Origin of the sequence: Pikeienuella piscinae (assembly GCF_011044155.1) — a bacterium.
GTDB classification, from domain to species: domain Bacteria; phylum Pseudomonadota; class Alphaproteobacteria; order Rhodobacterales; family Rhodobacteraceae; genus Pikeienuella; species Pikeienuella piscinae.
In genome coordinates, this window is sequence record NZ_CP049056.1 from 339,338 (window position 1) to 454,680 (window position 115,343).

Annotated in this window: 97 protein-coding genes and 1 tRNA gene (2 of these 98 running past the window's edge); 59 read left to right on the forward strand and 39 right to left on the reverse strand. The window is 65.4% G+C overall.

What is annotated here, in order from left to right; genetic code table 11:
* On the forward strand, positions 1-632 hold the end of the coding sequence (locus tag G5B40_RS01615) for a ribonuclease J (protein WP_165094213.1). 1,045 nt of this gene lie to the left of the window's left edge; only the last 632 of its 1,677 coding nucleotides appear in the window; its start codon lies beyond the left edge, outside the window; its stop codon occupies positions 630-632.
* Between the two features lie 147 nt (positions 633-779).
* On the opposite strand, the gene G5B40_RS01620 is transcribed toward G5B40_RS01615, so the two are convergent.
* Positions 780-2,345 carry a DEAD/DEAH box helicase gene (locus G5B40_RS01620; RefSeq protein WP_165094216.1) on the reverse strand — a complete coding sequence of 522 codons (1,566 nt, stop codon included), beginning with the start codon at positions 2,343-2,345 and terminating at the stop codon, positions 780-782.
* Positions 2,346-2,510: 165 nt separating this feature from the next.
* Here G5B40_RS01620 and G5B40_RS01625 point away from each other — a divergent pair, with 165 nt between their 5' ends.
* Positions 2,511-3,275, forward strand: a complete 765-nt coding sequence (locus G5B40_RS01625) for a delta-class carbonic anhydrase (protein WP_165094219.1) — start codon at positions 2,511-2,513, stop codon at positions 3,273-3,275.
* Positions 3,276-3,345: 70 nt separating this feature from the next.
* Here G5B40_RS01625 and nusB read toward each other — a convergent pair whose 3' ends face one another.
* From nusB to ribB, 3 genes are read right to left on the reverse strand one after another with little or no spacing between them, the layout of a single operon-like run.
* Positions 3,346-3,846 carry a transcription antitermination factor NusB gene (gene nusB / locus G5B40_RS01630; protein WP_165094222.1) on the reverse strand — a complete coding sequence of 167 codons (501 nt, stop codon included), beginning with the start codon at positions 3,844-3,846 and terminating at the stop codon, positions 3,346-3,348.
* Positions 3,847-4,374, reverse strand: a complete 528-nt coding sequence (locus tag G5B40_RS01635; protein WP_165094225.1) for a 6,7-dimethyl-8-ribityllumazine synthase — start codon at positions 4,372-4,374, stop codon at positions 3,847-3,849.
* A 2-nt stretch (positions 4,375-4,376) separates the two neighbouring features.
* Positions 4,377-5,495 carry a 3,4-dihydroxy-2-butanone-4-phosphate synthase gene (gene ribB, locus G5B40_RS01640; protein ID WP_165094227.1) on the reverse strand — a complete coding sequence of 373 codons (1,119 nt, stop codon included), beginning with the start codon at positions 5,493-5,495 and terminating at the stop codon, positions 4,377-4,379.
* A gap of 142 nt (positions 5,496-5,637) precedes the next feature.
* Here ribB and ligA point away from each other — a divergent pair, with 142 nt between their 5' ends.
* From ligA to G5B40_RS21345, 3 genes are all read left to right on the forward strand, one after another.
* Positions 5,638-7,929: an NAD-dependent DNA ligase LigA gene (gene ligA, locus G5B40_RS01645; protein ID WP_165094230.1), complete on the forward strand. Its 2,292-nt coding sequence runs from the start codon at positions 5,638-5,640 to the stop codon at positions 7,927-7,929.
* A 1-nt stretch (position 7,930) separates the two neighbouring features.
* Positions 7,931-10,042 carry an ATP-dependent DNA helicase RecG gene (gene recG, locus G5B40_RS01650; protein ID WP_165094232.1) on the forward strand — a complete coding sequence of 704 codons (2,112 nt, stop codon included), beginning with the start codon at positions 7,931-7,933 and terminating at the stop codon, positions 10,040-10,042.
* A gap of 102 nt (positions 10,043-10,144) precedes the next feature.
* Entirely contained in the window at positions 10,145-10,273 is a 129-nt protein-coding gene (locus G5B40_RS21345) for a hypothetical protein (RefSeq protein ID WP_281350545.1), read from the forward strand.
* Between the two features lie 183 nt (positions 10,274-10,456).
* On the opposite strand, the gene G5B40_RS01655 is transcribed toward G5B40_RS21345, so the two are convergent.
* Both G5B40_RS01655 and mepA read right to left on the reverse strand, forming a co-directional pair.
* Positions 10,457-11,383 carry an esterase-like activity of phytase family protein gene (locus tag G5B40_RS01655; RefSeq protein WP_165094235.1) on the reverse strand — a complete coding sequence of 309 codons (927 nt, stop codon included), beginning with the start codon at positions 11,381-11,383 and terminating at the stop codon, positions 10,457-10,459.
* On the reverse strand, positions 11,380-12,240 hold the full coding sequence (gene mepA, locus G5B40_RS01660; RefSeq protein ID WP_165094238.1) for a penicillin-insensitive murein endopeptidase: 861 nt from the start codon (positions 12,238-12,240) through the stop codon (positions 11,380-11,382). The genes G5B40_RS01655 and mepA overlap by 4 nt, the downstream gene beginning before the upstream one ends.
* A 266-nt stretch (positions 12,241-12,506) precedes the next feature.
* On the opposite strand from mepA, the gene G5B40_RS01665 reads away from it, so the two are divergent.
* The 8 genes from G5B40_RS01665 (at position 12,507) to G5B40_RS01700 (ending at position 23,773) form a co-directional block, all read left to right on the forward strand.
* Complete coding sequence (locus G5B40_RS01665) at positions 12,507-13,910, forward strand: O-antigen ligase family protein (RefSeq protein WP_165094240.1); 1,404 nt, start codon at positions 12,507-12,509, stop codon at positions 13,908-13,910.
* A 100-nt stretch (positions 13,911-14,010) separates the two neighbouring features.
* Positions 14,011-14,961, forward strand: a complete 951-nt coding sequence (locus tag G5B40_RS01670) for an NAD(P)H-dependent flavin oxidoreductase (RefSeq protein WP_165094243.1) — start codon at positions 14,011-14,013, stop codon at positions 14,959-14,961.
* On the forward strand, positions 14,958-15,122 hold the full coding sequence (locus G5B40_RS01675; RefSeq protein ID WP_165094246.1) for a hypothetical protein: 165 nt from the start codon (positions 14,958-14,960) through the stop codon (positions 15,120-15,122). The genes G5B40_RS01670 and G5B40_RS01675 overlap by 4 nt, the downstream gene beginning before the upstream one ends.
* The gene (locus G5B40_RS01680; RefSeq protein WP_165094249.1) at positions 15,123-16,094 is read left to right on the forward strand and encodes a serine hydrolase domain-containing protein; all 972 of its coding nucleotides are present in this window, start codon (positions 15,123-15,125) and stop codon (positions 16,092-16,094) included. It abuts the gene before it with no gap.
* 43 nt (positions 16,095-16,137) lie between these two features.
* Positions 16,138-18,372 (forward strand): ribonuclease R, encoded by a 2,235-nt coding sequence (rnr, locus tag G5B40_RS01685; RefSeq protein WP_165094251.1) that lies wholly within the window; start codon positions 16,138-16,140, stop codon positions 18,370-18,372.
* An 85-nt stretch (positions 18,373-18,457) separates the two neighbouring features.
* Positions 18,458-19,018, forward strand: a complete 561-nt coding sequence (locus G5B40_RS01690) for an ImuA family protein (RefSeq protein ID WP_165094254.1) — start codon at positions 18,458-18,460, stop codon at positions 19,016-19,018.
* Positions 18,972-20,462 (forward strand): Y-family DNA polymerase, encoded by a 1,491-nt coding sequence (locus G5B40_RS01695; RefSeq protein ID WP_165094257.1) that lies wholly within the window; start codon positions 18,972-18,974, stop codon positions 20,460-20,462. Before G5B40_RS01690 ends, G5B40_RS01695 begins: the two co-directional genes overlap by 47 nt.
* Entirely contained in the window at positions 20,459-23,773 is a 3,315-nt protein-coding gene (locus G5B40_RS01700) for an error-prone DNA polymerase (protein WP_179961572.1), read from the forward strand. Before G5B40_RS01695 ends, G5B40_RS01700 begins: the two co-directional genes overlap by 4 nt.
* On the opposite strand, the gene G5B40_RS01705 is transcribed toward G5B40_RS01700, so the two are convergent.
* Positions 23,767-23,910: a hypothetical protein gene (locus G5B40_RS01705; RefSeq protein WP_165094262.1), complete on the reverse strand. Its 144-nt coding sequence runs from the start codon at positions 23,908-23,910 to the stop codon at positions 23,767-23,769. The genes G5B40_RS01700 and G5B40_RS01705 overlap by 7 nt on opposite strands.
* Before the next feature lie 244 nt (positions 23,911-24,154).
* On the opposite strand from G5B40_RS01705, the gene G5B40_RS01710 reads away from it, so the two are divergent.
* Positions 24,155-24,823, forward strand: coding sequence for a GntR family transcriptional regulator (locus tag G5B40_RS01710; protein ID WP_165094265.1), 669 nt, complete (start codon positions 24,155-24,157; stop codon positions 24,821-24,823).
* A 162-nt stretch (positions 24,824-24,985) separates the two neighbouring features.
* Here the strand turns inward: G5B40_RS01710 and G5B40_RS01715 are convergent, their stop codons facing one another.
* Positions 24,986-25,309: a hypothetical protein gene (locus G5B40_RS01715; protein ID WP_165094267.1), complete on the reverse strand. Its 324-nt coding sequence runs from the start codon at positions 25,307-25,309 to the stop codon at positions 24,986-24,988.
* Between the two features lie 365 nt (positions 25,310-25,674).
* Here G5B40_RS01715 and G5B40_RS01720 point away from each other — a divergent pair, with 365 nt between their 5' ends.
* On the forward strand, positions 25,675-26,319 hold the full coding sequence (locus G5B40_RS01720; protein ID WP_165094270.1) for a GntR family transcriptional regulator: 645 nt from the start codon (positions 25,675-25,677) through the stop codon (positions 26,317-26,319).
* A gap of 56 nt (positions 26,320-26,375) precedes the next feature.
* Here the strand turns inward: G5B40_RS01720 and G5B40_RS01725 are convergent, their stop codons facing one another.
* The 6 genes from G5B40_RS01725 to G5B40_RS01750 all read right to left on the reverse strand — a co-directional run bounded on the left by G5B40_RS01725 (position 26,376) and on the right by G5B40_RS01750 (position 32,581).
* Positions 26,376-27,935 carry a class I adenylate-forming enzyme family protein gene (locus G5B40_RS01725; protein WP_165094272.1) on the reverse strand — a complete coding sequence of 520 codons (1,560 nt, stop codon included), beginning with the start codon at positions 27,933-27,935 and terminating at the stop codon, positions 26,376-26,378.
* Between the two features lie 2 nt (positions 27,936-27,937).
* Positions 27,938-28,588 carry an ABC transporter ATP-binding protein gene (locus tag G5B40_RS01730; RefSeq protein WP_165094275.1) on the reverse strand — a complete coding sequence of 217 codons (651 nt, stop codon included), beginning with the start codon at positions 28,586-28,588 and terminating at the stop codon, positions 27,938-27,940.
* A 4-nt stretch (positions 28,589-28,592) separates the two neighbouring features.
* Complete coding sequence (locus tag G5B40_RS01735) at positions 28,593-29,345, reverse strand: ABC transporter ATP-binding protein (protein ID WP_165094278.1); 753 nt, start codon at positions 29,343-29,345, stop codon at positions 28,593-28,595.
* Positions 29,342-30,295, reverse strand: a complete 954-nt coding sequence (locus tag G5B40_RS01740) for a branched-chain amino acid ABC transporter permease (RefSeq protein WP_165094281.1) — start codon at positions 30,293-30,295, stop codon at positions 29,342-29,344. The genes G5B40_RS01735 and G5B40_RS01740 overlap by 4 nt, the downstream gene beginning before the upstream one ends.
* On the reverse strand, positions 30,292-31,188 hold the full coding sequence (locus G5B40_RS01745; RefSeq protein WP_165094283.1) for a branched-chain amino acid ABC transporter permease: 897 nt from the start codon (positions 31,186-31,188) through the stop codon (positions 30,292-30,294). Before G5B40_RS01745 ends, G5B40_RS01740 begins: the two co-directional genes overlap by 4 nt.
* 91 nt (positions 31,189-31,279) lie before the next feature.
* Positions 31,280-32,581, reverse strand: coding sequence for an ABC transporter substrate-binding protein (locus G5B40_RS01750; RefSeq protein WP_165094286.1), 1,302 nt, complete (start codon positions 32,579-32,581; stop codon positions 31,280-31,282).
* 622 nt (positions 32,582-33,203) lie between these two features.
* Between G5B40_RS01750 and G5B40_RS01755 the strand changes: the two genes are divergently transcribed.
* From G5B40_RS01755 to G5B40_RS01770, 4 genes are all read left to right on the forward strand, one after another.
* Complete coding sequence (locus tag G5B40_RS01755) at positions 33,204-34,805, forward strand: ABC transporter substrate-binding protein (RefSeq protein ID WP_165094289.1); 1,602 nt, start codon at positions 33,204-33,206, stop codon at positions 34,803-34,805.
* Positions 34,806-34,965: 160 nt separating this feature from the next.
* Positions 34,966-35,922 (forward strand): ABC transporter permease, encoded by a 957-nt coding sequence (locus G5B40_RS01760; protein WP_165094293.1) that lies wholly within the window; start codon positions 34,966-34,968, stop codon positions 35,920-35,922.
* A gap of 10 nt (positions 35,923-35,932) precedes the next feature.
* A complete protein-coding gene (locus G5B40_RS01765; protein WP_165094295.1) occupies positions 35,933-36,994 on the forward strand; it encodes an ABC transporter permease in 1,062 nt (353 codons plus the stop codon).
* Between the two features lie 5 nt (positions 36,995-36,999).
* A complete protein-coding gene (locus tag G5B40_RS01770) occupies positions 37,000-38,652 on the forward strand; it encodes an ABC transporter ATP-binding protein (RefSeq protein ID WP_165094298.1) in 1,653 nt (550 codons plus the stop codon).
* Between the two features lie 91 nt (positions 38,653-38,743).
* On the opposite strand, the gene gcvP is transcribed toward G5B40_RS01770, so the two are convergent.
* Genes gcvP through gcvT form a run of 3 tightly spaced genes read right to left on the reverse strand, consistent with a single transcriptional unit; the run spans position 38,744 to position 43,108 of the window.
* Positions 38,744-41,575: an aminomethyl-transferring glycine dehydrogenase gene (gene gcvP, locus G5B40_RS01775; RefSeq protein ID WP_165094301.1), complete on the reverse strand. Its 2,832-nt coding sequence runs from the start codon at positions 41,573-41,575 to the stop codon at positions 38,744-38,746.
* A gap of 23 nt (positions 41,576-41,598) precedes the next feature.
* On the reverse strand, positions 41,599-41,961 hold the full coding sequence (gene gcvH, locus G5B40_RS01780) for a glycine cleavage system protein GcvH (protein WP_165094303.1): 363 nt from the start codon (positions 41,959-41,961) through the stop codon (positions 41,599-41,601).
* Positions 41,962-41,965: 4 nt separating this feature from the next.
* Positions 41,966-43,108 carry a glycine cleavage system aminomethyltransferase GcvT gene (gene gcvT / locus G5B40_RS01785; protein WP_165094306.1) on the reverse strand — a complete coding sequence of 381 codons (1,143 nt, stop codon included), beginning with the start codon at positions 43,106-43,108 and terminating at the stop codon, positions 41,966-41,968.
* A 335-nt stretch (positions 43,109-43,443) separates the two neighbouring features.
* Between gcvT and G5B40_RS01790 the strand changes: the two genes are divergently transcribed.
* The 6 genes from G5B40_RS01790 (at position 43,444) to G5B40_RS01815 (ending at position 48,557) form a co-directional block, all read left to right on the forward strand.
* Positions 43,444-44,784: an MFS transporter gene (locus tag G5B40_RS01790; RefSeq protein WP_165094309.1), complete on the forward strand. Its 1,341-nt coding sequence runs from the start codon at positions 43,444-43,446 to the stop codon at positions 44,782-44,784.
* Positions 44,785-44,854: 70 nt separating this feature from the next.
* Positions 44,855-45,988, forward strand: coding sequence for an ABC transporter ATP-binding protein (locus G5B40_RS01795; protein ID WP_165094311.1), 1,134 nt, complete (start codon positions 44,855-44,857; stop codon positions 45,986-45,988).
* Positions 45,989-46,090: 102 nt separating this feature from the next.
* On the forward strand, positions 46,091-46,300 hold the full coding sequence (locus tag G5B40_RS01800; protein ID WP_165094314.1) for a twin-arginine translocase TatA/TatE family subunit: 210 nt from the start codon (positions 46,091-46,093) through the stop codon (positions 46,298-46,300).
* A 36-nt stretch (positions 46,301-46,336) separates the two neighbouring features.
* Positions 46,337-46,777 (forward strand): Sec-independent protein translocase protein TatB, encoded by a 441-nt coding sequence (gene tatB / locus G5B40_RS01805; protein ID WP_165094317.1) that lies wholly within the window; start codon positions 46,337-46,339, stop codon positions 46,775-46,777.
* A 5-nt stretch (positions 46,778-46,782) separates the two neighbouring features.
* On the forward strand, positions 46,783-47,676 hold the full coding sequence (gene tatC, locus G5B40_RS01810; RefSeq protein WP_165094320.1) for a twin-arginine translocase subunit TatC: 894 nt from the start codon (positions 46,783-46,785) through the stop codon (positions 47,674-47,676).
* Complete coding sequence (locus G5B40_RS01815) at positions 47,673-48,557, forward strand: ATP-binding protein (RefSeq protein ID WP_246209676.1); 885 nt, start codon at positions 47,673-47,675, stop codon at positions 48,555-48,557. The genes tatC and G5B40_RS01815 overlap by 4 nt, the downstream gene beginning before the upstream one ends.
* Positions 48,558-48,596: 39 nt before the next feature.
* Here G5B40_RS01815 and G5B40_RS01820 read toward each other — a convergent pair whose 3' ends face one another.
* Together G5B40_RS01820 and G5B40_RS01825 are read right to left on the reverse strand one after the other, a co-directional pair.
* Positions 48,597-49,088, reverse strand: coding sequence for a hypothetical protein (locus G5B40_RS01820; protein WP_165094323.1), 492 nt, complete (start codon positions 49,086-49,088; stop codon positions 48,597-48,599).
* The gene (locus tag G5B40_RS01825; RefSeq protein ID WP_165094325.1) at positions 49,088-49,729 is read right to left on the reverse strand and encodes a DsbA family oxidoreductase; all 642 of its coding nucleotides are present in this window, start codon (positions 49,727-49,729) and stop codon (positions 49,088-49,090) included. Before G5B40_RS01825 ends, G5B40_RS01820 begins: the two co-directional genes overlap by 1 nt.
* Before the next feature lie 332 nt (positions 49,730-50,061).
* On the opposite strand from G5B40_RS01825, the gene G5B40_RS01830 reads away from it, so the two are divergent.
* Positions 50,062-50,694 carry a helix-turn-helix domain-containing protein gene (locus tag G5B40_RS01830; protein ID WP_165094328.1) on the forward strand — a complete coding sequence of 211 codons (633 nt, stop codon included), beginning with the start codon at positions 50,062-50,064 and terminating at the stop codon, positions 50,692-50,694.
* 6 nt (positions 50,695-50,700) lie between these two features.
* Here G5B40_RS01830 and G5B40_RS01835 read toward each other — a convergent pair whose 3' ends face one another.
* Positions 50,701-51,495: a 3-hydroxybutyrate dehydrogenase gene (locus tag G5B40_RS01835; RefSeq protein ID WP_165094331.1), complete on the reverse strand. Its 795-nt coding sequence runs from the start codon at positions 51,493-51,495 to the stop codon at positions 50,701-50,703.
* A 280-nt stretch (positions 51,496-51,775) separates the two neighbouring features.
* Between G5B40_RS01835 and G5B40_RS01840 the strand changes: the two genes are divergently transcribed.
* Entirely contained in the window at positions 51,776-53,545 is a 1,770-nt protein-coding gene (locus tag G5B40_RS01840) for an extracellular solute-binding protein (protein ID WP_246209809.1), read from the forward strand.
* A 12-nt stretch (positions 53,546-53,557) separates the two neighbouring features.
* Here the strand turns inward: G5B40_RS01840 and G5B40_RS01845 are convergent, their stop codons facing one another.
* The 9 genes from G5B40_RS01845 to G5B40_RS01885 form a co-directional block, all read right to left on the reverse strand.
* Complete coding sequence (locus tag G5B40_RS01845; RefSeq protein ID WP_165094334.1) at positions 53,558-54,274, reverse strand: DUF502 domain-containing protein; 717 nt, start codon at positions 54,272-54,274, stop codon at positions 53,558-53,560.
* Positions 54,275-54,302: 28 nt separating this feature from the next.
* The gene (locus tag G5B40_RS01850; RefSeq protein ID WP_246209810.1) at positions 54,303-55,241 is read right to left on the reverse strand and encodes a 2-hydroxyacid dehydrogenase; all 939 of its coding nucleotides are present in this window, start codon (positions 55,239-55,241) and stop codon (positions 54,303-54,305) included.
* Positions 55,242-55,253: 12 nt separating this feature from the next.
* Complete coding sequence (gene rodA, locus G5B40_RS01855; RefSeq protein ID WP_165094336.1) at positions 55,254-56,393, reverse strand: rod shape-determining protein RodA; 1,140 nt, start codon at positions 56,391-56,393, stop codon at positions 55,254-55,256.
* Complete coding sequence (gene mrdA, locus G5B40_RS01860; RefSeq protein ID WP_165094339.1) at positions 56,390-58,348, reverse strand: penicillin-binding protein 2; 1,959 nt, start codon at positions 58,346-58,348, stop codon at positions 56,390-56,392. Before mrdA ends, rodA begins: the two co-directional genes overlap by 4 nt.
* Positions 58,345-58,893, reverse strand: coding sequence for a hypothetical protein (locus G5B40_RS01865; RefSeq protein WP_165094342.1), 549 nt, complete (start codon positions 58,891-58,893; stop codon positions 58,345-58,347). The genes mrdA and G5B40_RS01865 overlap by 4 nt, the downstream gene beginning before the upstream one ends.
* 3 nt (positions 58,894-58,896) lie before the next feature.
* Entirely contained in the window at positions 58,897-59,802 is a 906-nt protein-coding gene (gene mreC, locus G5B40_RS01870) for a rod shape-determining protein MreC (protein ID WP_165094344.1), read from the reverse strand.
* A gap of 38 nt (positions 59,803-59,840) precedes the next feature.
* Complete coding sequence (locus tag G5B40_RS01875; protein WP_165094347.1) at positions 59,841-60,881, reverse strand: rod shape-determining protein; 1,041 nt, start codon at positions 60,879-60,881, stop codon at positions 59,841-59,843.
* A gap of 222 nt (positions 60,882-61,103) precedes the next feature.
* On the reverse strand, positions 61,104-62,714 hold the full coding sequence (locus tag G5B40_RS01880) for a 2-isopropylmalate synthase (protein WP_165094350.1): 1,611 nt from the start codon (positions 62,712-62,714) through the stop codon (positions 61,104-61,106).
* A gap of 232 nt (positions 62,715-62,946) precedes the next feature.
* Entirely contained in the window at positions 62,947-64,386 is a 1,440-nt protein-coding gene (locus G5B40_RS01885) for an MORN repeat-containing protein (protein WP_246209677.1), read from the reverse strand.
* A 173-nt stretch (positions 64,387-64,559) separates the two neighbouring features.
* Here G5B40_RS01885 and G5B40_RS01890 point away from each other — a divergent pair, with 173 nt between their 5' ends.
* From G5B40_RS01890 to G5B40_RS01905, 4 genes are all read left to right on the forward strand, one after another.
* Positions 64,560-65,852 carry a glutamate--tRNA ligase gene (locus tag G5B40_RS01890; protein WP_165094353.1) on the forward strand — a complete coding sequence of 431 codons (1,293 nt, stop codon included), beginning with the start codon at positions 64,560-64,562 and terminating at the stop codon, positions 65,850-65,852.
* Positions 65,853-66,025: 173 nt separating this feature from the next.
* Positions 66,026-67,420, forward strand: a complete 1,395-nt coding sequence (gene cysS, locus G5B40_RS01895) for a cysteine--tRNA ligase (RefSeq protein ID WP_165094356.1) — start codon at positions 66,026-66,028, stop codon at positions 67,418-67,420.
* Positions 67,420-69,036, forward strand: coding sequence for a citramalate synthase (gene cimA, locus G5B40_RS01900; RefSeq protein ID WP_165094359.1), 1,617 nt, complete (start codon positions 67,420-67,422; stop codon positions 69,034-69,036). Before cysS ends, cimA begins: the two co-directional genes overlap by 1 nt.
* A gap of 3 nt (positions 69,037-69,039) precedes the next feature.
* The gene (locus tag G5B40_RS01905; protein ID WP_165094361.1) at positions 69,040-69,867 is read left to right on the forward strand and encodes a squalene/phytoene synthase family protein; all 828 of its coding nucleotides are present in this window, start codon (positions 69,040-69,042) and stop codon (positions 69,865-69,867) included.
* 7 nt (positions 69,868-69,874) lie between these two features.
* Here G5B40_RS01905 and G5B40_RS01910 read toward each other — a convergent pair whose 3' ends face one another.
* From G5B40_RS01910 to G5B40_RS01930, 5 genes are all read right to left on the reverse strand, one after another.
* Positions 69,875-70,423, reverse strand: a complete 549-nt coding sequence (locus tag G5B40_RS01910) for a hypothetical protein (RefSeq protein ID WP_165094363.1) — start codon at positions 70,421-70,423, stop codon at positions 69,875-69,877.
* A 96-nt stretch (positions 70,424-70,519) separates the two neighbouring features.
* Positions 70,520-72,532 carry a DNA topoisomerase IV subunit B gene (parE, locus tag G5B40_RS01915; protein WP_165094365.1) on the reverse strand — a complete coding sequence of 671 codons (2,013 nt, stop codon included), beginning with the start codon at positions 72,530-72,532 and terminating at the stop codon, positions 70,520-70,522.
* Positions 72,533-72,596: 64 nt separating this feature from the next.
* The gene (locus tag G5B40_RS01920) at positions 72,597-73,529 is read right to left on the reverse strand and encodes a DMT family transporter (protein ID WP_165094367.1); all 933 of its coding nucleotides are present in this window, start codon (positions 73,527-73,529) and stop codon (positions 72,597-72,599) included.
* 49 nt (positions 73,530-73,578) lie between these two features.
* Positions 73,579-74,466 carry an alpha/beta fold hydrolase gene (locus G5B40_RS01925; protein ID WP_165094369.1) on the reverse strand — a complete coding sequence of 296 codons (888 nt, stop codon included), beginning with the start codon at positions 74,464-74,466 and terminating at the stop codon, positions 73,579-73,581.
* Between the two features lie 69 nt (positions 74,467-74,535).
* Positions 74,536-75,801, reverse strand: a complete 1,266-nt coding sequence (locus G5B40_RS01930; protein WP_165094371.1) for a DUF898 family protein — start codon at positions 75,799-75,801, stop codon at positions 74,536-74,538.
* 170 nt (positions 75,802-75,971) lie between these two features.
* On the opposite strand from G5B40_RS01930, the gene G5B40_RS01935 reads away from it, so the two are divergent.
* The 16 genes from G5B40_RS01935 to G5B40_RS02010 all read left to right on the forward strand — a co-directional run bounded on the left by G5B40_RS01935 (position 75,972) and on the right by G5B40_RS02010 (position 94,111).
* A complete protein-coding gene (locus G5B40_RS01935) occupies positions 75,972-77,264 on the forward strand; it encodes an adenylosuccinate synthase (RefSeq protein WP_165094373.1) in 1,293 nt (430 codons plus the stop codon).
* A 7-nt stretch (positions 77,265-77,271) separates the two neighbouring features.
* Positions 77,272-77,511 (forward strand): DUF2842 domain-containing protein, encoded by a 240-nt coding sequence (locus G5B40_RS01940; RefSeq protein WP_165094375.1) that lies wholly within the window; start codon positions 77,272-77,274, stop codon positions 77,509-77,511.
* A gap of 149 nt (positions 77,512-77,660) precedes the next feature.
* Complete coding sequence (locus tag G5B40_RS01945; RefSeq protein ID WP_165094377.1) at positions 77,661-78,323, forward strand: thiamine diphosphokinase; 663 nt, start codon at positions 77,661-77,663, stop codon at positions 78,321-78,323.
* 26 nt (positions 78,324-78,349) lie between these two features.
* A complete protein-coding gene (gene rpiA / locus G5B40_RS01950; RefSeq protein WP_165094379.1) occupies positions 78,350-79,078 on the forward strand; it encodes a ribose-5-phosphate isomerase RpiA in 729 nt (242 codons plus the stop codon).
* 110 nt (positions 79,079-79,188) lie between these two features.
* A complete protein-coding gene (gor, locus tag G5B40_RS01955; RefSeq protein ID WP_165094382.1) occupies positions 79,189-80,541 on the forward strand; it encodes a glutathione-disulfide reductase in 1,353 nt (450 codons plus the stop codon).
* A 37-nt stretch (positions 80,542-80,578) separates the two neighbouring features.
* The gene (gene hflK, locus G5B40_RS01960) at positions 80,579-81,739 is read left to right on the forward strand and encodes an FtsH protease activity modulator HflK (RefSeq protein WP_165103131.1); all 1,161 of its coding nucleotides are present in this window, start codon (positions 80,579-80,581) and stop codon (positions 81,737-81,739) included.
* The gene (hflC, locus tag G5B40_RS01965; RefSeq protein ID WP_165094385.1) at positions 81,739-82,626 is read left to right on the forward strand and encodes a protease modulator HflC; all 888 of its coding nucleotides are present in this window, start codon (positions 81,739-81,741) and stop codon (positions 82,624-82,626) included. The genes hflK and hflC overlap by 1 nt, the downstream gene beginning before the upstream one ends.
* A 156-nt stretch (positions 82,627-82,782) precedes the next feature.
* Positions 82,783-84,249, forward strand: coding sequence for a DegQ family serine endoprotease (locus G5B40_RS01970; RefSeq protein ID WP_246209678.1), 1,467 nt, complete (start codon positions 82,783-82,785; stop codon positions 84,247-84,249).
* Positions 84,250-84,423: 174 nt separating this feature from the next.
* Entirely contained in the window at positions 84,424-85,011 is a 588-nt protein-coding gene (locus tag G5B40_RS01975) for a helix-turn-helix domain-containing protein (protein ID WP_165094387.1), read from the forward strand.
* Positions 85,012-85,020: 9 nt separating this feature from the next.
* Entirely contained in the window at positions 85,021-85,644 is a 624-nt protein-coding gene (locus tag G5B40_RS01980) for a LysE family translocator (protein ID WP_211907390.1), read from the forward strand.
* Positions 85,644-86,264 (forward strand): LysE family translocator, encoded by a 621-nt coding sequence (locus tag G5B40_RS01985; RefSeq protein ID WP_246209679.1) that lies wholly within the window; start codon positions 85,644-85,646, stop codon positions 86,262-86,264. The genes G5B40_RS01980 and G5B40_RS01985 overlap by 1 nt, the downstream gene beginning before the upstream one ends.
* 12 nt (positions 86,265-86,276) lie before the next feature.
* Positions 86,277-88,721, forward strand: coding sequence for a GcvT family protein (locus G5B40_RS01990; protein WP_165094389.1), 2,445 nt, complete (start codon positions 86,277-86,279; stop codon positions 88,719-88,721).
* A 95-nt stretch (positions 88,722-88,816) separates the two neighbouring features.
* Complete coding sequence (locus G5B40_RS01995; protein ID WP_165094391.1) at positions 88,817-89,998, forward strand: pyridoxal phosphate-dependent aminotransferase; 1,182 nt, start codon at positions 88,817-88,819, stop codon at positions 89,996-89,998.
* Positions 89,998-90,867 carry a homocysteine S-methyltransferase family protein gene (locus G5B40_RS02000; RefSeq protein WP_343040868.1) on the forward strand — a complete coding sequence of 290 codons (870 nt, stop codon included), beginning with the start codon at positions 89,998-90,000 and terminating at the stop codon, positions 90,865-90,867. Before G5B40_RS01995 ends, G5B40_RS02000 begins: the two co-directional genes overlap by 1 nt.
* On the forward strand, positions 90,864-93,305 hold the full coding sequence (locus G5B40_RS02005) for a GcvT family protein (protein ID WP_165094395.1): 2,442 nt from the start codon (positions 90,864-90,866) through the stop codon (positions 93,303-93,305). The genes G5B40_RS02000 and G5B40_RS02005 overlap by 4 nt, the downstream gene beginning before the upstream one ends.
* Positions 93,302-94,111 carry an isocitrate lyase/PEP mutase family protein gene (locus G5B40_RS02010; RefSeq protein WP_246209680.1) on the forward strand — a complete coding sequence of 270 codons (810 nt, stop codon included), beginning with the start codon at positions 93,302-93,304 and terminating at the stop codon, positions 94,109-94,111. The genes G5B40_RS02005 and G5B40_RS02010 overlap by 4 nt, the downstream gene beginning before the upstream one ends.
* Here G5B40_RS02010 and G5B40_RS02015 read toward each other — a convergent pair.
* Positions 94,101-95,507 (reverse strand): cytochrome P450, encoded by a 1,407-nt coding sequence (locus G5B40_RS02015; protein ID WP_165094397.1) that lies wholly within the window; start codon positions 95,505-95,507, stop codon positions 94,101-94,103. The genes G5B40_RS02010 and G5B40_RS02015 overlap by 11 nt on opposite strands.
* 131 nt (positions 95,508-95,638) lie before the next feature.
* Here G5B40_RS02015 and G5B40_RS02020 point away from each other — a divergent pair, with 131 nt between their 5' ends.
* The 4 genes from G5B40_RS02020 to G5B40_RS02035 all read left to right on the forward strand — a co-directional run bounded on the left by G5B40_RS02020 (position 95,639) and on the right by G5B40_RS02035 (position 100,931).
* The gene (locus G5B40_RS02020; protein ID WP_165094399.1) at positions 95,639-97,033 is read left to right on the forward strand and encodes a pyridoxal phosphate-dependent decarboxylase family protein; all 1,395 of its coding nucleotides are present in this window, start codon (positions 95,639-95,641) and stop codon (positions 97,031-97,033) included.
* A 107-nt stretch (positions 97,034-97,140) separates the two neighbouring features.
* Positions 97,141-97,884: a peptidoglycan-binding domain-containing protein gene (locus G5B40_RS02025; protein ID WP_165094401.1), complete on the forward strand. Its 744-nt coding sequence runs from the start codon at positions 97,141-97,143 to the stop codon at positions 97,882-97,884.
* A gap of 296 nt (positions 97,885-98,180) precedes the next feature.
* Positions 98,181-99,740 (forward strand): trimethylamine methyltransferase family protein, encoded by a 1,560-nt coding sequence (locus tag G5B40_RS02030; RefSeq protein ID WP_211907391.1) that lies wholly within the window; start codon positions 98,181-98,183, stop codon positions 99,738-99,740.
* A 102-nt stretch (positions 99,741-99,842) separates the two neighbouring features.
* Positions 99,843-100,931: a peptidoglycan-binding domain-containing protein gene (locus tag G5B40_RS02035; RefSeq protein WP_165094403.1), complete on the forward strand. Its 1,089-nt coding sequence runs from the start codon at positions 99,843-99,845 to the stop codon at positions 100,929-100,931.
* A gap of 107 nt (positions 100,932-101,038) precedes the next feature.
* On the opposite strand, the gene aptA is transcribed toward G5B40_RS02035, so the two are convergent.
* A complete protein-coding gene (gene aptA, locus G5B40_RS02040) occupies positions 101,039-102,379 on the reverse strand; it encodes an omega-aminotransferase AptA (RefSeq protein ID WP_165094405.1) in 1,341 nt (446 codons plus the stop codon).
* Between the two features lie 93 nt (positions 102,380-102,472).
* Between aptA and G5B40_RS02045 the strand changes: the two genes are divergently transcribed.
* The 6 genes from G5B40_RS02045 to G5B40_RS02070 all read left to right on the forward strand — a co-directional run bounded on the left by G5B40_RS02045 (position 102,473) and on the right by G5B40_RS02070 (position 108,457).
* Entirely contained in the window at positions 102,473-103,960 is a 1,488-nt protein-coding gene (locus tag G5B40_RS02045) for an aminotransferase-like domain-containing protein (protein WP_165094407.1), read from the forward strand.
* Positions 103,947-105,044, forward strand: a complete 1,098-nt coding sequence (locus G5B40_RS02050) for an NAD(P)/FAD-dependent oxidoreductase (protein ID WP_165094409.1) — start codon at positions 103,947-103,949, stop codon at positions 105,042-105,044. Before G5B40_RS02045 ends, G5B40_RS02050 begins: the two co-directional genes overlap by 14 nt.
* Before the next feature lie 88 nt (positions 105,045-105,132).
* Positions 105,133-106,080: a GlxA family transcriptional regulator gene (locus G5B40_RS02055; RefSeq protein WP_165094412.1), complete on the forward strand. Its 948-nt coding sequence runs from the start codon at positions 105,133-105,135 to the stop codon at positions 106,078-106,080.
* 184 nt (positions 106,081-106,264) lie between these two features.
* Positions 106,265-106,338 (forward strand) — tRNA-Cys (locus tag G5B40_RS02060).
* A 502-nt stretch (positions 106,339-106,840) separates the two neighbouring features.
* The gene (locus G5B40_RS02065) at positions 106,841-107,314 is read left to right on the forward strand and encodes an adenine phosphoribosyltransferase (RefSeq protein ID WP_246209812.1); all 474 of its coding nucleotides are present in this window, start codon (positions 106,841-106,843) and stop codon (positions 107,312-107,314) included.
* A 12-nt stretch (positions 107,315-107,326) separates the two neighbouring features.
* Positions 107,327-108,457, forward strand: coding sequence for a DNA cytosine methyltransferase (locus G5B40_RS02070; protein WP_165094417.1), 1,131 nt, complete (start codon positions 107,327-107,329; stop codon positions 108,455-108,457).
* Positions 108,458-108,463: 6 nt separating this feature from the next.
* Here G5B40_RS02070 and G5B40_RS02075 read toward each other — a convergent pair whose 3' ends face one another.
* The 3 genes from G5B40_RS02075 to G5B40_RS02085 all read right to left on the reverse strand — a co-directional run bounded on the left by G5B40_RS02075 (position 108,464) and on the right by G5B40_RS02085 (position 113,545).
* Entirely contained in the window at positions 108,464-110,140 is a 1,677-nt protein-coding gene (locus G5B40_RS02075; RefSeq protein WP_165094419.1) for an acyl-CoA dehydrogenase family protein, read from the reverse strand.
* A gap of 150 nt (positions 110,141-110,290) precedes the next feature.
* On the reverse strand, positions 110,291-111,805 hold the full coding sequence (locus G5B40_RS02080; RefSeq protein WP_165094421.1) for a gamma-glutamyltransferase: 1,515 nt from the start codon (positions 111,803-111,805) through the stop codon (positions 110,291-110,293).
* A 102-nt stretch (positions 111,806-111,907) separates the two neighbouring features.
* Positions 111,908-113,545, reverse strand: a complete 1,638-nt coding sequence (locus G5B40_RS02085; RefSeq protein WP_425500074.1) for a phosphoenolpyruvate carboxykinase — start codon at positions 113,543-113,545, stop codon at positions 111,908-111,910.
* Positions 113,546-113,872: 327 nt separating this feature from the next.
* Here G5B40_RS02085 and G5B40_RS02090 point away from each other — a divergent pair, with 327 nt between their 5' ends.
* Positions 113,873-114,571: a response regulator transcription factor gene (locus G5B40_RS02090; RefSeq protein WP_165094425.1), complete on the forward strand. Its 699-nt coding sequence runs from the start codon at positions 113,873-113,875 to the stop codon at positions 114,569-114,571.
* Between the two features lie 10 nt (positions 114,572-114,581).
* Positions 114,582-115,343: the start of a sensor histidine kinase gene (locus G5B40_RS02095; protein WP_165094427.1), read on the forward strand. 1,020 nt of this gene lie beyond the right edge of the window; 762 of the gene's 1,782 nt are visible here — the first part of the coding sequence; its start codon is at positions 114,582-114,584; its stop codon lies beyond the right edge, outside the window.

Genomic DNA, 115,343 nt, shown 5'->3' on the forward strand with positions numbered 1-115,343 from the left:
ATCTGCTTTCCGAACAGGGAATCGACGTGGTCGACGATGACATGGAGCCGATCCATGTCTCCGGCCACGGTCAGCGCGAAGATATCCAGCAGATCTATCGGGCGCTTCGTCCGCAGGTCGCCGCTCCGATTCATGGAGAGCATCGCCACCTGGTGGAGCACGCGATGCTGGCGAAAGGATGGGGCGCCGCCTCCATCGTCGCGCCGAACGGGACCATCGTTGGCCTGGATCTCAATCAGCCGCAGGTGGTCGGACATGTGGAGACCGGACGCGTCTATCTCGATGGCGAGATGCTGGTCGGCGCGCTGGACGGGGTGATCCGCGCGCGCTTGAAACTGGCACGCCAGGGCCATGTCGCGGTCAGCCTCGTGATTGATGAAGCTGGCGAGCTTTTCGCCGACCCGCGGGTCAGGACAGAAGGCCTGCCGGTCAAGGGGCGCAATGGCGAAGAAATCGCCGCTCTGATCGGCGATCGCGTCGATGCGGCGATCGGCGGCGCGTCAAAGCGTGAGTTGCGCTCCGACGACCGCATCGCCGAACTCGCGGAGCGCGTCGCGCGGAAAGCGGCGATGGAGGCGTGGGGCAAGAAGCCGGTCGCGAGCGTCCTGGTGACGCGGCTTGAAGCAGAATAGACCAGATAAAATGGGCGGGCGCGGAATGCGCCTGATCACGCACTGCTCCGCCGCCGGCGGCTCACCCCGTGAGCGCTTCTGGCGATTGGCGCGGCCCTACACGTCAATCGCTCTGTCGCCGCTGAAGGCGCGCCGGCCCGCTGCGGCTTACGCCGCAGCCTCGTCGTTGTTGGTCTTATCGCTCGACTTGGTTCGCGTCGATTTCAGTTTCGGCAGCGGGATCGACATGAAGGCGGGCATATGGTCGCCAAGCCCCTTCACCGGCGCGCCATCGCCATTGTTGCGCTGAGCGGCGTTGCTATTGCGCAGACCGCCGCCTGACTCTCGCCGCCGCTGGTTCTGTTTCGGCGCCGCCTGTTCGGCCTGCTGTTCGCGCTTCGGTTCATTTTTCTGCGCGGCTGGCGGCTGTTCCGTCGCAGGCGCCGCTGCAGATTCGGCTTCGACGCTGCGGGCCTCTTCGGTTTCGGAACCGTTTCGCCGTGACTCGTCGCGCCGTGGCCGTCGTGCGCGCCGGTTGTTCTCACCGCGTGGTTCGGGGCGCGGTTTGCGCCCTACGCGAACGGCGTCCGCTGGCGGGGGCGTCCGATCGATCTTCGTCTCAATCAGCTCTTCGATCTTGTCGAGATATTTCGTTTCATGCGGCAGACAGAGCGTCAGCGCGTCGCCGGCGCGCCCCGCACGGCCCGTCCTCCCGATACGGTGGACGTAGTCCTCGGAGTGGATCGGAACGTCGAAATTGAAGACATGGGAGACGATGGGAATGTCGAGCCCGCGCGCCGCCACATCCGACGCGACGAGAATCCTCAACTCGTTGGCGCGGAAAGCGTCCAGCGTCCGCATTCGCACCTTCTGGTCGAGATCGCCATGGATGGGCGCAGCGTTGTAGCCGTGCTTCGAGAGGCTCTTCGCGACGATGTCGACATTCGACTTACGATTGCAAAATACGATGGCGTTGGTCAGCTTCTCGCCTTCGGCGTCGATCAACGCGCGAAGAAGATCGCGTTTTTCGCTATCCGCCGCCTCTTTGGACGAGGCTTTCCACTCGATGACGCGCTGAGAGATATTTTCGCCCGTCGTCGCCTGCCGCGCCACCTCAATCCGCACCGGATTATGTAGGAACTCCTGAGTCAATCGCGTGATTTCCGGCGGCATCGTGGCGGAGAAGAAAAGGGTCTGCCGCGTGAAGGGCGTGAGTTTGAAGATGCGTTCGATATCGGGAATGAAGCCCATGTCGAGCATCCGGTCGGCCTCATCCACCACCATGATCTCGATCCCGGTGAGCATCAGTTTGCCCCGTTCGAAATGGTCGAGAAGCCGACCCGGCGTCGCGATCAGAACGTCGACGCCGCGGTCGATCAGCTTGTCCTGATCCTTGAAGCTGACGCCGCCGATCAGCAGCGCCATGGTGAGTTTGTGATACTTGCCGTAGATCTCGAAATTCTCGGCCACCTGCGCCGCCAGTTCACGCGTCGGGCAGAGAACGAGGCTGCGCGGCATACGCGCCCGCGCCCGACCCTGCGCCAGGATCGTGATCATCGGCAGCGTGAAGGCGGCGGTCTTGCCGGTGCCGGTTTGGGCGATGCCGAGCACGTCCTTCGCCATCAGCGCATGCGGGATCGCCTGCTCCTGGATCGGCGTTGGCGTGTCGTAGCCGGCCTCAAGGATAGCCTGATAGACTTTCGGATCGAGATTAAGTTCTGAGAAGGAAGTCATAGGACCCTTTCGCGTTGTTTGGCGGTCTGATGGCCGCCTGTTCAACGCGGCCCTGAGCGTCCATATTGACGCTCTTCCTTATGTGCGTTGCAAAATAGACAGACGTGTCCGAAAGTCAATCGGAGCGTAGGCGGCGCGCTGTCGCGGACAAATCGGAGATTGGCGATGCGAATACTGAGGTCATCCGCAGTCTTTTTTGTTTTGATTTGTATGGGATTCGCCGCCGAGACGCAGGAGATCTGCGAAGGATTCGGGCCGCAATCGCCGCGCGACATCTCGACGAAGGCGGGGCAGAATACGAAAGCCTTCGCTCTCGCGCCGTCGGCCGCCAGCCTCAACCTCTGCAATATCCATACGCACACACAGGCCGAGCATCGCGGACCCGGATTCGCGTATGCCTCGGGTGCGGGCGGATTTCGCTGTAATGGATCGGACGCGCTGACTGCGGCGGAGCGCGCGCCGCTCAAGGGCGCCTATAAGGGTGCGGCCCCGGGCGACACGGTTGAGGTGCATTGGGTCTACTCTTCATGTGACGTCATGCCGGGAGAGGGGCTCGCCGCCTGCGCGCCGCAGACCTGCGCCGAGCCGCAAATTCGCGTTGAGGCGCAGGTGTTCCTGCTGGTGAACGACCCTGAGGCCCTCGATTTCGGCGACTATGCCTACGCGGCCAACCGCGTGGGGCGGCCACAACCGAAAGCTTTGCCCGATGGCGGTGTTCCGGTGATCTATGCCGGCTCGACCACCGGGCCGGCCTATTCCGCGTCGATATGTTCGCCACTTCACGTGACCTGGAGCGTCAGGCCGGATTGCGTCAAGCTCGACATCGCCTCTCTTCATCGCTGGGCGGAGGCGAATGTCTTCAACGAGACCAAATCGCATGGCGTCCGAGCGCTGGTTACGGCCCCCGCGCTCCTCTCGCCGATCGAGTAACACGATACTTTGCTGTTGCGGCGCGTTGCGCTGGTTGCTCCAACGTGAACGGCGAGCGGGATGATCGGGGCTATTCCTGTTGCTTCGCGAACGCGTCCGGCCGCGTCTCCCGCGCCATCGCATCAAGAACGGCGTTGGCGAGACCCGGCTCCTTTCCCTCGGGGAAAAACGCGCGCGCAACGTCCACATATTCGGTGATTATCACCTTGGGCGGGGTTTTTCGCTCCTCGAGAAGTTCGGCGCCGGCGGCGCGGAAGAGGGCGCGGAGCGTGGCGTCGATACGGCCGAGCGGCCATTTCTCGACCAGAATGCGGTCGGTGGTCTGGTCGATCTCGATCTGTCGGGCGAGCGCGTGTTTCAGCAGCCGGCGGAAAAGTGCGATATCAGCGTCGTGGTACTGTGCGCCGTCGATCTCCATGCCGATGCGGTGCGCTTCGAACTGGTTGCGGACCGTGACCATGGGCTGGCCGGAAAGCTCCATCTGATAGAGCGCCTGCACCGCGGCGAGGCGCGCGGCGGAGCGCATTCGGCGGCGATCTTCACCCTTCGGGGCCTGAACCTCCCGCGACATTCAGACTCCTCCGATCACAGGGTCGCCGGCGAGGCGTATGTCGCCCTTTCCGGTCGCGGGGGCGGCGAAGCGCCGTTTGAGGGCGAGGAGATGCAGCGCCGCCTCGGCTGCGCCGCCGCCCTTGTTCATGCATGCCGGATCGGCCCTGACGACCGCCTGAGCGTGGGTTTCCACGGTGAGGATGCCGTTGCCGAGGCAGAGCCCGCGCTCGACGCCGAGCAGCGTGAGAGCGCGAGAGCTGTCATTGCAGACGGTCTCGTAATGTGTCGTCTCGCCCCGGATCACACAGCCGAGCGCGACAAATGCGGAAAAGCGCCGCTCCGCGAGCCGGATGGCGATGGGAATCTCCAGCGCGCCCGGAACCTCAGCCAGCTCGTGTTTCGCACCCGCGGCGTCCAGCGCCGCGCGGGCGCCGGCGATCAGCATGTCGGCGATGTCGCGATAGAAGGGCGCGGCGACGATCAGGATGCGCGGCGCGTCGTCAAAACGCGGTGGCGCGAGGGCGATGCGGTCTTCGGTCGACGCCATGTTCATTCCTTCCAATTCGGAATCGCTCTGACGCCGGTGATCGAGAGTCCGTATGCTTCGAGGCCCACGACCTCCGGTTTTGGCGAGTTTGTCAGGAGCGTCATCTCACCGACTCCAAGCGCGGCGAGAATCTGCGCGCCGACGCCATATTGCTTGAGCCGCTTCGGCGCGTCGTGCGGGGCGTTGTTCAGCCGCGCGGAGACGAGATTGGGCGACATGTCGCGCAGAAGGACGAGCGCGCCGCAACCCTCTTCGGCGATCGCCGCCATCGCGGAGGGCGCCTGGCGCCAGTGGCCGCCGGCAAGCGCGAGCACGTCTTCGAGGGGATCGAGCTGGTGCATCCGCACCAGAGTCGGCGCACCCGGCGTGATTTCGCCCTTCACCAGCGCGATATGCTCTGTTCCGTTCGCGGTGTCGCGAAAAACGCGGAGAGCCCATTGGCCGCCGATTTCGGATTCGATATGCGTCGACGCGACTTCGCGGACGAGGTTATCGTGCCGACGCCGCCAGGCGATCAGGTCGCTGATTGTGCCGATCTTGAGATTGTGGCGCTGCGCGAAGGCGACCAGGTCGGGCAGGCGCGCCATCGACCCGTCATCGTTCATGATCTCGCAGATGACGCCGGAAGGGTTGAGCCCGGCGATCCGCGCCACGTCGACCGCCGCTTCGGTATGACCGGCGCGGACGAGAACGCCGCCCGTCTTGGCGCGGAGCGGAAACACATGGCCAGGCGTGGCGATATCGGCGGGGCCGGAGGCCGAGTCGATGGCGACAGCAATGGTTCGCGCGCGGTCATGCGCGGAAATTCCGGTCGTCACGCCCTCGCGGGCCTCTATCGACACGGTGAAGGCGGTTTCGTGGCGCGACTGGTTCTGCGCGCTCATCAGGTTCAGGCCGAGCTTGTCCAGCCGTTCCGCCGTCATCGCGAGGCAGATCAATCCGCGCCCGTGCGTCGCCATGAAATTCACCGCGTCCGGCGTCGCCATCTGGCCGGGAATGACGAGATCGCCCTCATTCTCGCGGTCCTCGTGATCGACGAGGATGAACATGCGGCCGTTGCGCGCCTCCTCGATGATCTCCTCGGTCGGCGAGATCGCTTCGCTGTAGCTCTCTTCGGTCATGTCGCGTCCGGTCCTTGCGCTCCCGGCGCCAAATACCGCGCGACGCGGAGAAAGACCAGCGGCGAGCGCGACGTTCCGGCTTGACGGCCGGATCGTCGCAACCGACCTTCGACCGTGAACGAAGCGGCGCGCGGGCGGTGGAATGACGGCAAAACCGGTTGACGAGCTGACCGAGGCCGAAGCGGCCGCGGCGCTTGAGCGGCTCGCCGCCGAGATCGCCCGGTACGATCGCGCCTATCATCAGGACGACGCGCCGGAGATCGACGACGCCGCTTACGATGCGCTCCGCCTGCGCAACGCGGGGATCGAAGCGCGGTTCCCCCATCTCGTTCGCGATGACAGTCCCTCGAAACGGGTCGGCGCTCCGGTTTCCGAGGCCTTCGCCAAGGTCCGGCATGACCCGCCGATGCTGTCGCTGGGGAATATCGTCATGAAAGCCAAGAAGAAGGAGATTGATGAGTTTGTACGCGAAGCGAAAGCCAAGGTGGCTGAATTTGACGAATACGCGCGCAAATTCCTCGGGATCAGGCCGGAAGCCGAATTGATCTATACGGCCGAGCCGAAGATCGACGGGCTTTCATTGTCGCTTCGTTATGAGGACGGGCGGCTTGCGACGGCCGCGACGCGCGGCGACGGGCGGGAGGGTGAGAACGTCACCCGCAACGCGGCCACCATTGCTGACATCCCGAAACGGCTTGAAGGTGATGCGCCCGAGCTTCTGGAGGTGAGAGGCGAGGTCTATATGAGCCACGCCGATTTCGCCGCACTCAATGCGCGCGCGGCGGAGGCGGACGCTAAGGTCTTCGCCAACCCGCGCAACGCCGCCGCCGGCAGTCTTCGCCAGCTTGACCCGGCGATCACCGCCGCCCGCCCGCTCCGGTTCTTCGCCTATGCCTGGGGCGCGTGCTCCGAGCCGCTGGCGGAGACGCAGATGGACGCGGTTGAACGGCTCGGCGCGCTCGGTTTTCAGGTCAATCCCCTCATGGCGCGCTGCGAGTCCGTCGATGAGCTGATAAAGCATTACATGAAGATCGAGTCGCAACGTGCGATGCTCGGCTATGATATCGACGGTGTTGTCTACAAGGTCGACCGTCTCGACCTGCAGGAAAGATTGGGGTTCCGGTCCAGCAGCCCTCGCTGGGCGATCGCCCATAAGTTCCCCGCCGAAGAAGCGACCACGATCCTCGAGCGGATCGAAGTCCAGGTCGGGCGCACCGGAAAGCTTTCCCCGGTCGCGCGGCTCAGGCCGGTCACTGTCGGCGGCGTTGTCGTCTCCAACGCTACGCTGCACAACGCCGACTACATCGCCGGGCGCGACGGCAAGGGCGAGGCGATCCGTGACGGCAAGGATCTGCGCGAGGGAGACACGGTTACGGTCTATCGCGCGGGCGACGTGATCCCGAAAGTGGTCGATGTGGACCTGTCCAGGCGGCCGAAGGACGCCAGGCCCTACGAGATGCCGACGGAATGCCCGGAATGCGGCTCACCTGTGATCCGCGAGGAAGGTGAGGCGGATCACCGCTGCACCGGCGGTCTGATCTGCCCGGCGCAGGCGGTTGAAAAGCTTAAGCATTTCGTTTCCCGCTCCGCTTTCGACATTGAGGGGCTGGGCGCGAAACAGATCGAGGCGTTCTATCAGGACGAAACGCTGCCGATCCGGGAGCCGGCGGATATCTTCACCCTGGAGACGCGGGATCGAAAAGGCCTGACACGACTCAGGAACCGCGATGGCTGGGGGGAAACTTCCGCTGGCAATCTTTTCCGCGCCATCGAGGAGCGAAGGACGATCCCGCTCGCTCGCCTGATCTTCGCGCTCGGGATCCGTCATGTCGGCGAAGTGGGCGCAGAGGATCTCGCGCGACATTACGGCGGTTGGGAGGCGATGGTGACTGCGCTGGACGAGGCGCGCCCGGCTGCGCTCGCGCACCGGGCGGCGGATGAGGCGGTGGAGCGGGAGCGCGCCGCCGCAAAGGCGGAGGGCCGGCGCGCCCGCGTCGCGGAGGCGCGCAAGGCGGCTATCGCAGCCTCCGGCGCGGATGCGGCGGCGCAGGCCGCCTGGGACGATCTCATCAACACCGGCGGCGTCGGCCCGGTGATGGCGCTGTCGCTCTCCGACGCTTTCGCGAACGAGAAGGAGCGGCGCGCCATCGAGGACCTTCTCGAACATCTCACGCCGACGGCGCCGGAGGCGCGGGCGAAAGAAAGCCCGGTCGCGGGCAAGACCGTGGTCTTCACCGGTACACTGGAGAGGATGACGCGGGCCGAGGCGAAGGCGCGGGCGGAATCGATGGGCGCGAAGGTCTCGGGCTCGGTTTCCGCAAAAACCGATCTCGTCGTCGCCGGGCCAGGCGCCGGCTCGAAGCGGAAGAAGGCGGAGGAACTTGGCGTCGACGTGATCGACGAGGACGGGTGGCTCGCCCTGATCGGGGCCTGAGATGGTGACGAAGCCTTCGCAGTCGCCGGGCCGACCGGAGGTTCTCTGGCCGCTCTTCGCCGAAATCGCCAGCCTGCCGGGAATTGGCGAGAAGACCGCGAAGCTCTACGCCAAGCTCGGTGCGACGCGGCCGCGCGACCTTCTCTTCACCGCGCCGACCGGGGTGATCGACCGGCGCATCCGTCCCTCCATCGCCGGCGCTGCGCTCGATGAAGTGGCGACAGTGGAGGTCGAGGTCGGCGCGCATCACCCGCCGAACGCAAAGGGCCGACCCTACCGCGTGATGGTGCGCGACGCGGGGGCGGAGTTCATCCTCACCTTCTTTCGCGCGCATGAAGACTGGTTGCGCCGGACTCTGCCGACCGGCCAGCGGCGCGTCGTCTCCGGCAAGGTGGAGATTTTCGACGGCGTCATGCAGATGACGCACCCCGATCATGTGTTGACCACGGCGGAGGCGGAGGCGTTGCCGCCGTTTGAGCCCGTCTACCCGCTCACTGCCGGTTTGGGGCAGCGCCAGGTGGCGAAGGCGGTCGCTGCGGCGCTCGCGCTGGCGCCGGCGCTTCCCGAATGGCTGGACCCGCCCCTGAAGGCGCGTGAGGGCTGGCCGGACTGGCGGGACGCGCTCGGCGTGCTTCATGCGCCGGACGGGCGAATGGCGCTCTCGCATTCTTCCCCGGCGCGCCGGCGGCTCGCCTATGACGAGGTGCTGGCGCACGCGCTGACTCTGGCGCTGGCCCGGGCGCGGATGCGGCGCGGGCGGGGGCGGGCGTCCAGCGGCGACCGCCGGCTCCGCGACCGGCTGCTGGCGGCGCTTCCCTATTCGCCGACCGGAGCGCAGTCGCGCGCCGCGGCCGAAATCGAGGCGGATATGGGGGCGTCGGACCGGATGCTCAGGCTCCTGCAGGGGGATGTCGGCGCCGGCAAGACGCTGGTCGCGATGCTCGCGCTGCTGACCGCGGTGGAGGCGGGCGGGCAGGGCGCGCTGATGGCGCCGACGGAGATCCTGGCGCGCCAGCATTTCGCGTCTCTCTCCCCGTTGGCGGAGGCGGCGGGCGTTCGGCTGGCGCTGTTGACCGGGCGGGACAAGGGTGGCGCGCGCGCGGCGAAGCTAACCGCCCTGACGGCCGGTGAGACGGATATTCTGATCGGCACTCACGCGCTTTTCCAGAAGGGCGTGGAATTCGCCGATCTGCGCCTCGTCGTCGTCGACGAGCAGCACCGGTTCGGCGTTCGCCAGCGGATCGAACTGACGCAGAAGGGCGCAGGGGTGGATGTCCTCTCGATGACCGCGACGCCGATCCCGCGCACTTTGGCGCTGGCGAGCCATGGCGACATGGATATCTCGGTGCTTGATGAGAAACCGCCGGGGCGCCAGCCCATTGAGACGCGGATGATCAACGCCGATCGACTTGACGATGTGGTCGCGCGGCTTCGCGCCGCGGTGGCGGCGGGGCGGCGGGCCTATTGGGTCTGTCCGCTGGTCGAGGAGAGCGCCGCGTCCGACATGGTCGCCGCGGAAGATCGCGCCGCCGCGCTGCGCATCGCGCTCGGCTCCGAGAACGTGGCGCTGGTTCATGGCCAGATGCCGCCGGCCGAGAAGGACTCGGCGATGGCCGCTTTCGCCTCGGGCGCGGTTCAGGTGCTGGTCGCGACAACGGTGATCGAGGTTGGGGTCGACGTGCCGGAGGCGACGATCATGGTGATCGAGCAGGCCGAGCGCTTCGGGCTCGCGCAGCTTCACCAGCTTCGCGGGCGGGTCGGCAGGGGTGGGGAGGCGTCGACCTGCCTCCTCCTCTATCGCGGTCCGCTTGGCGACGCCGCGCGCGCGCGCCTCTCGGTGCTTCGTGAAACAGAGGACGGGTTTCGCATCGCGGAGGAGGATCTGAAGCTCCGCGGCGCCGGAGATCTCCTTGGCACCGCCCAGTCCGGTCTGCCCGAGTTCCGAATCGCGGATCTGGAGGCCGACGGCGCGTTGATGCGCATCGCGCAATCTGATGCGCGCCTGGTGCTGGAGCGCGAGCCCCGTCTGGACGGCGCGCGCGGTGAAGCGCTGCGTGTTCTGCTTTATCTGCACGACCGCGATGCGACGATCCGTTACCTGGACGGCGCCTGACGGTCATTAATGTTCGAGTAATGTTCTTGACATTGGGGCGATAAAGAGAACAAATAGGGATCAGAACACGTATTATGCAACCTAAAGCAGAAAGATTCCATCATGAGCGCGGTAGGCAGACTGATCGAACTCGCAGCCGCCCGTCCGGGAGAGGCCCTTGCCGATGTGCTTGGTCTTGCGGCGATCTGCGTGATGGTTTTCGTTGGTTTCGCGGCGACCGCGTTCGCCTGAACGTCGGATCCCTTCCTTTCTGTCTGCGCGCTTATTCTCTCTGCGCGCTGACCCGTTCCTCGCGTTCTGTCCCGCGAAGGCCGGTGGTGGACGCCGATGTCGACTGGCGCCGCGGTTCGTACGCCGCGGCGCCTTTTTCTTTGGATCAGAGTGAGCGCGCCGTTTCGCGCCACGGTGACAGCGTCAACCGACGACTTCGAAAAGAGCGAGGATATTGCGTTGAATCGGCAGAAAATTGTCGTCGGAAGCGATAAACAGATAGGTCCGGTCGGCTTCGCGCCAGAGCGCTACGCTCTCGATGTTGTCGATATCCGTTTCCGCGCCGAAATCGAGCAGCGTCTCCTCTTCGAGCGGCGCCGCGCCGTCGCCCCAACGAAACCGTCGCAACCGAAAGCGAAATCCCCTGAAGACTGAGAACGCCCGTTCCGTCACATAGAGCCAGCCGTCAGGCCCAAAATCGGCGCCGGTTGGGCGATAGGAGCCGCGCCGCGGAATGGTCTTCGTCTTCCACCCTTCGCGTCCATCGATCCAGATCGTGAAGACGGCGCCGGAGTCGCCCTCTCCGATGGCCCAAAGCTGACCGTCGACGTCGCGGGCAAGGGCTTCGATCCCCCTGTTCTTGCTGAAATGCGCCCATTCGGGATGCTGGATCCGGGCCCGTGTAGGCCCGCCGGGCTGGTCAAACGCCAGGATCCTGTGCCGACCTTCATAAGAGACCCAGAGCCGGCCGGATTCGGGATCGCGCGCCAGACCCTCGGCGTCGCGGGCGCCGCCGGGAAGGGGGCTCCCCTCGGCGTCAAGCATCCGGGCGGCGATGATCGACTCTACGCCGACGAGCCGCCCATTCTCGATCTGGAGCGCGATACGAAACCAGTCTCCGGTGTCGGAGATCGCGATTGCGACGCCGGGCCCCTCCATAGCCAGGCCGGAGAGGCCGCCAAACCAGCGTTCTGGCGGGCTTATCGCCACGGCGCCGCGAAAGATCAGCGGGCCCCCCGCCGGCGTCGCAAGTTGCATCGACCGGCTTTTCGGCGCGGTCGGCGGTGTGAAGCCGTCCGCCAGCGCTGGCGCGGCGGCGAGAAGCGCCGCGACGACGAGAGGTTTGATCATTTGGCGTTAAGCACCGCGGCGCAGGCAGAGGGCAGATCGGCGAGCGTGAGTTCGCGTCGGGGCTTCGGTTTGGGAGCGTCGGGTGCGGGCTTCGGGTTCAACGCCTCGTCCGAGAACCACCAGGCGAGCGTCTCGTCGCATCCGTCGCCAGCTGGGGGCGGAGCCTGATCCGTGCAGGCCGGCGCGCCCTTAGGACAAGTAAGCCGGACATGAAAATGTTCGTCGTGCCCCCACCATGGCCGAATTTTTCTCAGCCAGAGCCGGTCGCCCCCCACGTCGCGGCAAAGCTGGTCCTTGATCGCGGCGTTGACGAATATCCGCGCCACGGCGTCATCTTCGGCCGCCGCTTGCAGCAACGCCGCATGGCGCGGGGTCCATGCGTCGTTGACGCTGCGCCGGTCTGCTCTGACGACGGAGAAGGAGCCAAGCTTGCTCCGCTCCGCGCGCGTCAATTCGCGCGCGTAACCGGGCCGCATCCATATGTCGACATCGAGCCCGATCTGGTGCGAAGCGTGCCCTGAAAGCATCGGCCCGCCGCGCGGTTGGCTGAGATCGCCGACAAGGACGCCGTCCCAGCCGATGCTTTGCGCCGCCGCGCCGAGGCGGGCCACGAAAGCGACCAGTTCAGGATGGCCCCAGTTGCGGTTGCGCTCCAGCCTCATAGCTTGCCAACCAGGCCCGGTAGTGGGGAGCATGACGCCGCCTGCGAGACACCCATTGGCGTAGGAGCCGACGGGCGCCGCCGCCATCGAAGTCGCGGGCGCGGCGCGCGCGCCGAACAGCCGTTTCGCGGGTTCCGCCGAAGCCAGACTCGTAAGGGTCGCGAGGGCGGCGAAACCGATCGCCAGTGTTTTCATGCTGCACCAACTCCCGGTGATACTCCGCCCGTCAGCTTAGCGATTGCCGGCCCGGCTGAACATACGTCCGCGGACATAGAATTCGCGCCGTGATCAAGGCGTGATCGTCCTCAATCAACCCTCCCGGAACAATCGAAACATGGACCCAGCGCGGGATCTGATTTATCACGCAGACGCGGACGGTTACGGTCCGATTGTCTGCGTAGCCGAGAGTGTCGTCGACAAATACGATCCGGTCACGCCTGCAGATATGTTACGGAAGTGTCATGAACGTCTCCGGAGTGCGACCGATTGAAAAGAAGCGTCTAGCGCCATTGGCCGTTGTACTGTTGGTTTCGTTTGTAATCCCAGCTAATTTCCAGATCGGAACGCTGTATCTGACGCCGTCGCGGATTGTAATTTTGTGTGTTTTTCCATTCCTATTTATCAAATTATTTTCGGGAGCATATGGAAGGATAATTATTAACGATATACTGTTGCTGGTTTTCATTTTGTGGATGTTGACGGCGATGCTTATCAACAATCCGGATCTTGCGATTGTTTTTGTGGGGCTTCAGACGCTGTCAATATATGGCGGATATATGGTTGCACGCGCGACGATCCGAAGCGCGGACGATTTTCGAGCATTCGTCAGGTTTTTCGGGGTCATTGTTATATTCTTTCTTCCCTTCGCATTTTATGAATCCATAACGTCGCAGTTCATTATTCCGAAAATAATATCCGCCATTCCGGGGATATCCAGCATTTCGGATGTTAACTATGAAAGGCGACTGGGGCTTGATCGCGCCCAGGTTGTATTTTCACATCCAATTCATTTCGGGTTCTACTGCTCAATGCTCGTTGGCCTTTATTATGTCTGTCTTTCGGGCGTGACGACCAATGCAAAGCGCTTAGTTGTGGTTATGGTTTGTCTTACGAATTGTGTGCTTTCCGTTTCGAGTGGACCTTTGCTTTCCGCCCTCATCCAAATCGGTTTGATTGCATACGGGAAGATTACCTACAGCATCGAGAAGCAATGGAAGCTGCTTATGGGCGGCTTGGCGGCGCTTTATATTGCTCTCGAAATCTATTCGACCTATCCGGCTCTCTATGAAATCTCCAAACGCTTGGCGCTTAATTCCGCGACAGCGCAGAACCGCTACCTGATCTTTGAATATGGCTCAATTCAGGTCGGAAAGACGCCCTGGTTCGGGGTCGGCCTAAATGATTGGGAGAGGCCATTCTGGATGAAGGAGAGCATAGACAACCAATGGATGCTGGTCGCTGTTCAATTTGGGCTTCCCGCGTTTATTCTGTTGTTGTGCGTTTTTCTCAACAGCTTGATCCGCGCCGGCGGCGGCAAGTTCAAGAGGGGGTCCGATCTCTATAATATCCGGTTGGGGTGGAATATCGTGCTGATCAGCATCATGCTGACGCTTGCGACCGTCGCCCTGTTCGGTGAAGTGATTTCGATGACGTTTTTTGTTCTCGGGGCGGGCGCGTTCCTTTTCTACGCGCGCGAGGACGATGCGGTGACGAGCGCGCCCGTCGCAAACCCGCCAAAGCGTAGGGTGATCCTGGGCGATGGCGACTTCGAAGATGAAGACGACGGCGCCTCGCAAAGCGGGTCCTCGACCGCCGCTGCGCGCGGCGGGCCGTCCCTGACGGGTGGACGGACGCTACTCCGGTGACGTTCATGGTGCGCGCGCGTCGCTTCCCTTCGGGAAGGTGTTGACAGTGTCGATCCGTTCCTAGCGTTCTGACCACCAAATTCTCAACGAAGGAGAACTCATGTCGTTGCCCCCGATTTTCGGCTCTCTTCGCCTGCCCGTCGTCGGCGCGCCGATGTTCATCATTTCCAATCCGAAACTGGTGATTGCGCAGTGCAAGGCTGGAATAGTCGGCGCGATGCCGGCGCTGAATGCACGGCCGGCCGAGTTGCTGGAGGTCTGGCTGAAGGAGATCACGGAGGAACTGGACAGGCATAACCAGGCGAACCCCGACAATCCCGCGGCGCCCTATGCCATCAATCAGATCGTTCATCGCTCCAATGATCGACTGATGCGCGATATCGATATCTGCATGAAATATCGTGTGCCGATCACGATCACCTCGCTCGGCGCGCGCGAGGAGGTGAACGAGGCGATGCATTCGGTCGGCGGCGTCACCCTTCACGACGTGATCAACGACAAGTTCGCGCGCAAGGCGGTCGAGAAGGGCGCCGACGGGCTGATCGCGGTGGCCTGGGGCGCGGGCGGGCACGCGGGCACGCTTTCGCCCTTCGCGCTGGTGCAGTCGATCCGGTCATGGTTCGATGGGCCGCTTCTTCTCTCCGGTTCGATCGCGACGGGCGGCGCGGTGCTGGCGACGCAGGCGATGGGCGCCGACCTCGCCTATATCGGTTCGCCATTCATCGCGACGACGGAGGCGCGGGCGCCGGACGAGCAGAAGCAGGCGGTCGTCGACGCGAACGGCGAGGACATCGTCTACACGAATCTCTTCACCGGCGTTCACGGGAACTACCTGCGGCGCAGCATCGAGAATGCGGGACTCGACCCTGACGATCTGCCCGCCTCCGACCCCTCGAAGATGAGCTTCGGCTCGGGCAGGACCAAGGCGTGGAAGGACATCTGGGGCTGCGGGCAGGGGGTCGGCGCGATCGACCGTGTGCAGGACGCCGCCGAACTGATCGGGCGGATCGCGGCGGAGTACGATGCCGCGAAGGCGCGTCTGGCGGCGTGACCCTGTTCGACAGCGGCCGCCTCGCCCTGATAGACGCGCGGCTCGAAAGCCGGGTCGCGGCCGGCGATTACGAGCGGCTCGAATGGGCGTTCGGCGATGCGTCCGGCGTCGTGCATCGCGGCGCGACCGAGGCGGCGGCGTCGCTCTATCGTATCTATTAGATGGCCAAGCCGATCGTTTCGGTTATCGCGCTTCAACTGGTCGAGGAGGGGCGGCTACAGCTTTTCCATCCGGTCACGCGCTACCTGCCGGCGTTCGAGGCGCCGCTGGCGTTCACCCAGACCGGGCCGAGGCGCGCTGGCCGACGGATGCTGGTATATCATCTGATGACGCATACCGCAGAGCTTTCCTATGGTTTCATGGGCGACGCCACCGGCGCGATGATGAACGCGGCGAGGGTCCACGCCGATGCTTCCGTGACGCTTGGCGAGGAAGCGAAGAGAATCGCCAGGATTCCGCTTCAGTTCGAGCCGGGGTCGCGCTTTCTCTATTCGGTTGCGACCGATGTCCTCGGCGCGCTGATCGAGGAGGTCGAGGGCGCGCCGCTCGGTGAGATCGTCGCGAAGCGGGTGACGGGGCCGCTTGGGATGAACGAGACCTCCTTCTGCCCCGGCGCGGCGGCGGAAGGACGGGTCGCGCCGCTGGTGGGCGGGGTGGATGGCGGGCTGCTATCCTCGAAGGAGTTCGCCACGACATATCCGCATGACATGCCGGGATTCGCGCGCGGTGGGCACGGGCTGTTCTCCACGCTCGAGGACTCCGCGCGCTTCGCCGGCGCGCTGTTGCTGGACGCGCGGGGTGGGGGCGCGCCGCGCTTGTTGTCGCAGGCGACGCTGGCGCATGCCACGCGGAACCATTGCGCCGGCGTGATGCCGATAGGGATCGAATTGCCGCCGAACTCGGTCAATTCCGGTCCTTGGGGGCAGGGATTCGGGCTTGGCTTCGCAGTGAGCCAGCCGGGCGGGCCGCTGGTGAGCCGGCCGGAGGCCTTCGGCTGGTCCGGCGCGGCGGAGACCTGGTTCACGGTCGATCCAGCTTCCGATCTCTTTGTGGTTCTGATGGCGCAGAATTTCAACTGGCCGGGCGCGTCCTTCGATCTCCAGAACATGGCCTACGCCGCGCTGACGGAGTGAGGGCCGCTGGACGCGGCCCGGTCACTCCTCCATATCATCGCGGATGAAAGATATTCCCACCAAGAACGAAATTCTCGACTGGGTTCGCGATAATCCGGGGCGAGCTTCGAAACGCGACATCGCCCGGGCGTTCAATATCAAGGGCGCGGGGCGGATCGAGCTGAAGCGTATGATCCGCGAGATGCGCGACGAAGGCGTATTGAAAAAGGGCGGGCGCAAGACCTTCCGTGGCGACGGGGCCCTGCCGCCGGTGGGCATGCTTTCGGTGATCGGGACGGGCGATGGCGGCGATCTTTTCGCCAAGCCTGAGTCGTGGGAGGATGAGACCCCGCCGCCGCGCATCATCGTCGTGGAGAAGAAGGGCGATCCGGCGCTGACGAGAGGCGACCGGCTGCTGGCGCGGCTCATCGCGAGCCAGACGGAGGATGGTCTCTACGAGGCCCGGATGATCCGCAAGATCGCCGGGGGCGCCCGACGGGCTCTCGGCATTTATCGCGCCGAGGACGGGGAGGGGCGCCTCGTTCCCATCGATCGCAAGCAGGATGAAATGATCCTGGTTGACTCGGACGACGCCCGCGATGGCGAACTAGTGGAGGTGGAGACGCTGCCCGGCCCGCGTTTCGGTCTGCGGCGCGCGAAGGTGGTGGAGCGGCTGGGCGACCCCGGAGCGGCGCGCAGCGTCTCGCTTATCGCGGTTCACGCGCATGGAATTCCGACCGAGTTTCCCGAAGCGGCGCTTCGCGAAGCGGAGGCGGCGAAGCCGGTGAGGGGGCTGAAGGGGCGTGAGGATCTCCGCCATCTGCCGCTCATCACCATCGACCCCGCCGATGCGCGCGACCATGACGATGCGGTCTGCGCGGAGCCGGACCCGGACCGTGAGGACGGCTGGGTCGTCTGGGTCGCCATCGCCGATGTCGCGCATTACGTCCGGCCCGGCTCGGCGCTGGATCGAGAGGCGAGAAAGCGCGGCAACTCGACTTATTTCCCGGACCGGGTCGTGCCGATGCTTCCCGATTCCCTGTCTGGCGACCTCTGTTCGCTCCACGAGGGCGCTGACCGGCCTTGCATCGCGGCGCGGATGGTCCTCGGCCCGGACGGCGGGATGCGGGGGCATTCCTTTCATCGCGGACTGATGCGCTCTCCTGCCGCGCTGACCTATGAGCGGGTGCAGGCGGCGATGGACGGCGCGCCGGATGAGGGGATCGCGCCGCTGGTCGAGTCGGTGCTGAAACCGCTCTACGGCGCGTTCAAAGCCGCCTGGCTGGCGCGCGAGCGCAGGGCGCCGCTGCATCTCGAGCTTCCCGAGCGCCGGATCGAGCTGTCGGAAACGGGCGAGGTCACCGCGGTCCGGGTTCGCGAGCGGCTGGCGGCGCACAAGCTGATCGAGGAGTTCATGATCCTCGCCAATGTCGCCGCCGCCGAGACGCTGGAGAAGAAGCGTCGGCCCTTCCTCTATCGCGCGCATGAGGAGCCGAACCCGTTGAAGTTGGACGCGCTTCGCACGCTCGCGGAGGAGGCGGGGTACCGGCTGGCGAAAGGGCAGGTGCTTCAGACGCGGCATCTGAACGCGCTTCTCGACGCCGCCGCCGGCACTCCCGATGCCGAATTGATCAATCTCTCGGTTCTCAGATCGCAGACGCAGGCCTATTACGCGCCGGAAAATTTCGGTCATTTCGGGCTTTCGCTGAGATCTTATGCGCATTTCACCTCGCCGATCCGGCGTTACGCCGACCTGATCGTCCACCGGGCTCTGATCGCGGCGCATGGCTGGGGTGATGACGGCCAGACGATGGAGGAGGCGGCGGATCTCGGAGGGATCGCCGAGCATATTTCGATGACCGAGCGCCGTTCGATGGACGCCGAGCGCGACACGGTGGACCGCTATCTTTCCGCCTATCTCGCGGATCGCATAGGGGCGGAGTTCGACGGCCGCGTCTCCGGCGTCGCCCGGTTCGGACTGTTCGTGAAGCTGGACGAGAGCGGCGCCGACGGGCTGGTGCCGATCTCCTCTCTTGGCGCGGAGTATTTCCGGTATGACGAAGCGCGGGCGGCGCTCGTCGGCGAGAAGACCGGCAAGACGATCACCATGGGGGCCCGCGCCCGGGTCAGGCTGGCGGAGGCCGCGCCGCTGACCGGCGGGCTGCTTTTCGAATTGCTGGACGCCGAGGGTTTCGGCAAGCCGGCCCGCGCCGCATCGCGCGGCGGGGCGCCGAAACGACGGCTCGGCCAGGCCAGGGCGAAGCGCGCCAAGCTCGCCAAGAAGACACGGCGCCGCTGAGCCGTCGCCCGTTCGCCACGCTTGCCGGCTCAGCGTTCTTCTTTCATTCTTGTTCTTCCCTGCGACGAGATGTGAGTGAACGGATTTGCAGACGCCTGATCTTTTCCAAGGCTGTTTTCCGCTTCGGGCGGGACGCGCGCATGAGATTTGCGGGGCGGGCGCCCGCGGGTTTGCGGCGATTCTCGGCGGAATGCGCGAAGGGTGCGTCCTCTGGCTTGTCGAGGACCGGCGGCGCGAGCGGGTGAATCCGCTGGGGCTCGCCCGTTTCTGTGATCCCCGCACGGTGCTTCTGGCCGGGGCGGGCGGCCATATCGAGATGCTGGCGATGGCCGAGGAGGCCTTGCGCTCGGGCGCGGTCGGGACTGTGGTGGCGGAGACGCGCGCGCCGCTGGATCTAACGGCGGGCCGGCGGTTGCAACTGGCGGCGGAGGCGGGCGGGGCGCTGGGGATGTTCCTGATCGCCGAGGGCATGGGCAGCAACGCCGCCGAGACGCGCTGGCTTTGCGAGCCGCAGTTCGACCCCGACGACTCGACATGCTGGCGCTGGCGTCTTAGAAAGAACAAATCAGGAACATTAGGATCTTGGACGGTTCGCTGGGATGAGCAGGCGCATCGCATCGCTATGGTTTCCGCGACTGGCGAGTGAACGGCGTCTGCGAGACCGGCCAACGACCGGCCCATTCGCGATCGTCTGGAAAGAAGGCAACGCAGAGCGGGTCTATTGCCCGAACCCGGCGGCCGAAGCGGAGGGTCTATACCGGGGGCAGGGGGTCGCCGACGCCCGCGCGCTCTGTCCCGATCTCTGCGTCGAAGAGGTCGATCCGGTGGCGGATCGCCGGTTTCTGCTGAATCTCGCCCGTTGGGCCGGGCGCTACTGTCCCTGGGTGGGTCTGGAGGGCGATGACGGGCTGGTGATGGACATTTCCGGCTCGACCCATCTTTTTGGCGGCGAAACGGCGCTGGCGGATGATATGCGCGCCGCGCTGACGAAAGCCGGACTCAGCGTCCGGATCGGGCTCGCCGATACGCGCGGCGCCGCGTGGGCGCTGGCGCGGTTCGCCGAAGGGCGCGCGGCGCCGGGAGAGGCGGCGTTGCGTCTCGCAGAGCTTCCCGTCGCGGCTCTGCGGCTGGATCAGAAGACCTGCGCAAGCCTGAACCGGGTGGGGGTGAGGACCATCGACGCCCTTGCGGACCTGCCGCGCCCCACGGTGACGCGCCGTTTCGGCGCCGGTCCACTCCTCCGGCTCGATCAGGCTCTGGGCCGGCAGCCGGAAGAAGTCTCGCCACTCCCCGAGCCGAAGGTCTTCCAGGTCCGCCTGACGCTGCCGGAGCCGATCGGCCTTAGCCGCGACGTCATGGCGGCGCTGGAGAGAATGCTGGAGCGGCTTTGCAGCCAACTCGAGGCGCGGGAGAAGGGCGCGCGCGTCCTTCATCTCACCCTGCGGCGGGTCGATCGGGCGAGCAGCCGGATCGAATTGCGCCTGGCGCGCGCCATGCGCGATGCGGGGCGGATTCTGGCCCTCTACGAGAAGCATGTCGAAAAGATCGATGCGGGGTTCGGGATCGACCAGCTCCGTCTTGAGGCTGTTCAGGTCGATAATGCGCCCGCCGCCCAAATCAGCCAGTGCGGCGCGCCAGAAGACGCCCGGATCGCCGGGGCGGATGACGGGCTGGCCGACCTGATCACCCGCCTCGGCGCTCGTGTCGGGCTGGAGAAGATCATCCGTTTCCTGCCCGCCGAAAGCCATATTCCCGAGCGCGGATTCATCACCGCCTGCGCCGCCTATAGCGAACCCGCCGCGACCTGGCCGGCGTTTTCGCCGCCCCGGCCGTTGGTGATGTTCCCGCCGGAACCCATCGGGGCGAAGGGGAGCGCGCCGCCGAAGCGTTTTCGCTGGCGTGCGATGACGCTGACCACCGCGCGGGCGACCGGACCGGAACGGATCGCCCCGGAATGGTGGCTGGACGATCCGGCCTGGCGCTCGGGCCTGCGCGATTACTGGCGGGTGGAGACGCGGGAGGGCCGACGGCTCTGGCTGTTTCATACACCGCAGAACCCCGCCTGGTTCGCGCAGGGGGAATTCGCGTGAGCTACGCCGAACTTTGCGTCACCTCGAATTTCACCTTTCTCACCGGCGCCTCGCATCCGGAGGAGCTGGTGATGCGCGCCGCCGAACTGGGGCTGGAGGCGATCGCGATCACCGATCATAATTCGCTGGCGGGCGTGGTGCGGGCCTATTCCGCGCTGAAGGAGTTGGCGCGCGGGGCCGGGGGCGGACTCAGAATCCGGTCGCAGACCCGGATCGACCCCAGCAGCCGGCAGGACAGAGGCGGGGGTGACGGGCTCACGCGGCCCGAAGCGCCGCGCCTGCCGCGCCTGATCGTGGGCGCAAGGTTGGTTCTGCGAGACGGCGGCGTCGACTGGATCGTCCTGCCGACCGACCGGGCGGCCTACGCCCGGCTGACGCGCCTCCTGACCCTTGGCAAGCGGCGGGCGGAGAAGGGCCGGTGCGATCTCGACAGCGCCGACATGCTGGAGGGCTGCGTCGGGATGATCCTGATCGCCCTGCCGCGCAAGGGGCTGCGCGGCGTTCGCGGGCCTGTCCGGGCGATGGCCGAGCGCTTTCCGGGGAACGTCTTTCTTGGCGCCGCGCCGCGCTATGACGGCCGCGATCAGGCGCGCTTCGACGCCTGCGCCCGGCTGGCCGCCGACGTGGCGGCGCCGATGGTCACGCTTGGCGATGTCCTGATGCATCACGCCCGGCGCCGGCGCCTGGCGGATGTGCTGACCTGCATGCGCGAACATCTCACGATCGACGGGATTGGCGTTCGGGCGTTGGCGAACGCCGAGCGCCGCCTCAAGACGCCGGGGGAGATGGCCAAGCTCTTTCGCAACCATCCCGCTGCAATCCGCCGCACGGTCGAGATCGCGGGTCGCTGCGGATTCAGCCTGGACGAGCTCTCCTATGAATATCCGGACGAGATCGTCGGAAGCGAGACGCCGCAGGCCCGGCTCGCCCGCCTGACTGAGGAAGGGTTGCGCCACCGCTATCCGCAGGGTGTTTCTGAACGTATCCGCGCCCTGGTCCGCAAGGAGCTCGCAATTGTCGAGAAGCTGGGCTTCGCCGCCTATTTCCTGACGGTCCACGACATCGTCGTCCATGCGCGCGGCCTTGGTATCCTCTGCCAGGGGCGGGGATCGGCGGCGAATTCGATCATTTGCTACGCGCTCGGCATCACCGAAGTCGGCCCCGAGACCATAGCCATGGTCTTTGAGCGTTTCATGTCCGAACAGCGCGGCGAACCGCCCGATATCGACGTCGATTTCGAACATGAGCGCCGGGAGGAGGTCATCCAGCATATCTATGAGCATTACGGTCGAGCGCGCGCCGGGCTCTGCGCCACGGTGATCCATTTCCGTTCCCGCGCCGCGATCCGCGAAGTCGGCAAGGTCATGGGACTGAGCCAGGATATCGTCGCCGCGCTCTCTGGCCGCACCTGGGGCTGGTCCGACGAAGGCGTCGACGAGGCGCAGATCCGCGAGGTCGGCCTCGACCCTTCCGACCGGCGCCTCGTCCAGACGCTTGAGATGATCCGGGAGATCATCGGCTTTCCCCGGCATCTCTCGCAGCATGTAGGCGGTTTCGTGATCACCAGGGGGCGGCTGGACGAGCTCTGCCCGATCGAGAACGCCGCGATGGAGGACCGCACGGTCATCGAATGGGACAAGGACGATATCGACGCGCTCGGCATTCTGAAGATCGACGTGCTGTCGCTGGGGATGCTGACCTGCATCCGCAAATGCTTCGACCTGATCGCCGAACATGACGGCGAGCGTCTTTCCATCGCCGCCATTCCGCAGGATGACGAGGCGACCTATGACATGCTCTGCGAGGCGGATGCGATCGGCGTCTTTCAGGTGGAGAGCCGGGCGCAGATGAATTTCCTGCCCCGCATGCGACCGCGCGAATTCTATGATCTGGTGATCGAGGTCGCCATCGTCCGCCCCGGCCCGATTCAGGGCGGCATGGTGCAACCTTATATCAAGCGACGGCGGAAGAAGGAAAAGGTCTCATTTCCGTCTCGGGAGCTTGAAGACGTTCTCGGCAAGACTCTCGGCGTGCCGCTCTTTCAGGAACAGGCGATGCAGATCGCCGTGGTCGCCGCCGGCTTCACGCCGGAGGAGGCCGACCGCTTGCGCCGTTCCCTCGCCACCTTTCGGCGCATGGGAACGATCGGGGAGTTCAGGGACCGGTTCGTCGCCGGTATGCTGGAGCGCGGTTACAAGCCGGATTTCGCGGCGCGCTGTTTCTCGCAGATCGAGGGTTTCGCCGATTACGGCTTTCCTGAAAGTCACGCCGCCAGCTTCGCGATGCTCGCCTATGTCTCCGCTTGGCTGAAGCATCATCACCCCGCCGCTTTCGCCTGCGCGCTCCTCAATGCGCAGCCGATGGGGTTTTACGCTCCGGCGCAGATCGTGCGGGATGTCCGCGAGCATCGGATCGAGGTACGCCCGATCTGCGTCAACGCCAGCCAGTGGGACAACACGCTGGAGCGTCGGACCGACGGCGCGCTCGCGCTGCGGCTCGGCTTTCGACAGATCAAGGGATTTCGGAAGGAGGACGCGGACTGGATCGTAGCGGCGCGGGGTAACGGATATCCGGATCCGGAAAGCCTCTGGCTCAGGGCCGGGACGGCGCCGGCGGCTCTCGAAAAACTGGCGGACGCCGACGCTTTCGCCCGTCTCGGCCTGTCGCGCCGGAAAGCGCTCTGGCGGGTCAAGGCGATCCGCGGCGCGCGGCCGCTGCTGCTCTTCGACGACAGGATCGACGGCGAGGGCGTTCGCGAGCCCGATGTCGCGCTGCCGGCCATGCGTCTCGGGGAAGAGGTGATCGAGGATTATCTCTCGATGCGCCTCAGCCTCAGGGCGCACCCGATGGAACTGTTGCGCCCCGCCTTGCCCGGTCTCACCCCGCATGCCGAATTGCAGGAGGCTTCGCGGCGGGATGTCGCCGTCTGCGGGCTCGTCATCACCCGCCAGCGGCCGGGAACGGCCTCGGGGGTGATTTTCATCACACTGGAGGACGAGACAGGAATCAGCAATGTCGTAGTCTGGCCGAAGGTTTATGAACAGTTTCGCCGGGCGATTATCGCCGGGCGATTGCTGCGCGTGGCCGGGCGGCTGGAGCGCGAGGGGATCGTCGTCCATCTGATCGCGAGAACGGTCGAGGACCTTTCCGATCGACTTTCCCGGCTGGGAGAGGCGATGAACGGGACGCCGGAGGCGAAGCGCGGGCGCCCTGACCCAACCCTCCGAGCTTCGATGGGCTCTCGAGCTTCTCCGGCGCGCCATCCGCGCGAACAATCCAGAAAGTTGTTTCCGAGTCGGGACTTTCACTGACGAGGTTCGACCATGCCCTGAATCGGCCCGGACCAGGGAATCTTGGCGTCGCGCAATTCAGCCTGCGTCGAGGCCGCCACGCGAACCGGTCGCGCCGTGAGAGAACTTTCATCTCTATGTCGCGTCAGGTCATTCATTCAAATGGCTCCATTCTGGAAATAATACACCAAAATAATGTATAATAAATCGGATGTTAGTCAACAAACCGCCCTATTTATCTCTACAATGAAACTTTGCAGTGGACGGATTCGTGCAATAATATCTCTCTCGGATTTGAACGGATAGAGAACTGGCTCGTTTCTTTCTCATTGGAGCGTATCGGCGTCGCAATACGACTATCAGCGCGCCCGGCTCGTGAACGGCAAGCGGGGACTGTCAGAAATGTCTATGCCGACAAAAGCTCGATCCAGGGGCGGCGATCTAATCGAAGCGATCCGTCTGAAAATTCTTCTTCATGAACTCAGACCCGGCGACGGCATTTCCGAGGACGCCCTGGCGGAAGAGTTCGGCGTTTCCCGCACGCCGATCCGTGAGGCGATCATCACACTTCAGGCCGATCGGCTGGTCACGCTGGAGAGGAATTACGGCGCCTATGTCGCCGCCGACTCGCTCGGCGCGTTCAAGTCGTATCTCGAGGCGGCGATCTTGATCCAGAGTCAGACTCTGGCGCTTGCGGCGAAGCGCCGGACCGAACGGAATCTCGCCAGATTGGCCGAGATTCTGGAGGAGGCGAAGGCCCATCAGGCGTCCGAAGCCTCCATTCCGCGCATACTCGCCTGCCGCCAGTTCATGTTCGAACTCGCGCGGGCTTCACAAAATCCCCTGCTTGCGGAACAGGCGCGGCGCATGATCGATCTTCACATCTTTTTTCGCGTTGGGCTGGCTCGCGCGCTTGCGCCGATGCAACTCGATCAAGTCATGGTCGAACCGCTCGATGATTACTATTCCCTGCTTGAGCTCGTCCGAGAGCGGGACGATGAGGGAATGCGCGCCGCCGTCGGTCGACGTTTCACGACCACCCGCCAACTGATGCTTCGCGCGCTCGGATAGAGCGGTTCGCATCCGATCTACGTGGAATGTCGCGTGCGCAGGCGCGCGCGAGCGGCGCCCGTATGTCCCCGGTTCGGGGCGTCAACGCGGGAGATCGCGGCCCTTGTTCCACATGTTCGCGTTCTCCCGGCCGCGTGCTTCAAGCCGGCGCTGAGATTACGGTCACGCGATATCGGGATTGCGCTTGTCCTCGCGCGTCGACAGGCTGCCGCGGAGTTGCGGCGCGTCGTCTCTGCGCGCGCGGGATCGCGTCAGCGCCCTTGCGAGAGAAGCGAGTCCGAGAAACAGAAGATTTCCAAACATCCAGACGATCAGAAGCGATGAGACGACGCCGTAGCCGGCGTCCACGAGAATCCAGGCGACGACAGACGACAATGCAATGGTGATGACGGCGACGCCAAGCGCTCTTTCCCTGGAGCCTCTGCGAATCGCTTCGACCTCACTGTCGTCGGCGTTGACGCTTTCGCTGAGTTTTTCGGCAACCATCATTCACTCCTCGTTCGGAGGTAGTCACAAACGCCGATCGATTCCGGGTTGCAGACTTCCCCACAGCAGCCAGCCGAAGAGGCCAGCCTTTCACCATCACTCACATTGCATGATAATCTTAAGCGATAATTGGCTCCGCCCTGCAACCATAGGAGTGGATGTTTCGCCTATTAGGTGTATGTTAACCAAAAATGCACCCCTTGCGCGATAAATATACTCATTGTATAATGCTATGCGGCTGCCACGCACATTGATGGAAAGGTCTTGAGCCGGACGGCGAATTCTGATCTGCGGCCGCGGCCGCGTCACTCGATCCAGCCAGAATCGCTGTGGAGCGGCCGCGCTTCCACAATTGAATGAGCCAAATGCGACGACATGAAATCATTGAAGCGATCCGCGTCAAGATTCTGACGCATGATCTGCGTCCGGGAGAAAGCGTGCCGGAAGAAGCGCTGGCGGAGGAATTCTCCGTTTCGCGCACGCCGATCCGCGAAGCGCTCGCCGCGTTGGAGGTTCTGGGCTTCGTGACGATCGAGGCGAACAAGGGCGCGCGCGTTTCCGTCTATTCGATCGACGGTATCCGACAATTCTTCGAGGCGGCGGAGCCGATCTATCTCAGCGTCTACCGGATCGCCACCGAGCGCAGAACCGAGTCCGATCTGGAGATGCTCGAAAAGGTGCTGACGATCATCGAGACGCTCACCCCCGACGGCGACGTCCATTCGCGCATAATGGCCTACCGCGCCTACATGAACAGCCTGGCGGGCATCGCCGCCAATCCGTTCCTGATTTCAGTCACCGATCGGCTGATCGACTATCATATTTTCCTGCGGCGCGGCATCGTGGACACGCTTACATCCAGCGAGCTCAGGCGCGCCGCGCAGGTGAACTACGATCATTATCGCCTCATCAACGACGGCGTCCTCGCCGCCGACGCCGAAGCTGTATGCGCCGCCGTTATCGAACGGCTGCGCAGCTCGAAAACGTTCCTGCTCGAAAATCTGCTCTGAAGGCGTTGCGCCATCCAGCCATTCGCCGTTCGTCGATGCGCGCCAGGCGGGTCGCCTTATCGGTCTGTCGTCGCGGCTCTCTCTCTGAGCGTCTGCTTCATGACCTTGCCGTTGGCGTTTCGCGGCAAGGGTTCGGTCACGAAGGTGAACACGTCCGGCGTCTTGTAGTCCGAGAGCCGCTCCCGGCAGAAGTCGCGAAGCTGCTCCGCTTTCGCGGACGCGTCGGATAGCAGGACGAACGCGTGGGTTTTTTCGCCGAGAATGGGATCCGGTCGCGGCACTACGGCGACTTCCGCGACGGCGGGATGAAAGGCGAGCGCGTTCTCGACCTCGGCGGAATAGATCTTGTAACCGCCGCGATTGATGAGGTCCTTCAGACGGTCGTGAATCTGGAGGAATCCCGCTTCGCTCATGCTCCCCACATCGCCGGATCGCCAGTAGCCGCCGTGAAAACTCTCGGCCGTCTTGTCTGGCATCCGCCAGTAACCAGGCACGATCATCGGCCCGCCGATCCAGACTTCGCCCGATGCGCCCGGCGGAACTTCACGCCCCTCCGGGTCCATGATGCGGATATCCGCGCAGGGGACCGGAGCGCCGACGCTGGCGGGTCGCTCGATCTGGCCGCCGAGGGGCATGATCGTCGCCGGCGACGTCGTTTCCGTCGCTCCGTAAGCCTGCGCAAGAACCAGTCCAGGGACGGCCGCGCCGAGCCGCTCGATGGTGGCGACCGGCATCGGAGCGCCGCCGAAAGCGCCGACCCGCCAGGCGGAAAGGTCATGCTCGGCGAGATTGGCCCGGAGAAGGAGGAGATTGTACATCGCCGGCACCATGACGGTGAAGCTCATCCGTTCCGCCGCCGCGAGCGCCAGGAACGCCTCCGCCTCGAACCTCTCCTGCATGACGACGGCGCCGCCGACGCAGAGCGGGGCGAATACGCCGGCGATCAGGCCGGTGACATGGCTCGCCGGCACCGCAACGATCGTACGATCCTCCGGCCCGAGCGCGAACGCATCACGATAGGCGAGGCTGGAGTGGACGATGTTGAGATGGGTGAGCATCGCGCCCTTCGGCCGGCCGGTCGTGCCCGAAGTGTAGAGAATGACAGCCACGTCTTCCTCTGCGGCCTCGTGCGCGGGAATTGCGTCGCCGGCCGCCAGCGCGTCAAACCCTTCCGGGCCCGCGTCGCCGATCAGCGCGCGGCCCGCGCCATCCGGAAGAAGCGCTTCGAGTCCATCGTCCACAATCGTCAGATTCGCACCCGCGTCGTTGAGGATATATTCCGTCTCCGGCGCCGAAGAGCGCACCGGGATCGGCACCGCGATGGCGCCGGCGCGGATGATTCCGAGAAGGCCGGCGACGAATCGCCAGCGGTTGCGGACGATCAGGCCGACGCGGTCCCCGGGCGCGATTCCGCGGCGGGCGAGGCCGGCGGCGAGCGAGCCGACGTAATTGTCGAGTTCGGTGTGCGAAAGCCGGATCTCGCCATCGACGAGGGCGTCGCGCGCGGGATTTGCCGCAGCGGCCGCGGCGAGCATGGCTCCGATGTTCGCAGGTCGCTCAATGAAGCAGCGCACGACGCGGTCGCCGAAATGCGCCTCGGCCCGCAGCCCTTTCATGGTCACGCCTCGGCTTTCATGTTCGCCCCGCGCTCGATTCCCCAGACCCGGTCGAGCATGGTTTCCGAATGGCTGAGCTCAGACATCGACATGACGATCGAGAGCCGTTCCGATTTCAGCGCTGAAATCACTTCGGACAGCCGCTGCGCCAGCGCCGGCGCGACGCCTTCGAACGGTTCGTCCAGAAGAAGGAGCCGCGAGCCGACCGTCAGCGCGCGCCCGAGCGCGGCGAGTTTCTGCTGGCCGCCCGAAAGGAGGAGCGCCTTTCGTCCCGCCATCTCTTTCAGCTCCGGCATTACCTCGTAAACGAATCGAAGCCGGGCCGCGCCATCAACGCCCGGCGTCACCCATGTCGGGAGGAGAATGTTCTCCTCTACCGTGAGATCGGGAATGAGGCCGCGCGTTTCCGGCATGTAGCCGGCGCCCAGAGCGGAGCGCTTGTGAATCTCCGTCTTCGCCATGCTGACGCCATCCAATTCGATCGAGCCGCCGGTGAGCTTCGCAAGGCCCATGATGGCGCGCATCACTGTCGTCTTTCCGGCGCCATTGCGTCCGGCGAGACCGATCATGGCGCCGGGCGGAACCTCCATCGTGAAGCCGCGCACCGCTTCGACCGATCCGATCCGGACGTGGATATCGTGAAGCTTCAGCATCGGCTCACCTTCGCGTTCCGGTGACGTATTTCTGCACGGCGGAATCGGCGAGCACTTCGCCAGGGGCGTCGTCGGCGATGATCTCGCCGGAATAGAACGCCAGCACACGGTCGGCGTAGCGGGTGACGATGTCCATGTCGTGCTCGACGAAAATCACCGCCGCCTGCTCGCCTTCGAGCGCCGCCATCACCCGGTCCATCAACGGGAATTTCTCCTCCGACGCGACGCCCGACGTCGGTTCGTCCAGCAGCAGCACGCGCGGGCGCACGGCAAGCGCCATGGCGATGTCGATCAGCTTCCGCACCCCGCCCGGCAGCTCGTTCACCGGCTGGTCCGCGTATTCCTCGAGGCCGAATCGCGCCAGCACCGCCGCGGCGCCGTCCAGCGTTTCGGGGCGCCGCGCGGGCCGAAAGAACCGGGGTTTTCCGCCGGTGGCGATTTCAGCCGAGACGAGAAGATTCTCGCTTGGCGTCATCGTTTCGCAAAGCTGCGGGATCTGGAAGGAGCGGCAGACGCCCGCGCGCGTGATTCGTCGCGGCGCAAGACCGGTGATATCCTTGCCGTCGAGAAGAACCTGGCCCGCATCCGGCTTCAGCCAGCCGGTGACCATGTTTACGAAGGTTGTTTTCCCCGCCCCGTTGGCGCCGATCAGCGAAAGCCGCGCGGCGGGCAGGACGGAGACGTCGATATCCTTCGCCGCGACAACCGCGCCGAATGACTTCTGCAGCCCTCTGGCTTCGAGCACGGCCGCGCTCATTTGGGTTCCTCCCTGGCGCCGCCTCCGCGCCGTCCGGCCCAGAGAGAGCCGAAGCCGCGCGGCAGGAAGACGATGACCACGAGCAGGAAGAGGCCGAGCGAAAGCTGCCAGCTTTCTGGAAAATATTGTCCGGAGAACGACCTGACCAACTCGGTTATCAGCGCCGCGCCAAAGACCGCGATCACCGAGGCGTAACCGCCGAGGATGGCGATGAACACGACCTCGCCCGAAGTTGTCCAGTAGCTGAAATACGGGTCGATATGCCCAAGCGCGAACCCGTTCAACGCGCCGCCCAGCCCGGCGAGCGCCCCGGCGACGATCACATTGCGCTGGGTCACCGTGAAGACGGAAGCGCCGAGATATTCGACGCGCAGCTCATTTTCCCGCGACGCGAGCGCGATGAGGCCCGGCCCGCTGTCGAAGTAGAGCCGGCATAATGCGGCCGCAAGCGCCGCTGCGACGACTGCGGCGGCGAAAAGCGCGTAGTCGGCCTTCGCGACGCCGGGCGTCCAGCCGAAGAAACTGGGGCTGGCGACGTTGAACCCGTCGGAGCCGCCGATCGCCGTCACCTTCGCGAGGACGCCGTAAAGCACCATGGAGAGCGCCATCGTCAGCATCGCGAAGAAGATGCCGCGATAGCGCGAGATCAGCGGAGAGATGGCGGCGGCGGCGAGGCCGCCGGCCAGCGCGCCCGCGAATAGCAGGATCGCGACATCCGTCACCTCGAGTCGATTGGAGATGAGCCCGGAAACATAGGCGCCTGCGCAATAGTAGAGCCCTTGGCCGAAGCTCACGAGGCCGCCGCGCATCAGCGCGACGATTCCGAGTGCGACGAGGCCGAAGCCGATCGCCTTGGTCACCGTGAAGAGTAGCCAGTCCGGTGCAACGAGGCCGAGCGCGATCAGCGCCAGCGCGCCGAGCGCCGCGATGGTAAAGACGCGCGCGCTCATATCTTCCGCGCCTTGACGGGGGTGAACAGCCCTTCCGGGCGGAAGATCAGCACCGCGACCATCACGAGGTAAATGATGAAAATCTCTGCTTCCGGGAACTCATAAACTGCGAAGGAGCGGGCGAGGCCGACGATCAGCGCGCCGATCGCCGCGCCAGGTATCGAGCCGAGCCCGCCAATGATGACGACAGCGAAGCTGACGATGATGACCGAGACGCTGATGCCCGGCTGCACCGAAATCAGGGGCGCGGTGAATGCGCCCCCGAGCGCCGCCAGAAAAACGCCGAGCCCGAACGCGAGGAGATAGACGCGGGCGATATTGACCCCCATCGCCTGACTCACCTCCGGCTCGTTGATCACCGCGAGGGTGATCTTGCCGATCCGCGTACGATTGAGTCCGAACCAGACGCCGAACCCGCAGATCAGCGCGAGCCCCATGAGCGCCAGATCATAGCCGACATAGAAGAGCGACCCGAGTTCGACATTGCCGAGCAGGTTGCGCGGTTCAAAGACGTAATAGGGGTCGACGCCGAAGATCATCTTGGTCACGTCCTCCAGCATCAGAAAGATCGCGTAGGTGATGAGAAGAACCAGGACTTCGTCCTTGCCATAGAAAAAGCGCAGCAACCCGCGCTCGATCACGGGCGCGACGATCACCGCCACGGCGAGCGCCGCGATGAACATCGCCACAAGGCTGAACCAGCCGCCGAGTCCCCAGCCCGAAAAGGCTGAGACCGCGACCGCCGCGCCATAGGAGCCAAGCGCATAGAGCCCGCCATGTGCGAAATTGAGAATGCGCAAAACGCCGAAGACCAGCGTCAACCCAAGCGCAACGATGAAAAGCCACGACGCGTAGATCAGCCCGTCGATGATGATCGTGAGTGCGAGGTCCATGTGACTCCCGGTTTCCGCCGCAAGGTGACGAATGGACCACGCCGCGCTGGTTGTGGCGCGGCGTGGAAGAACGGTTCAGTTCAGATCGTTTCTATTCGCACTCGGCTTCGGGGAACCCGGCTTCGATCCATTCGATCCCCTTCATGTCGGCCGGCGGATTCACGCAGCGGGCGGGGAAGCGGATTATGTCGCCGAGGACGATGTGACCATCGTCATTCTTCATCGAACGGCCGAAACCAATCGGCTGGATCGCCTGGTGGCCGTTGCCGTTCACCATCTCGATCCTGCCGCCCGGGCTTTCCCAGCTCGACCCTTTCATCGCAGCCGCCAGCTCTTCCGAGTTCGGCTTCTTGCCGCCATTGGCCTCCATCGCCCGTTCGACCGCGAGTTTCAGGCCGAGAAGCGCCTGAGCCATGCGATAGGGCGCCTGAACCGGCATGACGTCATAGGCATCGGTGTAGATCTTCCACCACCAGTCGTTCAACTCGGATTTCGGCGCCATGAACCCGTAGGCGCCGCGGGCGCCGACAATCACGCCTTCGGGGAAGTTGTCGCCGAGCGGCGGCAGCGAGTGGTCGCCGGCGGAAAGCGCGACCTGGCTCCGCTGGAAGAGCCCGCGCGGCAGCGCCTGAAGGATCATGGCCTGAAGATCACCGCCCCAGAGCGACGTATGGACGACGTCCGCGCGGCGTTGCATGAGTGCCGAGATTTCGGTGCCGTACTGGCCGGCGCCGAAAGCCGGGAAAAGTTCGGCTGTGACTGTCGCGTCGGGATAGATCTGCCCCATCGCCGCCTTGAAGTCGGCCCAGCTGTCATGGCCCCAGGCGTAGTCCTGGTTGATGCCGGAATAGGTCTCGATATCGACTCCCGTCGCTTTCAGGTAGCGAACGAGCCCGACATTGTCCTGAGTCGCGTGGGCGGCGGTGCGGAAGACGTACTCATAGTCCGCGTCCTCGAAAATCCGCGGGGTGCCGCAATCGTAGAGGATGGTGAACTGCTTCAGCTCTTCGGCCACCGGCGCCACCGCGAGACAGTCGCCCGAGCCGACATAGCCGACGACGACGTCGACATTCTCACGCTGCACGAGATTGCGATATTCCTGCACCTGCGTGGTGGCGCCGCCGGCCTCGTCGATGACGACAGGCTCGATCACCAGGCCGCCGAAACCCTTCTTGTCGTAGGGAGCGGGCGCCTCGCCCGCGTTCATCTTCTCGACAAGTATCTTACCGCCATCCCACGCGGGCACGCCGAAGCTCTGCGCGGCCTGGCCGGAAAGGAAAGTGACGATGCCGACCTTGAATGTTTCCTGCGCCGAAACCGGGCCGGATAGGCAGATTGCGGCGCCCATCGCCAGCGCCGCGGCGAAGCCGCAGCGGTCAATCGTATTCTTCATTCGGTGACTCCTCCCATTTGGGATCCGAGCTTGCGAGACTCGCCGCCGGATTTCCCATTTATCGTGTTCACAATATGCGCCGCCGTCTCCGCGTCAACTCGCTAGGGCTCCCGATGAATTCATTGCGCCTCACTGCTGCTCTCGAAGCGGAATCCTTTCAGACGTCTGGTTTTCCCTTAGTGCGACTCTATGGATAGCTGTTCGGATATCCGGATTATTCTTAGCGCCGTTTTGTGCGGTTTGACGTCGCATCGACGCAGCTGCTCGTTCCGTGTTGATATTCTTCCCAAGGACGCGATCTTCCAGCGCGATAGCGGCGCAAATGCGTCGAGCGTCCTGCGCATTCGAGTGGCGCATCGCCGCCTTCATCAAGGCGGCGCGCGCGCGCCCGAAAATGACAGTTATGGTGAGCTTTCGGGCGCCGGGAAACCGGCGAGGGGGCGCCAGTTGCGGAATGAAACGTGCGCGCGAAAGACAAAATGCATGGAAGTCGCGGGCTGTTCATGTTTGCATGAGGGACGGAATACGCAAATTGTTCGGCCCGAGTCTGGCGGCGCAGAGTGTGATTCAATCGTCGCGTGTGCTGGAACTGGACGAATTTACTAGTGGAGGTATGACTACCATGAAAATCAAACCGGAACTCATGCACCGGCTTGCGGACGCGGCGCGGACCGGAAAGCTCTCACGCCGCAGCTTCATGAGGAACGCGACCGCGGCCGGCGTGACCGCGGCGACTGCGACGGGGCTCTGGACGACTCACGCGAGCGCAGAGCCGAAAAGAGGCGGGACGTTCCGGTGGGGGATCCATGACGGCAACACGTCCGACACGCATGACCCCGGCACGTATGTGACGCGTCAGCAGATCTATCTCGCGCACCAGTATCGCAGCTATCTGACGATGATCAATTCCGACAACACGCTGGGCCCCGATCTGGCTACGGAATGGAGCGCGACTCCGGACGCCGCCGAATGGACGTTCAAGATCAACGACAAGGCCAGCTTCCATAGCGGCAAGGCGCTGACGGCCGAAGATGTGGTCGCGTCGATCAACCATCACAGGGGCGACAAGACGACGTCCGCCGCAAAGGCGCTGCTGACCGACGTCACTGACGTCGTCGCCGACGACGCGCATACAGTCACGATCAAGCTCGGGCGCGGCAACGCCGATCTGCCCTGGCTGATGACGGACTACCACCTCGCGATCTGCCCGGCCAACGCCGACGGCTCGATCGACTGGCAGTCCGGCGACGGCAGCGGCCCCTACAAGATCGAAAGCGGCGAATTTGGCGTGCGCTGGGAACTCAGCCGGTTCGACGGGTGGCATGGCGAGGGGGCGTATTTCGACGCCGTCGTGATGCTCGTTCTCAATGACCCGAACGCGCGGCAGACCGCGCTGGTGACGGGTGATGTCGACTGCGTGTCGCTTGTCGAGCTGAAGACGCTGGCGCTGCTGCAGCGCTCGCCGAATATCGAGGTCGATAACGTGCCCTCCGGCGCGGCGATCACCATGCCGATGTTCTGCGACACCCCGCCATTCGACGATGTGAATGTGCGGATGGCGCTCAAGCTTGCGATCGACCGTCAGGAGATCATCGACAAGATCGCCTTTGGCGCGGCGACCATGGGCAACGATTTCCATCTTGCGCCGGTGCAGCCCTTCTTCCCCGCGGACATTCCGCAGCGCGAATACGATCCCGATCAGGCGAAATCCCTGCTCAAGAAGGCCGGGGCGGAAGGCGTGTCGGTCAAGATCCACACCGCCGACAGCGTCTTTTCCGGCGCGGTCGACATGTGCGTCCTATACGCCGAGCAGGCGCGGGCGGCGGGAATCAACATCGAAGTCGTGCGCGAGCCGAGCGATGGCTATTATTCCGATGTCTGGCTCAAGAAAGCGTTCACCGCGGTCTCGTGGGGGGCGCGGCCGACGCCGGACGTGATGTTTACGCTCGCCTACAAGTCCGACGCGGCGTGGAACGAGAGCCATTGGCAGAACGAGCGGTTCAACGAATTGCTGCTTGTCGCCAAGGCCGAGCTGGACGAAGCGAAGCGCGCCGAGATGTATCACGAGATGTGCATGCTGATGCGTGACGATGGCGGCACGATCATCCCGTTCTTCAACAACTTCGTCTATGCTCATGACAAGAAGGTTCAGCACAACGCCGACTTGGCCGCGAGCTGGGAATGCGATGGCGCGCGCGCGCCGAGTCGCTGGTGGTTCGCCTGAACTGATGGATTCGCGCCGCTCCGAACGGAGCGGCGTGGTCTCGCTGGCGCCCGGTTGCGTCCGGGCCCGGCGCTGCCGGGCCGCGGCCTGAAGAGGTTCGCGAACCGGCGAGAAACAATAACCAATGCCGCCGGAAGGGCGGATGAACAGGAGGGGTACTATGGGCGATGTGGTGACCATCATCCTCAAGCGCCTTGGGCTGGGAGTCGTCACGCTCTTCGTGATCTCCGTTCTGATCTTCAGCGCCGTCGAGATGCTGCCGGGCGACGTCGCCGAGGCGGTGCTCGGGCAGGGCGCCACCGCAGAAACCGTGGAGGCGATGAGGCTCCAGCTTGGCTTGGATCAACCCGCCCCGATACGATATTTTCACTGGCTGGGCGGCGCGATTCAGGGTGATTTCGGCCAGTCGCTGATCTCCAGCGAGCGGGTGAGCGAGAAGATCGGCCCACGGTTGCTCAACACGCTCTTTCTCGCCAGCTACGCCGCCGTGATCGCCGTGCCGATCGCCATCGTGCTCGGCGTGATCGTCGCGCTGTTGCGGAATACGATATTCGACCGGGTGGCGAATGTGCTGACGTTGACTTCGATCTCGTCGCCGGAATTCTTTCTCGGCTACATCCTGATCCTCTATCTGGCGGTCAAGGCGCCGATCTTTCCGGCGATCGCGAGCCTCTCCCCCGACATGACGTTTCCTGATCTGCTGTACCGCACCTTTCTTCCCGCCCTGACGATGGTGCTCGTGGTCACGGCCCACATGATGCGGATGACGCGGGCGGCGATCATCAACCTCCTCGCCTCTCCCTATATCGAGATGGCGCGTCTCAAGGGGGCGCCTGCATGGAAGGTGATCGTGCGCCATGCGCTGCCGAACGCCTGGGCCCCGATCATCAACGTGGTCGCGCTCAACCTCGCTTACCTCATCACCGGCGTGGTGCTGGTTGAGGTCGTGTTCGTTTATCCGGGCATCGGACAATTGCTGGTCGATGCGGTGAGCAAGCGGGACTTCCCGGTTGTGCAGGCGGTCTGCCTGATCTTCGCTGCGACATTTATCCTGTTGAACCTTGCGGCCGATGTCGGGGCGATCCTGACCAATCCGCGCCTCAGGCATCCGAAGTGAGGGGCTGGAGATGAATTATTTTGTGATCGTCTACTACGCCCTGCTGATCGGGGCGTCCTGTCTCGCGGCTTATTACGGCAAACGCGCAGCCTTCATGCTGCTCTTCAGCCTGACGCTGTTGTCGTTCGTGATGGGCATCATCGGCGGCGAGGCCGCCCTTTGGACCGTAACGATTGTCGCGGGGTTGCTGGCGCTGGCCGCCGGAACCGCCTACGCGTTCCGCGAATTCCTGATCAACATCGTTGGCCCGCAGACGGCCAAACTGTTGCGAACGGCGCCGTTGACTGCGGCGTTCGGCATGTTCGTGATCTTCACCTACGCGGTGATGGGGATTTTCGCGCCGATCATCGCGCCCCATGGCGAGGCGGAGGTGATCTCCTCCTCCTTCGCGCCGGCGGACGCCACGATGTTGCTTGGCGCGGATCAGCTTGGGCGCGATCTCTTCAGCCGGCTGGTCTATGGCGCGCGAAACACGGTCGGGCTTGCGCTTCTCGCCACTCTGCTCGCCTTCCTCATGGGCGCTTTCGCCGGTCTGATGGCGGCCACGAAGGGCGGGTGGATCGATCAGGCGATGGGGCGTATGGCGGATGTGATCATGTCGATCCCGTCGCTGATCTTCGCTCTGCTGCTGCTCTCGATTTTCGGCACCAATGTCTTTGTTCTGGTCATCATCGTTGCGGTGATCTACTCGCCGCGGGTCTTTCGCCTTACGCGGGCCGTGGCCGGAAACGTGGTGGTGATGGACTATGTGGAAGCGGCGCGACTGCGGGGCGAGGGCGACTGGTACCTGATCAGGCGGGAAATCCTGCCGAACTCCACCGCTCCGCTGATCGCGGAGTTCGGGCTGGAATTCTGCTTTGTCTTCCTGCTCATCGCCGGCCTTTCGTTCCTCGGCCTCGGCATCCAGCCTCCGACGGCGGACTGGGGCTCAATGGTGCGTGAGAACGCCACGCTGATCTCGTTCGGCGAAATCACACCGCTTATCCCCGCCGCCGCGATCGCGTTGCTGACGGTTTCCGTCAATTTCGTGGTCGACTGGATGCTGTGGCAGTCAGCCGGCTTGAAGGAGTGAATGTAATGTCCAAGGAAGATAAAGATCTCCTGCTGAAGGTCCGGGACCTGCGGATCGAAGGCTACTCCGACGAAAAGTGGATCGAGATCGTTCACGGCGTCAATTTCACGTTGAACCGGGGCGAAGTGCTTGGCCTGATCGGCGAATCCGGCGCGGGCAAATCCACGATCGGCCTCGCCTCGATGGGATTCGCGCGGGATGGTTGCCGCATTTCGGACGGTTCCGTCGAGTTTGACGGAATGGAGTTGACGACGTCGTCTGAATCGGAGCTGAGGGTGCTGCGCGGCTCGCGGATCGCCTATGTTGCGCAATCCGCCGCCGCCTCCTTCAACCCGGCGCACCGGCTGATCGAGCAACATGTGGAGGCGCCCCTTCACTATCACTTGCGCAAACGCTCTGAAGCGCAGGACGATGCGATGGAGCTCTATGAAAAGCTGCGTCTGCCAAACCCCACCGAGATCGGCTTCAGGTATCCGCATCAGGTCTCCGGCGGTCAGCTTCAGCGCGCGATGACGGCGATGGCGATGTCATGCCGGCCCGACCTGATCATCTTCGACGAGCCGACGACCGCGCTCGACGTCACCACGCAGATCGAAGTGCTTTCCGCGATCCGCGATATCGTCGACCAGTTCAACACCGCCGCGATCTACATCACGCATGATCTCGCGGTCGTCGCGCAGATGGCTGACAAGATCAAGGTCCTGCTGAAGGGCGATGAGGTCGAAGAATCCGACACCGCCGAAATGCTCTCGAATCCGAAGGAGGATTACACCAAGAGCCTCTGGGCGGTGCGCAGCTTCACGCGCGAAGAGAAGAAGCGCCCGACCGGAGACGCTATACCGGTCGTATCGGTCGAGAATATCGACGCCTCCTACGGAACCACGAAAGTGCTCGAAGACGTGTCATTCGACATTTACGCGGGCATGACCGTGGCGGTCGTCGGCGAGTCTGGCTCGGGCAAGTCCACCACGGCGCGCTGCATCACCGGCCTTCTGCCGCCGACCAAGGGACGCATCCTGTTCAATGGTGAAGAACTCCCGGCGCACTACTCGAAACGTAGCAAGGATCAACTGCGGCAGGCGCAGATGATCTACCAGATGGCTGATACGGCGTTGAATCCGAAGGTGCAGATTCACGAGATCATCGGCCGTCCGGCGCAGTTCTATTCGGGCCTGAAGGGCGCGGCGCTCAAGAGCCGGGTCGATGAGTTGCTTGACCTTATCGAGCTCGAGCCGTCGAAATATTTCCACCGCTATCCGCCCGAACTATCCGGCGGGCAGAAACAGCGGATCGGCATCGCCCGCGCGCTGGCGGCGGAGCCGACCTTCATTATCTGCGATGAGGTGACGAGCGCGCTCGACCAGCTTGTAGCGGAGGGCATCCTGAAGTTGCTCGACAGGCTGCAGAAAGAGCTGAACCTCGCCTACATGTTCATCACGCATGATCTGGCGACGGTACGTTCGATCGCCGATGAGGTGGTGGTGATGAAGGAGGGGCGCGTGGTCGAACAGGGCGCCAAGTCTGAGATGTTCAAACCACCCCACCATCCCTACACGGATCTCTTGTTGTCGTCGGTGCCGGAGATGGATCCGGACTGGCTCACCGGCGTCCTCGAAGAACGCGGCGTGGACAACATCGGCGAGGCGGCGGACGTCTGAGGCCGGTTTCGCCGCCGAATATAGAATCGGCGGCGGCGGCTTCTGACGATAGCCGAAGGCGGGTCCGTCGCCGCCAGCAGCGTTGCGGTGGCTATTCCGCCGCGTCCACGTAGCTCTCGACAGGTGGACAGGAGCAGACGAGGTTTCGGTCTCCATAGACATTGTCGACCCGGTTGACCGGGGACCAGTACTTGTCCACTCGGAACGCCCCCGGCGGATAGCAGGCCTGCTCTCGGCTGTAGGGGCGGTCCCATTCGCCGACCAGATCCTCGACCGTATGCGGGCTGCGCTTCAGCGGGTTGTTCTCTGGGTCCGCGCGGCCCTCCTCAATCGCCTTCGCTTCATCGGCTATGGCGAGCATGGCGTTGATGAAGCGGTCAAGTTCGGCCTTCGGTTCAGATTCCGTCGGTTCGATCATCAGCGTGCCTGCGACCGGCCAAGACATGGTCGGCGCGTGGAAGCCGCAATCGATCAGGCGCTTGGCGACGTCATCGACGCTGACGCCGGCGCTGTCCTTGAGCACCCGCGTATCAACGATGCACTCATGCGCGACGCGCCCATTGCGGGAATAGAGGATCGGGTAGGCCGACGCGAGGCGGCTCGCGATGTAGTTCGCGCTGAGGATCGCAAGTTTCGTCGCCTGGGTCAGGCCAGCCCCGCCCATCATCAGGCAATAGGCCCATGAAATCACCAGGATCGAGGGGGAGCCGTACTCCGCCGCGCTCACCCGGCCGGCGCCGCCGGGGCGACCGGGCAGGAAAGGCGTCAGGTGCGCCTTTACCCCGATCGGGCCCATGCCAGGTCCACCGCCGCCATGCGGGATGCAGAACGTCTTGTGAAGATTGAGATGGCTGACGTCCGAGCCGATCTCGCCCGGACGCGCCAGTCCAACCAGCGCGTTGAGATTCGCGCCGTCGAGATAGACCTGCCCGCCATGTTCATGGGTGATCTCGCACACGGTGCGCACGGTTTCTTCGAATACGCCGTGTGTCGATGGGTAGGTGATCATGCAGGCGGCGAGGGTGTCGGCGTTCGCTTCGGCCTTGGCGCGGAAATCGTCGATGTCGATATCGCCATTTGCAGCCGCTTTCACGACGACGACCTTCATTCCCGCCATCTGCGCGGAGGCAGGGTTCGTGCCATGCGCCGAGGTGGGAATCAGGCAGACCTTTCTGCGGTCATCGCCACGACTGGCGTGATAGGCCCGGATCGTCAGCAGCCCGGCGTATTCGCCCTGCGCGCCGGAGTTCGGCTGCATCGAGAATGCGTCGTAGCCGGTGATGGCGCAAAGTTTCTCCGAGAGGTCGGCGATCAGTTCCGTGTAACCCGCCGTCTGATCCGCCGGCGCGAGTGGATGAATGTCGGCGAATTCAGGCCAGCTCAACGGCATCATCTCGGCTGTTGCGTTCAGCTTCATGGTGCAGGAGCCGAGCGGGATCATCGCCCGGTCGAGCGCGAGATCGCGATCGGCCAGCCGGCGCATGTAGCGGGTCATCTCCGCCTCGGCCCGGTTCATGTGGAAAATCGGATGGGTGAGATATTCGCTGGTGCGGATCAGCGCCGTGGGCAGTCGCGTCTCGTATTCGATATCGGTCGGCTCGCCGCCAAAAGCGCCGAGGACGGCCTCCGTATGCTCACGCCGCGTGCGTTCGTCGAGGGAGATCCCGATGCGCGTCGCACCGATCTTGCGCAGGTTGACCCCCCGCGCCTCCGCCGCCTTCAGGATCACGCCTTGCAGCGCGCCGGCTTCGACGCTGATCGTGTCAAAGAATTCCGCAGGCTCTACCTTGAATCCAAGCGTCTCAAGCCCTTTCGCCAGTCGAGCCGTCTTGCGGTGAATGCGCTCGGCGATCGCCTTCAATCCCACAGGGCCGTGAAAGACTGCATACATCGACGCCATCACCGCCAGTAGCGCCTGCGCGGTGCAGACGTTCGAGGTGGCCTTTTCGCGCCGAATATGCTGCTCGCGGGTCTGCAGGCTCAACCGGTAGGCGCGACCGCCGCGCGCATCGACCGAAACGCCAACAATGCGCCCCGGCATGACGCGCTTTAGCGCGTCCTTCACCGCCATATAAGCCGCGTGCGGACCGCCGAAGCCGAGCGGCACGCCGAACCGCTGCGTCGAGCCGATGGCGATGTCGGCGCCCATCTCGCCCGGCGGCGTCAGCAGCGTGAGCGCGAGGGGGTCGGCCGCGACGCAGGCGAACGCGCCGGTCTCGTGCAGCGATGCGATGGGACCGGTGAAGTCATGGATATGACCGTAAGTGCCGGGATACTGGAAGAGCGCCCCGAAGAGCCGCGCCGGGTCGAGATCGGCGAATGGATCTCCCACGATCACATCCCATCCGAGCGGCTCCGCCCGGGTCCGGATTAGCTCGATGGTCTGTGGGTGGCAGTGATGATCGACGAAAAAGGCGGTCGCCTTGGATTTCGTCGCGCGCTGGCAGAGCGCCATCGCCTCGGCCGCCGCGGTCGCCTCGTCCAGCAGCGAGGCGTTGGCGACGTCAAGTCCGGTCAGGTCGCAGACCATGGTCTGGTAGTTCAACAGCGCCTCAAGTCGACCTTGACTGATCTCCGGCTGGTAGGGGGTGTAGGCGGTGTACCAGGCTGGATTCTCCAGAATATTCCGCTGGATCGCCGGGGGAGTGACGGTGCCGTAATAGCCTTGGCCGATCAGGCTTGTAAGCACCTTGTTCTTCATCGCAGTCTGTCGAATACGGTGTAGCACACCCTGTTCGGAAAGCGCCGGCCCCCAGTCGAGCGGCGCCGCCTGACGAATGCCGGCCGGTACGGTCTCGTCGATCAGCGCGTCGAGCGAGGATGGGCCAACCGCCGCCAGCATCTCCTCGATCTCCTTCGGGGAGGGACCGATATGACGGCGGTTCGCGAAGTCGTAGGGGTCGTAGTCGGTGGCGGCGCTCATGGCGAAGTTTTCCTTCTCAGGCGTCAATCGAGACTGGCGGTGTAGGCGGCTTCGTCAAGCAGTTCAGTGAGATCATCCGGGTTGTTCAGCTTCATCTTGAAGAACCAGCCGGCGCCGCGCGGATCGGAGTTGACGATGGAGGGGTCGGCGGTGATCGCGTCGTTGACCTCGACGATTTCCCCGTCGAGCGGGGCGTAGACGTCGGAGGCGGCCTTGACCGACTCGACAACCGCCGCGGCGTCGCCCTTGGAGAACTTGGCGCCTGTCTCGGGCAATTCCACGAAAACCAGATCGCCGAGCTGCTCGGTGGCGTGGGCGGTGATTCCGACCGTGGTGATGCCGTCCTCGGTCGACAACCACTCGTGATCCTCTGTGAATTTAAGCATGGATTCAGCCTCTCTTGTAACGGGGGGAAACGAATGGAAGGGCGGCGACGCGTACCGGCAGGCGCTTGCCGCGAACATCGGCATGGACCGTGACGCCGGGCTCCGCCATGTCGGCGGCGACATAGCCCATCGCGACGGGGGCCTCCACCGTGGGGCCGAAGCCGCCGGACGTGACCTCGCCGATCGGATCTGCCGCGGCCTCACTGGCGTAGAGAAGGGCGCCGGCGCGGACTGGCGCGCGGCCCTCGGGCGAAAGCCCGACGCGGCGGCGGGGGGCGCCGGTTTCAAACTCGGTGAGGATCACATCGGCGCCGGGAAAGCCGCCGGCGCGATCGCCGCCGCTGCGGCGAACCTTCTGTATCGCCCAGGTGAGCGCCGCGGCGATCGGGGTGGTGTCCGGGCCGATATCGTTCCCGTAAAGGCAAAGCCCGGCCTCGAGCCGGAGCGAGTCGCGCGCGCCGAGGCCGATCGGCCGCACGGCTTCATTCGCAAGCAACGATTCCGCGAGTTCGACGGCGCGGTCCGCGGGGACCGATATTTCGTACCCGTCTTCGCCCGTGTAGCCGGAGCGCGAGACGAAGCAATCGGCGCCAAGAATCTCGACCGGGTGAAGGTCCATGAACTTCATCGCCGCGACTTCCGGCGCCAGCGCGGCGAGGGCGCTTTCGGCCGCCGGCCCCTGCAGTGCGATCAGCGCCCGGTCGGTGAGCTCCTCGACTACGCAGTCATCGGAGAGGTTCGCTTTCAGATGCGCGATGTCCGCGGCCTTGCAGGCGGCGTTGACCACCAGAAAGAGATGATCTCCCCGATTGGCGACCATCAGGTCGTCGAGAATGCCGCCGTCTGGAGAGGTGAAAAGCGCGTAGCGCTGCCGCCCCTGCTTCAGGCCCAGAATGTCGACCGGCACCAGGCGTTCGAGCGCGAGCGCGGCGTCCTCGAAGCGGCCGGATCGGGCGCGGAGCGTGACCTGACCCATATGGCTGACGTCGAAAAGCCCCGCTTGCGCCCGCGTGTGCAGATGTTCCTTCAGCACGCCATCGGGGAACTGGACCGGCATCGAATAGCCGGCGAAAGCGACGAGCTTTCCGCCGCGCTCGACATGCAGATCGGTCAGCGGTGTTTTCAGGAGGTCGTCGGTCGCTGTCATCAAATTGCTCCCTGGCGCGTTCCGGCGCGGCTTTCCTCAATCATTGCATTTTCCCGGAGGTCGTCATCTGGAAACCGGGCCGTGGCGAGGCGCTCATGCGCCATTAATCGGAGAGCAAAGCGCGCCCGGCCGCCAAGTTCAAGGCCCGCCCCAAAAAAATCTACTCGCAATGGTGGATCACGCCTGATTCCTTCCGTCTTCCAGTGTATTGATGAACCTTGCCAGAACTCGCTCCGCTCTGCATCGGCGCCGTCGCTCCGTCCAGGGTGGAGAATCCGGGTGATCCGCGCGTGAATTCTGCTAGCGTCGGCGTCGTCGCGGGTGAGGGGCGTGGAATGAGCGGGCGCGAGCGTAGGGCGGTCTGGGGTTGGATGTTCTACGACTGGGCCTCGCAGCCCTTCCACACGCTGATCCTCACCTTCATCTTCGCACCCTATTTCGCCGCCTCGGTCGCCGATTCTCCCGCGCGCGGGCAGGAAATCTGGGGCTATGCTGTCGCCGGCGGATCGGTGCTGATCGCGCTGCTGGCGCCGGTTCTCGGCGCGGTCGCGGACGCCAGCGGGCCGCGGCGGCCATGGATCATCGTCTTTTCCGCCTGTTACATGGTCGGGACCGCCGGCCTCTGGTTCGCGTCTCCGGGCCTGCCGGACCCCGCGCTCATCCTCGGCTTCTTCATTCTTGGCCTTGTCGGAGTGGAGTTCACGACGGTCTTCACAAATTCGCTTCTACCCGATCTTGGCCCTAAGGAGGAAATCGGCAGGATCTCCGGTTCGGGCTGGGCTATGGGGTATTGGGGGGGACTGGCCTCACTCGTCATCGTGCTCGGGTTCATCGTTCCGGGGCCGGATGGCGACGCGACGCTGCTTGGGATTCAACCTGCCTTCGGGCTCAAGCCGGCGCTGGGCGAAGGGCCGCGGGCGACCGGACCGCTAAGCGCGATCTGGTATTTCGTCTTCATGATTCCATTCGCGCTCTGGACGCCGGACGCCGCGCGCAAGCCGAGGGCGGCCGGCGCGGTGGCGGCGGGGCTCGGCCAGCTTCGCGCGACTCTCCGGTCGCTGCCGCGGGACAGGAGCCTCTTTTCCTATCTCGCATCTTCGATGTTCTATCGCGATGCGCTGAACGGTCTTTACGTCTTTGGCGGAATTTACGCTGCTGGAGTTCTGGGGTGGGAGACGTTCCAACTCGGCCTGTTTGGGATCATCGCCGCGCTGGCGGGCGCTGTTGGGGCGTGGCTTGGCGGGCGGGCGGATCGGCGGCTTGGTCCGAAACCGGTGATATGTTTCGCAATCGCCGCGCTGATGCTGGTGTCGATCGTGACGATCACGACCGGGCCGGGCGAAGTGATGTTCATCCCGGTCGGTTCGGCGGCTGCGCCCTCGGGGTTGCCCACGATGGTGTTCTATCTTTGCGGCGCGGTGATCGGCGCCGCGGGCGGTTCGCTTCAGGCGGCGTCGCGGACAATGCTGGTCAGACAGGCGCGGGAAGGGCGGATGGCGGAGGCGTTCGGCATCTACGCGCTGGCGGGAAAGGCGACGAGCTTTCTCGCGCCGTTCCTGATCGCCGTCGTGACTGGGGCGACGGAAAGCCAGCGCATCGGGGTGACGCCGGTCATACTTCTGTTTCTTGTCGGCCTTCTCCTGATGGTCCGGGTGACGGCGGAAGGGCGCAAGTGATTGCGGACGCGGATGGCGGTTGTTACATGGCGTTATCCCGATTGAAATCGTCAGAAAGGGAGAGCCACGGATGACAGCGCCGCCACGTCTCGCGCTTGATCGGGTCGCCCGCACATTTGACGGGGTGGCGGTGGTCGATGACCTGTCGCTCGAGATTGCGGCGGGCGAGGTGCTGTGCCTTCTCGGCCCGTCAGGCTGCGGCAAGACGACGACGCTGCGTATCGCGGCCGGGGTGGAGCGTCAAAGCTCCGGCCGGGTCCTGCTGGAGGGTGTCGTCGTTTCTGACGCCAACAGGCACGAGCCGCCGGAGCGGCGCTCCGTCGGCCTGATGTTTCAGGACTTCGCGCTCTTCCCGCACCTCGATATCGCCGCCAATATCGCGTTCGGCCTGTCCGGCCCGAAACGGGAGCGCGGCGCGGTCGCCGAGCGTTTTCTGGAGCGGGTCGGGCTCAAGGGTTTTGGCGGAAAATATCCGCATATGCTTTCCGGCGGCGAGCAGCAGCGTGTCGCGCTGGCCCGCGCGCTCGCTCCGAATCCGCGCGTGATGCTGATGGATGAGCCTTTCTCCGGGCTCGACAACCGGCTGCGCGATGCGGTGCGCGATCAGGCGCTGAGCATCCTGAAGGCCGAGGGGACGGCGGTTCTGCTTGTGACCCACGACCCGGAGGAGGCGATGCGCATGGCCGACCGGATCGCATTGATGCGCAAAGGACGGATCGTGCAGACCGGCGCGCCCTACAACGTCTATAATCGTCCGGTGGATCGCGAGGCGGCGTCTTTTCTCTCGGATGTCAATGTCATCCACGGCGTCGTTCGGAATCGCCAGACCGATACGCCTTTCGGTCTGTTCCTGACGCCCAAACTGATCGACGGGGCGGATGTCGAGATCATCGTCCGCCCGGAACATCTGAAGGTCGACCTGGGCGAAAACGGCCCGCCTGCGGCGAACGTCAAGACCGGCGTGCCGGCCGCGGGAACCGTGGTGCGGGCGCGTTTTGTTGGCGCCGAGAGCCTGATCGAGGTCAGGATGGAGCATGACGGCGCGCGGCTCATCTCCACCGTGCCGGGCGCCTTTCTGCCGGAGGAGGGCGCCCGGGTCTGGCTCTCGTTGCGTCGCGATCACTGCCATCTCTTCCCCTGCAGGGTGCAATCGCACGTCTCGGATCCCTACATCTCGACCGACGCTCGCACGGCGGCCGAGTAAAAAACCGCGTGAGACGCTCTTTCCGCGCCCGTGCTATTCCCATATGAGAGTGAGCAAGAGCGCGCGCGCAAAGCCGCGCGCGCCCGGATATGGGAGAGAGCCATGGTTCCCGGTTGGGTTCAGATCGCCGTCGTCGTCCTGCTCGCGGTGCTGCTTTTCGGCGGCCGCGGCAAGATTTCATCCATTATGGGTGATTTTGCGAAGGGCATAAAATCCTTCAAGAAGGGTATGAAAGACGAAGACGAGGCGCAGCGCGTCGAACGCAGTTCGGAAGACCCGATCGACGTGACCCCGAAGAAAGAGAACGTCTGAAGCTGACGCGCCGCGCTGGCGCCGACGGATAGAGAAATGCTCGACATCGGCTTCATGGAGCTTGTGGTGATCGGCGCGCTGGCGCTGATCGTCGTCGGTCCGAAGGAGTTGCCCGGCCTGCTTCGCACGGTTGGACAATTCGTCGGCAAGGCGCGGGCGATGGCGCGCGACTTCCAGCGCACGATGGAGGATGCCGCGCGCGAGGCCGATCTCGGTGATGTCGCCGACGCCGTCAAGAAGGGCGGCAATTTGAACAAACTGCCATTCGACAACCAGGTCGTGAACAGCCTCAAGGAGTTTGAGCGTACAGTGAAGTCCGAGGTGAACGACGTGAAGCGGGCGGGAGAGGCGGCGGCGTCTGGCGGCGGGGCGACAAAGCCGGGTCCGTCCAACACGCCGACACCGGCGGCGGCGCCTGAGAAGGCTCCGCCCACCGCTGAACCCGCCCCAGCCCCTGCGGCCGCGAAAGACGGCTGACCCGGATGAAGGACGCCAGCGCAGACGACGAAATCGAGGCGAGCCGCGCGCCATTGATCACGCATCTCACCGAGTTGCGCGACAGGCTGATCAAGGCGCTGATCGTGCTTTCCATTTGCGTTATCGTCTGCTTCTTTTTCGCGACGCAGCTCTTCGACATTCTCGCCGCGCCACTCCGCGATGCGTTGACGTCGCGCGGGCTGGAATCAAAGCTGATCTACACCGCGCTGCAGGAAAAGTTCTTCACCGACATGAAGCTCTCGCTTTTCGGCGGCTTCTTCATCGCGTTCCCGTTCATCTCCATGCAGCTCTGGCGTTTCGTTGCGCCGGGGCTCTATCAGAACGAGAAGAAGGCGTTCTGGCCGTTCCTGGTCGCGACGCCGGTTCTCTTTTTCATGGGCGCGAGCTTGGTGTATTTCGTTGTAGCACCAATGGCTTTCGGGTTTTTTCTCGACTACGGCAATAACACGGCCGGTGAGGTTGCGACCTCTACGGAATTCCTGGGCAAGGTTCGCGAGTATCTCGGATTGATGATGACCTTCATCCTTGCCTTCGGGATCTGCTTCCAGCTGCCAGTGCTGCTCACGCTTCTCGGGCGGGCGGGGATCGTTTCGGCCGATGGGCTCGCGGCGAAGCGCAAATACGCCATAGTCGGGATTGCGGCGGTTGCGGCGATCTTCACGCCGCCGGATCCCATCAGCCAGATCGGGCTCGGCGTCCCGATCTATCTGCTATACGAGATCTCCATCCATCTGGTTCGCGCCTTCGAGAAGAAGCGTGAAGAGGAGTTGCGGGCTGCTGGCCTCTGGGTCGATGACGACGAAGATGACGACGAAGACGAGGACGGTAGCGAGGAAGAAGACGAAAGCGACCTTGAAACCGGGGCGAAGCCGACGTGACGGTCGCCGGAGGGGACGACCGCGCGCGGCGGGTCGCCGCGCTGGAGCGGATCGCGGATGCGCTGGAGCGGATTGCGCCTTCACCGAGTCCGGCGCCGGATTTCGACGCGGCCGAGGCCTTTGTCTGGCGCACCGCGCCGGACCGCCTCGATCCGGCGACGAGGGTCTCACGGGTGCCGATCGGACTTCTGGTTGGGGTTGATCGTGCACGCGATACGCTTCTCGAGAACACCCGCCGTTTCGCCGCCGGCATGCCCGCCAACAACGCGCTCCTTTGGGGGGCGCGCGGGATGGGGAAATCCTCCCTGGTCAAGGCGGCCCATGCCGCGGTTCTGGCCGAGGGCGGAGGGCGGTTGGCGCTGATCGAGATACAGCGCGAAGATATCCCCTCGCTCGACCGGCTGATGGCGCTTCTGCGCGGGGTCGACCATCGTTTTCTGCTCTTTTGCGACGATCTGTCCTTCGATAAGGACGACAATCATTACAAGTCCCTGAAGGCGGTGCTCGACGGCGGCGTCGAGGGGCGGCCCGACAATGTGATTTTCTACGCGACCTCGAACCGACGCCATCTGATGCCGCGCGACATGATCGAAAATGAGCGCTCGACGGCGATAAGCCCTTCGGAAGCGACGGAGGAGAAGGTTTCGCTCTCTGACCGGTTCGGTCTCTGGCTCGGCTTTCATCCCTGTGGGCAGGATGAATTCCTGACGATCATTCGCGGCTATTGCGATGCGCTGGGGATCGATATCGACGATGAGACGATGCACGCGCAAGCGATCGAGTGGCGCCAGACGCGGGGCGCGATCTCCGGCCGAGTCGCCTGGCAGTTCGTCACCGACCTGGCCGGCCGCATGGGCCGTCCGATGGTGTTCAACGGTTAACGGCGGCTTCGAAGCCGAGGCTGCGCGGCGGCCGCGCGTTCAGAGATAGAACATCAACGACAGCAGTACGGCGGCGATGCCGACCTCGATCAGCGCGCGGGTGCGGTGCGCTGAAAGAAGCCGGGCGCGCGCCATGCTGTTGGCTTCCCCGGACTGGCCGGTGGTTGCGACCACTTCCATCGTCGCGTTCCGCACCGAGAGCCGGTTTGGCTCGGTCGTGAACATGAATATTCCGATGAGGAGGGCGCCGAGCGCGAGCGGGCCGTATGTCTCGTTGTCGAGATTGTAGAGGCCGCCGATGGCGAGAGCCATGCCGCCCAGCATAATGGCGAGAAAGCCGCGCGGAGGCGCCAACCGATAGGTGCGCGCAACGGCGACTTCATCCTCGCCGGGCGCAATGTCGCCGCGGACGATCGGGCAATTCAGATAGTAATAGACCGAATGCATCGCCTTGAGCGCGACCAGCGCCGCGACAACCCAGGCGCGCCAGTCGTGGCTGAGCGCAGCTACGCCGCTGAAGATCATCTCCATTACGGCGTTTCCGTCTGCTTAGCGGCGAGCTCCTCGAGCACGCTGGTCCAGAGCTCCGGCGGCTGGGCGCCGGTGACGACATGCTTGCCGGCGACGATGAAGGTCGGCACGCCGTTGACGCCGATCTCGCGCGCGGTCGCTTCCTCTGTCTCCAGGAGCTCACGATCGGCGTCGCCATCAAAGAGCCGCTGCACCACGTCGCGCTCCATGCCGACGCTCACTCCGGCCTCCAGCAGAAGGTCGCGGTCGCCGATATCCTCACCCCGCTCGAAATAACGCGCGAAGAGCTGGCTGACGAGCGCGGTTTGCGAGCCGGTGGTGCGCGCCCAGCGAATCAGCCGATGCGCGTCGAACGTGTTCGGCGTCCGTTCGATCAGGTCGAATCGCAGGTCCAGCCCGGCGGTTTTCGCGTGCTCCTCGATCTGGGCGTAAACGCGCGTCGCCTTCTCCGGGCCGAACTTGCGCTCAAGATACGCGCGCCGATCGACGCCGCCCTGCGGCATGTCGGGATTGAGCTGGAAGGGCCGCCAGAAGATGTCAAAGGGCTGAACGCCGGTCGCCTCGACCGCGCGGTCGAAATTGGCCTTGCCGATATAGCACCAAGGGCAGATGGGGTCGGAAACGATGTCGAGTGTTATCATGGCTGTGAATATGGGCCTATTCAGAAGTTTTGTAACCAAGCGTCGCGATCAAATCCATTTGCGGCGGCCCGTCACCCGCAATGCGCGACAGGCGCGAAGTTGTCACGGGCGTTTCGCGCGCGGACCAGGTTTCAGGGTCGGCGCGGCCGCAAACCGACGCCTCCCCGGTGGGTCATCCCCTTCCGCGCGACGGGGCGATTCGAGCGCGTGGGGCAGGGTGGCGGCCAAAGTGAGCGCGTTTGCAATTGCGGCCGTTGTTCGCCGTGCGCTCGCAAATCGGCGCCCGCTGACGTATCTATCCCACGAACCGGTCGAAGCGGGAGCATTTGACGATGAGCGGCGGCGAACAATCGAAGGAGGCGGAGCGGCTTCTGCGGCTCGCCACCAGCGACGGCCAGGGCCCGCGCGTCGCGCCCCTGAAGCTCGGGGAGCGTGTGCGTGCGATCCGTAAAGCGCGGAATTGGACCCTGGAAGAGGCCGCGCAGCGCGCCGGTCTCGCGCGCTCGACGCTCTCCAAGATCGAGAACGAACTGATGTCGCCGACTTTCGATGCGGTGCAGAAGGTCGCGCGCGGACTCGACGTCGATGTGCCGCAGCTTTTTCAGCCGGCGCCGGTCGACAAGATCTCCGGCCGTCGCGCGATCACGCTGAAGGGCGAGGGCCGCGCGCATCCGACAGTAACGTATGAGCACGAGCTTCTGGCGCAGGACATCAGCCGCAAGAGGATGCTTCCTTACAAGGCCACGGTCCGCGCCCGCGATTTCAATGAGTTCGACGACTGGGTTCGCCATCAGGGTGAGGAATTTCTACTGGTTCTTTCCGGCGCAGTCCGGTTTTACACGGAGTTTTACGAGCCGGTCGGAATGGTCGCCGGCGACAGCGCCTACTATGACGGCTCAATGGGGCACTGCGTGGTTTCGAAGAGCCCGGAGGACGCCGTCATCCTCTGGGTCACATCGATGTGAGGGCGCTCAGAGCGCCGTCCAACCGCCATCCACGGAGATCGTTGTGCCGGTGATCTGCGCCGCGTCCGACGAGCAGAGGAAGGCCACCGTGCCGCCGATCTGTTCGACCGTGGCGAACTCCTTGGAGGGCTGGCGCGCAAGCATGACCTCGCGAATCACCGTATCGCGATCCATGCCGTATTCTTTCATGGTGTCCGGTATCTGCGCCTCTACCAGCGGCGTCAGCACATAGCCGGGGCAGATCGCGTTGGCGGTGATCGGTTGCTCAGCCGTTTCCAGCGCCGTGACCTTGGTGAATCCGACGATCCCATGTTTCGCTGCGACATAGGCGGATTTGAACGGCGACGCTGTCAGCCCGTGGGCCGAGGCGATGTTCACGACGCGGCCCCAACCCCGCGCACGCATCAATGGCAGCGCGGCGGCGGTGGTGTGAAAGGCCGATGAAAGATTGATGGCGATGATCTGATCCCATTTCGCAACGGAAAAATCCTGGATCGGCGCGACATGCTGGACGCCCGCGTTGTTCACGAGAATGTCGACGCCGCCGAAAGCCTCCGCCGCCTTCGCCACGAAAGCGCGGCAGGCGTCGGCGTTCGACATGTCGGCCTGAATGTAGCGCACATCGGCGCCGGTCTCCGCCGCGATCTCCTGCGCCAGCGCGTGATCTTCGGGCGTGTCGGAGAAGGAATTGAGCGCCACCGTCGCGCCCCGCGCCGCCAGCACGCGGGCGACGCCAAGGCCAATGCCGGAATTCGAGCCGGTGATGAGAGCGATCTTGCCGGAAAGTGAACGATCGGACATGGGAGGGCCTTGATGCTGGAACAGGTTGCGGCGCACCATAGCTCTGGCGAAAGACGATGGTAAGACCGGGATGACGCGAGCGGTGAGAGATATCGCCCCGCATCAAAAAAAACGCCCCCGCAAGCGAGGGCGTCAGTACATTGAGGCAGGTTTCATACAGGCAAGAAACCTATCGAGCAGTGAGGTGAAGATGAGGGATGCCCGCGGGAATAGCAAGCCCAAATTTGGCAGGGTCGCGCGTTGGGGCGAAAATCGCCTTTCTGGAAAACTGTTGTGTTTCGTGCTTCTGCTTCCCTTTCTTGCGCTGACGGCTTCACCGGCAGATGCGGCGGGGGCTGGTGTCGCTATGTATGGCGAACCCGAATTACGGTCTGATTTCACTCATTTACCTTATGCCAATCCCGATGCGCCGAAGGGTGGATCCATAAGGTTTGGAGAAGTCGGTGGTTTCGACAGCCTCAACCCGTTCATCGTCAAGGGGACCGCGCCCTGGCAGTTGCGATACAAGGTTTTCGAATCGCTTCTCGCGCGGAACTGGGACGAACCATTCTCACTCTACCCATTGCTGGCCGAAAGTGTGGAGATCGCGCCGGATCGGTCCTGGGTCGAGTTCATGCTCGACCCTGCGGCGCGGTTTTCCGATGGCTCGGCGGTTACCGTCGACGACGTGATCTACTCGATGGAGCTGCTCGCGAAGGACGGCAGACCCAACTATCGCAATACCTGGTCGAATGTCGCGGGCGCCGAGAGGGTCGGCGCGCGCGGCGTGCGCTTTCGCTTCGTGACGCCAGAGCGCGAGGCGCCTTTGATCCTGGCGTTGCATCCGATCCTGAAGCGCGCCGACGCCGAAACGCGGAACTTCAGGGAGACGACCCTGAGCCCGCTTATCGGGAGCGGCGCATATGTGGTCGACGCCTTCGAGCCGGGGCGGCGCATCATCTTTCGCCGCAATCCGGACCACTGGGCGCGCGATCTGCCGGTGATGCGCGGTCAGGCGAATTTCGACGAGATCATCATAGACTATTTTCGCGATGCGAACGCGGTGTGGGAGGCCTTCACCGCCGGCGCCATCGACGTTTATCGCGACAGCGACCCGGCGCGCTGGCGCGCCGGCTACGGGTTTCCGGCGGCGCAGGAGGGGCGCATCGTGCAGGCCGAGATTCCAAACGGGCGCCCATCGGGGATGAAGGGGTTCGTATTCAACACCCGCAAGTCGATTTTCGAGGACATAAGAGTGCGGGAGGCGCTTACCCTCGCCTTCGATTTCGAGTGGATCCAGCGCACCATGCTGGCCGGCGCCTTCGCCCGCATCCCGAGTTATTTTGGTGGTTCGCCGCTGGCACATTCCGGCGCTGCGGAGGGGCGTGAACGCGAGATACTCGCGCCCTTCGCCGATGCTTTGCCGGAAGGCGCGCTCGACGCGACGATCGAACAACCGGTCTCGACTGGCGACGGGCGCAACCGGCGGAATCTTCGCCGCGCCGCGAAGCTTCTCGAGGATGCCGGCTGGCGCGTCAGCGACGGGCGGCTGACCGATGCCGACGGCGACGCATTCGCGTTCGAGATTTTGCTGGGCGCGGGCGCCGATGAGCAGGTCGCCGGAATCTACGCCGAGGCGTTGAAGAGGCTGGGCGTCTCCGCCTCCGTCCGGCTTGTCGACGCGGCGCAATACCAGGCGCGCAGGAACGACTATGACTACGACATGATCGTCAACACCTGGGCGCTATCGCTATCTCCTGGCATCGAGCAACGCTTCTACTGGGGTGAGGCCGGGGTCCAAACGCCGGGCACCCGCAATTACATGGGCGTTGGCAATCCGGCGGTGGAGGCGGCGCTCGACGCTCTGGCCGCAGCCGACACTAAGGCGGCGTTTATCTCTTCCGTCCGCGCGCTCGACCGTGCGCTGACGGCCGGGCGTTACGTCATCCCGTTCTGGTACGCGCCGAAAAGTTGGATCGCCCATGACGCCCGGCTGGCGCGGCCGGAGAGCGTCCCGCTCTACGGCGACTGGATCGGCTATCTGCCGGATGTCTGGTGGCGAACGGAATAGACGCCTTTCGGATCAGTTCACCGGCTCCGGCCGCCTGACCGCGACGCCCGCGGCGATCTCGGCCTTGGTCGGCGGCGTGACGAGTCCGGCGGAGATAACCAGCTTGGCCGCGTCCTCCACGCTCATGTCGAGAAGAACGACATCGGCGCGCGGGACGAACAGGAGGAAACCGGAAGTCGGGTTCGGTGTCGTCGGCAGAAAGACGCTGATCATTTCCGGCACGCCGGTGCGGGTCGGAATCTCGCCCCGCGTGTCGGTCGAGACGAAGGCGACCGCCCAGAGTCCCCTGCGCGGATACTCGATCAGGCACGCTTTCCTGAACGATGTCTGCGACTGGCTCAGAATCGTCTCTGCGATCTGCTTGAGCGCGTTGTAGATCGAGCGGATCACCGGCATCCGCGAGACCCAGCCTTCCCCGAGCCGGACAAGCTGGCGGCCAAAGAAGTTCTTCGTCAGCCAGCCGATGATCGCGGTGAAAAGAAGAAAGACTATGACCCCGAAACCCGGCACGTCCGCGCCAAGATAGGTGCCGGGATTATAGGCGGCCGGCACCCAGGGGACGATCGCCGCGTCGATGACGGTGATCGCAGTCCAGGCGAGATAGATGGTCAGCGCAACCGGCCCGACCAGGACGATTCCGGCGAGGAAATTGCCGCGCAGCCTCTGCAGGAAGCTGCGCCGTGGAAGCTTCGGGATTACGCCCGGCTTTTCTCTCTTCTTTCTGACCACTCAACGCCCCCTTGATGACCGGCCTTAACTAGTAACCGAGGCTGCGATCCACAATGTGCCATAACGGCTCGCCGCGGATCATTCTTCCGATTTGTTCGACGACGACGCGCGCCGCGAAGCTTGCGCGAGTCTCCGCCGCGATATGTGGGGTGACGGTGACTTGCGGGTTGCGCCAGAACGGATGGGAGGCGGGCAGGGGTTCTTCGTTGAACACGTCCAGCGTCGCATGGGCGATCTGGCCGGATTCGAGCGCCGCGAGCAGCGCGTCGTCGTCGATCAGGGGCCCGCGGCCGGGGTTGATGATGACCGCGCCACGCGGCAGGAGCGCCAATGTGCGCGCATTCAGGATCCCGCGCGTCTCCGTCGTCGAAGGCAGGATCGTCACGAGGATCTCCGAGCGCGCGAGAATTTCATCCAACCCCTTCGCGCCGTGAAGGCAGGTAACGCCATCCACGGATTTCGCCGTGCGGCTCCAGCCGGCGACATCGAAGCGCAGGCGAGCCAGCATTCGCGCCGCGTCCGCGCCGAGCGCGCCGAGGCCGAGCACGCCGACCTTCCGGTCGCGAGATAGCGGCGGGACCGCCGGCGCCCAGTTTCCGGCCATGCTTTCGCGGACGCATCTGTCGATGCCGAGATGATGGCGCAGGACATGCCCGACGATGTAATCGGTCATCCCTTCGGACAGTCCCGGCTCCACCATCCGGCAGAGAACCGGCTCCTCCGGCAGGGTCGGGTTGGCGAGCAGGCCTTCGACACCCGCCCATATGCTCTGAACCGCCTTCACGCCGCGATACGGGGCCAGATCGCGAATGCCTGCGACTGGATTGAGCACAAGCATATCCACGTCTTCGGGGCTGATCTCCGCCGGGTCGACCCGGAGTTGGAACGGGATGTTCAACTCCGCCCTCCAGCGGGTCAGTTCGGTCTCCCACTCCTTCATCTGCGCGGGGCGGGTGGAAAGCAGCACTTCTGTCAACGGTCAACTCCTGCGATGGATATGCGCGCTCTGGATCAGGCCGAACGCCAAGAGAATGACCATCATCGCTGATCCGCCATAGGAAACCAGTGGCAAAGGGACGCCGACAACGGGCATCAACCCGACGACCATGGCGATATTGACGGCGAAGAAGAGAAAGAACGTCGTGGCGAGGCCGCCGGTCAGCAGGGCGCCGAAACGGTCGCGGTTCGAGGCCATCGATGCGAAGCAGAACGCGATGATCAGAAGATAGAGTGCGAGCACGGATGCGGCGCCGATGAACCCGAACTCCTCCGCCAGGGTCGTGAAGATGAAATCGGTATGTTTCTCGGGGAGGAAATTCAGCCGGCTTTGCGTCCCCTCCATGAAACCCCGCCCGGAAAACCCGCCGGATCCGAGCGCGATGGTCGATTGCGTGATGTGATAGCCGGCGCCAAGGGGGTCTTGCGCGGGGTCGAGAAAGACTGCGATGCGGCGGAACTGGTAATCCTTCAGCAACTGCCAGTCCGTCCCTTGCGACGCCATGACCAGCGTGACCGCGCCCACCGTCGATGCGGCCCCCACGGTGAAGTACCAGAGCGAGACTCCGGCGAGAAACATCACCGCGGCGCCCCCCGCGACGAGGAGGATCGCGGTGCCGAGGTCGGGTTGGCGCAGAACCATCGCCACTGGGACGAGAATCAGAAGCAGCGGCGGCGCCATCCAGAGCGGGCGGGAAACCTTCTCGTGCGGCAACCAAGCGTAGTAGGCGGCGAGCGCGAGCACGAGCGCGACCTTCATGACCTCGGAAGGCTGAACCGTGATGACTCCGAGATCGATCCAGCGTTGCGCGCCTTTGCCGATGACGCCGATCACCTCCACCGCCGTCAGAAGCGCAAGCGCGCCGCCATAGATCACCGGCGCAACCGCGCGCCAGAATCTGATGTCGATCATCGCCATCATGAACATCGCCGCGAAGCCAAGGCCGAAACGGATCATCTGTGGGCGCGCCCAGGGGTCGAGCGAGCCGTTTGCGACTGAGAAGAGCATCAGAAAACCGACGCTGGCGACCGCGACAATGAGCAGCGCGAGCGCCCAGTTGAACCGCAGCGCCTTGCTCCAGAGACCGGGTCGCGCTCCATGTCCCCGATCGATCGCGCTCATGCCCGGTTCCTCGTCGAATCTGCGCCGAGATCCGGCTCGCGCTGCTCCTCTTCGCGACGGCGTCTGATCTCCTCGCGCTCACGCGCGGGATAGGCGCGGAGTGGCGGTTCCGGGCCGTATAGCGCGCGCATCAACATATTCCGGACGATCGGTCCTGCGACGGCGGAGCCGCCGCCGCCATGCTCGACGATGACCGCCGCGGCGTACCGGGGACGATCATAGGGGGCGAAGGCTACGAATAGCGCGTGATCCCGCCGTTCCCAGGGCAGGTCCTCGTTCCGGGTGACGCCGCGCGCGCGCTCCGCGGCGGTGATGCGGCGCACTTGGCTGGTCCCGGATTTCCCGGCCAGCGCCATCGCGGCCTCGGCGATGCGGCTTCGATAGCCGGTGCCGCGCCGTTCATTGGAGACCGCGAACATGCCTTCGCGGACGAGACGGAGATGGGCCGCCGAGACGCCGAGGGGGGGAGCCTCCACCATCGGCGCCGGCGCCCCGTCAACGGTGCGGATGAGCCGCGGCTCGACTCGCCTGCCGTCGCCCCCGATCCGCGCCGCCATCGTGGCGAGTTGGATCGGGCTCGCGAGCACGAAGCCCTGACCGATTCCGGTGTTGAGCGTATCGCCGATCTGCCAGCTCTCGCCGTAGCTCGCCTGTTTCCACGCCTTCGTCGGCGTGAGGCCGGCCTGCACCGCAGTCACCGGGAGATTCGGCCGGACGCCGAGGCCGAACCGGCCCGCCATCTCCGATATCCGCTCTACGCCCACGCGGCGCGCGACCTCGTAGAAGTAGACATCGCAAGAGAACTTGATGGCGTCGCGCAGCGCGACATGGCCGTGCCCGCCACGCCGCCAGCAATGAAAATAACGGTCGCCGAGTTTGTAGCGTCCATTGCAGAAGACCCGTTCATCCGGTCCGACCATCCCGGCCTCCAGCGCCGCCAGCGCGACGACCATCTTGAAGGTGGAGCCCGGCGGATACTGTCCGGACACCGCCTTGTTGGCGAGCGGCCGATAGGGATCCTCCAGCAGCGCTGACCATTCGCGCTGGCTGATGCCGACGACGAACTTGTTCGGGTCGTACCCCGGCGTCGAGGCGAGTGCGAGAATGTCGCCGGATTCGATCTCCATTAGCACGGCGGCGGCGCTTTCGCCCTCCAGCTGATTCAGCGCATATCGCTGCATGTCGATATCCAGCGTGAGGCCGAGATTTGCGCCGGCGACGCCTTCGGCCCGGTCAATCTCGCGGATCACCCTGCCGACGGCGTTGACCTCGATCCGGCTGGCGCCGGCGGCGCCGCGCAGGACGGATTCCTTCACCCGCTCCACTCCCGTCTTTCCGATATGGAAGTCCGGAATCTGAAAGAGAGGGTCGTCTGCGTCTTCGCGATTCCGGTCTGCTTCGGAGAAGCGCCCGACATAGCCGACGACGTGACCGAAGGCGGCCCCCTCCGGATAATGGCGGGTCAGCCCGACTTCGGGGGCGACGCCGGGCAGGGCGGGGGCGTTCACGTTGATCCGGGCGAATGCGTCCCAGTCGAGATTCTCGGCGACCGTCACCGGCACGAAGGCGCTTTTCGAACGGATCTCGCGGAGCGCGCGGCTGCGTTGATGCGGCGGGATGTCGATGACGCGCGAGAGGTCGTCCAGCACCGCTTCGACATCGCCCGCCTGCTCACGGATCATCACGACGCGATAGTTCTGGCGATTGACCGCCAGCGGTCGGCCGGTCCGGTCGGTGATCTCCCCGCGCGCGGGCGGGATCAGCCGGACATTGATGCGATTTTCCTCCGCCATCATCAGGTATTCCTCGGCGGCGTCGATCTGCAACTTCTTCAGCCGCCAGAAAAGGCCGCTGGCCACCAGAGCTTGCGCGCCGAAAAGAAGTGCACCGCGCCGGGTCAGACGTGCGGGCGCGCCCGGGCGACGGGCGTCGCGCCGAAAGGTGAAGCGGCTCATCGCGCCCGCGCCGCACGGCCGATAAGCTTCGGGTTCTCCACCGACTCCGGCCTGATACGGAAGAGATAGCGGAGGACTAGCGCCACCACGCCGTAGGCGCAGAGTGTCGCGAACGCGCCCGCGCCCAGAACCACGAGCGGCGGTGAAGGCGTCAGCACCAGAAGCAGGACGCCGAGCTGAACGACAGTGATCGAGAGGATCGTCGCCGCGACGCCGCCCATCTCCACCATCGGCGAGCGCAGCAGCCGGTCGCGGTGAAAGCGGAGATATTCGACCCCGGCCCAGAGCGTGAGCGCGCCGAGGCCGACCGGCCCGCCGCTGATCAGGTCGCGGACGAGACCGAGAGTGATGACGAGAATGGCGGGCGTCGCGTCGGGCCGGCGGATCGCGAGAAACGCGGCGACGCAGAACAGCAGATCAGGCGAGGGCAGGGCTGAGGCGCGCGCATCGACCGGCGTCAGCCCGACAAGGATGGCGAGCCAGCCGAAGCCGATGAGAACCGCCATGTTGGCGAAAAGAATGGGACGAGGCGAGCGTTCCGCCATCGCTCAGTTCCCGACCGCGCCGACAGTGGGCGCTCCGGCCTGCGGATCGGGTGCGATCAGTCCGCCCGGTGTGTCGATCGTCGTCGATGGCCGATAGAGTAGCACGCGAACGAATTCGAGCCGCTCGTAATCGGCGCTGATCTGCATCCGCGCGCCATAGTCACCGATCACCGCGATGACGCCGACCGGAAGGTCCGGAGGAAACACGCCGCCATCGCCAGAGGTCGTCACCCGGTCTCCGGGCGCGACGCCGGCCATCGTGTCGAGGAAGCTGAGGCGCGGCGCGTCGGAATTCTCCCCGGTGAGAACCGCCCGGCGGCCGGAGGGAAGCACCTTGACCGGGACGCGGCTGTTGAAATCGGTGAGAAGAAGAATTCGGGAGGCGTGCTCGCCGACGCCGACCACGCGCCCGACGACGCCTTCGCCGTCTACCGCGGCCGCGCCGTCCAGAACGCCGTCGGCAGCGCCAATATTGAGAAGCGCGGACTGCGCGAATGGGCTTCCGCTGTCCGCGATCACCTCACCGGCGACGAAGCCGATCCGCGGCGCGAGGTGAAGATTGTTGAGCGCGCGAAGCTGGGCGTTCTCTCGCTCCAACTGCTGCGCCGATTCGCGCCACGCGCGGAGCCGTTGAATCTCGGCGCGCAGCGTCTTGTTCTGCTCATAGACCCGCGTGAAATTCTCGAAATCCTGCATCATGTCCGCGACCGCGCCGAGCGGGTTCGCGGTCAGTTCGACCGATGGCGTCGCCCAGTCCACGAGCGCCATGCGCAGGCGTTCGATGCGAGGGCTGTCGGCGCGCCACAGAACGAAGAGCGCGATTACGAGGAAGATCAGCGCCAACAGCGCTCCGCGGCGAACGAGGCGCCCGAACTCCCTGCCGATATCGCCGCGTTCACGGCCAGCCATGAGCTACGCTCCTTTCCGCGCCGTCGCGGCGCGGGCGTCTAGACGCTGTCGCGTAGAACATGCCGCAACGCGGCCCGATGCTCCAGCGCCTTGCCGGTGCCCAGCGCGACGCAGTTGAGACATTCCTCCGCGACCGTGACCGCGAGCCCGGTCTGCTCGCGGAGCGCGCGGTCGAGGTCGCCGAGGAGCGCGCCGCCCCCGGTCAGCATCACGCCGCGATCGACGATATCCGCGGCCAGGTCCGGCGGCGTCGCTTCAAGCGCGACCATCACCGCCTCGACGATCTGCTGAACCGTGTCCTGCAAGGCGTCGGCGATCTGCGCCTGCGTGATCTCGATCTCCTTCGGGACGCCGTTGAGAAGATCGCGACCGCGAATCTCCATCGACTTTCCGCGCCCGTCATCCGGCATCCGCGCGGTGCCGATCGCCTTTTTGATCCGCTCCGACGTGGCCTCGCCAACCAGAAGGTTCTGCTGCCGGCGCAGGTAGGAGATGATCGCGTCGTCCATCTTGTCGCCGCCAACCCGAACCGAGCGGGCGTACACGATGTCGCCGAGCGAAAGCACCGCAACCTCGGTGGTGCCGCCGCCGACATCGACCACCATGGAGCCGGTGGGCTCTCCGAACGGCATCCCCGCGCCGATGGCGGCAGCGACAGGCTCGGGAATCAACACCGCTTTGCGCGCGCCGGCCGAAAGCACGCTTTCCAGAATCGCCCGCTCCTCAACCGCCGTGGCGCCGTATGGCACGCAGACGATCACCTGCGGCGCGGTGAAGAAGCCGCGCCGGTGCACCTTGCGTATGAAATGCTTTATCATCGCTTCTGCGACGTCGAAATCTGCGATCACGCCGTCGCGCATCGGCCGGATCGCCTGAATCGAGCCGGGCGTGCGGCCCAGCATCAGCTTCGCGTCCTCGCCGACCGCAAGCACCTCCTTCTTGCCGTCCTTCACATGGTAAGCGACGACAGAAGGCTCGTTCAGCACGATTCCCTTGCCCTTCACGTAGACAAGCGTGTTCGCCGTGCCGAGATCTATGGCCATGTCCGAGGAAAACATGCCGAATACGCCGTTGAACATCCGTTCTCCGTAATTCAGCCCGGTGGGCGGGCGTTGTTTCGACGTGCTTATAAGAGGGCCGCACGCGCAGCGAAAGAGCGCCAACACCCCTGAATCGCCATACTCGCCAGATGATAGAGAGCGAACATTAACAGAACATCAGCGCCGCCGTGAACGAAACATCGCCAAGGCGGAGCCGGCGAAACCGTGGTTCCGCCGGCTGTATTGTCTGGGCCGATGTTATCAGCTCGCCAGCGAGATTGTCGCGTTCGGCGCGCTCTTGCCGCGGCGGAGCGTGAGCCGGTTGAGCGCGATCACATAGGCCCGCGTCGAGGCGACGACCGTGTCGGTGTCGGCGGCTTGCCCGGTGACAATCCGTCCGTCCTCCTCCAGTTTGACCGATACGGTCGCCTGCGCGTCGATCCCGTCCATCACCGCGTTCACCTGATAGAGCTTGAGGACCGCCTCATGAGGAACCAGCTTGTTCACCGCCGCGAAGGCGGCGTCCACCGGGCCGTCACCCTCCGCCGTCACTTCATGATCGACCCCGTCGATGGCCAGCGTCAGTTCGGCGGAGCGCGGCGCGCCGGTTCCGCAGACAACGCGGAGCGACCGGATGCGGATGCGGTCATTGGCGGCCGACGTGCGCTCATCGTCGATCAGCGCGACGATATCCTCGTCGTAGACGTCCTTCTTCGAATCGGCGAGGGCCTTGAAGCGCACGAACGCTTCCTGAAACGCATTGTCGCCGAGATCGATGCCGAGATCCTTCAGCTTGGCGCGAAAGGCGGCGCGCCCCGAATGCTTGCCCATCACCAGCGCGCTGGCGGAGAGGCCCACATCCTCCGGCTTCATGATCTCGAAAGTCTCGGCGTTCTTCAACACGCCGTCCTGATGGATGCCGCTCTCATGCGCGAAGGCGTTCTTGCCGACGATCGCCTTGTTGAACTGCACCGGGAAGCCGGATGCGGTGGCGACCATGCGCGATGCGCTCATGATCTTCGTCGTGTCCAGCCCTGTATGATAGGGCATTATATCCCGCCGAACGCGCAGCGCCATCACCACCTCTTCGAGCGCAGTGTTTCCGGCTCGCTCGCCAAGCCCGTTGATCGTGCATTCGATCTGCCGCGCGCCGGCCTCCACCGCTGCCAGTGAGTTCGCGGTCGCCATTCCGAGATCGTTGTGGCAGTGAGTCGCGATCACGCATTTGTCGAGTCCCGGCACGTTCTCGAGCAGATCACGGATGATCTGCGCCGATTCACGCGGCGCCGTGTAGCCGACAGTGTCGGGGATGTTGATCGTCGTCGCGCCTGCGGCGATGGCGACCTTCACCGTCTCGATCAGATAATCGCGCTCGGTCCTTGTCGCGTCCATCGGCGACCATTGCACATTGTCGCAAAGCGCGCGGGCGTGGCTGACGGTGTCCTCGATCTTGCGCAGAACCTGATCGCGATCCATCGCGAGTTGGTGCTGGCGATGGAGAGGGGAGGTGCCGATGAAGGTGTGGATACGTGGCTTCTTCGCATGGCGCACCGCATCCCATGCGCGGTCGATATCGCCTTTCGCGGCGCGCGCGAGGCCGCAGATCACCGATCGTTCCGCCATGCGGGCGATTTCGCTCACCGCCTCGAAATCTCCCTCAGAGGCGATGGGAAAGCCGGCTTCGATGATATCGACGCCCATCTGATCGAGGATCGCGGCTATGTCGAGCTTCTCCTGAAGCGTCATCGTCGCGCCGGGCGACTGCTCGCCGTCGCGCAGCGTCGTGTCGAAGATCAGCACGTGGTTGGGGTCGTTGGCGTCTACGGCGGTTTGATTCGCGCCGGGGGTGTCGGTTCGGTCGGTTGTGTTCATGGGACTCGCTCAGCTTTTCCGGGGTTTCTGCGGCGCGTGGCTTATCCCCCAGACGCGCGCGCCGCGATCCCGGCGCGCCTAGGGGCGGCTAAGGAGGAGGACGCGCGCGCATAGATCGCCCGACGGGGCGATCAGGCAGGAGATATGCGCGACGATCATCATGGCGCCTGTTATACGCACCGCGCCGCGTCATGCAAACCCATTCGTGGCGCGCTTCGGTTTCCGCAACGCCTCAGTCGCCGGGGGCCGGTGGCGTCGGCGCCTCGCCGCGCTGGCCATCGACCCATTCGCCGTCAAAGATCGCGCCGTTGGCGAAGATCATCTCGCCCTTGCCGTGGCGTCGATTGTCTTTGAACGCGCCCTTGTAAACATTGCCGTTCGGATAGGTGGCGACGCCTTCGCCCTCGATCTTGTTGTCGACCCAGGAACCCTTGTAGGTGAAGCCGTCAGCCTGGGTGAAAACGCCTGTCCCCTCGCGCCGGCCATTGACGAATTCGCCCTCATAGATTCCGCCATCGGGGAAGTGGGCGGTTCCGGTTCCGTTCGGCTGGTCGTCGGCCCATTCGCCCTCGTATTCATAGCCGTCGGGATAGACGATGCGACCCTCGCCGTTGATCCGGCCGTTCTTGAATTCGCCCTTGTAGACGGCGCCGGAGGCGTAGCGGAACTCGCCTTGCCCCTCGATCCGGCCCTCCACCCATTCGCCCTCGTAGACGCCGCCGTCGGCAGTGGTCATCTTGCCGACGCCGGTGATGGCGTTGTCGACGAAAACACCCTCCAGAACCCGGCCATCGGCCAGGCGGGCGACGCCCGGACCCTCGAACCGGCCTTCGACCCATTCGCCCTCATAGACATCGCCGTTCGCGGCCGTCAGCATGCCTTTTCCCTGGCGTTTGCCGGCGACGAACGCGCCTTCGTAAATGTCGCCATTCGCATAGTGCGCGCGGCCCTCGCCTTCGCGCTCGCCGTTGACGAATTCGCCCTCGTAGGCGTCGCCGTTCGCATAGGTCGCAGCGCCCATGCCGGCGATCTGGCCAGCCTTCCATTCGCCCTTGTAGACGAACCCGTCTGGCATCGTGATTTCGCCGGTTCCCTCGCGGACCCCAGCCTTGAAGGTTCCCGTATAGACCGAGCCGTCGGAATAGGTGACCGTTCCTTCGCCGTCAGGCGCTCCATCGGTCCATTCGCCTTCGTAACGGTAGCCGTTCGGCCGGGTCATCACGCCGCGCCCGTTATGGGCGGAGTTCTGGAATTCGCCCTCGTAGCGTGCGCCGTCAGCATATGTCGCGACGCCCGACCCCTGAATCACGCCCCCAACCCAATCGCCCTCATAGGAGCCGCCATCGGAATAGGTGATCTGACCGCGCCCGTTCGGGGCGCCGTCCTTGAACTCGCCCACATAGACCGAACCGTTCTCGTATTTGACGCGGCCTTCGCCCTCTATCCGCCCCTCGACCCATTCCCCCTCGTATTCATAGCCGCCCGGAAGGGTGAAGGAGCCGTAACCGTGCTGTTTGCCGTCCTTGAATTCGCCTTCGTAAACGCCGCCGCTGTCGTATTTCTTCACTGCGACGCTCGCTTCGTCGGCCGCAGCGCAATAGGGCAGGAGGGCGATCGCGCCCGCGCTGGCCATTCGCGCCCCGAGGGTCGCCCATCGGTCAATTCCGCGCATCGTTCCGCTCCCCATCGTCCTACGTTCACCGCCACATGCTTTCGGCGGACAGTAGGTAGATGACCGCGGCCTGACAACTCCACCGTGACGATGAGCGCCGCTTGCGCCGGCGCGGGCGTGGCGGCTATTGCGGGGCGCGGCGTGGTGAGCGCCGCGAATGGGAGCGACGGGCCATGATCAGAACGCGATTCGCGCCTTCGCCGACCGGGGCGCTGCATCTCGGCAATCTGCGCACGGCGGTGTTCAACGCACTGCTTGCGCGCGGTGCGGGGGGGCGGTTTCTACTCCGAATCGATGATACCGACCGGGAGCGTTCGGAGCAGCGCTTCGCCGATGCGATCCGCGCCGATCTCGACTGGCTCGGCCTCCGCTGGGACGCGGAGTTCATCCAGTCCGAACGTATGGCGCTATACGAGGCGGCGGCGGAGCGGCTGAAAGCCGATGGACGGCTCTATCCGGCGTGGGAGAGCGCCAGTGATCTCGCGCTCATGCGGCGTCGGCTTCTCGCTGCGAAACGCCCGCCGGTCTATGACCGCGCCGCGCTCAGGATGAGCGATACGGAGCGCGCGGAACTGATGGCGACGCGCCCGCCGCACTGGCGCTTTCGGCTGGAGCCTGGTGTTATCGAATGGGACGACGGGCTGCGCGGCCCCCAGCGGATCGCGGCGGAGGCGGTCTCTGATCCGGTCCTGATCCGAGAGGATGGCCAGTTTCTCTATTCGCTCTGCTCGGTGGTCGACGACGCCGAGATGGGGGTGACGGATGTGGTCAGGGGCGCCGACCATGTCACCAACACCGCGACGCAGATCCAGCTTTTCGCCGCGCTGGGCGCCGCGCCGCCTCGCTTCGCGCATCATGCGCTGATGGTCGGGCCGGGCGGCGAGAAGATATCGAAACGCCTTGGTGGTCTTTCGGTGGCGGATTTGCGCGAGTCGGGGGCGGAGCCGACGGCGGTGCTTTCGTGGCTGGCGCGTATCGGATCGGCGCGGCCGGTCGAGCCGCTCTGGTCGGTCGAGGCGGCGGCGGAGGATTTCGATCTGTCCACATTCGGCGCCGCGCCGGTCCGCGCCGCCACTGCCGATATCATGCAGCTCTCGGCGAAAATGCTGCACGACGCTCCGTTCGAGGCCGTGCGCGCCCGGCTTCCGTCCGAGGTGACGGAGGCGTTTTGGCTCGCGGTCCGGCCCAATATCGACCGGCTGGAGGACGTTCTCGATTGGCGCGCCGTCGCCGCCGGGGCGACTCCGCTGATCGCACCGGAGGATGCGGAGTTCGTAGCTGAGGCGCTGGCGCTGCTCCCGCCCCGACCGTGGGACGGGGGCACATGGGCGGCATGGACCGGCGCGGTGAAGGCGGCGACCGGGCGCAAGGGCAGGGCGCTTTTCCTTCCGCTCCGCCGTGCGCTCACCGGGCGGGATCACGGGCCGGAAATGGCGACGTTCATGCCGTTTCTTGCGAAACCCTGACGCCGCGCTTGCCCTCGCCGCCGGGCTGAGGCATACCCTCGCTCCATGAACGCCGCGATCTTCATTTGCGAGATTTGCATTATCCGCTGACACCTGTCCGCGGCGGCGCTTCCCTGTTCTCTCATCACGACTGAACCAGCGGCCCGCCGGGGGCCAACCCATGTTGTGAACCGATGACCGAGATCAGACTGCACAACTCCCTGACCCGCCGGAAGGAGGTTTTCAAACCTCTGAACCCCGAGAATGTGCGGATGTATGTCTGCGGGCCGACCGTCTACGACCGCGCCCATATCGGCAACGCCCGCCCGGCGGTGGTGTTCGACGTGCTTTATCGGTTGCTCCGCCATATCTATGGCGAGGATCATGTCACTTATGTCCGCAATATCACGGATATAGACGACAAAATTAATGCGCGGGCGAAAGAGACGTTGAAACCCGATGAGACGCCGGTCGAGGCGATCCGGCGCATCACCGACGAGACCGCCGCCTGGTACCGGGACGACATGGCGGCGCTCGGCTGCCTCCCCCCGACGCACCAGCCCCGCGCCACGGAATTTGTGCCGCAGATGGTGGCGATGATCTCGGAACTGATCGAGAAGGGCAACGCCTACGCCGCCGAAGGCCATGTGCTGTTCGAGGTCGCGACCTATCCCGAATACGGCCGCCTCTCCGGCCGCTCGACCGAAGACATGATCGCCGGCGCGCGGGTTGAGGTCGCGCCCTATAAACGCGACCCGATGGATTTCGTCCTCTGGAAACCCTCCACCGACGACCAGCCGGGCTGGGACAGCCCATGGGGTAGAGGAAGGCCCGGTTGGCATATCGAATGCTCGGCGATGGCGTCGGAGCTTCTCGGCGAGACCTTCGATATTCACGGCGGCGGCGCGGATTTGCAGTTTCCGCATCACGAGAACGAAATCGCGCAAAGCTGCTGCGCGGCACCGGGTGCGGGGTTCGCGAACCTCTGGATGCACAACGGGATGATCAATGTCGATGGGAGGAAGATGTCGAAATCGCTCGGCAACTTCCTGACCGTCGAGGACTTGCGGGGACAGGCGCCGGGCGAAGTGCTGCGCCTGGCGCTTCTGGGGACGCATTACCGTGGAACGCTGGACTGGACGCAGCAACGAATGGATGAGGCTGCAGCGGCGTTGACCAAGTGGCGAGCTGTTAGTGAGGGGGCTTCCCCTACGCTTCCTCATTCAGTGATTGAGGCTCTAGTCGACGATCTAAATACTCCTGCAGCAATTGCGGAGCTGCATCGTTTGGCTCGGGAGGGAGAGGGCGATTCACTTGCTGGCGGAATGGCGCTAATGAATTTCCGTGCGCCGAACTTGCATGTTTATCAGGAAATTCTCGACAGCGAATCCGAGCTAATCGAAGGGTTGCTTGCTGAGCGATCAGCAGCTCGTGCTACGAAAGATTTCGGTCGCGCCGATACTATACGCAAGCGGCTTGATGATGCGGGAGTACTGGTGATTGACGGGAAGGGTGGACCTTCTCAGTGGCGGCGTGGTCCAGGCTTCGATCCCAAAAAGCTTTACGACAACCTGTCGGAGCAAAGATGATGACCCGCACCCGCCTCTCCCTCTTCGACACCACCCTCCGCGACGGCCAGCAGACGCAGGGGGTGGATTTCTCCGGCGACGACAAGCGCAAGATCGCGCTGGCGCTTGACGCGCTCGGTCTCGACTATGTCGAGGGTGGCTGGCCCGGCGCCAACCCGACCGACAGCGAGTTCTTCGCAAATGCGCCTGTCCTGAAACACGCCACCTTCACCGCCTTCGGCATGACGAAGCGCGCCGGGCGTTCGGCGGCGAATGACGATGTGCTGGCCGAGGTGGCGAACGCCGGAACGCCCGCCGTCTGCCTCGTCGGCAAGAGCTACGATTTCCATGTCGAGACCGCGCTCGGCATCACGCTCGACGAGAACGTCGCGAACATTTCTGAAAGCATCGCACATCTCGTCGGCCTCGGCCGCGAAGCGCTTTTCGACGCCGAGCATTTCTTCGACGGCTACAAGGCGAACCCGGATTACGCGCTGCGCTGCCTCGACGCAGCGATGGAGGCCGGCGCGCGCTGGGTCGTGCTTTGCGACACCAATGGCGGCACGCTGCCGGACGAAATCGCGGAGATCACTGGCGCGGTCGCCAGGCGTCTGCCGGGTGACCGGCTCGGCATCCACACCCATAACGACACCGAAACCGCCGTCGCCGGGGCGCTGGCGGCGGTGGATGCGGGCGCGCGGCAGATTCAGGGCACGCTCAACGGGTTGGGGGAGCGTTGCGGCAACGCCAATCTCGTCTCGATCATCCCGACGCTGCTGCTGAAGGAGCCGTGGGCGAGCCGTTACGAGGTTTCCGTCCCGAAGGACAGATTGCCGGGGCTGAGCGGGCTAAGCCGGATGCTCGACGAGCTTCTGAACCGTGCGCCCGACCGTCACGCACCCTATGTCGGCGCGGCGGCCTTCGCGCACAAGGCCGGGCTCCACGCCTCCGCCATCATCAAGGATCCGACGACCTATGAGCATATCCCGCCGGAGGCGGTGGGAAACGAACGCGTCATCCCGATGTCGAATCAGGCCGGCCGCTCGAACCTTCTGCGCCGGCTTTCCGAGGCGGGCATCAGCGCCGAGAAGAGTGACCCGCGGCTTTCGCGCCTCCTGCAGGATGTGAAGGACAAGGAGGACAGGGGCTTCTCCTATGACAGCGCGGAAGCGTCATTCCAGCTGCTGGCGCGGGCGCATCTCGGCTTGCGCCGGAAGTTCTTCGATGTCGAACGGTTCCGTGTCACGGTCGAGAGGCGGCACAATGCGATGAAGAATCTCGTCACCGTCTCGGAAGCGGTGGTGGTGGTGAATGTCGATGGCTCACGGTTCATCTCCGCTTCGGAAAGCCTCGATGAGGCGGGCTCCGATCAGGGGCCGGTCAATGCGCTTTCGAAGGCTTTGAGCAAGGATCTTGGCAAATATGACGCCGCGATCGCCGACATGCGGCTGGTGGACTTCAAGGTGCGCATCCTCTCCGCCGGCACCGAGGCGATCACCCGCGTCCTGCTTGAGAGCTGTGATGGCGAGGGGCGACGCTGGACCACAGTGGGTGTTTCAGCCAACATCGTAGATGCTTCCTTTCAGGCGCTGATCGATGCGATTGACTTCAAGCTTCATCGCGATACAGACCGATAAGTGATGAGAGCGCCAATTCTTTCCGCTGTCGGTGAGGCGGCGCGGCGGGGCGATGAGCCGCGGTTCCTCGCGGCGCTCTTCGCGCCCCCGGCGCGGCGCGAGGCGCTTTTCGCATTGCTCGCCTTCAATCTCGAGCTGTCGAAGATCCCGGCGACGGTGTCGGAGCCGATCCTGGGCGAGATCCGGCTCGCCTGGTGGCGCGAGGCGCTGGACGATCTTTTCGAGCGCGACATCGTGCGGGGCCATGAGGTGATCGCGGCGCTCGATGCGGCGCGCGGCGCGGCGGCGCTCGACCATGGGGCGCTGGTGGCGATGGTCGACGCGCGCCTCTATGCGCTCACCCCGGGCGGAATCGAGGATACCGCCGCGCTCGGGGCCTATCTCGGCGGGACGGGCGGTGCGCTCGTCGGCTCTCTCGTGCGGGCGCTTGGCGGCGACGCGGCGGCGGTGGAGGTCGCGGCCCTCGCGGGGCGCGCGGAAGCGACGGGGCGGTTGATCGCGGCGCTGCCGGAAATCATCGCCAACGGCGGCGACGCGCACCTCACCGCGGGGCTGGACATGAACGCGCTCCGCGAGGGGCGGACGCCGGCGGCGCTGAGCGACGCTCTGCGCGGACTGGCCGAGGATGGACTGGCGCGGCTCGGCGCGGCGCGGGCGCGGCGGCGCGAGGTTCCGCGCGCCATGCGTGCGCCGCTTTTCAGCGTCCATGTCGCGGAGCGGGTGCTAATTAGCGCCACGAAGCCGGGTTTCGACCCATTCGGATATGAAGAAACGTCGCCATTTCGCGCCCGGGTCGAACTTCTCGCTCGGGCCGCCGCCGGGCGCTTCTGAACGCTGTTCAGCATCCTCCCATGAAGCAGCCTTCGCCGGCTTCCGGGTTCGTCGCGGGCATCAGCGCGTTCAGAAGATATGACATGCGACGGCCGAAATCGGGGTCCGACGGAGTGGGCGAGTCGGGGAGGGAGAGCAAGCCTTCGGTGACGGGCGAGCCGTAACTGGTGCAGAACGCGCCGAACACCTTCAGTTCCGAGCCGGCGACGCCGCCGGCGACTTCGCCTCTGCACGCCTTCCGGGCGGTGACATCGCCCTTGGGCGCGAAAACGAGCACGAGGTGAGGTCCGCCCTGCGCCTCGGCCGGCGGCGCGGCGCGAATGGTTCGTTGCGAGACATGCGCCGGAAGCCGGATCGCCGCGGCGATCTCGTCCGCGCTTGCGCCGTCGCTTGTGGAGCCGAGGATCGTCGCCTGACCACCGGCGCCGGAGAAGACGCTGACCCAGATCGGCTGATAATTCGGTGAGATGTCGTTGCGCGTCACGACGTCGGCTCCGGGGCCGGCGCAGGCGCAAAGCAGGGCGGCGGCGGTGAGGATCGGTGCGATACGGCTCATGGCGAGATCTCCTTGCGCGAGATACGGCCGGCGCAGTCAAAAAGTTTCATCATGCGGCGGGCGGGCCGTCTGACGACAAGATATGCAGCCGCCGTTTCAGATGTCGAGCGCCTCAGCGAAACGCGCGTTGGCCTGAATGTAATCGAAGCGCAGCTCCGGCTTCTTGCCCATCAATCGCTCGACGAGTCCGGCGGTTTCGCCTGGCTCGTCATCGTCGATCGCGACGCGAATCAAGCGGCGTGTCTCGGCGTTCATCGTGGTGTCCTTGAGATCCTTCGCGTCCATCTCGCCAAGGCCCTTGAAGCGGCTGACGTCGATCTTGCCGCGCCCGGAAAAGGCGCTCTTCATCAACCGGTCGCGGCTTTCTTCGTCCTGCGCGTAGACCGATTTTCCACCTTGCGTCAGCCGATAAAGCGGCGGCTGCGCGAGGAAGAGATGGCCGTTCTCGACCAGCGGGCGCATCTGGGTGAAGAAGAACGTCATCAGGAGCGACGCGATATGCGCTCCGTCGACATCGGCGTCGGTCATGATGATCACCCGCTCGTAGCGGAGATCCTCGTCGTCGTAACGTGCGCCCATGCCGACGCCGAGAGCCTGGCAGAGATCGGCGATCTCCTGGTTCTGACCGAGCTTCGATGAGGCGGCGCCGAGCACGTTCAGGATCTTGCCGCGCAGCGGCAGCAGCGCCTGCGTCTTCCTGTCCCGCGCCATCTTGGCGGAGCCGCCGGCGCTGTCGCCCTCGACGAGGAAAATCTCGGTTCCGGCGCGGTCGACGGCCGAACAGTCGACCAGCTTGCCGGGCAGGCGGAGCTTCTTCGTGGCGGTCTTGCGCGCCGTCTCCTTCTCCTTCCTCCTGCGCATCCGGTCCTCGGCGCGCTCGATGAAGACCTCGATAAGCGCGCCGGCGGCTTTCGGGTCGGCTGCGAGCCAGTTGTCCCAGTGGTCGCGCACCGCGCCTTCGACGAGACGCTGCGCCTCGGTCGTGGAGAGACGGTCCTTGGTCTGGCCGACGAAATCCGGCTCGCGGATGAAGGCGGAGATCATCGCGCAGCCCTCGGCGAAAAGGTCTTCGCCGGTGATCTGCGCGGCTTTGCGCGCCCCGATCAACTCGCCATACGCGCGTACGCCCTTTGTCAGCGCGGCGCGAAACCCCGCCTCGTGCGTGCCGCCCTCCGGCGTCGGGACGGTGTTGCAATAGCTGGAGACGAACGCGTCGCGCATCGGCGTCCAGGCGATGGCCCATTCGACCGATCCTGCGGTTTCCGGGCCGAACTTTTCGGAGAACGCGACCTTGCCGGCGAAAGGCGTCGCGGTGCGCGTCACTTCGTTCGATAGCGTCGCGGCGAGGAAGTCCGAAAGGCCGCCGGGAAAGTGAAAGACGTCCTCGGCCGGCGTCGCGTCGGCCGCGCCGATCAGGTCGGCGGCGCATTTCCAGCGAATCTCGACTCCGCCGAAAAGATAGGCCTTCGAGCGCGCCATCTTCCAGAGCCGCGCCGGTTTCAGGGCTGCGCGGGGGCCGAAAATCTCCGGGTCCGGATGAAAAAGGACGCTGGTGCCGCGCCGGTTGGGAGCCGGGCCGATCTTCTCCAGCCCGCCCTCCGGCGTTCCGCGCGAAAACGCCTGCCGCCAGAGCGTGCGGTCGCGCGCGACCTCAACCACAAGGTGGTCGGAAAGTGCGTTCACCACCGAAACGCCGACGCCGTGAAGGCCGCCTGACGTTTCGTAGGCCTTGCCGGAGAACTTGCCGCCGGAATGCAGCGTGGTGAGGATCACTTCGAGCGCCGACTTGCCGGGATAGCGGGGGTGGGGGTCGATCGGCACGCCGCGCCCGTTATCGGTGATCCGGCAGGCGCCGTCCGCGAGCAGTTCGACCTCGATCCGGCTGGCGTGGCCGGCCACGGCCTCGTCCATCGAATTGTCCAGAACCTCGGCGACAAGGTGGTGCAACGCGCGCTCATCGGTGCCGCCGATATACATGCCTGGGCGCTTGCGGACCGGCTCCAGCCCCTCGAGCACCTCGATGGAGGAGGCGTCATAGGCCTTCGATTCGCGGTCTTCTTTCGCGAAAAGGTCGCTGGCGACCTTTGCGGCGGACTGGGCGGCGGCCATTGGGCTCTTCCTGAACTGCTCGATATTCGTTGTTCGCGGATTGTGCCGCTTCGGGAGATTTCGATCAACCGGAATGCGAAGGCGGCGCCATCGGCGCGGGCGCCGATGGCGCTCCGGCCCGCCCCTCGCGCACCGCCAGAAGAACGGCGCCCGCGACGATCAGCGTCGCCCCCGCGAGTGATAGCGGCGTCGGGATCACCTTGAACCAGAGCGCATCGTATAACGCCGCGAAGAGCAGCGTGGCGTAGAAGAAAGGCGTCGCGAAACTCGCGTCCGAGAACTTGAGCGCGGTCATGTACAGCGACTGCGCAGCCACCATCGTCCACCCCACAAGCGCCATCAGCACGACTTCCAGCAGCGACGGCGCGCGCCAGACGAACGCAGCGGCGATGAATGCGACGCTGAGAGCGCAGAGGTTCGTGCAGAACAGCATCCGCACCACGCCTTCGCGGCGCGCGAGAAGCTTCGCGAACATGGCTTCGACCGCCATCGCTAGCGCGGCGATGAGCGCGATCAACGCGCCCGGCGCGATCGCCTCGACGCCGGGGCGGATAAGCAGAGCGCCGCCCGCCAGCGCGGTGGCGGCGGCCGCCCATCTGATCGGCCCGACCTTTTCACCGAGAATCGGGATGGCGAGGATCATGGCGAAGACCGGGTTGAGAAAGCCGATGGCCGTCGCGTCCGCCAAGGGGATCATCGCCGCCGCGGCGAAAAGCCCGCTGACGCCGACCCAGCCGAAAGCGGCGCGCCCAGCGTAGAGCCCCCAGGGCGCGCCGCTCAGGCGGGTTCTGCGGATCGCCATCAGGGGCGCGAGCGCGAGAATCGCAAATCCGTAGCGCCCAAGCACGATCTCGAATGCATGCATCGGCGCTCCGTCGACACCTCGACCCAGGGCTTTAGCGAAAAACGTGGAGGCGGCGATGAACGCGCGGCAAAGCGTCATCATCATCGCGCCGCGCAAGGCGGGGGGGAGGGCGCTGTAGCCGTTCAAAATCATGAGGGTGACCCTACGCCAGGCGGCGGCTGTTTTCGGGAGCGCGATCGGTTCAGTCGGCGCAGAACTCAGCGATCAGAGCCGCGACCTCGTCGGGTTTCTGATGATGCAGCCAGTGATCCGCGCCTGCGACATGCGCGCGGGTCAGCGCGTCGCAGAACGTTTCGAGGCCGTCCGCCGCCGCAGGCAGCAGCGCGGTGTCGCCATCCCCCCAGATCAGGAGATGCGGCGGGCGCACGCGCACACGCTCCGGGTCGAGCCCGGCGAGCGGGTCGTCGGCCAGCGGCTCTCCGGGGTCCGCGACTTTCATCGGCGAGGCGCGATACCAGTTCAGCATTCCCGTCAACGCGCCGGGCGCGGACCAGGCGCGCAAATAATCCGCCCGCCGCTCGCCCCGAAGCCAGTCGATATCCATGTCCTTGGTGAAAAGCCGCATCATGCCGGCGTAATCGTCGGCGGAGAGCCGCGCCTCCGCCCGTTCCGAGCGAAGATAGTGGATGTATTGCGAAGCTTCCGACTGCGCGCCGCCCGCCGCCAGCGCGCGCTGGAACGGGACCGGATGCACGCCGTTCATGATCACCAGTCGCTCCATCAGCTCGGGCCGGCTGAAGGCGAGCGCATAGGCGACGGAGGCGCCCCAGTCATGGCCGACGACCGCGCGGGCGCCGGGCGCGAAATGCGTAAGGATCGCGGCGGCGTCCGCAGCCAGCTTGCCGGTCGCGTAGTCCCTGACCTCTGTTGGTTTCGACGAGCTGCCGTAACCCCGTTGGTCCGGCGCGACGCAGAAGAAGCGATCCGAAAGTCGCTCCAGCATCTCCGCCCACGCGCCGGAATACTCCGGAAAGCCGTGAAGAAAGAGAAGGAGCGGGCGCCCGGCCTCGCCTGCGACTAAGCAATGAAAGGAAAGCGGGCCGGCATGGACGGTTTCTGAGCGTGTCATGCGGCGAAGCTGGCGCGGGGCGCGCGGCGCGTCAATCTCTCTTGCGCGCGAATGTCAGCCCAGTTCGTCTTACAATCCCGCGACGTCGAGCGCGTCGGCGAACCCCTCTGCGGCGATGGTCTTTTCCTCCGGTCGCTGGCGCACGTCGGCGAGGGTCTCCAGCCCGGTCGCGGTGGAGGCCGCCATCAGATTGCCGTGGACGCGCGGCCACCAGACGGCCTGCCAGAGCCACATCAGGAAAAGCATGCCGGCGGCGTAGTTGATCCAGGCGGCGAAGATGAAGGTTGCGCGCCCGCCAAAGGTTTCGAACCGGCCCAGAAGGCTGAGGTCGAGGCTGAGCGCGAACGCGGACGGATCGCCCCCCTCGATCGCCACGGCTAGGCGCAGCATGAGCGTGGCGAAGGCGATCAACAGGACGGCGAGAACCGCGCCGGCGAGGATCGCGCGAACGAGGGTCGCCAGCGCGGGACGGATCAGGCCGCGTTCGTCGAGATCGCAGGCGATGCGCACGCCCCGCACGCGCCGCGCCGACATGAAGAGCGCCAGCTCCATCGCGCGGTAGCGGCACCAGAGCCGGAAGACGAGCCATGCCAGGATCAGCGCGATGACCGGTGTGGCGAAGGACATGATGTCGACGCGCACGCCTCCGTAGATCACGCCGAACCGGATCTGCCTGACAAGCATGTAGGCGCCGAGCGCCATCATCGCCGCGAACCAGACCGAGAGCCAGTCACGGAATATCCCGCGCGCCCCGCCTTCGAAATCGAACCGCGCGTCGCCATAAAGCATCGCGCGGCTCAGATAGCGCTCGCGCGCGACCCGGAGCCAGGGTCGGGAAAGGCCAAGCGTCAGCGCCATCAGCAGCGACCAGCCCAGCCAGATGCGGAGAAACGCGAACACCGAGCCGTCCATGCCGAAGCGTAGCCCCCGCCAGCGCGTGCGTCGAAGCCGATAGCGCCGCGCGGCGAAACGCGCGAATTCGAGCACCGGCAGGATCGCAATCGCGCTCAACGCCGCCGAGAGTCCCGGCGACCATGAACTCCAGAGCGCGAGGCCGACATAGGCGAGGCCGAGATTGAAGACGAGCAGACCGGATGAAAGCGCCAGCACCGCGATGAGGGCGCCGCGCAGCAGTTCGAGCGCGGTCCCGTCATATTCGAACGGATCGCCGCCGAGCGTAGTGCGCCGCCAGATGAGTCCGCGCAGATGCGTCTTCATCCAGAACCGATAGGCCCCGAAGCTGAGCGCGCTGATCGCGCCGTCGCGCAGAACGAGGTCCTGAAGCTCGCCTTGCGCCGGCGCGAATCGAAAAGGCGCGGGTTCGGTCTCGTTCATCGCGCCGGTATCCCTCCGGAGTTTCGCATAAGGGAACTCTCCTAGATGATCGGCGAAACGCGGGCCAGTGCGGATCGGAGGCGACGACTTGTCCCTCCGGCGCAATTCGCGGTTTCGGCGTCGCAAGCGCCTGCCTATAAGGGCGCGGCTTAGACGCGAAGGATATCGAGATGGCGAATGTGGTGGTCGTCGGCGCCCAGTGGGGCGACGAGGGCAAAGGCAAGATCGTGGACTGGCTTTCGGAGCGCGCCGACGTGATCGCGCGCTTTCAGGGCGGCCATAATGCGGGCCACACGCTGGTGGTCGGCGGCGTCGTCTACAAGCTTTCGCTTCTGCCTTCCGGCATCGTCCGGCCGGGAAAGCTCTCGGTGATCGGCAATGGCGTCGTGCTCGACCCCTGGGCCCTGGTGAAGGAGATCGGGATCCTGCGCGGGCAGGGCGCCTCGATCAGCCCGGAATCGCTGAAACTGGCGGAGAACGCGCCGCTCATCCTCTCTCTCCACCGCGATCTCGACCAGTTGCGCGAAGCGGCGGCGGGCACCGCGAAGATCGGCACCACCGGGCGCGGCATCGGCCCGGCCTATGAGGACAAGGTCGGCCGGCGCGCGATCCGCATTGCCGATCTCGGCGATGAGCAGACGCTGGAGATGCGGCTCGACCGGCTTCTGGCGCATCACGATGCGCTCCGGCGCGGACTCGGCGTCGAACCGATCGACCGCGCGGCGCTGAAGGCGGAATTGATGGAGATCGCGCCGGAGATCCTGCCCTATGCGGCGCCGGTGTGGAAGTTGCTCGCGGAGCGCCGGCGCGCCGGCGACCGGATCCTGTTCGAAGGGGCGCAGGGCGCGCTTCTGGACATCGATTTCGGCACCTATCCTTACGTCACGTCCTCGAACACCATGTCGGGCATGGCCGCGACCGGAACCGGGTTGGGGCCGGGCGCGGTGGATTTCGTCCTCGGTATCGTCAAGGCCTACACCACGCGCGTCGGCGAGGGGCCGTTCCCGACCGAGCTCTGCGACGCGGACGGCGAACGGCTCGGCGTCAGGGGGCGTGAGTTCGGCACCGTCACCGGCCGCAAGCGTCGCTGCGGCTGGTTCGACGCGGTGCTGGTGCGCCAGACCTGCATGCAGGGCGGCGTGTCGGGCATCGCGCTGACGAAACTCGACGTGCTGGATGGCTTCGAGGAGTTGAAAATCTGCACCGGCTACCGGATCGGCGATGAGGTGCTGGATCACCTGCCGACCGCCGCGGCGCGGCAGGAGGCGGCGGAGCCGATCTACGAGACGCTGCCGGGCTGGTCGGAAAGCACCGAAGGCGCGCGCTCCTGGGCCGATTTGCCGGCGGCGGCGATCAAATATGTGCGCCGCGTCGAGGAACTGATCGGATGTCCGGTGGCGCTGCTTTCGACCTCTCCGGAGCGGGACGACACGATCCTCGTCACCGATCCCTTCGCGGATTGAGGGGGTCGTGGCGCTTTCCTATCGTGCGCGGCGGCGACTCTCGCTGCTCCTGCTTCTGGTCTGGTTGCCGCTCTATGTCGTTGTGGCCGTCACCGTAATGAACCTTCTCGGCCGCCCGGCGTTCTGGATCGAACTCCTGATCTACATCTCTCTGGGCGTGCTCTGGGCGTTGCCATTTCGGGCGGTTTTCCGGGGCGTGGGGAAGGCGGAGCCGGAAGCGGACGCGGGAGAGAAGGCCCCGGACTGAACGCCGCAGCGGGCGCGGCTGATGCGTCGCCGGTGATCCGTCTGAGGCGCGCCGCCGCGCTCCGTCGCGCGGCCTGTTTCGCCAAGCGCCCGAATGTGGTCTACGCCGTCCGGCGCGAGGAAACCCAGTATTGAGCGCGGGGGCTGCGTATGGCTGCGGCGAAGAAACTGCGCATCGAAGGCGGCGTCACGCTTTTGGGCGCCGCCCCGGATGCGGACGGGCTTGCGGAGGCGCTGGCCGCCGCTCCGGCGCTGGTTTGCGCCGATGGCGGCGCTAACAATCTGACCACGGTGCCGACGGCGATCATCGGCGATCTCGATTCGCTGGAGGATGCGGCCGCGTGGCGCGACCGTCTCGGCGCCCACCTGATCCATGTCGAGGAGCAGGACAGCACCGACCTCGAGAAATGTCTGCGCCATGTCGAAGCGGCGTTCTTCATCTGCGTTGGGTTTCATGGCGGCAGGCTCGACCATGAACTGGCCGCGCTCCACGCCCTCGTCGCCGATCCCCGACCGATCGTCATGATCGGTGCGGAGGATGTCGTTCTTTCCGCCGGGCGCGGTCTCGAGCTCGATCTTCAGCCCGATGACCGCTTCTCCGTCTTTCCGTTGCGCAGGGTCGTCGCCGGGCGGAGCCGGGGGCTTCGCTGGCCGCTCGACGGGCTCGTTCTCGAGGCCGGCGAAAAGATCGGAACGTCAAATATGGCCACGGGGCGCGTCATGCTCCGTTTCGACCGGCCGGGCGCTTTGCTGCTGCTGCCGCGCATTCGACTTGACGTGGCGCTCGGCGGCCTGTTGAAGCGGGCGGCGTGACGAGAGACGCGACGCCGGGAGAGACCATGCAGGAGCCGACAACCCCCGCTGAAAGGGCGAAATTCGCCGCCGCGCGCCGCGCGCTGGACTATGTGGAGCCGGGAATGCGGCTCGGTCTCGGTACCGGCTCGACCGCGGTCTTCCTCGTCCGGCTCCTCGGCGAGCGCATGGCGGACCGCGATCTTCTCTGCGTGCCGACGTCTTCGCGCACTGCCGCGCTCGCGACGGAATGCGGGTTGAATGTCCGCGCGCTGGAGGACGTCGACGCGCTCGATCTGACCATCGACGGCGCGGATGAGTTCGACCCCGGCCTCACCCTGATCAAAGGCGGCGGCGGCTCGCTTCTGCAGGAGAAGATCGTCGCGGCGGCCTCGGCGCGGATGGTGGTGATCGCGGACGAGAGCAAGGCGGTCTCCCGCCTTGGCGCCTTTCCACTGCCGGTTGAGGTGGTGCGTTTCGGCTGGCGTTCGACGATGAGGCATATCGAACGCCTGCTCGCGACGGAGGATGTCGATGGCCGTGGCGTCCGGCGCAGGACGGCTGGCGACGAGCCGTTCGTGACTGACGAGGGCCACTTCATCCTCGATCTCGACCTTGGCCGGATCGGCGATGCGCCCGGCCTCGCCAGGCGGCTCGACAGTCTGCCGGGCGTAGTGGAGACCGGCCTTTTCCTCGGGCTGGCCGACGCGGCTATCGTCGGACGCGAGGACGGCGGCGTCGATTTCGTGGAAAGAGTGAGCGGCGACAGGACGTAACCTCGGGCGGCGCATTGCGTTCGCCACGGGGGGCGCCTAGATTGTCCGGACCATGGCGGGACGCGGCGCGCGGCCCCTGAAAATGCAGCCTGACGCATCGGGGAGAGAGCGTGAGCGACAGCTTCGACTACGATCTTTTTGTCATTGGCGGGGGTTCAGGCGGGGTGCGCGCGTCGAGAATGGCCGCGTCCGGCGGCGCCCGCGTCGGAGTCGCCGAGGAATACCGCTATGGCGGCACCTGCGTCATTCGCGGCTGCGTGCCGAAAAAGCTCATGGTCTATGCGTCCAGCTTCGCCGAAGCGTTCGAGGACGCCGAAGGGTATGGTTGGACAGTCGGCGAGAGCCGGTTCGACTGGACGACACTGATCGCCGCGAAAGACAAGGAAATCGCGCGGCTGGAGGCGCTTTATGAGAAGGGCGTCGCCTCGTCCGGAGGCGACCTGCTCCACACGCGCGCGGAACTCGTCGGCCCGCATGAGGTGCGCCTCGTCGGCGAGGGGCGGACGGTCAGCGCGAAACACATCCTGATCGCGACCGGCGGCGCGCCCTTCGTGCCGGACATTCCCGGCGCCGAACATGCGATCACCTCTAACGAGATTTTCCACCTGCCGGAGCTGCCGCGCCGGATTCTGATCGTCGGCGGCGGCTTCATCGCCTGCGAGTTCGCCGGTATTCTGCACGGGCTCGGCGCGCAGGTGACGCTGGTTTATCGACGCGACCTGATCCTCCGTGGTTTCGATGACGACGTCAGAGCCCATGTCTCCGCCGGTATGATCGCGAAGGGGATCGATATCCGCTACCAGCAGGATGTCGCGTCGATCGATGGCGCCGCGCCACACCAGGTCACGTTCGAGGATGGTGGAACCGGCGAGTTCGACTGCGTCTTCTTCGCCACCGGGCGCAAGCCGAACACCGAGGGGATGGGGCTGGAGAGGGCCGGCGTGAAGCTTTCCGGGAATGGCGCGATCGCGGTCGATCAATGGTCGCAGACTAATATTCCCTCGATCTATGCGGTCGGCGACGTGACCGACCGGGTCACGCTGACCCCGGTGGCGATCCGCGAAGGCGCGGCCTTCGTTGAGACGGTGTTCAACGCCAATCCTACAAAGCCGGATCATGCGGATGTTCCCTCCGCCGTCTTCACCCAGCCGGAGGTTGGCGCAGTAGGACTGACCGAGGCGGCGGCGCGCAAGCTTGGCGAGGTGGATATCTATCGCTCGACCTTCCGCCCGATGTTCGCGACGCTGTCGGGGCGCGATGAGAAGATGTTGATGAAGCTGGTGGTGATGAAGGCCGATCAGCGCGTGCGCGGCGTTCATATCGTCGGCCACGGCGCGGCCGAGATGGTTCAGCTCGCCGGTGTCGCCGTGAAGATGGGCGCGACGAAAGAGGATTTCGACCGGACGGTCGCGGTGCATCCGACGGCCGCCGAGGAACTGGTTACGATGCGCGACCCCGTCTGAGCGGGCCGGACGCGTCGAGGGAGAGAAAGGTATGCCCATGTCGAGTAATGGCGGCGGCCCCTGGGGGGGCGGCGGAGGCGGCGGCGACGGCGGTGGAAAAAGCCCGTGGGGCGGCGGCGATCGCGGCGGCAAGGGCGGTGGTCAGAGGCCCCCGGACATAGAGGATATCCTCCGCGAGGGGCGCGAGCGCCTGAAGGTCATCATCGGCGGTGGCGACGGGGGTGGCGGCCGCGGCCGGCGGCCGAGCGGCGGCGACGGACTGGGGCGCGGCGGAATCGCGCTGATCGCTATCGCCGCGGTCGGGTTTTTTCTGTGGAACTCGATCTACACGGTTAAGCCCGAGGAACGCTCCGTCGTCCTGACGTTCGGGGAGCGGTCCGGTATCGGCATGCCTGGCCTCAACTTCATCTTCTGGCCTGTGCAATCGAAGGAGATCGTTCAGGTCACGCGCGAAAACATCGTCAATATCGGCTCGCTTACCACTGGCACCGGCGCCAGTGACCGGGCGACCGTCAGCCGCGCTTCCGACAAGGGACTGATGCTGACCGGCGACGCGAACATCATCGACATCGGATTCCAGCTCGTCTGGAATGTGAGCGATCCGGAAAAGTATCTCTTCAATCTGGCCGATACGGAAGCGACCGTCGCAGCGGTCGCCGAATCGGCGATGCGCGAGGTGATCGGCCGTTCCGAAATGAAGCCGATTCTGAACCGTGACCGCGCGGTCGTCAGCCAAGAGGTGCAGGACCTGATCCAGAGCACGCTCGACAGCTACCGAAGCGGCGTCAACGTCGTCCGCGTCAACTTCGACAAGGCCGATCCGCCGAACGAGGTGATCGATAGTTTCAGGGACGTCCAGGCCGCCGAGCAAGAGCGCGACACGCTCGAGAAGCGCGCCGACGCCTACGCCAACGAACGTCTGGCCGGCGCTCGCGGTCAGTCGGCGGAGTTGCTGCAGGAGGCCGAAGGCTATCGCGCGCAGCTGGTGAACGAGGCGGAAGGTGAAGCCAGCCGCTTCAAGGCGATCTACGAGGAATACGCCAAGGCGAAGGAGGTGACCCGCAAACGCCTCTATCTCGAAACGATGGAGCGGGTGCTGGGCGGCGTCGATAAGATCATCATCGACGACAAGGTTGGCGGCGAACAGGGAGTCGTGCCCTATCTGCCTCTCAATGAACTGCGGAAGGGAGACAAGTGATGTCGCGCGCCTATATCGCTCTCGGCGTTCTCGCCGTTCTGCTCTTCACGCTTGTCTCGTCCGTCTACATCGTCGATGAACGCAAGCAAGCCATCGTTCTTCAGTTCGGTCAGGTCACGGCCGTGCAGCAGGAGCCAGGGCTGAACTTCAAGATCCCGTTCATCCAGAACGTCGTCTATTACGAGGATCGCATCCTGCCGCTGGAGACTGAGCCGCTCGAGGTTACTCCGCTCGACGAGCGGCGGCTCGTGGTCGAGGCGTTTGCGCGCTGGCGGATCATCGACCCGGTGAAATTCCGTCTTGCGGTCGCCGGCGGCGGTGAGGCGGTCGGCGCGACGCGGCTTGACTCGATCCTGAACGCGGCGCTTCGCGGCGTGCTCGGCAATGTGAACTCGCGCGACATTCTCTCTTCCGACCGGGCGCGGATGATGACGCAGATCCGCGACGCCGCCCGCCGACCGGCGGAGAATCTCGGCGTCGAGATCATCGATGTGCGGATCAAGCGGGCCGACCTGCCGCAGCAGAACCTGCAGGCCACTTTCGCGCGCATGCAGGCCGAGCGTGAACGCGAGGCTGCGGACGAGCGCGCGCGCGGCGCGGAGGCTGCCCAGGTCGTGCGCGCCACCGCCGACCGTCAGGCGGTGGAGTTGGTCTCCGAAGCCCGGCGCGACTCGGAGGTGATCCGCGGCGAGGCCGACGCGACGCGAAGCGCGATCTTCGCCGAGGCTTATGGACGCGATCCAGAATTCTATGCGTTTTCCCGGTCTCTCGCCGCCTATGAAGCGGCGCTGAAGGGGGGGAACTCGAGCATGGTGATTTCGCCCGACAGCGAGTTTTTCGAGTATTTCGAGAATCGTATTCCGGGAGACCTCGCTTCGCCGCAATGACCCGAGGGCGCCGCCGATTTGGCGGCGCTCTCACGTTTGTGAAACATGACGCAATGTTTGCGTTGGATTCGTAGCGATTACCGCCTATTTCGGCGCCAACCGATCAGCGGCGCCATGGATTTGCGACCGCTACCGATCAGACCGAGGAGGCCAGACGTGACCTTGCCCATGAAATCCCTCCCCCTGAGTCCCCTTGAGCGCGTGCGGATCGTGGTGGTCGCCGCTCTCGGCGCGATCATGATGCTGACGGCGCCCGGCGCGGCGCTGGGGGCGCCGGACAGTTTCGCCGACCTGGCGGAGCGGCTGAGCCCCGCGGTGGTGAACATCGCCACGACGCAGACGGTGACGGCCCCCGATCGCGGGCCGCGGCCGAAATTGCCGCCCGGCTCGCCGTTCGAGGACCTCTTCAGGGACTTCTTCGATGGTCTGCCGGAACGTGGGCCGCGTACGACCAGTTCGCTCGGCTCCGGATTCGTGATTGACCCGGACGGAATCGTCGTGACCAACAATCACGTGATCGAGGACGCCGACGAGATTGTGGTGAACTTCTCCGACGGAACCACGCTTCCGGCGACGCTGATCGGAACCGATCCCAAGACCGACATCGCGCTCCTGAAACTAACTCCGCCGGCGCCTCTCGTCTTCGTCAGCTTCGGCGACAGCAGCGCCTCGCGCGTCGGCGACTGGGTTCTGGCGATCGGCAATCCGTTCGGCCTTGGCGGTTCGGTCTCAGCCGGGATCATCTCCGCCCGCAACCGAGACATCAATTCCGGACCGTATGACGATTTCATCCAGACCGACGCTGCGATCAACCGCGGCAATTCCGGCGGACCACTTTTCAACATGGCGGGCGAGGTGATCGGCGTGAACACCGCGATCATTTCCCCGTCCGGCGGCTCGATCGGCATCGGGTTCTCCGTGCCGTCGGCGCTGGTGAAGAATGTCGTCTCCCAGTTGCGCGAGTTCGGACACACCAAGCGGGGCTGGCTCGGCGTGCGCATCCAGCAGGTGACGCCGGAACTGGCCGAGGGGCTGGGGCTCGACAAGCCGGTCGGGGCGCTGGTTTCGGAAGTGACAGCGGACGGACCGGCCGCCGAGGGCGGGATCGAAGCTGGCGACGTCATCATGAAGTTCGACGGCCGCGATATCGCCGAGATGCGGGATTTGCCGCGCATGGTCGCCGAGACGGCGGTCGGGAAGGACGTGCGCGTCGTCATCTGGCGCAAGGGCAAGACACAGACCGTGAAGGTCGTGCTCGGCCTACTGGATGAGGGTGATTCCGGCGCGCCGCCCGAGGTGGACAAGCCCGAAGCCCCCGCGGTCGCCGAGACAGCGCTTGGCATGAAGCTGGAGCCGCTGACCGAGAAGAGCCGCAGTGACTATGGCGTCGCCGAGGACGCGAAGGGCGTCCTGGTGACCGAGGTCGACGCTGGCAGCACCGCGGCGGAGAAGGGCGTGCGCCCCGGCGACGTCATCGTCGAAGTGGCGCAGGAGGCGGTCGCCACGCCGGCGGATGTGCGTGGCGGCGTCGCGAAGGCGAAGGAGGAAGGGCGGAAATCCGTTCTCATCCTGGTTCAGTCCGGCGCTGATTTGCGCTTCGTCGCGCTGAAGATCACCAACTGACGACGCTTTCACGGAAGATCGGGGCCCGGCTGCCGTTAGCCGGGCCCCTTTTTTGTTTTCTCGCTAGCGAAACCGACCTCCGCAGGTCGTATTCGGCGAAGATGCGCCGCTGCGCATATGAAAAATTGTTACAGATTTTCATTTTCGGGGAACGCTCGTGCGGCGCGAATTTGAATGGCGGAGCTGACTGAAGCGGCGCCCGGAGCAGCGCGCGCGGAGGGCGTCGGACCGGATATCCGCGCGCTTCGCAAGGCGCGGGGCGTCACGCTCGCGGATCTCGCGGCGGCGGCGCGGCGTTCGGTCGGCTGGCTCTCTCAGGTCGAGCGCGGGTTATCCGAGCCGACCATTGCGGATCTTCGCCGCCTCGCGGACAGGCTTTCCGCACCTCTTGGGCTGTTCTTCGGCGATCCGGCCGCGCCGCCGGGGGAGCGCGGTGTGATCGTGCGCCGCGGAGCCGGGCGACGCCTCGGCGGCGCGGCTGGCGGCCTGACGGAGGAATTGCTCTCGCCCGATCTTGGAGGGGAGTTCGAGGTTCTGCGCTCGGTTTTCGCGCCGGGGGCCGAGCTTTACTCCACCGTCGCCCGGCCGACCGAGGAGGCCGGGTATCTCGTCGCGGGCGATCTCGACATCTGGATTGGCGGGCGGCTTTTCCATCTGCATCGCGGAGACAGCTTCCGCCTGCGCGGCGACCCCTTTCGCTGGCGCAATCCCGGAGAGAGGGAGGCGGTGGCGATCTGGGTGATTTCACCGCCGATCTATTGAGAGTGCGACATGGCTGAAACGATGCTGGCGATGAATGGCGTGGCGCTGCTGGTCTTCCTCGGCGCCACAGTGGTGCTTTTCATCACGCCCGGACCGAACATGATGTTCACCATCGCTTGCGGGCTCTCCGGCGGGCCGCGCGCCGGCTTCGCCGCCGGACTCGGTGGCGCGTCGGGCATGCTGGTTCATATCGCGCTCGCCGCCGCCGGGCTCTCGGCGCTCCTCTTCGCGGCGCCCGCGGCATATGATGTCCTCCGGTTCTTCGGCGCCGCGTATCTCTTCTGGCTGGCGGTGGAGGCCTGGCGGGCGGGCGACGCGCTGGAGGCGCGGCTGGGCCGTGACCGGCCCTGGCGGGCCTATCGCCGCGGGTTGCTGACATGTCTGATGAACCCCAAGGTCGCGCTTTTCATGCTGGCTTTCCTGCCGCAATTTATCGATCCCGCGATCGGCCCCGCCGCGCCGCAGATCCTCGTCCTCGGCGCGATCGTCGCGGTGATGGCGCTGCTTTTCGACGGCGCCTACGGAATCTTCGCCGGAATGGTGGCTGACCGGTTGAGGCGCGCGTCGAAGCTGATGAACCGGGTGAGCGCGGTGGTTTTCGGCGGGCTCGCCGCCCGGCTGGTGATCGACTGATGCAGATGCTCATCCTTCCGGACGCGGCGGTGCTGGCGACCTTTTTCGCAGCCTCGCTGGCGCTCAATTTCACGCCCGGCGCCGACATGATGTTCGCCGTCGCCTCCGGCGCTTCGGGCGGCCCGCGCGCCGCCGTCGCAGCGGCTTTCGGCATCAATCTCGGCGTTGTGGCGCATATCTCGCTCGCCGCGCTCGGGCTGGCCGCGTTGATCGCCGCCAACCCGCTGGCCTATGACTTCATCCGTTTCGCCGGCGCCGCCTATCTGGTCTGGCTGGCGATCCAGACCTGGCGCGCGCCGCCGCCAGCGCCCGGCGCCGCGCGGCGCGCGCCGGTCGGCCGAGTCGCGCTCAGAGGGTTCGCGACCAACATCCTGAATCCCAAGACCGCGCTCTTCATCTTCGCCTTCCTGCCGCAATTCGCCGACCCGGCGCGCGGCCCGGTCTGGGCGCAGATCGTCGCGCTCGGCGGGATCTTCATCGCTACCGGGTTCACCGTGAACGCGGTCGTCGGCGCCCTCGCCGGCGCCGCGACCGGGCGGCTCCTGCGGGCGTCCCGGCTGATGAGCCGCGTCTCGGCGCTGGTTTTCGGCGGCCTTGCCGCCCGTCTCGTGATCGATTGAAAGGGCGTTTTCATGGCCGCATTTCCCACAACCGCGCGTGTCGCCATCATCGGCGGCGGCGCCGTCGGCGTGTCCTCTCTCTACCACCTGGCTCTCGCCGGTTGGCGCGATTGCGTGCTCCTCGAGCGGGACGAGTTGACCGCCGGCTCCACCTGGCACGCGGCGGGGAACGTGCCGACCTTCTCGACCTCTTGGTCGGTGATGAACATGCAGCGCTATTCGGCCGGGCTTTATCGCGGGCTGGCGGCGGCGGTGGACTATCCGATGAACTACCACGTCACCGGCTCGCTCCGGCTTGCTCACGGAAGGGAACGGATGCGCGAATTCGAGCGTGCCCGCGGCATGGGAAGGCGCCAGGGCATCGGGCTGGAGACGCTCGGCCCGGAGGAGATCAGGCCGCATTACCCGTTCATCGAGACGCATGATCTCGCGGGCGCGCTTTTCGATCCCGACGATGGCGATATCGACCCGGCGCAGCTGACGCAGGCGCTGGCCAAGGGCGCGCGCGACGGGGGCGCGACGATCCTGCGGCATACGCCGGCGACAGGGGTGAGCCGCGCGGGCGGCGAGTGGATCATCCACACGCCCAGAGGCGACATCCGCGCCGAGATCGTGGTCAACGCCGCCGGCTATCAGGCGCAGCGCGTTGGCGAATGGTTCCGTCCCTTCGGCGGGCGGCGCGTGCCGATGATGGTGATGAGCCATCAGTACATGCTCACCGACGAGATCGAGGAGATCGGCGCCTGGAGCCGGGAGGCCGGGCGAAAGCTGCCGCTTCTCCGCGATGTCGACAGCTCCTATTACCTTCGGCAGGAAAAGACCGGGCTCAATCTCGGCCCCTACGAGCGGAACTGCCGCGCGCATTGGGCGACGCCCGAAGACCCGATCCCCGAGGACTTCTCCTTCCAGCTCTTTCCCGACGATCTAGAACGGCTGGAATGGCACATGGAGGACGCGATGGCGCGCGTGCCGATCCTCGGCCGCGCCGGTATATCGCGGGTGATCAACGGCCCGATCCCCTATGCCCCTGACGGCTTGCCATTGATCGGCCCGATGCCCGGTGTTCCGAACGCCTATGAGGCCTGCGTCTTCACCTTCGGCATCGCGCAGGCCGGCGGCGCCGGCAAGGTTCTGGCCGAATGGGTGACGGAGGGGGAGACGGAATGGGACATGTGGGCCGTCGATCCGCGCCGCTATACAGACTACGCCGATCATGACTATTGCGTCGCCAAGGGGAAAGAGACCTACGGCCATGAGTATTCGATGCATTTCCCGCGCCACACATGGCCGGCGGGGCGGGACAAGCGCCTCTCGCCCCTGCATGACCGGCTGAAAACCGCCGGCGCGGTTTTCGGCGCCTATAATGGCTGGGAGCGGGCGAACTGGTTCGCCGCGCCCGGCGACGATCTTTCCGAGGCGGCGACGCAGACATGGGGCCGCTCCGGCCCGTGGGAGAAGCGCATCCGCGAGGAATGCGAGACGGTGCGCGACGGGTGCGGCGTGATCGCGATCAGCGGCTTCACGCGGCTCGCGCTGGAGGGGAAGGGCGCCCGCGCCTGGCTTGACGGGCTCACCGCTTCCCGCATCCCTCGGCCCGGCCGGATCGGGCTGCTCTACTTCACCGACCGGCGCGGCCGGGTGATGACGGAGATGTCGGCGATCCCGCGCTCCGATGATGAGATCTGGCTGATTACCGCCGCGGTGGCCCAGTGGCATGACGCCGAACTGCTGCGCGCCGGGTCGCCGGAGAGGATCGGCGTGGAGGATCGTTCGGACAAATACGAATGCCTTCTCGTTACCGGCCCGCGATCGCGCGCGATCCTCTCGACCCTGACGGACGCTGACCTCTCCGCGCCGTGGCTTTCGGTGCGGGAGGCTGCGGTCGCTGGTCGCCCTGCGGTGCTGATCCGCGTCTCCTTCGCCGGCGAGCTGGGGTGGGAGGTGCATTGCGCCGCCAGCGACGCGCCGAATGTCTGGGACGCGCTGACCGGCGCCGGCGCGAAGCCGTTCGGCATGTGGGCGCTGGATTCCCTCCGGCTCGAAAAGGGTTATCGCACCTGGAAGGGCGATCTTTCGACTGACTACACGGCGCTTGAATCCGGTCTTGAACGTTTCCTTGCGTTGGAGAAAGCGCCGGATTTCCCCGGAAAAGCCGCGCTCCTGGCTGAACGCGCGCGCGGCCCGGCGCGCAGCTTTGTGGCGCTTACCGTCGATGCGGACGACGCCGACGCGCATTCGATGGCGACGATCTGGAAGAGCGATGAAGCCGTTGGCGAAGTTACTTCCGGCGGCTGGGGATATCGCGTCGGCGCGTCCATCGCGCTGGCGATGATCCGCGCCGATCTGGCGACGCCGGGAACAGAGGTCGATGTCGAGATCTTCGGCGAGCGCCGTCGGGCCGTGGTGCGGGAGCGAGACCCGCTCTGGGACCCGGAGAATCTGCGGTTGAAGGCGTGACGCGCGCCGCAAGGAATTCGCCCTCCGATGGGTTGACCCGGATCGCGGCGCCGCGCATCCCGCCGCGCGAGACCTTAAGCGACAGGAGCCGCGCCATGAAACTCTCGGAACGGATTATCGGCCTTAACGGCGCGCCCGGCGAAAGCGACGGCTGGGGCGTCTATTACCGCGCCCGCGCGATGATCGAGGCTGGTGAGACGCTTACCATGCTCTGCATCGGCGAGCATGACCGCAAGACCGCGCCCTTCATTCTCGACGCGATGGACGCCTCCGCGCGCGGCGGCAATACCGGCTACGCCCTGGCGCTGGGGCAGGATGGTCTGCGCAGGGCTGTCGCGGAGCGGGTCGAGGCGGCGACGGGCGTCGATACGACGGCGGCGAACGTCATGATCACCACGGGCGGACAGGCGGCGCTGTTCGCCACGATGTGCGCCGCGCTCGATCCGGGTGATACGGCGGTGATCGTGGACCCTTACTACGCCACCTATCCTTCGACCGTCCGGGGCGCCGGCGGCGTCCTCAGAACTGTCGCGGCGCGTCCTTCAAAGGGCTTTCAGCCCGACGCGTCCGATCTTTCCGCCGCGACCGAGGGTGCGCGCGCGCTTCTGATCAATACGCCCCACAATCCCACCGGCGCCGTCTACAGCCGCGCGACGATGGAGGGGATCGCGGCGGTTTGCCGCGAGCGCGATCTCTGGCTGATCTCGGATGAGGTCTATTCCGGGCAGGTGCACGAAGGCGCGCATCTTTCGCCCCGCGCGCTTCCCGGCATGGCGGAGCGGACCCTTGTCGTCGGCTCTATGTCGAAATCGTATGTCATGACCGGATTTCGGATCGGCTGGGTGATCGGGCCGGAGGACGTGATCGCGGCGATGATGAGCCTCGCCAATGCGACGACTTACGGTGTGCCCGGCTTCATTCAGGACGCGGCGGAAATCGCCCTGAGGCAGGGCGCGGCGGAGGAGGCCGAGGTCGCCGCGCTCTACAACCGGCGGCGCGACAGGGCGGTCGCGGCGCTTGAGGGCTCGCCGGTCGCGGTCTCGCCGCCCGACGGGGCGATGTATGTGATGCTGGATATCCGAGGCACCGGGATGAGCGGCGAGGCCTTCGCGATGGCGCTTCTCGAACGCGAGAGGATCGCGGTGATGCCGGGCGAAAGTTTCGGTCGAGCGGCGGCGGGCCATGTCCGCGTCGCGCTGACGGTCGGGGACGAGGCGATGGCGGCGGCGCTTCGCCGGCTCGCGCAATTCGCATCCCGCCTGGCGAAAGCCGCGTGATGGCGACGATCCTCGACGGCGGCATGGGGCAGGAGCTGATCGCGCGCGCTGGTGGCGTGGCGAGTCCGCTCTGGGCGACCGACGTGATGATGAACCGACCGGAACTCGTCCGCGCCGTCCATGACGATTACTTCCGCGCCGGGGCCGAGGTCGCGACGGTAAACTCCTACGCTATCCTCCGTGATCGATTGGCGCCCTCCGGCCTGGAGTATCGTTTCGAGGCGTTGCACCTCGCCGCCTGCCGGATGGCGGTCGAGGCGCGGGACGCGCATGGAGCGGGGCTGGTCGCCGGCTCGCTCGGCCCGATCGGGGCGTCCTACCGACCGGAGCTGGCGCCGCTGGCCGAGGAGGCGGCCCGCGTATACGCGGAAATAGCGGCAATACAAGCGCCTTACGTTGACTTCTTTATTTGCGAGACGATGGCGTCCGTGGAGCAGGCGCGGGGCGCGGTGCTTGGCGCGTCAGAGGCCGGCAAGCCGGTCTGGCTCGCGGTGACGGTCGATGACGACAACGGCGCGCGCCTCCGCTCCGGCGAGCCGGTGGAAGAAGTGCTGGCGGTGGTCGAGGCGCTCGCGCCCGCAGCGCTTCTGGTCAACTGTTCGACGCCGGAAGCGGTCTCGGCGGCGCTGCGGAGGCTTTCCGGCGCGCCGGTTCCGCTCGGCGCCTACGCCAACGGTTTCACTCGGATCACCGAAGCTTTCAAGGCCGACCGGCCGACCGTGGACGCGCTGAAGGCGCGCACCGATCTCGGCCCCGAGGCCTATCTCGGTTTCGCGCGCGAATGGGTGGCGCTCGGCGCGACGCTCATCGGCGGTTGCTGCGAGGTCGGGCCGGCGCATATCCGGCTTCTGGCGGAGACCTTGAAATGACCCCACCGGCCCATGCCCGCGCGGTGATCATCGGCGGCGGAGTGATTGGCTGTTCGGTGGCCTATCACCTGACGAAGCTCGGCTGGAAAGATGTGGTCCTGCTGGAACGGAAGCGCCTGACCAGCGGCACGACATGGCATGCGGCCGGCCTGATCGCGCAACTTCGCGCCTCGGCCAACATGACGCGGCTGGCGAAATACAGTCAGGAGCTATACGGCGCGCTGGAGGAGGAGACCGGCGTCGCGACAGGGTTTCGCCGCGTCGGCTCGATGACCGTGGCGCTGACCGAGGCGCGCAGGGAAGAGATCCTGCGTCAGGCTTCGATGGCCCGCGCCTTCGGGGTGGAGGCGGAACCGATTGGCCCCGGAGAGGTGAAGTTCCGGCACCCGCTGATCGAAGGCGCCGATGTGCTGGCTGGCGTCTATCTGGCGAAGGACGGGCAGGGCGACCCCGCCAACATCGCGCTTGCGATGGCGCGCGGCGCGAAACAGCGTGGCGCGGAGATATTCGAGAACGTGAAGGCGGTAAGCGTAACACGCGAAGGGCGGCGCGTCACCGGCGTCGATTGGGAAATGGCGGGCGAACGGGGCCGCATCGCCTGCGACCATGTCGTGAACTGCGCCGGCATGTGGGGGCGGGAGGTCGGACGAATGCTCGGCGTCAACGTCCCGCTCCAAGCTTGCGAGCACTTCTATATCGTCTCCGAACCTATTGATAATCTGGAGCAACTACCGGTTCTTCGTGTGCCGGACGAATGCGCCTATTACAAGGTTGACGCCGGCAAGCTGATGCTCGGCGCCTTCGAACCCGTTGCGAAACCCTGGGCGCTGGACGGACTTCCCGAGGATTTTGAGTTCGACCAGATTCAGGAGGATTTCGACCATTTCGAGCCGATCCTCGAAGCCGCCGTGGCGCGCGTCCCGGCTCTCGGCCGCGCCGGCATCCACACCTTCTTCAACGGACCGGAAAGTTTCACGCCCGACAACGCCTATCATCTCGGCCTCGCGCCGGAGGCGGAGAATGTCTGGGTGGCGGCCGGGTTCAACTCCATTGGCATACAGTCGGCCGGCGGGGCCGGCATGGCGCTGGCGGAATGGATGGAGACGGGCGAGAAGCCCTTCGATCTCGGAGATGTCGATATCGCCCGGATGCACCCCTTTCAGGGCAATCGGACCTATCTCGCTTTGCGCGCGACGGAGAGCCTTGGGCTTCTTTACGCCGATCACTTCCCGCTCCGGCAGAAAGCGAGCGCGCGGGGTGTTCGCCGCTCCCCCTTCCATCATCAGCTTCTGGAGCGGGGGGCGGTGATGGGTGAAATCGCCGGGTGGGAGCGCGCGAACTGGTTCGCCGCGTCTGGCGAGCCGCGCGAATACCGCCACTCCTGGGGGCGCGAGAACTGGTTCGAGAACGCCGCCGCCGAGCATCGCGCGGTGCGCGAGGGGGTCGGCCTCTACGACATGTCGTCGTTCGGAAAGATTCGCGTTGAAGGCCCTGATGCAGAAAGCTTTCTGAACCATGTCGCCGGTGCGGAGATGGCCGTTCCCGCCGGAAAGATCGTCTACACGCAATTCCTGAACGCTCGGGGCGGGATCGAGGCCGATGTGACGATCACGCGGCTTTCGGAGACCGCCTATCTGGTGGTGACGCCGGCGGCGACCCGGCTGGCGGATGAGACGCGGCTTCGCCGGCTCGCGGGTGAGCGGCGCGTCGCGATTACCGACATGACCGCGGCGGAGGGCGTCCTGGCGGTGATGGGGCCGCGGGCGCGGGACTTGATGCGCGCCGTCTCGCCCGACGACTTCTCCAACGCTGCGCACCCGTTCGGTTGGGCGCGGGAAATCGAGATCGGCATGGGCCTCGCCCGCGCGCATCGCGTCTCCTATGTCGGTGAGCTTGGCTGGGAGTTGTACGTCTCCGCCGACATGGCTGGCCATGTGTTCGAGACGCTGATCGAGGCCGGCGCGCGGTTCGACCTCAAGCTCTGCGGGCTGCACATGATGAACAATTGCCGCATCGAGAAGGCCTTCCGGCATTTCGGGCATGACATCACATCCGAGGACCATGTGCTGGAGGCCGGGCTCGGCTTTGCAGTCAAGACCGCGAAATCCGAATTCATTGGCCGCGATGCGGTGCTCAGGAAACGCGAGGCCGGACTCGGGCGGCGGATGCTCCAGTTTCGGCTGAACGATCCCGAGCCGATCCTCCACCATAACGAGCCGATCCTCAGGGACGGACGCGTTGTCGGCTATCTGAGTTCGGGCGCCTATGGGCATACTCTCGGCGCTGCGGTGGGGCTCGGCTATGTTCCTTCGGAGGGCGAGTCTGCGGAGGCGTTGCTCGCATCAAGCTATGAGATCGAGATCGCCGGACGGCTTTTCGCGGCGCGGGCTGCGCTGAAGCCGTTTTACGATCCGACAGGAGAAAGAATGAGAGGATGACCATGACCGTCGAGGACCGCCGTCGCCGCTTTCGCGAACTGCACCAGCCGGGCGCGCCGCTGGTGATGCCGAACCCCTGGGATCTCGGCTCCGCCCGTGTCCTCGAATCGCTCGGCGCCGTGGCGTTCGGCACCACCTCCTCGGGTTTCGCCTTCACGCTTGGCCGGCCGGATCGGGAGCACGTCTCGGCCGACGAGGCGCTGGCCCATGCCGCCGCGGTCCATGCGGCGGTGAGCATCCCGGTCAGCGCCGATCTCGAAAGCGGCTACGGGGCCACGCCGGAAACGGTGGCGGCGACGGTCCGCCGGGCGGCGGAAATCGGCCTCGCCGGCTGCTCGATCGAGGATACCGATCACCCGCATCCGCGCTCCTATGCGTTCGACGCGACGATGGCGCGGGCGAAGGCGGCGATCGAGGCCGCGGGCGAAAGCGGCATCGTGCTTACGCTGCGCGCGGACGGGCTGCTCTATGGCGCCTATGACGAGGCGGAGGCGGTGCGCCGGTGTCTCGCAATGGCCGAACTCGGCGCGGATGTGATCTATGCGCCGCTCGCCTCCGCCGAGGCGCTGAAGGCGATGGCCGCGAGCGGAACGCCGGTGAACGCGCTGGCCGTCGGAGACGCGGCGAAACTGGAGGTGAAGGGGCTGGCGGCGCTCGGCGTCGCCCGCATCTCCTTCGGCGGGGCGCTGGCGCGACTCACGCAGCGGGTGCTGATCGATGCTGGGCGGGCGGCGCTTTCCGGCGAACTGTCGGCGCTTCTCGGCGGCGCGTCTGGGGCGGAGGTCGACGCGTTTCTCAGCCGCTGACCGGGGCGGGCGCCGCCGCTGACGCAGGATGCGGCGCGCGACGAAGGAAGCGCATCCTGATCGGCTCCTTCGGTCGTGTCGTCAGTTTACCGACCGGCATGACCCGCTTGGCGTTCAGCGTCTCGAAATCGTAGCGTCGGCAAAGCGAAGCCAGAATCAGCACGCTTTCCGTCGTCGCGAAACTCGCCCCGGCGCAGACCCGGGGGCCGAGGCCGAATGGCAGATAGGCGAGGCTGGCGATCTTGGTCATGCGGCCCGGAAGATGCCTGTCGGGGTCGAACACGTCCGGACGGCGCCAGAATTTCCGATGCCGATGGATCAGCCAGGGCGAGACGACGACCAGCGAGCCGGCGGCAATTTTCTGCTCGCCGAGCACATCGTCCTTCGTCGCGATCCGGGTGATGAAGGAGACCGGCGGATAGAGCCGCAGGGCCTCGCGGAAAACGTTCCGCGTGTAACCGAGCGCGCGCACATGCTCGAATCGGATCGGCCCATCGCCGACCGCGCGCGCTGTCTCTTTGCGGATGCGCGCCACTGTTTCGGGCGTCTGGCTCAGGATGAAGAACGCCCAGGTCAAAGCACTGGCCGAGGTCTCATGCCCGGCGAGGAAAAAGACCGCAATCTGGTCGATCAGCTCGTCGCGCGTGAAGCCTTCGCCGGTTTCCGGGTCGCGCGCCGTGATCACGTCGCCCGCGATGTCGGCGCGGCGCTCGCCCGAGGCGAGCCGGCGGTCGATCATCACGCCGAGCCGCTCGCGGATCACCGCGCACATCTCCTTCACCCGTTTCGGCGGCTCGATCTCCGCCCAGGCCGGGCTTTCCAGCATCACCTTCGGCTCGATCTGGGGGACGCTGTTCTGATACTCCGCGAAGGCGTGAAACACCGCGCTGGCGTGTTCGCCCTCGATCGGTTCGGAAAAGATCGTCCGAAAGACGATATCGGCGGTCAGTCGGCTCATTTCCTCGTCGAGCGGCAGCGGGCCGGCGGCGGCGTCCAGCCGAGTCTCGGCCGCGTCGACCGCCGCGACCATCTGCTGGTAGGCGGTTTTTATCCGCATATGCGCGAATGCCGGGTCGATCATCCGCCGCTGGCGCGCCCATGTCTCTCCGGCCGAGATGAACATCCCGTCGCCGACCAGAGGCGCCAACGCGCCGACCATCAGATCGCTTTTCGGGTAGTTCGCGACCCGGTCGATCAGCACCTTGCGAACCAGATGCGGGTGGTTGACGATGAAGATCGGCCGCTTCGATCCCGGCGCCTGTCCGATAAAGGTTTCATACGCCGAACCGGGCAGAAGCGAAAGAACGTCGCGCGCGCCCAGGAACGCCGAGGCGAACGCCCCGGCCATGGTTTTCGGTTTCGGCGCGGGTGGGCGAAAGGGTTCGGATCGGTTCATTTCAGCTCGGGTGTGGAGGAATGGCGCGAACCTAGCGGCGGCGCCGGTCATGTCAATTCGCGGCGCCTCGCCCGTTCCCGTGACAGGCGGCCGGATGGCCGCTATCGAACCGCGAGCAGAGGAGCGAACTGATGGATTTCGACGAATACGGCCCCTGGGCCAAACGGGTGGTCGACTGGACCCTCGACTATCACAGGACGATCCGCGAGCGGAAGGTGCGCGCGCCGCTGACCCCCGGCGCCGTGGCGGGGCAACTGCCGGAGAGCCCGCCCGAACTGGCGGAGCCGATGGAGACGATATTCGCCGATTTCGAACGGATCGTTCCGGACGGCATGACCCATTGGCAGCATCCTCGCTTCATGGCCTATTTTCCGTCCAACGCTGCACCCGCCTCGATGCTGGCGGAGCAACTGGTCAACGGGATCGCCGCGAATTGCCTCTTGTGGCAGACAAGCCCGGCCGGGACCGAGATCGAGACCCGGATGATCGACTGGCTGCGCCAGGCGTTGGGGCTTCCCGCCGGATGGCGCGGACTGATCCAGGACGCCGCCTCAACCGCTACGCTCTGCGCCGCGCTGACGATGCGCGAACGGTCGATGGGCTGGCGCGGCATCCGTTCCGGCGTCTCGGGCGAAACGGCGCCGCGCATCTACGCCTCCGCGCAAACCCATTCGAGTGTCGACAAGGCGTGCTGGGTCGCCGGAATAGGCCAGGACAACCTGGTGAAGATCGGAACGGACGAAAATTTCGCCATGCGTCCGGACGCGCTCCGGGAGGCGATTGAAGCGGACCGCGCGGCGGGATTGGCCCCCGCCGGGGTGATGATCTGCGTCGGCGGCACCTCCATCGGCGCCATTGATCCGGTCAGCGCGGTGATGGATGTCGCGGAGGAGGAGGGACTCTACACCCATGTCGACGCCGCCTGGGCCGGCTCCGCGATGATCTGCCCTGAGTTCCGGTCGCTCTGGGACGGGGTGGAGCGGGCCGACAGCGTTGTCTTCAACCCGCATAAATGGCTTGGCGCGCATTTCGATTGTTCTGTCCAGTTCCTGAAGGACCCGACCGATCAGATCCGGACACTCGGGCTCCGCCCCTCGTTTCTGGAGACTGGCGGCGTTGACGATGCGGTCAATTATTCCGAATGGACGCTGCCGCTCGGCCGGCGGTTCCGGGCGCTGAAGCTCTGGTTCCTGATCCGCGCCTACGGGCTGGAGGGGTTGCGCGCGCGTATCCGCGATCACGTCGCCTGGACCGAAGAAGCCGAGGCGCGCATCGCCGGCATGAACGGCCTGAAGATCGTCACCCGTCGTCGCCTTGCGCTCTTCACCTTCGCCCATGTCGACGGCGACGCGCGCACCAGGGCGCTGCTGGAGACGGTCAACGATGACGGCCGGACCTACCTGACGCAGACGAGCCACGAGGGCCGCTATCTCATCCGTCTCACCATGGGCCAGTTCGACATGAAACGCGCCGACATGGTCGAGGCGCTCGACGCGATCGAGGAGATCAACGCTGCGCTCGGCTGAACGCCGCCGCCTTCACACAGGACGGAACTGCGGCGCGCGTCTGCGCGTTCTTCATCTCGGATCACGTGTAACGCCCGCCCGCGGAGCGGGTTGGAAAGGAGATCGAGATGAGAGACATGCTTAACGGTGCTGCTGCTGCGGCGCTCCTCTTCGGCGTCTTGCAGGCGACGGGCGCGATGGCGGCTTCGTCAGGCGAGATGCTATTCTGGCGGAAGGCGCAGGAATCCGGCGCGGTTTCGGATTATCGCGAATATCTGCGCCGGTTCCCGGCCGGTGATTTCGCCGCGCTGGCGCGCGACAGGATCGAAGGCGGCGTCGACACGCTGGAGCGCCAGGCCTCGCCAAGCACCCCAGAGGACGAAGAAGCCCTCGATCTCGACCCGGCGATGCGCGCCGCTGTTCAGGACGGCCTGACGCAACGCGGTTTCACGATCGGCGCCTCGACCGGCGAATTCGACACGGCGACGCGGAATGCGATTCGGGGCTGGCAGGCGCAGAACGATTTACCATCGACAGGATTCATAAGCGCCGAGCAGTATGACGAGATCACCACTGCGCCACTTTCCGGCAGCATCCCGATCGATGAGCCGATGACGGCGCGCATCGATTCCTCGACCTCTGAGGCGGAACGGGCGGCGCGTGAGGCGCGGCTCGATTACGGGGTTGCCGAACTTCGCGAGATCGAAGGGCGGCTGGCCCGAGCGGGTTTTGATCCCGGACCGATCGATGGCGTGATCGACCCGACGACGCGCGGGGCCATCGCCGCCTATCGACAGGCGCGCGGTTTCGCCGTGAACGGCTATCTCGACCGGCCGGTGATCGACGCGCTAGTGCGCGAGACCAAGGGCTGAGCGCCGCGCGTCGCGGGCGCGCGCCGCCATCAATCATCCAGTGAGCCCGCCGGCTTTCCTCCGGCGGGCTTTCGCGCGCCGGCGCCGGCGCCTGAAAACGACATTCCGCCGGTCGGTTCTGACGCACTTTGTCGCAGCTTGGCGGTTAGCCTGAACCGGAACGCGGAGCGCGCCATGATGTCGAACTGCTGGTTCCAGGTGCTGACGCGGCGCACGATCGGCGCCGCGCGCGGCCGCGCCGCGAGGGGCTCGCCGGCCTGATCTCCCTTCCGATGTGATCAGGCGAGGAGCGGAAAATGAACGAGATGACCCCGAGACAACGTCGCGCCGGCGGCCGCGCCGCGCGTCAGGCGTTGCGCGCCGCGCCGCTGGCGGAGGCCGTGCGCCCGGTGCGCGCCGGGCTTCAGGGCGGCGCCTACAGCCCGCTGGCCGAGGCCGAGGTGCAGCGCATCCACCGCGCCGCGCTCGAAGCCTGCGCCACGATCGGGTTCGCCGACGCGCCACCGTCCGGCGTCGCCGCGCTGACCGGCGCGGGGGCGATCCTTGGTGATGATGGGCGCATCCGCATCCCGGCCGCGCTGATCGAGGACAGCCTCGCGATGGCGGCGCGGGACGTGACGCTCTTCGGCCGCGATCCGCGCCATGACCTGCATCCCGGCGGTACGCGGGTGCATTTCGGCACCGCCGGCGCCGCCGTGCATCTGGTCGATGTCGAGACCAGGGAATATCGCGAATGCACGGTGCAGGATCTCTACGACGCTGCGCGCATCGTCGATGTCCTCGACAACGTGCACTTTTTCCAGCGCCCGATGGTCTGTCGCGATATCGCGGATAATTTCGAGATGGACCTCAACACCATCTACGCCTGTTGCGCCGGCACCTCGAAACACGTCGGGACCAGCTTCACCGAGGTTGCGCATATGGCGGGCGCGTTCGATTTGATCCACCGCATCGCCGGTGGTGAGGAGGCTTGGCGCGCGCGGCCCTTCATCTCCAACTCCAATTGCTTCGTTGTGCCGCCGATGAAATTCGCCACCGAGAGTTGTCTGGTGATGGAAGCCTGCATCAGGGGCGGGATGCCGGTTTTGATGCTCTCGGCGGGGCAGGCGGGGGCGACGGCGCCGGCCCCGATCGCCGGTACGGTGGTGCAGGCGGTGGCGGAGTGCCTCGCCGGCGTCGTCTATGTGAACGCGATCAAGCCCGGCCATCCGGCGATCTTCGGCACCTGGCCATTCGTCTCCGACCTCAGAACCGGGGCGATGTCCGGCGGTTCGGGGGAGCAGGCGCTGCTCACCGCCGCCTGCGCGCAGATGCACCGCTTCTACGGGTTGCCGGGCGGCGCGGCGGCGGGGATCGCCGATGCGAAGCTGCCCGACATGCAGGCCGGCTGGGAGCAGGCGGTCTCCAACGCCATGGCCGGGCTTTCCGGGCTCAACATGGTCTATGAATCCGTCGGGATGCACGCCTCGCTCCTCGGGTTCTGCCTCGAGAGCCTGATTCTCGGTGATGACATGCTGGGACAGTGCCTCCGCTGCGTTCGCGGAATCGAGGTGACGGACGAGACGCTCAGCCTTGAGACCATGCGCGCGGTCTGCCTGGGCGGGCCGGGGCATTATCTCGGCTCGCCCCAGACGCTGGCGCTGATGCAGACCGAATATGTCTATCCGCGACTTGGAGATCGCACGTCGCCCAAGGAATGGGCGGAGATCGGAAAGCCGGACCTGATCGCGAGGGCTAAAAAGGACAAGGAACGTATTCTTTCCAACCACTTTCCGCGCTACATTGATGTAACGACTGATCGTGAGATCAGAGCCGCGCATCGTATTCACCTTCCGGTCGCTGCCGTTCGCATCTGACGCCGGAACAGTATTCGACCGGAACCGTCCACCGAACAGCGCGTTCTCATTCCGACCTTATCGCCGTCCGAGAAGGGCGAGGAACAGTGTCTGGAGGACGACATGAAACGAACTACGACCGCATTGACGACAATCATGACGTTGGCCGGCGCGCTGGCCGTGCAACCGGTGTTCGCCGCGACCGAATCCGAATTGCAGTTCTGGCGCTCGGCGGAGGACGCGGGGCAGGCGCGTGACTATCGCGCCTATCTGGAGCGTTATCCGGAGGGGGAGTTCGCGCCGCTTGCGAAGAATCGCCTCCGCGATGTGCGCAGGGAACGGAGAGAGGATGAGGCGGAGACCGCCGCCGCGGCCGTCGACACCCGCACGCCTTATCAGAAGGAGGCCGCGCTCGGCCTTTCCGCCAGCGACAGGCGCGTGGTCCAGTCGAGCCTCGTCGCCAGGGGTTACGATACGCGCGGCGTCGATGGCGTCTTCGGAGCAGGTTCACGGAGCGCGATATCGGGCTGGCAGGCGGCCGAGGGTCACCAGGTCACCGGCTATCTGACTGCGGAGGAATACGCCGCGCTCGGGGGCGCAGAGAACCCCGGCGCCTTAACAAATCCTGGCGCGGGAAGCGCCGCAGCGAACCAGGCTAACGCTTGTGCGGACGATGGTGCTACGGCCTCGGAGTGGCGTGAATGGAGCGAGGCCAAGCGCATCGACACACAGGCGTCCTATCGCACCTATCTCGACCGTTACCCGAACGGCCGGCATGCCGACGATGCGCTGACCGAGATTTACGGCGTCACCCATGACGGAGATGCGAGCGCAACGCTGACACAAGGCGAGCGCCGCGCCGAGCGTCAGGAACAGGAAGAGACACTGGGCTACGATGTGAATCAGCGAACCCAGGTCGAACAGCGGCTTGAAGTCGCTGGATACGATCCGGGGCCGGTCGATGGCGTCTTCACACGAGAGACGCGCCTCGCGATCGCCTCCTACCGGAAGGATCGCCACCTTGAACACGGGCGGTATCTGGACAGAGAAATGGTTCGCCGCTTGGTGGAGGACACCAATGGCGTCTCCTACAGCCCGAGTGCGAGCACCGGCGACGCGACGAATTCGAGCGTTCAGATCAACCCCAATGTCGCCGCAGCCATCGCAGCCGGCGCTCTGGCGGTCGGTGGAGCGCTGCTTCTCGACGATTGACGGTCGTCTCACGAGAGATCAGTAGGGAATCGCACGAACCTGTGGAGTGGGTTCGTGCGAAGGAAAGGCTGGGGAAACCCGGCCTTTCCGCTTGTGTCGCGTCCGGGTCAGGCCAACTGCTGATCCATCGTCGTCCGGATCTTGTCGATGATCTCATCGACATGGGCGCGGGTCGCGATGAACATAGGTGCGACAATCGCGGTCTCGCCGGTGAACTTCACATGGCAGCCGTTCCAGAACAGATCCTTCTGCATCTTCGCGCCGCGCCGCCCTGGGACGCCGTCGTGATGGAACTCCAGTCCCGACATCAGGCCGATGGTGCGGATGTCCTTCACCAGTTCATGATCGCGAAGGCTCATCATCGCATCGGCGAAATAAGGCGCGAGCGCCGCGGCCTTCTCGAACAGCCCCTCCCGCTCGTAAATCTCCATCGCCGCGATGCCGGCGGCGCAGGCCGCGGGGTGGGCGCTGTAGGTGTAGCCATGGAAGAACTCGATGGCGTTCATCGGGCTGGCGTTGGTGATCGTCTCATAGATCCGGTCCTGCGCCGCGACCGCGCCCATCGGGATGCAGCCATTGGTCAGCGCCTTCGCCATGGTGCAGATATCTGGAGTCACACCGAAATGCTGCGCGGCGAAATTGGAGCCGAGCCGCCCGAAACCGGTGATGACCTCGTCAAAGACGAGAAGGATGCCGTGCTCGTCGCAGATCTCGCGCAGCCGTTCCAGATAACCTTTCGGCGGGACCAGAGTGCCGGTGGAGCCAGCGACCGGCTCGACGAAGACCGCGGCGATGGTGGAGCCGCCATAAGTTTCGCAATGGCGTTGCAGATCGTTCGCGAGTTCGACGCCGTCATGCTCCGGCTGGCCCTCATGGAACAGGTCCTTGCCGGTCATGGTGTGGCGGATGGTGACGACGTTCGGCATGACGACCGGGAAGGTCTCCCGATTCTTCACCATGCCGGAGAGGCTGACGCCGCCCATATTGACGCCGTGATAGGCGCGCTCGCGCGAAACGAAGCGCAGCCGTTGACCGTCGCCGTTCGCCCGATGGAAGGCCATGACCATCTTCAGCGCGGTGTCGATTGATTCCGAGCCGGAATTGACGAAGAAGACGTGGTTCATGCCTTCGGGCAGGAGCGCAGTGACCCGCTTCGCCAGCTCGAACGAGCCCGGGTGGCCCATCTGGAAATGCGGCGTGTAGCTGTTCGTGGTCATCTGGTCGTAGACCGCTTTCGCGATCTCCTGGCGGCCGTGGCCGGCCGGACAGCAGAAGAGCGCGGATGAGCCGTCGATCAGTTTGCCGCCTTTGTGATCCCAGCAATAGACGCCCTCGGATTGGACGACGAGGCGGGGGTTCTCCTTGAAATCACGGTTGCTGGTGAAGGGCAGCCAATGCTCTTCGAGGCTGTTGGGACGTGCGGGCAGGCCATTTGGCAGGTCGTGCATCGGGTGACTCCGGAGATTCAGGTGATCCGGGCTAGAGTAGCGCCACCGAAGCGCGTTACGATAGCGCCAGTTTGGGCCATTAGGGGTAGGCCAGTGCGCGAGTTCCTGTTTCCCATCGAACGCGGCGGTGGCGAGAGCCTGCAGGCGCAGATCCGCGCGGCGCTGGAGCGCGCGGTCGTTTCCGGCCGCTTCGCGCCTGGCGAGTCCGCGCCCTCGACGCGGCGGCTGGCGGAGGCGCTTGGCGTCTCGCGCAACACGGTCAGCCTCGCGTTCCAGGCGCTTGTCGATCAGGGGGTGCTCGAAGCGCGTGAGCGCAGCGGCTATTACATCGCCCGTTTCGGGGCCGAGGCGGCGCCGGCCCAGGCCCCCGACGGGCCGCAGATCGAATGGGACGGGCGAATGGCCGGGCCGAGCGTCAGGTTCGAATCGGTGCCGCGGCCGCCTGACTGGCGCGGCGCGCCCTTTCCTTTCATCTATGGTCAGTTCGATCCGGATCTCTTCCCGATCGCCGAGTGGCGCGACGCGACACGCCGGGCGATGGGGCGGCGCTGGCTGGAGGACTGGACCGAGGACCGCTACGCTGAGGACGACCCGATGCTGATCGAGGAGATCCGCCGGCGCATTCTGCCGCGCCGCGGCGTGGCGGCGGAGCCGGAGGAGATCCTGATCACGCTCGGCGCGCAGAACGCCATCTTCCTCGCCGCGACGCTGCTGATCCCGGCCGACGCAGCAGCGGCGATGGAGGAGCCGGGCTATCCCGACGCCCGCGCGATCTTCGGCGCGCGAGCCGGGCGGCTGATCCTCCAGCCTGTCGATGGCGACGGCATGCTGGTCGATGAGCGGCTCAGAGGCGCCCGGCTCATCTACGTGACGCCGAGCCATCAGCACCCTTCGCTGGTCTCCATGACGCTGGAGCGCCGGCGCGCGCTGCTCGATCTCGCGGAGGCGGAGGACGCGGTGATTCTCGAGGACGATTACGAGCCCGAAGCCATCGCGATGGGTCCGCAGCGCCCGGCGCTCGGCGCGCTCGACCGGCGCGGGCGCGTGATCTACGCTGGCTCGCTCTCGAAAAGCATGATGCCGGGGCTTCGGCTGGGGTTCCTCGTCGGCGCCGCCGAGTTCATAAAGGAGGCGAGGGCGCTCCGCCGACTGATCTTCCGGCACCCGCCCGGGATGAACCAGCGCGTCGCCGCGCTTTTCATGGCGGCGCGCCATCATGACATGCTGCTCGGCCGCATTCGCCGCGCGCTTCAGGCGCGACGCAGCGCGGCGATGGCTGCGCTCGCCCAGCAAGCGCCGGGTTGGCGGTTCTCTGGCGCGGATGGCGGCGGCGGGCTCTGGGTAGAGACCGCACCGGCGCTTGACTCCCGCCGCCTCGCCGAAGCGGCGCTGAAGGAAGGGGTGGTGATCGAACCCGGTGATGTCTTTTTCGGCGCCGCGAAACAGACCCGCTTCTTCCGTCTTGGTTTTTCGGTAATCCCGGAGGAGCGGATCGAGGAGGGCGTGATCCGGCTGGCGCGCGCGGCGCGGACGCTGCAAACCACGGGCGTAGCGGGAAAGGGCGGCCGTGGAGGAGATTGAGACCGTTGTGATCGGCGCAGGGGTGGTTGGCCTCGCCATCGCCCGCGCGTTGGCGCAGGCCGGGCGCGAGGTGATCGTGCTGGAGGCCGAATCCGGTTTCGGCGCCGGTATATCCTCGCGCAATTCCGAAGTGATCCACGCCGGCATCTATTACCCGCGAGGCAGCCTCAAGGCCCGGCTCTGCGTCGAAGGGCGCCGGCGGCTCTACGATTATTGCGCAGCGCACGGGGTGGCGACGCGGGCCTGCGGGAAGCTGATCGTAGCGACGACGCCGGAAGAAATACCTGCGCTCGACGATCTGGCCGCGCGGGGGGCGCGCAACGGGGTGGAGGGGCTGCGGCGTATCTCGGGGGCGGAAGCGCGGGCGATGGAGCCCGCGCTTCGCGCCGAGGCGGCGCTCTGGTCGCCGGGCACCGGCATCGTGGATGCGCATGGGTTCATGCTCGCGCTTCTCGGCGACGCTGAGGCGGCCGGCGCAATGCTGGCGTTGAACGCGTCAGTCAGAAAGATCATCCGCGCGGCTACGGGCTTGTTCGTCGATGTCGATGGCGTGACGCCGATGCGGCTCCACGCGCGGGAGGTCGTGAACGCCGCCGGGCTCGCGGCGCCAGGCCTCTCCGCCGGCCTCGCTCCCGCGCCGCCAGCGCATTTCGCCAAGGGAAATTATTTCCGGCTTCGGGGGCGCGCGCCGTTCTCCAGGCTGGTCTATCCCGCGCCGGTCGTCGGGGGGCTCGGCGTGCATCTGACGATCGATCTCGGCGGTCAGGCGCGGTTCGGGCCGGATGTCGAATGGATCGCACGGCCCGAATATGCGGTCGATCCGACGCGGGCGGCTGCATTCTACGGGGCGATCCGACGCTACTGGCCGGATCTCGCCGATGGCGCTCTCGAGCCCGACTATGCTGGTGTGCGCCCGAAGCTTGTCGGGCCGGAAGCCGGCGGGGCTGCGGATTTTCGCATCGACGGGCCGGAGCGCCATGGGGTCGCCGGCTATGTCGCGCTCTACGGGATCGAAAGCCCGGGTCTGACCGCGGCGCTGGCCGTCGCCGACCACGCCGCAGGTATGCTGATCGGCGCCAGATGATCCAAATGCGACGCCTAGTGACGGATTTGGAGCACGATCGGCGTGCGCCATGGTATCAATGCCGAAAAGCATGGAGCGAGGTCGTCAAATGGCGGACAAGCCTCAGGACGTCGTTTTTCTCCTTGTCGAGAACTTCTCGCACATGGCCTTCGCTTGTGCGCTGGAGCCGTTGCGCATCGCCAATCTCGCGGCGGAGCGGGAGCTTTATCGCTGGCATATCGCTGCGGAAAACGGCGTAGAGCAGCGTTGCTCGAACGGCACGGTGACCCGCGCGGATATCGATCTGAAAGAGATGCCGAACGCGATGCTGATCGTCGTCGCCGGTTTGAACGCGAAGCGCCACGCCACGCCGGCGATCAAGACCTATCTGCGCCGGCATGAGCGGCTTGGCTCCGGCGTTATCGGCGCGATCTGCTGCGGCGCCTATGTGCTGGCCGAAGCCGGTATGCTCGACGGACGCTCATGCGCGCTGCACTGGGGTTATCACGACGCCTTCATGGAGGATCACCCGGAGGTCGATCTCGACCCTTCGGTTTTCGTGATGGACGGACGTTATGTTTCTTCCTCGGGCGGCACGGCGGCGACCGACATGATGTTGCGGCTGATCGAGGACGCGCACGGTTCCGCGTTGTCGCGCCAGACGGCGGAGCGCCTAGTCTACACCTCGGTTCGCGCGGAGGGTGAGGGGCAGCGCCATTCCGCCAACAGCCGGATCGGTATTCGCAACGCTCGGCTCGCGAAGGCGGTGGAGTTCATCGAAAGCGATCTGGACGAGCCGATGCGAACCGCCGATGTCGCCGCGCGCGTCGGCCTGTCGCCACGCCAGCTGGAGCGGTTGTTCGGGCGCTATCTGCATTGTTCGCCCAAGAAATACCGGATGGAGATGCGGCTGAATCGGGCGCGGGAGTTGTTGCGCCAGACCGAGATGAGCGTCATCAACGTCGCCCTCGCCTGTGGCTTCACCTCGCCGTCGCACTTCTCGAAATGCTATCGGACGCGCTTCGGCTCCACGCCCTATCAGCGCGACGCGGTCTGAAGAGCGCGGCCCACTCGCCATACTCTCCGGCCCGCGGCTGCGGCCGTAGAGCGACTCGAAACCATGCCCAATAAGGTTCAGACGACCGCAAATTCCGTGGGCGCCTTCCGTTTCTGGGCGTCGTTCTCCACGCTCCCTTGCCCTTTGAGGTTCAGCCGGATATCAGACGCTGAAAGCGCTCCTGGGCGACGTGGCGGAGTGGTTACGCAGCGGATTGCAAATCCGTGTACGCCGGTTCGATTCCGGCCGTCGCCTCCAAGAAAATCCATAGACTGGCGGAACTTCGCGGGGCTCCTGGCGAGACAGTCGGCCGAATTTGACCTATTTTCAGGCGTGCGGGCGTGTCGCTGGTAACAATGGACAACTCGCATTCTGACGTCCGCCACGTGATGAGTTGAGTGACGTCAGTCAGTTTTGATTCGCATCGCAATTTCAGAATTATCTGTGCGCGTGCGCTTCCTTCGCCGCCTCGAGCAGAGCGTATCTCCTCTGCTCGCTCAGTGGCGCGATCGTCGCCTCGAATCCCGGGTGCGCGCCGCTTGCGTTTCGCCTCGACTCATCTCCTCCGCATCCATCGTGCGGCTCCTTCGATGGCCGGCCTGCTCAGCGTGAATATCGAGACCGCTCATGGGTCGATTTGGCAACCGGGGCGGCCTCGGTTAACTAGGCGTTTGATACGTGGAATATGGGGGAAGGCCGCGTGGCGACGACGATCAGGGACTATATCCGCACAATTCCGGATTTCCCCCACGAGGGGATCATGTTTCGCGACGTGACCACGCTGATGGGCGACGCGCGCGGCTTTCGGATGGCGGTGGACATGCTCGTTCACCCCTATGCCGGGCGCCGGATAGACCATGTTGCGGGGCTCGAAGCGCGGGGGTTCATTCTCGGGGGCGCCGTGGCGCATCAGCTTTCCACCGGCTTCACGCCGATCCGCAAGAAGGGCAAGCTGCCGGCGCGCGCCATCGCGGAGGAATACACGCTCGAATACGCCACGGCTGTGGTCGAGATGCACGATGACGCCATCCAGCCCGGCGAGGGGGTGCTGCTTGTCGACGATCTGCTCGCCACCGGCGGCACGGCGGCGGCCGGGGTGCGGTTGATTGAGCGGCTCGGCGGCGTGGTGATCGGCTGCGCCTTCGTCATCGACCTCCCCGACCTCGGCGGGCGCAAACGGTTGGAGGGCATGGGGCTCGACGTTCACGCGCTCTGCGAATTCGCGGGCGAGTAGGGGCGGGGGCGGGTGCCGACGTTCTACGAGTTTTTCGCCGGGGGCGGCATGACGCGGGCCGGTCTTGGACCCGGCTGGACATGCCTCTTCGCCAATGATTTCGATCCGAAGAAGGCGCAGGCCTATCGTGAAAACTGGGGTGATGCTGGGTTTCACCTGGGCGATATCGACGAGATCGCGGGCGGTGATCTGCCGGGTCGTGCCGATCTGATCTGGGGCTCATTTCCTTGCCAGGATCTTTCGCTCGCCGGGGCGGGGGCCGGGCTTTCGGGGGCGCGGTCGGGCTCGTTTTTCGCCTTCGCGCGGATCATCGGCGAGTTGGCGGCCACAGGGCGCGCGCCGCGCCTCGTGGCGGTCGAGAATGTTACCGGCGCGCTCACTTCGCATGGCGGACGCGATTTCGCGGCGATCGTCGACCGTCTTGACGAGCTCGGCTATCGAACCGGCGCGCTTGTCCTGAATGCGGATGCGTTCGTGCCGCAGTCACGACCGCGGCTCTTCGTGATCGGCGCGCATGAGAGCCTTGATCTCGGCGCGGCCCCGTTGGCCCCTGCGCCGGTACCGGACTTTCATCCCCCGGCGCTGGTCCGGGCCGTCGCTGCGCTGCCCGAGGCGCTCCGGGCGCGCGCGCTCTGGTGGGCGTCTCCGGCGCCGCCGCGGCGGAACGTCGGGCTCTCGGCGCTGATCGATGTCGAGGCGGCGCAATGGCACGATGTGGCGGAGACGGAGCGGCTGCTCTCGCTGATGTCGCCCGCCAATCTCGCCAAGCTGGCGGCGGCGAAAGCGGCTGGGCGGCGGATGGTCGGCTGCGTCTTTCGCCGCACCCGGCGCGACGCGGCAGGGCGGCGGGCGCAGCGCGCGGAGGTGCGGTTCGACGACGTCGCCGGATGCCTCCGCACGCCTGCTGGCGGGTCGAGCCGGCAGATATTGCTTGTTGTCGAGGGCGAGCGCGTCCGCTCCCGGCTGATGACCCCGCGCGAGACGGCGCGCCTGATGGGGCTTGACGACGGTTATGTTCTGCCGACCGGCGCGACCGACGCCTATCACCTCACCGGGGACGGCGTCGTGGTTCCGGTGGTGCGCCACCTTGCGGCGCATGTCTTCGAACCTGTCCTCGCCGCCGCCGCAATCCGCGCGGCCTGAGCCGGTTCAGTTCCCTTCGATTAGCCGGCGCGCGATGACTTGAGCCTGAATCTCCGCCGCGCCCTCGAAAATGTTGAGGATACGTGCGTCGCAGAGAACCCGGCTGATCGGGTATTCCAGCGCGAAGCCATTGCCGCCATGAATCTGCACGCCGTTATCGGCGTTCGCCCAGGCGACGCGGGCGGCGAGCAGCTTGGCCATGCCTGCTTCGAGGTCGCAGCGCCGCGCCGCGTCCTTCTCCGCCGCCGCGAAATAGGTGATTTGCCGCGCGAACATGATCTCGACCGCCATCATCGCGAGCTTGCCGTAGACACGCGGGAAGGCGGCGAGCGGTTTGCCGAACTGCTTCCGCTCGATCGCGTAGGACAGCGCGAGCTCCATCGCGCATTGCGCGACGCCGACGGCGCGGGCCGCGGTCTGGATGCGGGCGCTTTCGAAGGTTTTCATCAGCTGCTTGAAACCCTTGCCTTCTTCGCCGCCGAGAAGAGCGGCTCCCTTCACCCGGAAGCTGTCGAATCCGATCTCGTATTCCTTCATGCCGCGATAGCCGAGAACCTCGATCTCTCCGCCTGACATGCCCTCCGCCGGAAACGGATCGTCATCCGTCCCGCGCGGTTTCTCGGCGAGGAACATGGAAAGCCCGCGATAGTCGGATGTCTCCGAGTCGGTGCGCGCAAGCAGCGTCATCATGTCGGCGCGCGCGGCGTGGGTGATCCAGGTCTTGTTCCCGGTGACGAGGTAATCCTCGCCCTTCTTCGTCGCGCGGGTCCGGAGACCGCCGAGATCGGAGCCGGTGTTGGGCTCGGTGAAGACCGCGGTCGGCAGGATCTCCGCCGCGGCGATCTTCGGAAGCCATTCGCGCTTTTGCTCCTCGACGCCGCCGCCGAGAATCAACTCGGCCGCGATCTCCGAACGGGTGCCGAGTGAGCCGACGCCGATATAGCCGCGGCTCAGTTCCTCGGAGACGACGCACATCGCCGTCTTGCCCATGCCGGAGCCGCCGTATTCCTCGGGTATGGTCAGGCCGAATACCCCGAGCCCGGCCATCTCCTCGATGATCTCCAGCGGGATCAACTTGTCGCGGAGGTGCCAGCCATGCGCGTGCGGGACGACCTTTTCATCCGCGAAGCGGCGGAACTGATCGCGCACCATCTCGAACTCCTCGTCGAGCCCGGTGGCGCCGAAACTGGCGGTGCCCCTGCGCTCGATCATAAGGTCGACCAACCGGCGGCGGGCGGCGTCGGTGTTTCCGTCCTTGATCAGCCGGTCGATGGCCGGGGTCGCCAACACCGCGGCGTCGACGCCGATATCGGCGAGCCGGGCGATCTCGCCCTGGCTCATTGGCAGACCGCCCCTCAGCTGCGCGAGATATTCGCCGGCGCCGATGCCGAGGATCAGCCGCTCCATCTCGCCGAATTCGCCGGCGGCCCCGAGCCGCGCGGCCCAGTCGCGCATCTGGCGCAGGCATTCAACATAGGTCGCGATCCAGGCGAGGCAGTGGGCGGCGTGCTGTTCGGTCTCCAGCGCCGCGTTCGAGATGCGGGCGCCGGCGGCGACGCGCGCGCGCAGGGTCTCCCGCGCCGCGGCCAACGCCGATTCGACCGCCGGCAGCGCATCCGCCAGCAGGGAGGCGGGGTCGAATCCGGATTCCGCTTCGGCGCGGGCGAAAGTGGGCTGGCTCATCTGGAACGTCCTTTCAGGGCGCGCGATGCCGCATCGCGGAATCATGATCTTGCATCTGCGAAGGAGTTATCGCGCGCCGCCGGCGCCGTCAACGGACGCGAAATTAACTGTCTCACAAGGCGGCGGCCGGATTATTTTGTTACGCGCCGCCTAGCCGGTGATGGCGGCGCCGTCCCGACGCTCGTCGCCCGCCGCCTCCACGGCGCCTTTCGCATCCCGCGCCGCGGCGTGGACGCCGCCAAAGAACATGGAAGAGCCGTTCCAGCCACGCGCTTCGGGAAAGGCGGCGATGAGCGCGCGGCGCTCATCCCCCCCCAGGCGGTCCTCGAAATCCGCCTCCGGCCACTTCTCCACATGGAGCCGGGGCATGGAGATGGCGGCTTCGAGCCGCATGTCGCGGTCGAGGATATGAGCCGAAACCTGCGCCAGCGCGCTTCTGATCCGGTTCGAGCCGCCTGAGCCGAGCATGACGAAAGAGCCGTCCGGCAACTCGAGAGTCATCGGCGCCATCATGGAGGACAGGCGCTGATCGCAGGGCCACTCGGTCAGTTTGGCGCCGACGAGATCCTCTTCACCCAGCATGTTGTTCGGCATGATGCCGGTGCCGGGCGCGATCATTCCGGAGCCGGCGCCGTTGGAGAGGGTGAGCGCGGCGCCCATGCCGCGCCTGTCGATCGCAGAGATATGGGTCGTTCCCGTAAGGGCGGCGCGCCGCCCGGCGAGTTCGCGCCGGTAACGCTCGATGAGGTCGGGGGCGAGAAGCCGCAGCGCGCCATCCGATGGTTCGGCGTCGAGCCCGGACTCCATTCGCGCGCGCGCGGTCTCGTCGAGTGAGAGCGCAACCTCCACCGGCGCAGCGCCGCGTCGGATCAGGCGAAGCGCGAAAGCGATGAGCGCGCCGCCGAGCGCCGGCGGCGGGTTCAGGAACAGGCGCGCCGGTTCGCGCCGTTCCACCATCGGTTCGCGCCAGATCGCCTGATAGCGGCGCAAGTCGAGCGCGGAGAGATGGCCGCCGTCGAGCGAAAGGAGGGCCTGGGCGATCTCACCCTCCTGAAAGAAGCGGTCGCCCTCACGGGCGAAGGTCTCGATCACGTCGGCGAGCTCGGGGTTGCGATAGCGCGCGCCCGATTTCAGCGGGGTTTCGCCATCGCAGAAGAGCGCGCGCGCGGCGGGGCCCGCGGAGACGATGGGCGCGATGATTCGGAAAACTTCGGCCTGAAAATCCGTTAGCAGTGCGCCCGTCTTCGCCAGTTGGACGGCGAACTCCGCGAGTTCCGCGAACGGCGTCAGGCCGAGCCGCTCATGCGCGGACCAGAGCCCTCGGGCCACGCCGGGCGTCGCGATCGACGCGGACCCGATATGAAAAACCTGGCGCGCATCGCCGAAATCAGCCTCGACGGCGCGAAGATCCATCTCGCCTGGCCGGGTTTTCCGGCGCGGCGTCTGCACGAAGAAATCGAGAAGCCCGACGCGGCCGGCAGGCTCGCGAACCATCAGAAAGCCGCCGCCAAGCAGCGACGCGAGCGCCGGCTCCGCAACGCAGGCGGTCAGCGCGCCGGCGATCACCGCATCGACGGCGTTGCCGTCGGCGCGAAGAACTTCCGACGCCGCCTCCGCCGTCAGGCGATGGCCGGCGGCGACGGCGAAGGGCGCGCGGGGCTTCATGCCGGGCGCATCGCTTCTCGCGACGCGCAGTCGGCTTCCGCCAGTTCTGGGATGGAGATCCGGGCCGAGTAGCGCCCGCGAAGTCCGACATGGCGCGTCACATCATGCGGCCTTCGGCGCCGCCGCCTTCACGTCGCCACCGACATGCGCTTCGTACTGTCTGAAGTTCTTTATGAACATGTTTACGAGCTTCTTCGCCTGTGCGTCGTATTCCTCGGGCGCATGCCAGGTCCGTCGCGGGTCGAGGATCAGGTCCGGGACGCCGGGCACCGCGACCGGCACTTCGAAACCGAAATGTGGGTCGATGCGGAATTCGGCCTTGTTGAGCGAACCGTCGAGGGCGGCGGACAGCAGCGTTCGCGTGGCGCGGATCGGCATGCGCGAGCCGGTTCCATGCGCGCCGCCGGTCCAGCCGGTGTTGACCAGCCAGCAGGTCGAACCGTTGGCGGCGATCTTTTCGCGCAGGAGCGCGCCGTAGACTTCCGGCCGGCGCGGCATGAAGGGCGCACCGAAACAGGTGGAGAAGGTGGGTTCCGGATCGGTCACGCCTTTCTCGGTGCCGGCGACCTTGGAAGTGAAACCGGAGAGAAAATGATACATCGCCTGCGCCGGCGTCAGCCGGGCGATCGGCGGCAGCACGCCGAATGCGTCGCAGGTCAGCATCACGACGTTCCTCGGCACGCCGCCGCGACCGGTCTCGGACGCGTTGGCGATATATTCGAGCGGATAAGCGCAGCGCATGTTCGGTGTCAGGCTGTCATCCTCGAAATCCAGCTCTTTCGTATAGGGATCGTAGACCATGTTCTCGATCACCGTCCCGAACATCGAGGTGGTGGCGTATATTTCCGGTTCGGCTTCGGCGCTGAGCGAGATCGTCTTGGCGTAGCAGCCGCCCTCGAAATTGAAGGTTCCGTCATCCGACCAGCCATGTTCGTCGTCACCGATCAGAACCCGCTCCGGATCGGCCGAAAGCGTGGTCTTGCCGGTGCCTGAGAGGCCAAAGAAGATCGCCGTGTCAGCAGGATCGCCATGCGCGTGATTGGCCGAGCAATGCATCGGCATCGCGCCCTTTTCCGGTAGCAGGTAGTTCAGCACCGAGAACACAGATTTCTTGTTTTCGCCGGCGTAGGACGTGCCGCCGATCAGGATCAGCTTCTGTTCGAAACTGGTCGCGATCACGGTTTCCGTCCGGCAGCCATGGCGCTCCGGATCGGCCTGGAAACTCGGGCAGTTCACCACCGTGAAGCCGGGAACGAAGCTCTGAAGCTCGGCCTGTGCGGGACGGCGAAGAAGATGGCGGATGAAGAGCGCATGCCACGCGAGTTCGGTCACCAGACGTACGTTGAGACGGTGGGCGGGATCGGCGCCGCCGAAGAGATCCTGCACGAAATACTCGCGGTCCTTCATGTGCGCGAACATGTCTGCTTTCAGTCGCTCGAAGGCGTCGGCTTCGAGTGGGGGATTGTTCTCCCACCAGATGCTTTCCTTCACCGACGGCTCGTCGACAACGAACTTGTCCTTCGGCGAGCGGCCGGTGTGCTTACCTGTCGTCGCCAGAAAAGCGCCGCCGCGGCCAAGCTCGCCCTCGCCGCGCCGGATCGCGGACTCGACCAGACCGGGTTCGAGAATGTTGTAATGCACCGCGGCGAAACCGTCGGCGCCCAGGGTTTCGAGCGGAATCTCGGGGTTGTAGACTCCGGTGCGGGCTGATGGGGCGGTGGATCGGCCAGTCTCGGTCAAGGGACTCTCCATTGTGCGCACGGACGGCCGCGTGGCGCCATGCTGATCTGCATCTGCGCGAATCGCAACGCGCGAGCGGCGCTGGACCGGGTTGCAGGACGCTTGCGGCGCGGATCGCGTTCCCGATCCGCCAATTCGTCCCTTGAGTCAATCCGCCCGGTGATTCGCGAAACCTACCCGAAGGTGTGGGGGCTATATCACGCCGTCGCGCCATGCGAAGCCCCGGATCAGCACACTCGGACGGTCGACTTCTAAGCGTCTTCGCATTGCGGCCTGCGACGGCGACTTGTAAGTAACTCTGACAGAAGGGGAAGGGGAGCGCCCGATATGCCGACGATCGCGCTGGTCGACGACGACCGAAACATCCTCACTTCGGTGCAGATGGCGCTGGAGAACGAAGGCTACGAAGTCCGGACCTACACGGACGGCGCGACCGCTCTCGCCGCGATCGGGCAGGCGCCGCCGGACATGGCGGTGCTCGACATCAAGATGCCTCGCATGGACGGAATGGAGCTTCTCCGCCGCCTGCGGCAGACATCCGACATGCCGGTGATCTTCCTGACCTCGAAGGATGAGGAGATCGACGAGGTTCTCGGCCTGCGGATGGGGGCGGATGATTATGTCAGGAAACCCTTCTCGCAGCGTCTTCTAATCGAGCGCATTCGCGCCGTTCTGCGCCGGCGCGAAGCTCAGGATGACGGGGCCGAGCGGAACGAGGCCGACAAGGTGCTGACCCGCGGCCGGCTGGTGATGGACCCGCTCCGCCACGCCTGCACCTGGGGCGGCAAGCCGGTCGTGCTGACCGTGACGGAGTTTCTGATCCTGCATGCGCTCGCGCAGCGGCCTGGTTTCGTGAAGAGCCGGGACCAACTGATGGACGCCGCCTACGACGATCAGGTCTATGTCGACGACCGCACCATCGACAGCCACATAAAGCGGGTGCGCAAGAAGTTTCGCGTGGTTGACGACGAGTTCTCCTCGATAGAGACCCTTTATGGCGTTGGCTATCGCTACAAGGAGGTCTGATCGACCCGCGATGGACCGAAGCGCCAAGCGCGGAACGGCGAGACGGCGCGCGCGTCGGTCCGCACTCGGCTTCGGCGCGATTCATTTCGCGATTCGGGACTGGCTCGGCCTCGTCACTGAAGATCAGCGTCGAAGCCGGCAGAACGCGCGGGCCCGGCTCCGGCGAATCCGCAACCGGATGCGCAGGGGTGGAATTTCCCCCACGAATTCGCTTGCCCGGCGCATCGTCGCCTTCAATCTGATCGGTCTCGGGCTTCTGGTCGCGGGCGTCCTCTATCTGAACCAGTTCCGCTCCGGTTTGATCGACCAGCGCACGCAGAGCCTGGAGACGCAGGGCCGGATCATCGCCGTCGCTGTCGCCGAGGCGGCGGGGATCGGCCCTTCGGGAACGCGTTTCGACCCGGTGCGCGCCAACCTGGTTCTGAAGCGGCTGGTGGAGCCGACCGGGGTCAGGGCGCAGATCTATGACCGCGGGGGGCGCCTCACCGGCGATACGCGAAGCCTTCTGCGCGGAGCCGGCGAGATCGAAACGCAGCCGCTGCCGCCGCCGGGGGAGCGGCGAGACGAAAGCCCGCTTTCGGTCGTCGAGCGCTGGTATCAGCAAGTACTCCGGTTTTTCACCGGCTCTCCCCCGGTCTATCGCGAGACCCCGCTTTCGGGCCTCGCGCAAGAGCCGGAGGTATTCACTGCGCTCAGGGGCGGCGTCGCGCGCTGGGAGCGGATCAACTCGGAGGGTGAGCTGATCGTCTCCGTCACCGTGCCGATACAGCGT

Excerpts from the sequence above, each read along its gene's own strand:
- G5B40_RS01620 (WP_165094216.1), bottom strand. The coding sequence starts at position 2,345 with ATGACTTCCTTCTCAGAACTTAATCTCGATCCGAAAGTCTATCAGGCT.
- G5B40_RS01625 (WP_165094219.1), top strand. The coding sequence starts at position 2,511 with ATGCGAATACTGAGGTCATCCGCAGTCTTTTTTGTTTTGATTTGTATG.
- nusB (WP_165094222.1), bottom strand. The coding sequence starts at position 3,846 with ATGTCGCGGGAGGTTCAGGCCCCGAAGGGTGAAGATCGCCGCCGAATG.
- G5B40_RS01635 (WP_165094225.1), bottom strand. The coding sequence starts at position 4,374 with ATGGCGTCGACCGAAGACCGCATCGCCCTCGCGCCACCGCGTTTTGAC.
- ribB (WP_165094227.1), bottom strand. The coding sequence starts at position 5,495 with ATGACCGAAGAGAGCTACAGCGAAGCGATCTCGCCGACCGAGGAGATC.
- ligA (WP_165094230.1), top strand. The coding sequence starts at position 5,638 with ATGACGGCAAAACCGGTTGACGAGCTGACCGAGGCCGAAGCGGCCGCG.
- recG (WP_165094232.1), top strand. The coding sequence starts at position 7,931 with ATGGTGACGAAGCCTTCGCAGTCGCCGGGCCGACCGGAGGTTCTCTGG.
- G5B40_RS21345 (WP_281350545.1), top strand. The coding sequence starts at position 10,145 with ATGAGCGCGGTAGGCAGACTGATCGAACTCGCAGCCGCCCGTCCGGGA.
- G5B40_RS01655 (WP_165094235.1), bottom strand. The coding sequence starts at position 11,383 with ATGATCAAACCTCTCGTCGTCGCGGCGCTTCTCGCCGCCGCGCCAGCG.
- mepA (WP_165094238.1), bottom strand. The coding sequence starts at position 12,240 with ATGAAAACACTGGCGATCGGTTTCGCCGCCCTCGCGACCCTTACGAGT.
- G5B40_RS01665 (WP_165094240.1), top strand. The coding sequence starts at position 12,507 with ATGAACGTCTCCGGAGTGCGACCGATTGAAAAGAAGCGTCTAGCGCCA.
- G5B40_RS01670 (WP_165094243.1), top strand. The coding sequence starts at position 14,011 with ATGTCGTTGCCCCCGATTTTCGGCTCTCTTCGCCTGCCCGTCGTCGGC.
- G5B40_RS01680 (WP_165094249.1), top strand. The coding sequence starts at position 15,123 with ATGGCCAAGCCGATCGTTTCGGTTATCGCGCTTCAACTGGTCGAGGAG.
- rnr (WP_165094251.1), top strand. The coding sequence starts at position 16,138 with ATGAAAGATATTCCCACCAAGAACGAAATTCTCGACTGGGTTCGCGAT.
- G5B40_RS01695 (WP_165094257.1), top strand. The coding sequence starts at position 18,972 with ATGAGCAGGCGCATCGCATCGCTATGGTTTCCGCGACTGGCGAGTGAA.
- G5B40_RS01705 (WP_165094262.1), bottom strand. The coding sequence starts at position 23,910 with ATGAATGACCTGACGCGACATAGAGATGAAAGTTCTCTCACGGCGCGA.
- G5B40_RS01710 (WP_165094265.1), top strand. The coding sequence starts at position 24,155 with ATGTCTATGCCGACAAAAGCTCGATCCAGGGGCGGCGATCTAATCGAA.
- G5B40_RS01715 (WP_165094267.1), bottom strand. The coding sequence starts at position 25,309 with ATGGTTGCCGAAAAACTCAGCGAAAGCGTCAACGCCGACGACAGTGAG.
- G5B40_RS01720 (WP_165094270.1), top strand. The coding sequence starts at position 25,675 with ATGCGACGACATGAAATCATTGAAGCGATCCGCGTCAAGATTCTGACG.
- G5B40_RS01725 (WP_165094272.1), bottom strand. The coding sequence starts at position 27,935 with ATGAAAGGGCTGCGGGCCGAGGCGCATTTCGGCGACCGCGTCGTGCGC.
- G5B40_RS01730 (WP_165094275.1), bottom strand. The coding sequence starts at position 28,588 with ATGCTGAAGCTTCACGATATCCACGTCCGGATCGGATCGGTCGAAGCG.
- G5B40_RS01735 (WP_165094278.1), bottom strand. The coding sequence starts at position 29,345 with ATGAGCGCGGCCGTGCTCGAAGCCAGAGGGCTGCAGAAGTCATTCGGC.
- G5B40_RS01740 (WP_165094281.1), bottom strand. The coding sequence starts at position 30,295 with ATGAGCGCGCGCGTCTTTACCATCGCGGCGCTCGGCGCGCTGGCGCTG.
- G5B40_RS01745 (WP_165094283.1), bottom strand. The coding sequence starts at position 31,188 with ATGGACCTCGCACTCACGATCATCATCGACGGGCTGATCTACGCGTCG.
- G5B40_RS01750 (WP_165094286.1), bottom strand. The coding sequence starts at position 32,581 with ATGAAGAATACGATTGACCGCTGCGGCTTCGCCGCGGCGCTGGCGATG.
- G5B40_RS01755 (WP_165094289.1), top strand. The coding sequence starts at position 33,204 with ATGAAAATCAAACCGGAACTCATGCACCGGCTTGCGGACGCGGCGCGG.
- G5B40_RS01760 (WP_165094293.1), top strand. The coding sequence starts at position 34,966 with ATGGGCGATGTGGTGACCATCATCCTCAAGCGCCTTGGGCTGGGAGTC.
- G5B40_RS01765 (WP_165094295.1), top strand. The coding sequence starts at position 35,933 with ATGAATTATTTTGTGATCGTCTACTACGCCCTGCTGATCGGGGCGTCC.
- G5B40_RS01770 (WP_165094298.1), top strand. The coding sequence starts at position 37,000 with ATGTCCAAGGAAGATAAAGATCTCCTGCTGAAGGTCCGGGACCTGCGG.
- gcvP (WP_165094301.1), bottom strand. The coding sequence starts at position 41,575 with ATGAGCGCCGCCACCGACTACGACCCCTACGACTTCGCGAACCGCCGT.
- gcvH (WP_165094303.1), bottom strand. The coding sequence starts at position 41,961 with ATGCTTAAATTCACAGAGGATCACGAGTGGTTGTCGACCGAGGACGGC.
- gcvT (WP_165094306.1), bottom strand. The coding sequence starts at position 43,108 with ATGACAGCGACCGACGACCTCCTGAAAACACCGCTGACCGATCTGCAT.
- G5B40_RS01790 (WP_165094309.1), top strand. The coding sequence starts at position 43,444 with ATGAGCGGGCGCGAGCGTAGGGCGGTCTGGGGTTGGATGTTCTACGAC.
- G5B40_RS01795 (WP_165094311.1), top strand. The coding sequence starts at position 44,855 with ATGACAGCGCCGCCACGTCTCGCGCTTGATCGGGTCGCCCGCACATTT.
- G5B40_RS01800 (WP_165094314.1), top strand. The coding sequence starts at position 46,091 with ATGGTTCCCGGTTGGGTTCAGATCGCCGTCGTCGTCCTGCTCGCGGTG.
- tatB (WP_165094317.1), top strand. The coding sequence starts at position 46,337 with ATGCTCGACATCGGCTTCATGGAGCTTGTGGTGATCGGCGCGCTGGCG.
- tatC (WP_165094320.1), top strand. The coding sequence starts at position 46,783 with ATGAAGGACGCCAGCGCAGACGACGAAATCGAGGCGAGCCGCGCGCCA.
- G5B40_RS01820 (WP_165094323.1), bottom strand. The coding sequence starts at position 49,088 with ATGGAGATGATCTTCAGCGGCGTAGCTGCGCTCAGCCACGACTGGCGC.
- G5B40_RS01825 (WP_165094325.1), bottom strand. The coding sequence starts at position 49,729 with ATGATAACACTCGACATCGTTTCCGACCCCATCTGCCCTTGGTGCTAT.
- G5B40_RS01830 (WP_165094328.1), top strand. The coding sequence starts at position 50,062 with ATGAGCGGCGGCGAACAATCGAAGGAGGCGGAGCGGCTTCTGCGGCTC.
- G5B40_RS01835 (WP_165094331.1), bottom strand. The coding sequence starts at position 51,495 with ATGTCCGATCGTTCACTTTCCGGCAAGATCGCTCTCATCACCGGCTCG.
- rodA (WP_165094336.1), bottom strand. The coding sequence starts at position 56,393 with ATGAGCGCGATCGATCGGGGACATGGAGCGCGACCCGGTCTCTGGAGC.
- mrdA (WP_165094339.1), bottom strand. The coding sequence starts at position 58,348 with ATGAGCCGCTTCACCTTTCGGCGCGACGCCCGTCGCCCGGGCGCGCCC.
- G5B40_RS01865 (WP_165094342.1), bottom strand. The coding sequence starts at position 58,893 with ATGGCGGAACGCTCGCCTCGTCCCATTCTTTTCGCCAACATGGCGGTT.
- mreC (WP_165094344.1), bottom strand. The coding sequence starts at position 59,802 with ATGGCTGGCCGTGAACGCGGCGATATCGGCAGGGAGTTCGGGCGCCTC.
- G5B40_RS01875 (WP_165094347.1), bottom strand. The coding sequence starts at position 60,881 with ATGTTCAACGGCGTATTCGGCATGTTTTCCTCGGACATGGCCATAGAT.
- G5B40_RS01880 (WP_165094350.1), bottom strand. The coding sequence starts at position 62,714 with ATGAACACAACCGACCGAACCGACACCCCCGGCGCGAATCAAACCGCC.
- G5B40_RS01885 (WP_246209677.1), bottom strand. The coding sequence starts at position 64,386 with ATGCGCGGAATTGACCGATGGGCGACCCTCGGGGCGCGAATGGCCAGC.
- G5B40_RS01890 (WP_165094353.1), top strand. The coding sequence starts at position 64,560 with ATGATCAGAACGCGATTCGCGCCTTCGCCGACCGGGGCGCTGCATCTC.
- cysS (WP_165094356.1), top strand. The coding sequence starts at position 66,026 with ATGACCGAGATCAGACTGCACAACTCCCTGACCCGCCGGAAGGAGGTT.
- cimA (WP_165094359.1), top strand. The coding sequence starts at position 67,420 with ATGACCCGCACCCGCCTCTCCCTCTTCGACACCACCCTCCGCGACGGC.
- G5B40_RS01905 (WP_165094361.1), top strand. The coding sequence starts at position 69,040 with ATGAGAGCGCCAATTCTTTCCGCTGTCGGTGAGGCGGCGCGGCGGGGC.
- G5B40_RS01910 (WP_165094363.1), bottom strand. The coding sequence starts at position 70,423 with ATGAGCCGTATCGCACCGATCCTCACCGCCGCCGCCCTGCTTTGCGCC.
- parE (WP_165094365.1), bottom strand. The coding sequence starts at position 72,532 with ATGGCCGCCGCCCAGTCCGCCGCAAAGGTCGCCAGCGACCTTTTCGCG.
- G5B40_RS01920 (WP_165094367.1), bottom strand. The coding sequence starts at position 73,529 with ATGATTTTGAACGGCTACAGCGCCCTCCCCCCCGCCTTGCGCGGCGCG.
- G5B40_RS01925 (WP_165094369.1), bottom strand. The coding sequence starts at position 74,466 with ATGACACGCTCAGAAACCGTCCATGCCGGCCCGCTTTCCTTTCATTGC.
- G5B40_RS01930 (WP_165094371.1), bottom strand. The coding sequence starts at position 75,801 with ATGAACGAGACCGAACCCGCGCCTTTTCGATTCGCGCCGGCGCAAGGC.
- G5B40_RS01935 (WP_165094373.1), top strand. The coding sequence starts at position 75,972 with ATGGCGAATGTGGTGGTCGTCGGCGCCCAGTGGGGCGACGAGGGCAAA.
- G5B40_RS01945 (WP_165094377.1), top strand. The coding sequence starts at position 77,661 with ATGGCTGCGGCGAAGAAACTGCGCATCGAAGGCGGCGTCACGCTTTTG.
- rpiA (WP_165094379.1), top strand. The coding sequence starts at position 78,350 with ATGCAGGAGCCGACAACCCCCGCTGAAAGGGCGAAATTCGCCGCCGCG.
- hflK (WP_165103131.1), top strand. The coding sequence starts at position 80,579 with ATGTCGAGTAATGGCGGCGGCCCCTGGGGGGGCGGCGGAGGCGGCGGC.
- hflC (WP_165094385.1), top strand. The coding sequence starts at position 81,739 with ATGTCGCGCGCCTATATCGCTCTCGGCGTTCTCGCCGTTCTGCTCTTC.
- G5B40_RS01975 (WP_165094387.1), top strand. The coding sequence starts at position 84,424 with ATGGCGGAGCTGACTGAAGCGGCGCCCGGAGCAGCGCGCGCGGAGGGC.
- G5B40_RS01980 (WP_211907390.1), top strand. The coding sequence starts at position 85,021 with ATGGCTGAAACGATGCTGGCGATGAATGGCGTGGCGCTGCTGGTCTTC.
- G5B40_RS01985 (WP_246209679.1), top strand. The coding sequence starts at position 85,644 with ATGCAGATGCTCATCCTTCCGGACGCGGCGGTGCTGGCGACCTTTTTC.
- G5B40_RS01990 (WP_165094389.1), top strand. The coding sequence starts at position 86,277 with ATGGCCGCATTTCCCACAACCGCGCGTGTCGCCATCATCGGCGGCGGC.
- G5B40_RS01995 (WP_165094391.1), top strand. The coding sequence starts at position 88,817 with ATGAAACTCTCGGAACGGATTATCGGCCTTAACGGCGCGCCCGGCGAA.
- G5B40_RS02000 (WP_343040868.1), top strand. The coding sequence starts at position 89,998 with ATGGCGACGATCCTCGACGGCGGCATGGGGCAGGAGCTGATCGCGCGC.
- G5B40_RS02005 (WP_165094395.1), top strand. The coding sequence starts at position 90,864 with ATGACCCCACCGGCCCATGCCCGCGCGGTGATCATCGGCGGCGGAGTG.
- G5B40_RS02010 (WP_246209680.1), top strand. The coding sequence starts at position 93,302 with ATGACCATGACCGTCGAGGACCGCCGTCGCCGCTTTCGCGAACTGCAC.
- G5B40_RS02015 (WP_165094397.1), bottom strand. The coding sequence starts at position 95,507 with ATGAACCGATCCGAACCCTTTCGCCCACCCGCGCCGAAACCGAAAACC.
- G5B40_RS02020 (WP_165094399.1), top strand. The coding sequence starts at position 95,639 with ATGGATTTCGACGAATACGGCCCCTGGGCCAAACGGGTGGTCGACTGG.
- G5B40_RS02025 (WP_165094401.1), top strand. The coding sequence starts at position 97,141 with ATGAGAGACATGCTTAACGGTGCTGCTGCTGCGGCGCTCCTCTTCGGC.
- G5B40_RS02030 (WP_211907391.1), top strand. The coding sequence starts at position 98,181 with ATGAACGAGATGACCCCGAGACAACGTCGCGCCGGCGGCCGCGCCGCG.
- G5B40_RS02035 (WP_165094403.1), top strand. The coding sequence starts at position 99,843 with ATGAAACGAACTACGACCGCATTGACGACAATCATGACGTTGGCCGGC.
- aptA (WP_165094405.1), bottom strand. The coding sequence starts at position 102,379 with ATGCACGACCTGCCAAATGGCCTGCCCGCACGTCCCAACAGCCTCGAA.
- G5B40_RS02055 (WP_165094412.1), top strand. The coding sequence starts at position 105,133 with ATGGCGGACAAGCCTCAGGACGTCGTTTTTCTCCTTGTCGAGAACTTC.
- G5B40_RS02065 (WP_246209812.1), top strand. The coding sequence starts at position 106,841 with ATGTTTCGCGACGTGACCACGCTGATGGGCGACGCGCGCGGCTTTCGG.
- G5B40_RS02075 (WP_165094419.1), bottom strand. The coding sequence starts at position 110,140 with ATGAGCCAGCCCACTTTCGCCCGCGCCGAAGCGGAATCCGGATTCGAC.
- G5B40_RS02080 (WP_165094421.1), bottom strand. The coding sequence starts at position 111,805 with ATGAAGCCCCGCGCGCCCTTCGCCGTCGCCGCCGGCCATCGCCTGACG.
- G5B40_RS02090 (WP_165094425.1), top strand. The coding sequence starts at position 113,873 with ATGCCGACGATCGCGCTGGTCGACGACGACCGAAACATCCTCACTTCG.